General features: G+C 63.1%; 110 protein-coding genes, 1 tRNA gene and 1 pseudogene (2 of these 112 cut by a window edge). 41 read left to right on the top strand and 71 right to left on the bottom strand.

Annotated features, from left to right (window positions below):
- The 6 genes from ABH939_RS05870 to dapE all read right to left on the bottom strand — a co-directional run.
- On the bottom strand, positions 1-543 hold the 5' portion of the coding sequence (locus tag ABH939_RS05870; protein ID WP_003945188.1) for a glucosyl-3-phosphoglycerate synthase. The gene continues 399 nt to the left of window position 1, outside the view; the window shows 543 of its 942 coding nt (coding positions 1-543); its start codon is at positions 541-543; its stop codon lies beyond the left edge, outside the window.
- The gene (gene folP, locus ABH939_RS05865; protein ID WP_099697854.1) at positions 540-1,439 is read right to left on the bottom strand and encodes a dihydropteroate synthase; all 900 of its coding nucleotides are present in this window, start codon (positions 1,437-1,439) and stop codon (positions 540-542) included. Before folP ends, ABH939_RS05870 begins: the two co-directional genes overlap by 4 nt.
- Before the next feature lie 30 nt (positions 1,440-1,469).
- Positions 1,470-3,242, bottom strand: coding sequence for a long-chain-acyl-CoA synthetase (locus ABH939_RS05860; protein WP_099697853.1), 1,773 nt, complete (start codon positions 3,240-3,242; stop codon positions 1,470-1,472).
- 112 nt (positions 3,243-3,354) lie between these two features.
- On the bottom strand, positions 3,355-3,912 hold the full coding sequence (locus ABH939_RS05855; protein WP_003945191.1) for a TIGR00730 family Rossman fold protein: 558 nt from the start codon (positions 3,910-3,912) through the stop codon (positions 3,355-3,357).
- Positions 3,906-4,709: a TIGR00730 family Rossman fold protein gene (locus tag ABH939_RS05850; RefSeq protein ID WP_003945176.1), complete on the bottom strand. Its 804-nt coding sequence runs from the start codon at positions 4,707-4,709 to the stop codon at positions 3,906-3,908. Before ABH939_RS05850 ends, ABH939_RS05855 begins: the two co-directional genes overlap by 7 nt.
- Before the next feature lie 16 nt (positions 4,710-4,725).
- Complete coding sequence (gene dapE, locus ABH939_RS05845; RefSeq protein ID WP_174519520.1) at positions 4,726-5,796, bottom strand: succinyl-diaminopimelate desuccinylase; 1,071 nt, start codon at positions 5,794-5,796, stop codon at positions 4,726-4,728.
- A 49-nt stretch (positions 5,797-5,845) separates the two neighbouring features.
- Here dapE and dapD point away from each other — a divergent pair, with 49 nt between their 5' ends.
- Positions 5,846-6,799, top strand: a complete 954-nt coding sequence (gene dapD, locus ABH939_RS05840; protein WP_019749368.1) for a 2,3,4,5-tetrahydropyridine-2,6-dicarboxylate N-succinyltransferase — start codon at positions 5,846-5,848, stop codon at positions 6,797-6,799.
- Entirely contained in the window at positions 6,799-8,181 is a 1,383-nt protein-coding gene (locus ABH939_RS05835; protein ID WP_063316838.1) for an amino acid permease, read from the top strand. The genes dapD and ABH939_RS05835 overlap by 1 nt, the downstream gene beginning before the upstream one ends.
- A gap of 9 nt (positions 8,182-8,190) precedes the next feature.
- Here ABH939_RS05835 and ABH939_RS05830 read toward each other — a convergent pair whose 3' ends face one another.
- Both ABH939_RS05830 and ABH939_RS05825 read right to left on the bottom strand, forming a co-directional pair.
- Positions 8,191-8,949 (bottom strand): ABC transporter permease, encoded by a 759-nt coding sequence (locus ABH939_RS05830; protein ID WP_404649446.1) that lies wholly within the window; start codon positions 8,947-8,949, stop codon positions 8,191-8,193.
- Positions 8,949-9,953 (bottom strand): ABC transporter ATP-binding protein, encoded by a 1,005-nt coding sequence (locus ABH939_RS05825; protein ID WP_204855545.1) that lies wholly within the window; start codon positions 9,951-9,953, stop codon positions 8,949-8,951. The genes ABH939_RS05830 and ABH939_RS05825 overlap by 1 nt, the downstream gene beginning before the upstream one ends.
- A gap of 211 nt (positions 9,954-10,164) precedes the next feature.
- Here ABH939_RS05825 and ABH939_RS05820 point away from each other — a divergent pair, with 211 nt between their 5' ends.
- Positions 10,165-11,385: a DUF222 domain-containing protein gene (locus tag ABH939_RS05820; RefSeq protein ID WP_404649445.1), complete on the top strand. Its 1,221-nt coding sequence runs from the start codon at positions 10,165-10,167 to the stop codon at positions 11,383-11,385.
- Here ABH939_RS05820 and ABH939_RS05815 read toward each other — a convergent pair.
- The 8 genes from ABH939_RS05815 to ABH939_RS05780 all read right to left on the bottom strand — a co-directional run bounded on the left by ABH939_RS05815 (position 11,382) and on the right by ABH939_RS05780 (position 20,569).
- A complete protein-coding gene (locus tag ABH939_RS05815; protein WP_204855544.1) occupies positions 11,382-12,983 on the bottom strand; it encodes a substrate-binding and VWA domain-containing protein in 1,602 nt (533 codons plus the stop codon). The two genes, ABH939_RS05820 and ABH939_RS05815, sit on opposite strands and share 4 nt — an antisense overlap.
- A 213-nt stretch (positions 12,984-13,196) precedes the next feature.
- Positions 13,197-14,609 carry an acyl-CoA synthetase gene (locus tag ABH939_RS05810; protein WP_007726254.1) on the bottom strand — a complete coding sequence of 471 codons (1,413 nt, stop codon included), beginning with the start codon at positions 14,607-14,609 and terminating at the stop codon, positions 13,197-13,199.
- Positions 14,610-14,621: 12 nt separating this feature from the next.
- Positions 14,622-15,302: a hypothetical protein gene (locus ABH939_RS05805; protein WP_007726255.1), complete on the bottom strand. Its 681-nt coding sequence runs from the start codon at positions 15,300-15,302 to the stop codon at positions 14,622-14,624.
- A 64-nt stretch (positions 15,303-15,366) separates the two neighbouring features.
- On the bottom strand, positions 15,367-16,470 hold the full coding sequence (gene dapC / locus ABH939_RS05800; RefSeq protein ID WP_064689315.1) for a succinyldiaminopimelate transaminase: 1,104 nt from the start codon (positions 16,468-16,470) through the stop codon (positions 15,367-15,369).
- A gap of 5 nt (positions 16,471-16,475) precedes the next feature.
- Positions 16,476-16,799: a ferredoxin gene (gene fdxA, locus ABH939_RS05795; RefSeq protein WP_003945248.1), complete on the bottom strand. Its 324-nt coding sequence runs from the start codon at positions 16,797-16,799 to the stop codon at positions 16,476-16,478.
- Positions 16,800-16,945: 146 nt separating this feature from the next.
- Positions 16,946-17,704: a hypothetical protein gene (locus ABH939_RS05790; RefSeq protein ID WP_007726264.1), complete on the bottom strand. Its 759-nt coding sequence runs from the start codon at positions 17,702-17,704 to the stop codon at positions 16,946-16,948.
- Complete coding sequence (locus ABH939_RS05785; RefSeq protein ID WP_003945208.1) at positions 17,704-20,262, bottom strand: bifunctional FO biosynthesis protein CofGH; 2,559 nt, start codon at positions 20,260-20,262, stop codon at positions 17,704-17,706. Before ABH939_RS05785 ends, ABH939_RS05790 begins: the two co-directional genes overlap by 1 nt.
- A gap of 118 nt (positions 20,263-20,380) precedes the next feature.
- Positions 20,381-20,569, bottom strand: coding sequence for a hypothetical protein (locus ABH939_RS05780; protein WP_003945217.1), 189 nt, complete (start codon positions 20,567-20,569; stop codon positions 20,381-20,383).
- An 82-nt stretch (positions 20,570-20,651) separates the two neighbouring features.
- On the opposite strand from ABH939_RS05780, the gene ABH939_RS05775 reads away from it, so the two are divergent.
- Both ABH939_RS05775 and ABH939_RS05770 read left to right on the top strand, forming a co-directional pair.
- Positions 20,652-21,155, top strand: coding sequence for a PH domain-containing protein (locus ABH939_RS05775; protein ID WP_042926352.1), 504 nt, complete (start codon positions 20,652-20,654; stop codon positions 21,153-21,155).
- Entirely contained in the window at positions 21,152-22,723 is a 1,572-nt protein-coding gene (locus tag ABH939_RS05770; RefSeq protein WP_225320100.1) for a PH domain-containing protein, read from the top strand. The genes ABH939_RS05775 and ABH939_RS05770 overlap by 4 nt, the downstream gene beginning before the upstream one ends.
- Here ABH939_RS05770 and ABH939_RS05765 read toward each other — a convergent pair.
- The 6 genes from ABH939_RS05765 to typA form a co-directional block, all read right to left on the bottom strand.
- On the bottom strand, positions 22,683-23,528 hold the full coding sequence (locus ABH939_RS05765; protein ID WP_030536223.1) for a uroporphyrinogen-III synthase: 846 nt from the start codon (positions 23,526-23,528) through the stop codon (positions 22,683-22,685). The two genes, ABH939_RS05770 and ABH939_RS05765, sit on opposite strands and share 41 nt — an antisense overlap.
- Positions 23,529-23,579: 51 nt before the next feature.
- Complete coding sequence (locus ABH939_RS05760; protein WP_030536224.1) at positions 23,580-23,996, bottom strand: hypothetical protein; 417 nt, start codon at positions 23,994-23,996, stop codon at positions 23,580-23,582.
- Positions 23,997-24,088: 92 nt separating this feature from the next.
- Positions 24,089-24,247 (bottom strand): hypothetical protein, encoded by a 159-nt coding sequence (locus ABH939_RS05755; RefSeq protein ID WP_003945210.1) that lies wholly within the window; start codon positions 24,245-24,247, stop codon positions 24,089-24,091.
- Between the two features lie 107 nt (positions 24,248-24,354).
- Positions 24,355-25,239, bottom strand: a complete 885-nt coding sequence (gene mshB, locus ABH939_RS05750) for an N-acetyl-1-D-myo-inositol-2-amino-2-deoxy-alpha-D-glucopyranoside deacetylase (RefSeq protein WP_234551720.1) — start codon at positions 25,237-25,239, stop codon at positions 24,355-24,357.
- Positions 25,236-27,020 (bottom strand): ABC transporter family substrate-binding protein, encoded by a 1,785-nt coding sequence (locus tag ABH939_RS05745; RefSeq protein WP_404649444.1) that lies wholly within the window; start codon positions 27,018-27,020, stop codon positions 25,236-25,238. Before ABH939_RS05745 ends, mshB begins: the two co-directional genes overlap by 4 nt.
- A gap of 152 nt (positions 27,021-27,172) precedes the next feature.
- Positions 27,173-29,080, bottom strand: coding sequence for a translational GTPase TypA (gene typA, locus ABH939_RS05740; protein WP_007726276.1), 1,908 nt, complete (start codon positions 29,078-29,080; stop codon positions 27,173-27,175).
- A 324-nt stretch (positions 29,081-29,404) separates the two neighbouring features.
- Here typA and ABH939_RS05735 point away from each other — a divergent pair, with 324 nt between their 5' ends.
- Entirely contained in the window at positions 29,405-29,581 is a 177-nt protein-coding gene (locus ABH939_RS05735) for a hypothetical protein (protein WP_003945207.1), read from the top strand.
- On the opposite strand, the gene ABH939_RS05730 is transcribed toward ABH939_RS05735, so the two are convergent.
- Positions 29,559-29,984 (bottom strand): (deoxy)nucleoside triphosphate pyrophosphohydrolase, encoded by a 426-nt coding sequence (locus tag ABH939_RS05730; RefSeq protein ID WP_007726279.1) that lies wholly within the window; start codon positions 29,982-29,984, stop codon positions 29,559-29,561. The genes ABH939_RS05735 and ABH939_RS05730 overlap by 23 nt on opposite strands.
- A gap of 16 nt (positions 29,985-30,000) precedes the next feature.
- Between ABH939_RS05730 and ABH939_RS05725 the strand changes: the two genes are divergently transcribed.
- The 3 genes from ABH939_RS05725 (at position 30,001) to ABH939_RS05715 (ending at position 31,795) form a co-directional block, all read left to right on the top strand.
- A complete protein-coding gene (locus ABH939_RS05725; protein WP_003945236.1) occupies positions 30,001-30,303 on the top strand; it encodes a 4a-hydroxytetrahydrobiopterin dehydratase in 303 nt (100 codons plus the stop codon).
- Between the two features lie 271 nt (positions 30,304-30,574).
- Positions 30,575-31,318 carry a hypothetical protein gene (locus ABH939_RS05720; RefSeq protein WP_003945233.1) on the top strand — a complete coding sequence of 248 codons (744 nt, stop codon included), beginning with the start codon at positions 30,575-30,577 and terminating at the stop codon, positions 31,316-31,318.
- A gap of 78 nt (positions 31,319-31,396) precedes the next feature.
- Positions 31,397-31,795 carry a hypothetical protein gene (locus tag ABH939_RS05715; protein WP_042448789.1) on the top strand — a complete coding sequence of 133 codons (399 nt, stop codon included), beginning with the start codon at positions 31,397-31,399 and terminating at the stop codon, positions 31,793-31,795.
- Here the strand turns inward: ABH939_RS05715 and ABH939_RS05710 are convergent.
- Complete coding sequence (locus ABH939_RS05710; protein ID WP_003945257.1) at positions 31,786-32,244, bottom strand: MarR family winged helix-turn-helix transcriptional regulator; 459 nt, start codon at positions 32,242-32,244, stop codon at positions 31,786-31,788. The genes ABH939_RS05715 and ABH939_RS05710 overlap by 10 nt on opposite strands.
- Before the next feature lie 85 nt (positions 32,245-32,329).
- Here ABH939_RS05710 and ABH939_RS05705 point away from each other — a divergent pair, with 85 nt between their 5' ends.
- Positions 32,330-33,760 (top strand): MFS transporter, encoded by a 1,431-nt coding sequence (locus tag ABH939_RS05705; RefSeq protein WP_404649443.1) that lies wholly within the window; start codon positions 32,330-32,332, stop codon positions 33,758-33,760.
- A gap of 235 nt (positions 33,761-33,995) precedes the next feature.
- Positions 33,996-34,496, top strand: coding sequence for a nuclear transport factor 2 family protein (locus ABH939_RS05700; protein WP_404649441.1), 501 nt, complete (start codon positions 33,996-33,998; stop codon positions 34,494-34,496).
- Here ABH939_RS05700 and ABH939_RS05695 read toward each other — a convergent pair.
- On the bottom strand, positions 34,483-35,265 hold the full coding sequence (locus ABH939_RS05695; protein ID WP_404649440.1) for a DUF1906 domain-containing protein: 783 nt from the start codon (positions 35,263-35,265) through the stop codon (positions 34,483-34,485). The genes ABH939_RS05700 and ABH939_RS05695 overlap by 14 nt on opposite strands.
- An 888-nt stretch (positions 35,266-36,153) precedes the next feature.
- Between ABH939_RS05695 and ABH939_RS05690 the strand changes: the two genes are divergently transcribed.
- Complete coding sequence (locus ABH939_RS05690; RefSeq protein WP_030536232.1) at positions 36,154-36,384, top strand: PLDc N-terminal domain-containing protein; 231 nt, start codon at positions 36,154-36,156, stop codon at positions 36,382-36,384.
- Here ABH939_RS05690 and ABH939_RS05685 read toward each other — a convergent pair.
- The 8 genes from ABH939_RS05685 to ABH939_RS05650 all read right to left on the bottom strand — a co-directional run bounded on the left by ABH939_RS05685 (position 36,372) and on the right by ABH939_RS05650 (position 43,702).
- Entirely contained in the window at positions 36,372-37,313 is a 942-nt protein-coding gene (locus tag ABH939_RS05685) for an antibiotic biosynthesis monooxygenase (RefSeq protein WP_404649439.1), read from the bottom strand. The genes ABH939_RS05690 and ABH939_RS05685 overlap by 13 nt on opposite strands.
- A gap of 1 nt (position 37,314) precedes the next feature.
- Positions 37,315-38,715, bottom strand: coding sequence for an amidohydrolase family protein (locus ABH939_RS05680; RefSeq protein ID WP_003945240.1), 1,401 nt, complete (start codon positions 38,713-38,715; stop codon positions 37,315-37,317).
- Between the two features lie 69 nt (positions 38,716-38,784).
- Positions 38,785-39,483 carry a CPBP family intramembrane glutamic endopeptidase gene (locus ABH939_RS05675; protein WP_020908494.1) on the bottom strand — a complete coding sequence of 233 codons (699 nt, stop codon included), beginning with the start codon at positions 39,481-39,483 and terminating at the stop codon, positions 38,785-38,787.
- A 153-nt stretch (positions 39,484-39,636) separates the two neighbouring features.
- Entirely contained in the window at positions 39,637-40,599 is a 963-nt protein-coding gene (locus tag ABH939_RS05670) for an iron-siderophore ABC transporter substrate-binding protein (RefSeq protein WP_232329890.1), read from the bottom strand.
- A gap of 109 nt (positions 40,600-40,708) precedes the next feature.
- Positions 40,709-41,188, bottom strand: coding sequence for a VOC family protein (locus tag ABH939_RS05665; protein WP_007726307.1), 480 nt, complete (start codon positions 41,186-41,188; stop codon positions 40,709-40,711).
- An 85-nt stretch (positions 41,189-41,273) separates the two neighbouring features.
- Complete coding sequence (locus ABH939_RS05660) at positions 41,274-42,260, bottom strand: alpha/beta hydrolase family protein (RefSeq protein ID WP_333823904.1); 987 nt, start codon at positions 42,258-42,260, stop codon at positions 41,274-41,276.
- Positions 42,257-43,261 carry an alpha/beta hydrolase gene (locus tag ABH939_RS05655; protein WP_404649437.1) on the bottom strand — a complete coding sequence of 335 codons (1,005 nt, stop codon included), beginning with the start codon at positions 43,259-43,261 and terminating at the stop codon, positions 42,257-42,259. Before ABH939_RS05655 ends, ABH939_RS05660 begins: the two co-directional genes overlap by 4 nt.
- A gap of 315 nt (positions 43,262-43,576) precedes the next feature.
- Entirely contained in the window at positions 43,577-43,702 is a 126-nt protein-coding gene (locus ABH939_RS05650; RefSeq protein ID WP_019744544.1) for a hypothetical protein, read from the bottom strand.
- 271 nt (positions 43,703-43,973) lie between these two features.
- Here ABH939_RS05650 and ABH939_RS05645 point away from each other — a divergent pair, with 271 nt between their 5' ends.
- Positions 43,974-45,095 (top strand): winged helix DNA-binding domain-containing protein, encoded by a 1,122-nt coding sequence (locus ABH939_RS05645; RefSeq protein ID WP_404649436.1) that lies wholly within the window; start codon positions 43,974-43,976, stop codon positions 45,093-45,095.
- Positions 45,096-45,209: 114 nt separating this feature from the next.
- The gene (locus tag ABH939_RS05640) at positions 45,210-46,907 is read left to right on the top strand and encodes a fumarate hydratase (RefSeq protein WP_007726313.1); all 1,698 of its coding nucleotides are present in this window, start codon (positions 45,210-45,212) and stop codon (positions 46,905-46,907) included.
- A gap of 60 nt (positions 46,908-46,967) precedes the next feature.
- Here the strand turns inward: ABH939_RS05640 and ABH939_RS05635 are convergent, their stop codons facing one another.
- The 7 genes and pseudogenes from ABH939_RS05635 to ABH939_RS05605 all read right to left on the bottom strand — a co-directional run bounded on the left by ABH939_RS05635 (position 46,968) and on the right by ABH939_RS05605 (position 51,623).
- Positions 46,968-47,318 (bottom strand): hypothetical protein, encoded by a 351-nt coding sequence (locus ABH939_RS05635; protein ID WP_058226011.1) that lies wholly within the window; start codon positions 47,316-47,318, stop codon positions 46,968-46,970.
- A gap of 52 nt (positions 47,319-47,370) precedes the next feature.
- Positions 47,371-47,934, bottom strand: coding sequence for a mismatch-specific DNA-glycosylase (locus ABH939_RS05630; RefSeq protein ID WP_003945221.1), 564 nt, complete (start codon positions 47,932-47,934; stop codon positions 47,371-47,373).
- Positions 47,935-47,954: 20 nt separating this feature from the next.
- A complete protein-coding gene (locus tag ABH939_RS05625; RefSeq protein WP_030536239.1) occupies positions 47,955-49,283 on the bottom strand; it encodes a WS/DGAT domain-containing protein in 1,329 nt (442 codons plus the stop codon).
- A 32-nt stretch (positions 49,284-49,315) separates the two neighbouring features.
- On the bottom strand, positions 49,316-49,792 hold the full coding sequence (locus ABH939_RS05620; protein WP_007726321.1) for an SRPBCC family protein: 477 nt from the start codon (positions 49,790-49,792) through the stop codon (positions 49,316-49,318).
- Positions 49,793-49,867: 75 nt separating this feature from the next.
- On the bottom strand, positions 49,868-50,233 hold the full coding sequence (locus tag ABH939_RS05615; RefSeq protein WP_269612920.1) for a VOC family protein: 366 nt from the start codon (positions 50,231-50,233) through the stop codon (positions 49,868-49,870).
- Positions 50,230-50,616 carry a phage holin family protein gene (locus tag ABH939_RS05610; protein WP_003945275.1) on the bottom strand — a complete coding sequence of 129 codons (387 nt, stop codon included), beginning with the start codon at positions 50,614-50,616 and terminating at the stop codon, positions 50,230-50,232. Before ABH939_RS05610 ends, ABH939_RS05615 begins: the two co-directional genes overlap by 4 nt.
- A gap of 40 nt (positions 50,617-50,656) precedes the next feature.
- Positions 50,657-51,623, bottom strand: a pseudogene (locus ABH939_RS05605) (L-lactate dehydrogenase).
- A gap of 107 nt (positions 51,624-51,730) precedes the next feature.
- On the opposite strand from ABH939_RS05605, the gene ABH939_RS05600 reads away from it, so the two are divergent.
- Both ABH939_RS05600 and ABH939_RS05595 read left to right on the top strand, forming a co-directional pair.
- The gene (locus tag ABH939_RS05600; RefSeq protein ID WP_404649435.1) at positions 51,731-52,573 is read left to right on the top strand and encodes a PE-PPE domain-containing protein; all 843 of its coding nucleotides are present in this window, start codon (positions 51,731-51,733) and stop codon (positions 52,571-52,573) included.
- Positions 52,574-52,635: 62 nt separating this feature from the next.
- Complete coding sequence (locus ABH939_RS05595; protein WP_404649434.1) at positions 52,636-53,733, top strand: glycerophosphodiester phosphodiesterase family protein; 1,098 nt, start codon at positions 52,636-52,638, stop codon at positions 53,731-53,733.
- A gap of 296 nt (positions 53,734-54,029) precedes the next feature.
- Here ABH939_RS05595 and ABH939_RS05590 read toward each other — a convergent pair.
- Positions 54,030-54,105: transfer RNA gene (locus tag ABH939_RS05590), tRNA-His, on the bottom strand.
- A 188-nt stretch (positions 54,106-54,293) separates the two neighbouring features.
- On the opposite strand from ABH939_RS05590, the gene ABH939_RS05585 reads away from it, so the two are divergent.
- Positions 54,294-55,256, top strand: coding sequence for a pseudouridine synthase (locus tag ABH939_RS05585; protein WP_404649433.1), 963 nt, complete (start codon positions 54,294-54,296; stop codon positions 55,254-55,256).
- Between the two features lie 18 nt (positions 55,257-55,274).
- Here the strand turns inward: ABH939_RS05585 and ychF are convergent, their stop codons facing one another.
- Positions 55,275-56,354: a redox-regulated ATPase YchF gene (gene ychF / locus ABH939_RS05580; protein WP_404649432.1), complete on the bottom strand. Its 1,080-nt coding sequence runs from the start codon at positions 56,352-56,354 to the stop codon at positions 55,275-55,277.
- A 70-nt stretch (positions 56,355-56,424) separates the two neighbouring features.
- Positions 56,425-56,943, bottom strand: coding sequence for a CD225/dispanin family protein (locus tag ABH939_RS05575; RefSeq protein ID WP_371683539.1), 519 nt, complete (start codon positions 56,941-56,943; stop codon positions 56,425-56,427).
- A 92-nt stretch (positions 56,944-57,035) separates the two neighbouring features.
- Here ABH939_RS05575 and ABH939_RS05570 point away from each other — a divergent pair, with 92 nt between their 5' ends.
- The 3 genes from ABH939_RS05570 to ABH939_RS05560 all read left to right on the top strand — a co-directional run bounded on the left by ABH939_RS05570 (position 57,036) and on the right by ABH939_RS05560 (position 61,220).
- Positions 57,036-58,613, top strand: coding sequence for an FMN-binding glutamate synthase family protein (locus tag ABH939_RS05570; protein ID WP_037132028.1), 1,578 nt, complete (start codon positions 57,036-57,038; stop codon positions 58,611-58,613).
- 112 nt (positions 58,614-58,725) lie between these two features.
- Entirely contained in the window at positions 58,726-61,008 is a 2,283-nt protein-coding gene (locus tag ABH939_RS05565) for a carbon starvation CstA family protein (protein ID WP_007726338.1), read from the top strand.
- A gap of 2 nt (positions 61,009-61,010) precedes the next feature.
- Complete coding sequence (locus tag ABH939_RS05560) at positions 61,011-61,220, top strand: YbdD/YjiX family protein (RefSeq protein WP_003945213.1); 210 nt, start codon at positions 61,011-61,013, stop codon at positions 61,218-61,220.
- A gap of 6 nt (positions 61,221-61,226) precedes the next feature.
- On the opposite strand, the gene ABH939_RS05555 is transcribed toward ABH939_RS05560, so the two are convergent.
- On the bottom strand, positions 61,227-61,631 hold the full coding sequence (locus ABH939_RS05555) for a hypothetical protein (RefSeq protein ID WP_003945253.1): 405 nt from the start codon (positions 61,629-61,631) through the stop codon (positions 61,227-61,229).
- Between the two features lie 152 nt (positions 61,632-61,783).
- On the opposite strand from ABH939_RS05555, the gene ABH939_RS05550 reads away from it, so the two are divergent.
- Complete coding sequence (locus ABH939_RS05550) at positions 61,784-62,977, top strand: AI-2E family transporter (protein ID WP_003945249.1); 1,194 nt, start codon at positions 61,784-61,786, stop codon at positions 62,975-62,977.
- Here the strand turns inward: ABH939_RS05550 and ABH939_RS05545 are convergent, their stop codons facing one another.
- Both ABH939_RS05545 and ABH939_RS05540 read right to left on the bottom strand, forming a co-directional pair.
- A complete protein-coding gene (locus tag ABH939_RS05545; RefSeq protein WP_042920852.1) occupies positions 62,978-65,956 on the bottom strand; it encodes an AAA family ATPase in 2,979 nt (992 codons plus the stop codon).
- Positions 65,953-67,128, bottom strand: a complete 1,176-nt coding sequence (locus tag ABH939_RS05540) for an exonuclease SbcCD subunit D (RefSeq protein ID WP_404649431.1) — start codon at positions 67,126-67,128, stop codon at positions 65,953-65,955. Before ABH939_RS05540 ends, ABH939_RS05545 begins: the two co-directional genes overlap by 4 nt.
- A gap of 217 nt (positions 67,129-67,345) precedes the next feature.
- Between ABH939_RS05540 and ABH939_RS05535 the strand changes: the two genes are divergently transcribed.
- A complete protein-coding gene (locus ABH939_RS05535) occupies positions 67,346-68,302 on the top strand; it encodes a DUF6542 domain-containing protein (RefSeq protein WP_404649430.1) in 957 nt (318 codons plus the stop codon).
- 69 nt (positions 68,303-68,371) lie between these two features.
- Here ABH939_RS05535 and ABH939_RS05530 read toward each other — a convergent pair whose 3' ends face one another.
- Positions 68,372-69,385 (bottom strand): 4-hydroxy-3-methylbut-2-enyl diphosphate reductase, encoded by a 1,014-nt coding sequence (locus tag ABH939_RS05530; protein WP_404649429.1) that lies wholly within the window; start codon positions 69,383-69,385, stop codon positions 68,372-68,374.
- 153 nt (positions 69,386-69,538) lie between these two features.
- Here ABH939_RS05530 and ABH939_RS05525 point away from each other — a divergent pair, with 153 nt between their 5' ends.
- The 3 genes from ABH939_RS05525 to ABH939_RS05515 are packed head-to-tail and all read left to right on the top strand — an operon-like array spanning position 69,539 to position 71,615.
- A complete protein-coding gene (locus tag ABH939_RS05525) occupies positions 69,539-70,138 on the top strand; it encodes a lipid droplet-associated protein (RefSeq protein WP_134932325.1) in 600 nt (199 codons plus the stop codon).
- On the top strand, positions 70,135-71,400 hold the full coding sequence (gene xseA, locus ABH939_RS05520; RefSeq protein WP_042920858.1) for an exodeoxyribonuclease VII large subunit: 1,266 nt from the start codon (positions 70,135-70,137) through the stop codon (positions 71,398-71,400). The genes ABH939_RS05525 and xseA overlap by 4 nt, the downstream gene beginning before the upstream one ends.
- On the top strand, positions 71,397-71,615 hold the full coding sequence (locus tag ABH939_RS05515; protein ID WP_003945276.1) for an exodeoxyribonuclease VII small subunit: 219 nt from the start codon (positions 71,397-71,399) through the stop codon (positions 71,613-71,615). Before xseA ends, ABH939_RS05515 begins: the two co-directional genes overlap by 4 nt.
- A 21-nt stretch (positions 71,616-71,636) precedes the next feature.
- On the opposite strand, the gene ABH939_RS05510 is transcribed toward ABH939_RS05515, so the two are convergent.
- On the bottom strand, positions 71,637-72,206 hold the full coding sequence (locus tag ABH939_RS05510; protein ID WP_003945206.1) for a DUF4245 domain-containing protein: 570 nt from the start codon (positions 72,204-72,206) through the stop codon (positions 71,637-71,639).
- A gap of 180 nt (positions 72,207-72,386) precedes the next feature.
- Between ABH939_RS05510 and glpX the strand changes: the two genes are divergently transcribed.
- Together glpX and ABH939_RS05500 are read left to right on the top strand one after the other, a co-directional pair.
- Positions 72,387-73,421 (top strand): class II fructose-bisphosphatase, encoded by a 1,035-nt coding sequence (glpX, locus tag ABH939_RS05505; RefSeq protein WP_003945202.1) that lies wholly within the window; start codon positions 72,387-72,389, stop codon positions 73,419-73,421.
- 101 nt (positions 73,422-73,522) lie between these two features.
- Positions 73,523-74,926: a class II fumarate hydratase gene (locus ABH939_RS05500; RefSeq protein WP_003945220.1), complete on the top strand. Its 1,404-nt coding sequence runs from the start codon at positions 73,523-73,525 to the stop codon at positions 74,924-74,926.
- Positions 74,927-74,975: 49 nt separating this feature from the next.
- Here ABH939_RS05500 and ABH939_RS05495 read toward each other — a convergent pair whose 3' ends face one another.
- Positions 74,976-75,695, bottom strand: coding sequence for an NADPH-dependent F420 reductase (locus tag ABH939_RS05495; protein WP_075833944.1), 720 nt, complete (start codon positions 75,693-75,695; stop codon positions 74,976-74,978).
- Positions 75,696-75,754: 59 nt separating this feature from the next.
- Positions 75,755-76,210 (bottom strand): nitroreductase family deazaflavin-dependent oxidoreductase, encoded by a 456-nt coding sequence (locus ABH939_RS05490; RefSeq protein ID WP_064112899.1) that lies wholly within the window; start codon positions 76,208-76,210, stop codon positions 75,755-75,757.
- A gap of 340 nt (positions 76,211-76,550) precedes the next feature.
- Between ABH939_RS05490 and ABH939_RS05485 the strand changes: the two genes are divergently transcribed.
- From ABH939_RS05485 to ABH939_RS05465, 5 genes are all read left to right on the top strand, one after another.
- The gene (locus tag ABH939_RS05485; RefSeq protein ID WP_075833946.1) at positions 76,551-77,117 is read left to right on the top strand and encodes a TetR/AcrR family transcriptional regulator; all 567 of its coding nucleotides are present in this window, start codon (positions 76,551-76,553) and stop codon (positions 77,115-77,117) included.
- A gap of 97 nt (positions 77,118-77,214) precedes the next feature.
- Positions 77,215-78,786 carry an MFS transporter gene (locus ABH939_RS05480; protein WP_070162415.1) on the top strand — a complete coding sequence of 524 codons (1,572 nt, stop codon included), beginning with the start codon at positions 77,215-77,217 and terminating at the stop codon, positions 78,784-78,786.
- Positions 78,787-78,883: 97 nt separating this feature from the next.
- Positions 78,884-80,497 (top strand): serine hydrolase, encoded by a 1,614-nt coding sequence (locus ABH939_RS05475; RefSeq protein WP_165639616.1) that lies wholly within the window; start codon positions 78,884-78,886, stop codon positions 80,495-80,497.
- A 17-nt stretch (positions 80,498-80,514) separates the two neighbouring features.
- Positions 80,515-80,940 carry a limonene-1,2-epoxide hydrolase family protein gene (locus ABH939_RS05470; RefSeq protein ID WP_007726363.1) on the top strand — a complete coding sequence of 142 codons (426 nt, stop codon included), beginning with the start codon at positions 80,515-80,517 and terminating at the stop codon, positions 80,938-80,940.
- Between the two features lie 30 nt (positions 80,941-80,970).
- Positions 80,971-81,375 (top strand): carboxymuconolactone decarboxylase family protein, encoded by a 405-nt coding sequence (locus ABH939_RS05465; RefSeq protein WP_003945227.1) that lies wholly within the window; start codon positions 80,971-80,973, stop codon positions 81,373-81,375.
- Positions 81,376-81,435: 60 nt separating this feature from the next.
- Here the strand turns inward: ABH939_RS05465 and ABH939_RS05460 are convergent, their stop codons facing one another.
- The 5 genes from ABH939_RS05460 to ABH939_RS05440 form a co-directional block, all read right to left on the bottom strand.
- A complete protein-coding gene (locus ABH939_RS05460) occupies positions 81,436-82,803 on the bottom strand; it encodes a PhoH family protein (protein WP_003945274.1) in 1,368 nt (455 codons plus the stop codon).
- 275 nt (positions 82,804-83,078) lie between these two features.
- Positions 83,079-83,795 (bottom strand): LuxR family transcriptional regulator, encoded by a 717-nt coding sequence (locus ABH939_RS05455; RefSeq protein WP_063316812.1) that lies wholly within the window; start codon positions 83,793-83,795, stop codon positions 83,079-83,081.
- Positions 83,796-83,821: 26 nt separating this feature from the next.
- Complete coding sequence (locus ABH939_RS05450) at positions 83,822-85,255, bottom strand: amidase (RefSeq protein ID WP_064075744.1); 1,434 nt, start codon at positions 85,253-85,255, stop codon at positions 83,822-83,824.
- Positions 85,256-85,407: 152 nt separating this feature from the next.
- On the bottom strand, positions 85,408-86,715 hold the full coding sequence (glyA, locus tag ABH939_RS05445; RefSeq protein WP_404649428.1) for a serine hydroxymethyltransferase: 1,308 nt from the start codon (positions 86,713-86,715) through the stop codon (positions 85,408-85,410).
- Between the two features lie 76 nt (positions 86,716-86,791).
- The gene (locus ABH939_RS05440; protein WP_054832058.1) at positions 86,792-87,988 is read right to left on the bottom strand and encodes a hypothetical protein; all 1,197 of its coding nucleotides are present in this window, start codon (positions 87,986-87,988) and stop codon (positions 86,792-86,794) included.
- Between the two features lie 172 nt (positions 87,989-88,160).
- Between ABH939_RS05440 and coaA the strand changes: the two genes are divergently transcribed.
- A complete protein-coding gene (gene coaA / locus ABH939_RS05435; RefSeq protein ID WP_003945270.1) occupies positions 88,161-89,093 on the top strand; it encodes a type I pantothenate kinase in 933 nt (310 codons plus the stop codon).
- Positions 89,094-89,099: 6 nt separating this feature from the next.
- Here the strand turns inward: coaA and ABH939_RS05430 are convergent, their stop codons facing one another.
- Entirely contained in the window at positions 89,100-89,867 is a 768-nt protein-coding gene (locus tag ABH939_RS05430; RefSeq protein ID WP_003945211.1) for an isoprenyl transferase, read from the bottom strand.
- Positions 89,868-90,039: 172 nt separating this feature from the next.
- Between ABH939_RS05430 and ABH939_RS05425 the strand changes: the two genes are divergently transcribed.
- Positions 90,040-90,708 (top strand): hemolysin III family protein, encoded by a 669-nt coding sequence (locus tag ABH939_RS05425; protein ID WP_003945269.1) that lies wholly within the window; start codon positions 90,040-90,042, stop codon positions 90,706-90,708.
- Here ABH939_RS05425 and ABH939_RS05420 read toward each other — a convergent pair.
- Genes ABH939_RS05420 through mca form a run of 3 tightly spaced genes read right to left on the bottom strand, consistent with a single transcriptional unit; the run spans position 90,675 to position 93,911 of the window.
- Complete coding sequence (locus ABH939_RS05420; protein WP_039972674.1) at positions 90,675-92,702, bottom strand: thioredoxin domain-containing protein; 2,028 nt, start codon at positions 92,700-92,702, stop codon at positions 90,675-90,677. The genes ABH939_RS05425 and ABH939_RS05420 overlap by 34 nt on opposite strands.
- A 19-nt stretch (positions 92,703-92,721) precedes the next feature.
- Positions 92,722-93,036 (bottom strand): hypothetical protein, encoded by a 315-nt coding sequence (locus ABH939_RS05415; RefSeq protein WP_007726381.1) that lies wholly within the window; start codon positions 93,034-93,036, stop codon positions 92,722-92,724.
- A complete protein-coding gene (mca, locus tag ABH939_RS05410; protein ID WP_007726383.1) occupies positions 93,033-93,911 on the bottom strand; it encodes a mycothiol conjugate amidase Mca in 879 nt (292 codons plus the stop codon). Before mca ends, ABH939_RS05415 begins: the two co-directional genes overlap by 4 nt.
- Positions 93,912-94,190: 279 nt before the next feature.
- Here mca and ABH939_RS05405 point away from each other — a divergent pair, with 279 nt between their 5' ends.
- Both ABH939_RS05405 and greA read left to right on the top strand, forming a co-directional pair.
- Complete coding sequence (locus tag ABH939_RS05405; protein ID WP_007726384.1) at positions 94,191-94,616, top strand: DUF4307 domain-containing protein; 426 nt, start codon at positions 94,191-94,193, stop codon at positions 94,614-94,616.
- A 227-nt stretch (positions 94,617-94,843) separates the two neighbouring features.
- Positions 94,844-95,338, top strand: coding sequence for a transcription elongation factor GreA (gene greA, locus ABH939_RS05400; RefSeq protein ID WP_007726385.1), 495 nt, complete (start codon positions 94,844-94,846; stop codon positions 95,336-95,338).
- Between the two features lie 88 nt (positions 95,339-95,426).
- On the opposite strand, the gene ABH939_RS05395 is transcribed toward greA, so the two are convergent.
- Positions 95,427-96,527 carry a bifunctional lysozyme/C40 family peptidase gene (locus ABH939_RS05395; RefSeq protein WP_003943296.1) on the bottom strand — a complete coding sequence of 367 codons (1,101 nt, stop codon included), beginning with the start codon at positions 96,525-96,527 and terminating at the stop codon, positions 95,427-95,429.
- Between the two features lie 205 nt (positions 96,528-96,732).
- Between ABH939_RS05395 and ABH939_RS05390 the strand changes: the two genes are divergently transcribed.
- Together ABH939_RS05390 and ABH939_RS05385 are read left to right on the top strand one after the other, a co-directional pair.
- Complete coding sequence (locus ABH939_RS05390; RefSeq protein WP_153211881.1) at positions 96,733-96,978, top strand: hypothetical protein; 246 nt, start codon at positions 96,733-96,735, stop codon at positions 96,976-96,978.
- On the top strand, positions 96,975-97,769 hold the full coding sequence (locus tag ABH939_RS05385; protein ID WP_208690402.1) for an FAD:protein FMN transferase: 795 nt from the start codon (positions 96,975-96,977) through the stop codon (positions 97,767-97,769). The genes ABH939_RS05390 and ABH939_RS05385 overlap by 4 nt, the downstream gene beginning before the upstream one ends.
- 6 nt (positions 97,770-97,775) lie before the next feature.
- Here ABH939_RS05385 and ilvA read toward each other — a convergent pair whose 3' ends face one another.
- The 3 genes from ilvA to ABH939_RS05370 all read right to left on the bottom strand — a co-directional run bounded on the left by ilvA (position 97,776) and on the right by ABH939_RS05370 (position 101,677).
- Positions 97,776-98,939 carry a threonine ammonia-lyase gene (ilvA, locus tag ABH939_RS05380; protein ID WP_223304414.1) on the bottom strand — a complete coding sequence of 388 codons (1,164 nt, stop codon included), beginning with the start codon at positions 98,937-98,939 and terminating at the stop codon, positions 97,776-97,778.
- 135 nt (positions 98,940-99,074) lie between these two features.
- Positions 99,075-100,247: a cystathionine gamma-synthase gene (locus ABH939_RS05375; protein ID WP_404649426.1), complete on the bottom strand. Its 1,173-nt coding sequence runs from the start codon at positions 100,245-100,247 to the stop codon at positions 99,075-99,077.
- 44 nt (positions 100,248-100,291) lie between these two features.
- Positions 100,292-101,677, bottom strand: coding sequence for a cystathionine beta-synthase (locus ABH939_RS05370; protein WP_003943292.1), 1,386 nt, complete (start codon positions 101,675-101,677; stop codon positions 100,292-100,294).
- Between the two features lie 71 nt (positions 101,678-101,748).
- On the opposite strand from ABH939_RS05370, the gene ABH939_RS05365 reads away from it, so the two are divergent.
- Together ABH939_RS05365 and ABH939_RS05360 are read left to right on the top strand one after the other, a co-directional pair.
- Positions 101,749-102,720: an SGNH/GDSL hydrolase family protein gene (locus tag ABH939_RS05365; protein ID WP_042448870.1), complete on the top strand. Its 972-nt coding sequence runs from the start codon at positions 101,749-101,751 to the stop codon at positions 102,718-102,720.
- A gap of 121 nt (positions 102,721-102,841) precedes the next feature.
- A complete protein-coding gene (locus ABH939_RS05360; RefSeq protein WP_404649425.1) occupies positions 102,842-104,059 on the top strand; it encodes an acetyl-CoA C-acetyltransferase in 1,218 nt (405 codons plus the stop codon).
- A 66-nt stretch (positions 104,060-104,125) separates the two neighbouring features.
- Here the strand turns inward: ABH939_RS05360 and ABH939_RS05355 are convergent, their stop codons facing one another.
- From ABH939_RS05355 to ABH939_RS05320, 8 genes are all read right to left on the bottom strand, one after another.
- On the bottom strand, positions 104,126-104,881 hold the full coding sequence (locus ABH939_RS05355) for an enoyl-CoA hydratase/isomerase family protein (protein WP_070162425.1): 756 nt from the start codon (positions 104,879-104,881) through the stop codon (positions 104,126-104,128).
- 120 nt (positions 104,882-105,001) lie between these two features.
- Entirely contained in the window at positions 105,002-105,853 is an 852-nt protein-coding gene (locus ABH939_RS05350) for a Bax inhibitor-1/YccA family protein (protein ID WP_283376197.1), read from the bottom strand.
- Between the two features lie 194 nt (positions 105,854-106,047).
- Positions 106,048-107,184 (bottom strand): class I SAM-dependent methyltransferase, encoded by a 1,137-nt coding sequence (locus tag ABH939_RS05345; protein ID WP_007728811.1) that lies wholly within the window; start codon positions 107,182-107,184, stop codon positions 106,048-106,050.
- Positions 107,185-107,257: 73 nt separating this feature from the next.
- Positions 107,258-107,944, bottom strand: a complete 687-nt coding sequence (locus ABH939_RS05340; RefSeq protein ID WP_003943290.1) for a nitroreductase — start codon at positions 107,942-107,944, stop codon at positions 107,258-107,260.
- Positions 107,945-108,012: 68 nt separating this feature from the next.
- Entirely contained in the window at positions 108,013-108,918 is a 906-nt protein-coding gene (locus ABH939_RS05335) for a TIGR03619 family F420-dependent LLM class oxidoreductase (protein WP_311093760.1), read from the bottom strand.
- Between the two features lie 3 nt (positions 108,919-108,921).
- On the bottom strand, positions 108,922-109,773 hold the full coding sequence (locus tag ABH939_RS05330) for an SDR family NAD(P)-dependent oxidoreductase (protein WP_030536264.1): 852 nt from the start codon (positions 109,771-109,773) through the stop codon (positions 108,922-108,924).
- Positions 109,774-109,819: 46 nt separating this feature from the next.
- Complete coding sequence (locus tag ABH939_RS05325) at positions 109,820-112,225, bottom strand: putative bifunctional diguanylate cyclase/phosphodiesterase (RefSeq protein ID WP_404649423.1); 2,406 nt, start codon at positions 112,223-112,225, stop codon at positions 109,820-109,822.
- On the bottom strand, positions 112,218-114,521 hold the full coding sequence (locus ABH939_RS05320; RefSeq protein ID WP_333823815.1) for an EAL domain-containing protein: 2,304 nt from the start codon (positions 114,519-114,521) through the stop codon (positions 112,218-112,220). The genes ABH939_RS05325 and ABH939_RS05320 overlap by 8 nt, the downstream gene beginning before the upstream one ends.
- A 296-nt stretch (positions 114,522-114,817) precedes the next feature.
- Here ABH939_RS05320 and ABH939_RS05315 point away from each other — a divergent pair, with 296 nt between their 5' ends.
- Positions 114,818-115,343, top strand: the 5' portion of a protein-coding gene (locus ABH939_RS05315; RefSeq protein ID WP_404649422.1) for a tellurium resistance protein. It continues 152 nt past the right edge of the window; only the first 526 of its 678 coding nucleotides appear in the window; the start codon lies at positions 114,818-114,820; its stop codon lies off the right edge, out of view.

Below are 115,343 nucleotides of genomic sequence, written 5' to 3'. Positions count from 1 at the left end.
CCGCGCAACCAATTCCGTGACTCGCCCGCCGCCGTTGGCATCCTCCGTGCCGCTCACGCGCAGCGGACGGCGGTAGTAGCCCTTCACCAGATGGATGCCGTCAACCGTGAGCAGCGGCCCCAGCAGTTTGGGCACGAACGCCGGATCGGGATTGATGAGATCGGAGTCGACGAATGCGATCAGATCGCCGGTCGTTGCGGCGACCGAACGCCACAGCACCTCACCCTTGCCCGCGGTCGGCGGGATGGACGGGACTGCGCTCTCACGACTGATCACCGTCGCCCCCGCCGCGCGAGCACGCTCGGCGGTACGGTCGGTCGAACCGGAATCGAGAACGATCAACTCGTCGACCAAACCACCGAGCAACGGATGAATGGTGTCGACCACCGCAGCAACGGTGTCCTCTTCGTTGAGCGCGGGCAACACCACCGAGACGGTTCGGCCACCCTTCGCCCGTTCGAGCTCGGCGACCGTCCAACTCGGATGGTCCCAACTGTTGGCGTCTGCCCATACGCGGGTCGGGCCCGCACCGGTGATGCTCATGCCAGACCTCGAACCGTACGTACCGGGGCACGGCGTCCCTGGATCGCGGCCACCATGTCGACGACTCGACGGGTGGACGCCACCTCGTGAACACGGAACACCCGGGCGCCGCCCGCCGCGGCCATTGCTGTCGCTGCCAATGTTCCCTCCAACCTCTCGGAAAGCTCCACACCAAGAGTCTCCCCGATGAAGTCCTTATTACTCAGCGCCATCAGCACTGGCCACCCGGTGTTTACAAGAACGTCCACTTTCCGCAACAACTCGAGCCCGTGGAAGGTGTTCTTACCGAAATCGTGGGTGGGATCGATCAGGATCGCGTCACGCGGAACCCCGAGTGCCAGGGCGCGCTCTGCCGCCGACACGACCTCGGTGACCACATCTGCGACGACGTCGTCGTAGCGGACACGATGCGGGCGGGTGCGCGGAACCGCGCCACCCGTGTGCGAGCAGACGATCCCGGCACCAGTCTCGGCAGCAACCAGGACGAGGTCGGGATCCGCACCCGCCCACGTGTCGTTGATCAGGTCGGCGCCTTCGCCGCGTGCCAACCGCGCGACGCCGCTCCGCCAGGTGTCGACGCTGATGATCAGCTCGGGGTACTTGGCTCTGATCGCCGCGACGAACGGAACGACTCGCCTGACCTCTTCGTCGGCGTCGACGAGGTCACCGGGCCCAGCTTTCACTCCCCCGATGTCCACCAGATCGGCGCCCTCGTCGACGGCCCTGTCGACGGCAGCCATCGCTGCCGAATCCGAGAACGTCGCGCCTTGGTCGTAGAAGGAATCGGGAGTGCGGTTGACGATGGCCATCACCAGTGCACGGTCGACCGCGACCGGACGCCCACACAGGGTGGGCGCCGGACCTGGCTGCGCGGTAGAACCGGGGAGTGAAGACATGCCACTCATACTGGCATGACGGAACTCGGTCTAGCCCTTGGGTACCGAGCCCGCCGCGACCTTTCCGACGTATTCGTCGTACGAGTCCACGTAACCACCCTCGCGGCCTTCGAGAACGTGCAGAGTGTCGGCGCCGACGTCGTAACCCTCGTTGCGCAATTCCACCTTGCGCGACTTGAAAGTGCTGGTGTGTTCGAGTGAGTCGACGATGCGGATGAACAGCGGGACCGCGTAGTTGGGGAGCTTGCCGTAGAGGTGTGCCGCGACTTCACTTCCCTCCAAGCTTTGACCGTCCCGCAGCTTGACCGCCGCCATGCCCGCGCGACCGTCGGTGCCCGGAATCTCGACGCCGTAGACAACTGCTTCCTCGACGGCCGGGTGCGAACTCAGCGCGCCCTCGACCTCCGTGGTGGCGACGTTCTCTCCCTTCCAACGGAAGGTGTCGCCGAGACGGTCGACGAAGGCGACGTGGCCCCATCCCTGCTTGCGCACCAGGTCTCCGGTGTCGAACCAGGTGTCGTCGTCCTTGAATCCGCCGCGTACCAGTTTGCTGTTGCTCGCCGCTTCGTCGGTGTAACCGTCGAAAGGCGCCCGGTCGGTGACCTTCGACAGCAGGAGTCCGACCTGACCCGTGGAAACCTTGCGGAGTCGACCGTCGGCTCCACGCAACGCTTTTCCGGTGTCCTCGTCGAACTCCACGACGGCGTGCGGCAACGGGCAGATGCCTGCTGTCTTGTCGACGTTGAGTGCGTTGACGAACGCGATGTTGCATTCGCTCGCACCGTAGAACTCGGCGACGCGGGGTATGCCGAACCGCTGGGTGAATTCGGCCCAGATCTCAGGGCGCAGACCGTTACCCACCATCAGCCGAACAACATTGTCGCTGTCGGTCGGCTTGACCGGCTGGTTGAGCAGATAGCGGCACAGTTCGCCGATGTAGGTGAACGCGGTCGCCTTGTTCAGTGCGATGTCGTCCCAGAACCGCGAGGCCGAGAACTGACGTCCGATCGCGATTGTCGCACCGGACGCGAGCACCGAGGACAGCGAGACCGTCAACGCGTTGTTGTGGTAGAGCGGCAGGCAGCAGTACAGGGTGTCCGAGCCGCGCAAGCGCACGCCCATCAACCCGAGGCCCGACATCGACTTCAGCCAACGGAAGTGAGTCATCAAGCTGGCCTTGGGCATTCCGGTGGTGCCCGAGGTGAAGATGTAGAACGCCTTCTCCTTTGCCAGCACCTCGGCGGTGACCGCGGGGTTGGACGGATCAGCCGTCTTCGCCAGATCCGCGAGTTCGCTGACGAGAAGTTGGTTCGGTCCGCTAAATCCGGCGGGCAACGATTCGAGGGCTTCTTCGCACTCGTCGGCGACCACCAGGACCCGCGCGTCGAGGAGCGTAAGGCTGTGTGCCAGAACGTCGTCGCGCTGGTTGTAGTTCAGCATGCCCGCTGCCGCGCCGAGTTTTACCGCGGCCAAGGCGATCAGCAGCGCTTCGGGAGTGTTCTTTGCCAGCACTCCGACGACGTCTCCGCGGTCGACTCCTCGACCACGGAGAACGTCCGCGTAGCGGTTCACCAGTTCGTTGGCTTCCGCGTAACTGGTCGCGTGGCCCTCGAACCGGATGAACGGGCGCGACGGGTGCGCGTGCGCGGCCTTCTGGAAGATCAACCCGATCGATTCCTTGGCCGAAGGCTTACGGGTGAGCCCGGCGGCCCCCCGCGCCAGGATCGGCACCTCGGTGATCATCGACGGCAGTTTTGCCGCCAGATCGAGCAGGCCGACGGTCGAACGGGCTTCCGAACTCATGGCTCCCCTAACACGTATCCGGCGCCCATTCGGCCGCCCAGTCTGCGGCCACCTTACTGCACGGTAATAAAGCCCGCCATGCCCCAGGTCAGGGTTTCACGCACGCGTCTGATCAGGATTTGACGCACGCGTCGAGCGCGGCCTCGACGTCCGTCCTCACCAGCAGAGTGTCCAGCGCCTGACGCCCGACGAAGCCGGTCCCGTCGAGCTTGTTCAACCACTCGAGCAGGCCGGTGAAGTGGCCGACGGGATCGAGCATCACGACAGGTTTCTCGTGCATTCCCAGGTAGCCGGCCGTCCACGTCTCGAACAACTCTTCCAGCGTCCCGATTCCGCCGGGCAGCGTGATGAACGCGTCGGCGTGGTCTTCCATCAGCTTCTTGCGTTCGCGCATGGTGTCCGTGACGATCAGCTCGTCGGCATCGACGTCGGCAACTTCCTTGTGCACCAAGGCCTTCGGGATGACGCCGACGGTCCAGGCACCCGCCGCGCGAGCGGACTCGGCGACAGCGCCCATCATCGACACGTTGCCGCCACCCGAGACCAACTGCCATCCGCGTCGACCGATCGCGGTTCCCACCTCGGCAGCCAACGCCAGGAACGATTCGTCCACCGGACCCGACGCGCAGTAGACGCAGATCGAGTACTTCTTGTCGGAATCGGTCACCATTCTTCTTCTTTCCCCAGATCTGCGGCCTCGTCGACGCCCTTGTCGGCGTTGAGGACGATTCGTACTGCTTCTTCCACGCTGTCGGTGACGTGCAGCAAGTTCACGTCACCTTCGGAAATCTTGCCGTCCCGCTCGAGGGTGCCGCGAATCCAGTCGACGAGTCCGGACCAGTACTCGGTACCGAACAGGACGATCGGGAAGCGCGTGACCTTGTGGGTCTGCACCAGGGTGAGTGCCTCGAACAGCTCGTCGAGTGTTCCGAAGCCGCCGGGCAGGCAGATGAATGCCTGGGAGTACTTCACGAACATCGTCTTGCGTGCGAAGAAGTACCGGAAGTTGATTCCGAGATCCACCCACTCGTTGAGTCCCTGCTCGAACGGCAACTCGATGCCGAGGCCGATCGAGTACCCGCCGGCCTCACTGCAACCGCGGTTGGCAGCTTCCATCACTCCTGGCCCACCACCGGTGATGACGGCGTACCCGGCCTCGGCCAACGCCGTTCCCAGCTCGCGCCCGGATTGGTACTCGGGATGATCGACCGTGGTGCGGGCCGAACCGAACACCGTCACCGCACGCGGGACCTCGGCGAGTGCGCCGAAACCTTCGATGAATTCGCTCTGGATACGCAGCACACGCCACGGATCGGTGTGTACCCAATCCGTGGGTCCGCGCTTGTCGAGCAAGCGCTGATCCGTCGTGGTCTTCTCGTCCTTGCGCTTGCGTCGAAGCTGAACCGGCCCGCGGTGCTTGATCGACGAGCTCTGCTTCTTCGAAGCCGAATTCTTCTCTGGTGCCATGCGGCAAGGCTAACGGTCAGGCCGACAGATACTTCCTCAGCACGGCCGCGACGTCGGTGATCTGCTGCACCGGAACGTGCTCGTCGCGCTTGTGCGCGAGGTTCGGATCACCCGGTCCGTAGTTCACGGCAGGAATGCCGAGCGCCGAGAACCTGGACACGTCGGTCCACCCGTACTTCGCACGGAACTGACCACCGGCCGCCTCGATCAGGGCGGCAGCGGACGGGTTCGCCAAGCCAGGCAGCGCGCCGGGCGAGGAGTCGGTGACCTCGAATCCGAGGCCCAGACCGTCGAACACTTCGCGCACGTGCGCCTCGGCTTGTACCTCGCTGCGATCGGGTGCGAATCGGAAGTTGACGTCCATCTCGGCTTCGTCCGGGACGACGTTTCCGGCGACACCGCCGGAGATCCGCACCGCCGACAAGCCCTCGCGGTAGCCGCAACCGTCGATGTCGACCGAGCGCGGCTGGTACGCCGACAACCGCTCCAACGCTCCGCCGAACTTGTGAATGGCATTGTCCCCCAGCCAGGACCTGGCCGAATGGGCGCGAGTTCCCGAAGCCGTCAACCGCACCCGCATCGTGCCCTGACACCCGGCCTCGATGAAACCGGCCGTCGGCTCACCGAGAATTGCGACGTCCGCCGCGAGCCATTGCGGGATCTCGCGTTCGATCCGTCCCAGGCCGTTGTACGTTGCGGCGATCTCTTCGCAGTCGTAGAAGACGAGGGTCAGATCGTGGGCCAGGTTCTCGATGGTGGCCGCAAGGTGCAGGAAGACCGCGTCGCCCGACTTCATGTCCACGGTCCCGCAGCCGTGCAGGATGTCGCCGTCACGCCGCGAAGGAACGTTGTCCGCGATCGGCACCGTATCCAGATGTCCGGCGAGCATGACCCGACTGGGCAAACCACGCGACGTACGCGCCAACACGGCATTGCCGTTGCGGATGATCTCGAAGCCCGAAGTCTGCTCACGCAGCGCATCCTCGACAGCCTGCGCAATGACGGATTCGTCGTGCGAGACGCTGGGGATGTCGACCAGGGCGGCCGTCAAGTCGATGGGGTCCGAAGCAAGATCGAGGATGCTCACACGCACCAGCCTAGGCCGGTGCACCCACCACCCAGTAATCTCTAGTCCCGTGAGCGCACAGGGAGCAACAGCAGTAGGTATCGCCAACGTGACCGCGGACGGAACCGTCCTCGACACCTGGTTCCCGGCACCGGAGCTGGGAACATTCGACAAGACCGGTACCGAGAACGTCGAGGGAACAGATATTCCTTCCGATCTTGCACTGCTGGCAGGCACTGATGACGCTCGCGAGGTATCGCAGGTCGTCGTGCGCACCACCATCGCCGATCTCTCCAAGGCGCCGGTCGACGCACATGACGTCTACCTGCGCCTCCATCTCCTCTCGCACCGTCTCGTCGCACCCCACGGTGTCAACCTCGACGGCCAGTTCGGCCTGCTCAGCAACGTCGTGTGGACCAACTTCGGCCCGTGCGCCGTCGAAGGTTTCGAGCAGGTTCGCTCGCGTCTGCGCATCCGCGGCGTCGTGACCGTGTTCAGCGTCGACAAGTTCCCCCGCATGGTCGACTACGTCGTGCCGTCCGGAGTTCGCATCGGTGACGCGGACCGTGTCCGACTTGGTGCACACCTCGCCAGCGGAACGACCGTCATGCACGAGGGCTTCGTCAACTTCAACGCCGGCACCCTCGGCAACTCGATGGTCGAAGGTCGCATCTCGGCGGGCGTCGTCGTCGACGACGGATCCGATGTGGGCGGCGGCGCCTCGATCATGGGCACCCTCTCCGGTGGAGGCAAGGAAACGATCTCCCTCGGCAAGCGCTGCCTCCTCGGTGCAAACGCCGGCCTCGGCATTTCGCTCGGCGACGACTGCGTCCTCGAAGCGGGCCTCTACGTCACCGCCGGCACCAAGGTCACCGGCCCGGACGGAACCGTCGTCAAGGCCAAGGAACTGAGCGGCAAGTCGAACCTTCTCTTCCGTCGTAACTCGGTCTCGGGTGCCGTCGAGGTCGTGCCGTGGAAGGGCACCGGCGTCGAACTGAACGCTGCTTTGCACGCCAACGACTGATGAGTAGCACCGACGTCTCCGACGGAACAACCACTGCTCTCGGCCACGGTCTCAAGGTCCGCCATCTAACGATGATGGGCCTGGGCTCGGCCATCGGCGCCGGCCTGTTCCTCGGAACCGGCGTCGGTATCGCCAAGGCCGGGCCGGCCGTCCTGATCTCCTACATCCTTGCGGGCGCCGTCGTGGTGTTCGTGATGCGCATGCTCGGCGAGATGGGCGCCGCGATCCCGGCCAGCGGTTCCTTCTCTCACTACGCGCGCCTGGGGATCGGCGAGTGGGCCGGCTTCGTGATGGGCTGGCTCTACTGGTTCATGCTGATCATGGTGCTGGGCGCCGAGATCACCGGGGCTTCGGCGATCGTGAACGACTGGGTGCCGTCGATCCCGCAATGGGTTGTCGCCCTGGTTTTCGTGGTGTTCTTCGCCGTGGTGAACCTGGCGAAAGTCAGCAACTTCGGTGAGTTCGAGTTCTGGTTCGCCGCAATCAAAGTCACCGTCATCATCGGCTTCCTGATCATCGGTGTCCTGCTGGTGTTCGGCCTCCTGCCCGATACCGACCCGGTCGGTACGAGCAATCTGTTCGGCCAGGGCGGCTTCATGCCCAACGGGCTGTCCGGCATTGCCGCAGGACTTCTCGTCGTGGCATTCGCCTTCGGTGGGATCGAGATCGTCACCATCGCCGCAGCCGAATCCGAGAATCCGGAACGCTCCATCGCCGTCGCTGTCCGGAGCGTCGTGTGGCGCATCAGCGTCTTCTACATCGGCGCCATCTCGATCATGGTTCTGGTGCTGCCCTGGAACGACCCCGAACTCGAGAGCGGCCCGTTTGTGGCCGTCCTGAACAAGGCGAACATTCCAGGCGTTGCCGGGTTCATGGAACTCGTCGTAGTGGTGGCGTTGCTTTCCGCCTTCAACGCCAACATCTACGGCACCTCTCGCATGGCGTTCTCACTTTCGCGCCGCGGCGACGGACCCGCCTTCATGGCGAAACTGTCGAGCACCGGAGTTCCGACCAATGCCGTTCTGCTGTCGGTGTTCTTCGGCTTCGTCAGCGTCCTGCTCAACTGGCTGCTCCCCGACGACCTGCTCGGCATCCTGCTCAACGCAGTCGGCGCTGCGCTGCTGGTCATCTGGATCTTCATCGTCGTCTCGCATCTGCGACTGCGAAAACAACTCGAAGCGTCGGGCAAGCTGACGGTTCGGATGTGGCTGTTCCCGTATCTGAGCTACGCGACACTCGCGATGCTTGGCGTCTTCGTCGTCCTCATGCTCTTCGACGCCGATGCCCGTGCACAGTTGATCTCGACCACCGTGTTGTTCCTCGTGATCGCGGCATTGGGTTTCCTGAACGCCCGTTGGCGTAAGCAGAATCAGCCCGTCTGATCCGTGTGCCTATGCATCCCGCCTGTTCACGACGACGATGCTGAGACCGAATACGACGAGCACGAAGAGGGCGAAGTAGATCAGGCTGCCCCATGGTCCCCAGTGGAAATCGACGCCACCGCTGGAACCGAGAAAATTGTTGGCGTTCATGAACGGCAGGAACGGCATGATCTTCTCGCCGATACTTCCGAACAGGTTGAAAAGATTCTCGATCAGCAAGGGCCACAACAGCAGAAGCGCGATCGCACCTGCAGACTGCCGGAGCAACGCGCCCACTCCTACGGCTAGAACTACGCAGAAGAACGCGTAGATCGGTGTTCCGTAGACGACCCGCCAGTTCTCGTCGCCGGACAGAGTCAGGAATCTTCCGGCGTCACCTGATGTGGCCTTCGTGAGGCCGAAGGCGCCGAACGACAACACGAGAGTCAGCACCGCTCCGAACCCACCGATGAGGCCCGCTTTGGCGATGAGCACCGAGGCGCGGTTCGGAACCGCCTGGAAGGTGGTGCGGATTGTCCCGAAACGATATTCGCTGGTGATCGCGAGAGCCGCCATGATCATCAGAACCAACACACCGAAGCCGGTCACTCCACTGAGTGCCCCCGAAACTGTCGGCATCATTGCACCGTTGGGGCTGCTGAGCGACGACTTGGCGCTCAGTCCGAAAACGGTAGCGAGTCCCAACCCGAGCACGATGATGATGACCGAGCACCACAGCGGCGACTTGGTCGTGGTGATCTTGATACGTTCAGCACTGAGAACAGCCATTACAGTGCACCTCCCATAGCCTGCTGCGTGTTTGCCTGCTGCGTGTTTGCCTGCTGTGTATTTGCGTGGTGTGCACCGACACCCGGATCGATACCGGATGCGTGGTACTGGACATCGTCCCCGGTCAACTTCATGAACGCATCCTCGAGCGACCCCTGCTGAGAAGCCAACTCGTACAACACGATCCCCTGCGAACCAGCCAACCCACCGATCACATCGGTGGTCGAATCCACCACCACCAATGCCGGGGCAACACCGGAACCGTCCTCACGCACCGTCAACCCCTGCGAGAGCAACACACTGCGCAACGCATCGAGCTGAGGACTACGCACCCGCACCGTCGACTCCGACGAACGATCCACGAACTCCGCCACCGTCGAATCCGAAATCAACCGACCCCGACCGATCACCACCAACTGCTCCGCCGTGAGCGCCATCTCCGACAGAAGGTGACTCGACACCAACACCGTGCGGCCCTCGGCCGCCAACCGCTGCATGAACTTACGAATCCAGACGATGCCCTCCGGATCGAGACCGTTGACCGGCTCGTCGAACAACAACACCTTCGGATCCCCCAACAACGCACCCGCCAACCCCAGACGCTGCGACATACCCAACGAGAACCCGCCGGCCTTCTTGCCCGCCACCTCGGACAATCCGACCAACCCGAGCACCTCGTCGACGCGGGACTTCGGGATCCCGTTCGAAGCAGCCATCCACTGCAGATGCGCACGCGCACTGCGATTGGGGTGCACCCACTTCGCATCCAGCAACGCACCCACCGTCCGCAACGGCGTCTTGAGCTCCCGGTACGGCTTGCCCTCGATCAACGCCGCACCCGACGTCGGCTGATCCAAACCCAGGATCATCCGCATCGTCGTCGACTTACCGGCACCGTTCGGGCCCAGGAAGCCCGTCACGATGCCCGGCTTGACCGTGAACGACAAATCGTCCACCGCTTTCGTCGGTCCGTAAACCTTGGTCAATCCCCTCAGCTCGATCATGAGGACCAGTCAACCACGAAAACCGAACTGTCGGAACTTTCAGACGCCAACGGAGAAAGGCGTTGCGTCCGTTCGCTGTCGAGGCTAGTATCGAATGTATGTTCGACACTACCGGGGGGTAAAAGTGACGACGCAAGTATCTGGACAGGCGATATCCAAACAGGCGATATCCGAAGAGACCATCGGACAATTCCGGGCATCACTCGCCAGCATGGATCGATCCATCGACAACGCAGCACGCGTGGATCTTCTGCGCGCATTGGAAGAGTTGAAGGCCAGTTGCGCTGGTGCCCAGGCATTGCTGGCTGCCGATCTCGACGCGTTCACCCGCAACGACCGCGGCGAACGGGGAGTGCCGCGCGCATACCAAGGCCGTGGAATCAACGCGCAGATTGCCCTCGCACGGCGAGAGTCGGCTTGGTTCGGAACTCAGCATCTGAACCTGGCCCGCGCACTGAACGACGAGATGCCTCACACACTTCGACTACTCGTCGACGGCTCCATCAGTGAGCATCAAGCGACGATCCTCATGCGCGAGACTTCATGTCTCACCGCCCAGGATCGCGCTACATTGGATCGCGAGTTCTGCTGCGACGCTGCAATCTTGGACGGATGCGGCAACCATCAACTGACACAAAGAATCCGCGCACGCACTGCCGAAATAGACTCCGATAGTATTGCCAGACGAGCACGCAAAGCCGTGGGAGACAGACGAGTGACGTCACGGCCTGCGCCCGACACGATGTGCTGGCTCAATGTGTTCCTTCCCGTGGCCGAAGGTATCGCCGTGCACGCCACGCTCAGGCGCGACGCAGATTCCGTACTTGCCGGCGGGGACAAGCGCACCCGAGCGCAAATCATGGCTGATCTCCTGGTCGAGCGAGTTACCGGAATCGGCCGCGCCACACCGACACCCGTCACCGTGAATCTGGTTGTCTCCGACCAGTCATTGTTGGGCGACAATTCCGCCCCGGCGTACGTCCACGGGTACGGACCTGTACCAGCCGCTATTGCACGCGAATGGATCACCAAGGCCAGCGAAGACTCCGAAACGGTGGCAACGCTCCGAAAGCTCTACGCACGCCCCGATACGGGCGCGCTGACCGCAATGGAATCCACGGCGAGAACCTTCCCGAAGGGGTTGGCGCGATTGATCGAACTCCGTGATCGAAGCTGCCGTACTCCGTGGTGCGACGCGCCGGTTCGCCACCGCGACCACATTCGCGATCACTCGAGGGGTGGCCTCACCAGCGCAGCCAACGGTGCCGGGTTGTGTGCGGCATGCAATTACGCGAAACAGGGCTCGGACTGGACTGCCGAACCTGTACCAGGTAACCGGCACACCTTCACCACAACGACACCTACCGGGCACCGGTATTCGTCTGAGGCTCCGCCACTTCCGGCACCCTGGACCAGTCCGGATGCGGCCTAAGTTCCTCGGTGAGCCAATGCGTTCACGAACACCTCGGAAATCTCCGAGGGGTCACGAGCGATGTACGTCGAACCGCCCGTCACGCGGGAGATATCGGCGAGCGCCGCCGCATCTGCGTCATCGGTGATGCCGATGGTGACGATGATGACCGGACGCGCCGGATCCTGCTCGCGTGCAAGAACATCGAGCAACTGTTCACGGCTGATGCTGTCAGGATCTTCGTTTGCGCCGTCGGTCAAGATGATGACACTGTTGACTGCTCGCGGATCGTACGATTCCTGAACCTTACGGAATGCGGCCAGCGTCGTGTCGTACAAACCTGTGGCGCCACGTTTGAGTTCGGTGAGCCGGTTCGCCTGATCTGCCATCAACTTTCGTTGAGTCACACCGTCGACGATCGTGTCGTAGCGCCTGATCGGCACCAATTCCTGGAAGTCCTGGGTTCCGTTCATACCTTGGGAAAACGCCCAGAGACCGGCAGCGACGCTGTCTGGGAAGACCTGATTGCCGGCCAGAGCAGCAGCAGTGGTCAACTGCATGCGCGTCTTGCCGCCTGCCGCCGGGTAGTCCATCGACGCAGACACGTCGATCGCAACGAGTGTCCGGATCGGCTTGGCCATCAGAGCCCAAGCGCCCAGCGTTTGATCGGCCACCGACTGTTCGGACACGGTCAGTGCCGTGACGTCACCGACCCCACCTTCGACGGCTCCACCGCCGGAAGTACGGAACCCGCTGCGCGTCAGCACTTCCTGAGCAGATTCACTGTGCAACAGCTCGGCGATGGCGTCACTCTTCTTGGCTGCGGCGTAGTGCCGGTCCGGTGCCGAAGCACTGACCACCAGGGGGTAATCCATGATCATGGTTCCCGTCGCCGGTACTGTCGCGGAAATCTTCGACTCGGCCTTCGTGAACTCGACGACCTGTTGCTCGGTCGAAACACCGACCTTTCCGGAGCTGACCAATTCGGTGAGCATCTTCTGTCCCACCGGCTGCTCTTCGGTACGAACACTCTCCGCTTGCGCATGGGGTACGAGTGCCGCTCGAACGGATTCGGAGGTGGCCCCGGTCTCCGCGAGAGCTCCGAGAATGGGCGCCGACGCAACCCCTGTGAACAACGGATTGCCCAACGCCAGATCGGGAACCTGTAGCGCCGTGAGCCAACTGGCAAACTGTTCGCCACCGCCGGAGGCAAGTACGACAGGCGAGGTGGCGATCGAACCGCCGGCGGCAGCGACCGGCCCTTTGGCCGTCAATGCAGCTTTGCCCACCCACGCTGTCGAATCCGGTATCCACATGTCCGGCGCGTCCACGCCCTTACCCAGGGTTCCCGCAACGTCCCCGGGCAGCGCAGAAGTGACCGTGATCCGTGAACAGCCTGTCTGCTCCGGCGACGATTCTGCGAGGATCTCCGTGACTGCCGGCGCGATCGCAGGATCCGCTGCCAGCGAGTACTCGTCGACGCTCTCGCAGGAATCGGACTGTGTTGCCTTGAAGACCACCACCCCGGTGGCGACTACCGCGACGGCAACCAACCCACCCACTGCGTAGAACCCGATCGACCGCCCGCTGTCAGGACTCGAATGCCGTCCGCCCGCCATGAAATCTGCCCTTCCGAGGCCACTCGCACTCAGGCATACCGACGGTATGCGCGCGACTGGAACTGTCCCTACCGGGCGGTAGTGTAGCCAAGAACACAGAAATTCCAACTAGCGCTGAATCGTCGGAGAACCGGCGAGCCCACATTTCGGGACAGGCCGGCCGAATTCACGAACCTTCAAGCGTCGCAGCGACTTTTCAGCAAACCGACCTGCCTAGAGCAGCTCACGCTTCTGAACCTTGCCCATCGCGTTACGTGGCAGAGTCTCGGCAAATCGAACCTCACGGGGACGCTTGTGCGCCGACAACTCCGCCCCGACCAACTCGACCAATTCGGCTTCGGTGACCTCGGGAGTCCCGGGCTTACGGACTACGACGGCGATGATCCGTTGCCCCAGATCGGCGTCGGGGACACCGATCACCGCAACTTCGGACACCGAAGGGTGCCCGAGGATGGCGGTCTCGATCTCGCCGGCGCCGACTCTGAATCCACCGGATTTGATCAAGTCGATGGATTCGCGGCCGACGATTCGGTGGAACCCACCCTCGTCGATGACGGCGACGTCACCGGTCTTGAAGTAGCCGTCCTCCGTCCAGGACTCGGCGGTTGCGTCCGGACGGTTCAAGTAGCCGTCGAAAAGCATCGGCCCACGTACCTGTAGGCCGCCGATACTCTCGCCGTCGTGCGGCACGTCGTTGCCCTTCTCGTCACGAAGACGAGTCTCGACTCCGCGCAGCGGCACGCCGACCCACCCCGGGCGTCGCTCGCCGTCGAAACGCGTGCTCAGGGTCAGCATCGTCTCACTCATGCCGTAACGCTCGATGGGCGTCAATCCTGTTCGCTCCCGCAGCTTTTCGAAGACAGGCACGGGAAGCGGCGCACTACCGGAGACCAGAAGTCGGGCACCGGACAACGCGCGGGCAGCTTCTTCGTCTTCGGCGATACGCGACCAGACGGTGGGGACACCGAAGTAGAGGGAGCCTTTGGCCCTTGCGTAGTTTTCCGGCGTCGGCTTGACGGTGTGGATCACCCGGCTGCCGATCCGGAGGGGGCCGAGGATTCCGAGAATCAGTCCGTGCACGTGGAAGAGCGGAAGCCCGTGTACGAGGGTGTCTCGCCACGTCCAGTCCCAGGCCTCGGCGAGCGCGTCGAGCCCGGCTGCGATAGCCGAGCGACTGAGCAGAACGCCCTTCGGTGGGCCGGTAGTTCCGGACGTGTACAGGACGAATGCTGTGGACTGCGGTGCCGGTTCGGGATAGCTGTGCCACGAGCGAGCGTGCAATCGGACGGGAACCACGGGCAGGCCTTCGCAGTGGTCGTCCGTTTCGCCGAGCCACGCCTGGGCACCGGAGTCACGCAGAATGTGCTCTCGCTCAGCCTTCCCCGAGTCCGGCGGGACCGGCACAACGGTGACGCCGGCAATCAACGCCCCGACGACGGCGAGAATCGTTTTTGCTGTGGGAGTTGCCAATACGGCAACCCGATCGGCCTGCGCCACTCGCTCCGCGACCGAGGTCGCGGCACCGAGAATGGCACTCCGCGAGAGAACCGTGTCACCGATCGTCACGGCGTCATCGAGGTCGTCACCGCGGGCAACAGCAAGGGGGTTCAAGGATCTCAGCAGCACCACGACAGCATCTCACAGCGCGGATGGTCGCAAACTTTCTCCTGCCCGACGCGCGTCCATCGAGTGCGGAGGGAACAGCGTCACCAGCGCAGCCCCCAAGAGCGCCCCGGAAAGCACCGCGAATCCGTGTGCGTCGTCGACCGTCACCAATGTTGCGCCGCCGACGACAATCACGACCGTCAGAACAATCTCAGGCATTCGCGGGCGCACCAGAACGCCGATCCCCGCGGCCGCCGCTGCCAGAGCAAGCGTGGCACCGGAGTTGCCTGCGCCGGTCGACGGGAAGACTGCGGTGGTGAGCAAACCGAACAACAGTTGACCGAGCAGGAAGAGAGCCCAGCCACGTGCGGCGCCCCAGAGCCGAAACGCAAGCGGTGCAACCACGGCCAGCGTCGCGAGATTGGTGACAGTTCCTGCGGCCCCTCCGTCCTGAACGAGCACGGAGGTCAGAATGCGCCACCATTGCCCGTCACGAATCAACGCGGGATCACGACGAAACATCTCGAGCAGTCCCGGCATCGCCGCCTGCAAGATGGAAGGCACTGCAACCATCAGCCAGAGGAGAGCTGCCGAGAGTGGGAATTCTCCGAAAACTCGACGACTTTTCAACCACACGAGCATCAGTGCAACCGAGGCAGCAACGACAGCAAAAATCAGTACCGCGTCCAAGCCGCCGGTCCCTGAGGTGGTCACAGCGCGACCTTACATCGGACCGATACCGACATCAGGGAACCTGACACCTGGGAAAGCACACGATTCAGGCGGAGAGGCGCTTTGCTGCCGCGGCGATTCGTTCGTCTGTTGCAGTGAGCGCGATCCGCACGTGCTTGCTCCCGCTCGGTCCGTAGAACTCACCGGGGGCAACGAGGATCCCACGATCGGCGAACCAACTGACCGTCGCTCGACATTCCTCGCCGCGCGTCGCCCAGAGGTACAGACCTGCCTCGGAATTGTCGACGGTGAATCCGGCGCCTCGAACAGCTTCGATCAACACACTACGACGCTCGCGGTACCGCTCGCGCTGGATGTTCTCGTGTTGGTCGTCGCCCAAGGCTGCGGTCATCGCCGCCTGGATCGGTAGCGGCAGAATCATGCCCGCATGCTTGCGCACCTCGAGCAGTTCCGACACCAGAGCCGGATCACCGGTGACGAACCCGGCGCGATAGCTCGCGAGATTGGACGTCTTCGAAAGTGAGTGGACCGCAAGGAAACCGGTCAGATCACCGTCGTTGACACGAGGATCGAGAATGGAGAGCGCATCGGCTTCCCACGTCAATCCGAGGTAGCACTCGTCGGAGACGACGATGGCGCCGCGCTCGCGCGCCCAGGCCACGACCTTCTGCAAGTGCTCGAGGCCGAGCACCTTGCCGGTGGGATTCGAGGGCGAGTTCACGAAGATCATCGCCGCCGACTCGGGACCGAGCTTGTTCAAGCCGTCGGCGCGCAGGACACGAGCACCTGCCAGTTTCGCTGCGACCTCGTACGTCGGGTACGCCAACTCCGGAATGACCACCAGATCGCCGGCTCCGAGACCGAGCAATTTCGGCAGCCACGCGATCATTTCCTTGGTACCGATGGCCGGCAGCACCGCTGCCGGATCGACGTCGGGAATGTTGTAGCGGCGATCCAGTGACTCCGCCACGGCCTCGCGAAGCGCGAGCGTGCCATGAGTCGTCGGGTATCCGGGCACCTCGGCAACAGAGGCCAGAGCCTCCTGAATCACCGGGTCCACCGGATCCACCGGCGTCCCCACGGACAGGTTCACGATGCCGTCGGGATGAGAGTGCGCCTTCGCCGTGACATCGGCGAGCGAATCCCACGGAAAATCAGGAAGCCCAGCGGCCACCGGAGTACGAGACAAGATCTCTATTCCTCACCCATGGGAGGCAGCGCCTTGATGAACGGCGTGTCGTAGTCGACCTTGCCGAGCTTGGCCGCTCCACCCGGCGAGCCGAGATCGTCGAAGAAATCGACGTTGGTGCTGATGTACGCGTTCCACTGGTCCGGGACGTCGTCTTCGTAGAAGATGGCTTCGACGGGACAGACAGGCTCACACGCGCCGCAGTCGACACACTCGTCGGGGTGGATGTAAAGCATGCGTCCACCCTCGTAGATGCAGTCGACAGGGCATTCTTCGATGCACGCCTTGTCCATCACATCTACACACGGTTCAGCAATCGTGTAGGTCACTGCCGATCTCCCTGCCTTCCTGTCGTGCATCGCCGCCGCAACACGCAGTTGCAAGGGGCCGAAAATCCGATACGACTCTCACGTACCGCGGGAACAGCCTATTATCCCCCTGCCGACCGACTCTGAGCAGGCGGGGGTAACACATTTCAGCCTACTGCGGTGATGTTCCTCGACCGAATCGCGATCCACTTCTCCCCCAGAGCGGCCGCGCGTACCAGTGCGCCCCGCTCACCGAGGTAATCCGCCACGACGCCGACCACCGGAATCTTGCCGATGATCTCGTACGGTTTTGTCCGAGACGGCCGCTTGTGCAACTCGTCCGTGATGGCACGAAAAGTCTTGGACGTGCGCCACAACATTCCGATGAGCGCGAACGGGCGCCAGGTCTCGTCGGCGCCGCCGGCTGATTTCTCGGCGAAGTCCTCTCCGGTGAGAAGCTCTCGAGACTTCGTCTCACGCCGGCACAGCACCGACGCCAGGAGGTCCACCTGCTGATCCCGTTCGGTCACTCCGTGTTCACGGGCAACCGCAACGAGCACAACGGCCTGATTCGCGAAGGCCAGCAGGTCCTGGATCGGCAACCGATTGAGGAGGACACCGAAGATGCCGGGAAACGCGACGGCAACGGTGTTGAGTGCACCCAACCGGGTCGTCCACCACTTCGAGCGCTGCTCGTCGGTCATCACCGACCACGCCGCCGTCCCGGGGAACTTGACGACGTCGAGGACCCAAGCGGCCGCGTCCAACACCATCGCAGCAGCGTTTCGCTCGGGATCGGTCGGCTCGAACGTCCGACGCTTGATACCGAGCGGATCGCTGTAGGCGAGGTCGAGAACCGGGTTGATCCCCCACACCGCTCGATCGAGAACCTCGACGACCTTGCGGTCCCCCAGTACGTCAGCCATCAGGCAATCGCTCCTTCGCGTCGTGCATGTGTGGTGGTTCGTTCGCGTGCCGGACGTCCGATTCCCTCGGCGATGGCGCGCAGTTCTGCGACGGTCTTCTCGGAACCGTGTTCGGAGCCGGCCATCCGCGAGATCGTCTCTTCCATCAGCGTTCCGCCGAGGTCGTTGGCGCCGCCGTTGAGCATCATCTGCGTTCCGGTGATGCCAAGTTTGACCCAGCTGGTCTGGATATTGGGTATGCGGCCGTGCAGCATGATGCGTGCCAACGCGTGCGCAGCGCGGTTGTCCCGATTGGTCGGCCCTGGCCGGGAAGCGCCCGCCAGGTACAGGGGCGCGCTCTGGTGAACGAACGGCAGCAGCACGAACTCCGTGAATCCGCCTGTACGGTCCTGGATTCCGCGAAGAACGTTCAGGTGCCCGACCCAATGGTGCGGCTGATCGACATGCCCGTACATCATCGTCGAACTCGACCGCAGCCCCACCTCGTGCGCCGTGGTGACCACTTCGATCCATTCCGCCGTCGGCAATTTGCCCTTGGTGAGGATCCAGCGCACCTCGTCGTCGAGGATCTCCGCTGCCGTACCGGGAATGGTGTCCAGGCCCGCCTCACGAAGGGCCGTCAGCCAATCCCTGATGCTCTCACCACTGCGCGATGCACCGTTCACGATCTCCATCGGAGAGAACGCGTGGACGTGCATCGACGGCACGCGCTTCTTGACGGCCCGGACCAGGTCGGCGTAACCGGTGACGGGAAGTTCCGGATCGATACCGCCCTGCATGCACACCTCGGTTGCGCCGGCGACGTGCGCTTCCCACGCACGGTCGGCGACCTGCTCTGCCGACAGCGTGAACGCGTCGGCGTCACCCTTGCGCTGCGCGAACGCACAGAATCGGCAGCCCGTGTAGCAGATGTTGGTGAAGTTGATGTTCCGGTTCACCACGTAGGTGACGTCCTCGCCGACGGCATCCTTGCGCAGCGCATCCGCCAGTGCCACAACGGCTTCCAGGCCCGGGCCCTCCGCCGTGGCGAGGGCCAGGTACTCGTCGTCGGAACATCCGGCCGGGTCGCGTTCGGCACTGCGGAGCGCAGCCAGCAGATCGGTGTCGACGCGAATCGGAGCACTGAGCTCGAGAACCTGTTCGCGCACGGTCTCCCAGTCGCCGAACGCACTGCCCAGGTCACTGCGGGTCTCGGTGTTGCGCCCGTCCGTGTCGATCTCGGTATTGAGATCGACGCGTCCGCTCGATTCCCACGACTCGTCCGGTTCCTGCCACGGCCGACCCACCGGCTTGGTGTCGGGCAAGGCGAGACCGGTCTTGGGATCCGCCAGCGCCTGCACGTGACCCGCAATACGCGGATCGATCCACGGAGCCCCGGCCAGGACATATGCCGGCTGAGCCGCAGTGCGTTCGGTCAGCGTGAAGCCGCCCTCGGCGCTGATCTCGGCCAAGGTCTCGAGATTCGGCCAGGGACGCTCGGGGTTGACGTGATCGGGGGTCAACGGTGATACCCCGCCCCAGTCGTCCACGCCTGCGCCGAGCAGCGCGAGGCACTCGCTGTTCGAGACGAGATTCGGCGGACTCTGGATCCGCATCGTCGGCCCGAGCAGCAGGCGTGCGACGGCGATGGCCGCGAGAAACTCGTCGAGTCCAGCATCAGGCGTATTGCGCATCGCGGTATCGGGCTTGGCCAGGAAGTTCTGAATGATCACTTCCTGGATGTGGCCGAACGCCTTCTGCGACTTGCGTATCGCCATGATCGACTCGGCACGTTCGAGGAAGTTCTCCCCGATGCCCACAAGAATTCCCGTGGTGAAGGGGATGTTCAGTCGGCCTGCGTCGGTCAGGGTGCGTAGCCGAACCGCCGGGTCCTTGTCCGGGCTGCCGTAGTGGCACTCACCCTTGTCGGTGAACAGCCGGGTAGCGGTCGTCTCGAGCATCATGCCCATCGACGGCGCAACGGGCTTGAGCCGCGAGAGTTCCTGCCAGCTCATCACACCGGGATTGAGGTGTGGGAGCAGGCCTGTCTCCTCGAGTACCCGGATCGACATCGCTCGCACGTAGTCGAGGGTGGAGTCGTAGCCGCGTTCGTCCAGCCATTGCTTGGCTTCCGGCCAGCGAGCCTCGGGGCGATCCCCCAGCGTGAACAACGCTTCCTTGCAGCCCAATTCGGCGCCTGCCCGGGCAATGTCCAAAACCTCGTCCGGTTCCAGGAACATGCCGTGCCCAGCGGCACGCAGCTTCCCCGGCACCGTGACGAATGTGCAGTAGTGGCACTTGTCCTGGCACAGACGGGTCAGCGGAATGAAAACTTTTCGCGAATACGTCACGGTGTTCGGCCGACCCGCTGCCAGCAGACCGGCATCGCGAACCTTGGCCGCCGAAGAACACAGATCGGTCAGATCGGTTCCCCGTGCCTGCAGCAGCGTTGCCGCCTCGTCGACGTTCAGGGTCGCTCCGTCGCGTGCACGACGGAGAACTCGCCGCATCGCCGACGCTGACGGGCCGGGCGACGGACTGGACGAGGCGGACGCGGAAATACCTGGCATCGGAAGCATGGTGGGTTTGCCGGAGTCATCACCAGTTCGGTTCACCTAGCGATCATGCGCCATGTGGGACGACTAGTGCCACCCGGTGCCAGAAGTAGGAGGCCTCACCGCCCCGACACCGCCTCGATCACGACGGCCGGTAGTCGTCGTCGACCGCAACCTCGACTCGTTGATCCACCACGTCAGCCACTGGCGCGTCGAGCGGAATGTCGGTCAGATCGGGTTCTTCAGGGGCGTTCGGATCTACGGGTGTCGATTGTTCGAGCGCATCTGATTCCGGAGCCTCCGGGTCGAATGTCGCATCTTGTTCGGTCATCACGTGCTCCCTTCGCGGTCGCCACACTCCACGATAGGGCCGATGTCGACAGATCGCCCCTCACTCGACCAAAGTAGTGCCCATGACTGCGCCGCAACCGCTGACCATGGCCGACCCCTTATGGCGACCCAGCACCAAAGCCCCGAGGCTGTGGGCAATCACTGCCTCACTGTTCTGGGTACCCGTCATCGTCGCCGAAATCGTCTGTGCCGTCTTGGTACCCGGAATCCCGTCCTGGGTGGTCGGCACCGTATTCGCAGTCACCGTACTCTTCGCTGCCACCTACATTCTGATGGTCCCGGCGTGGCGGTATCGGGTCCACCGATGGGAGATCAGTGACACCGCGGTATACACCCGCACCGGCTGGTTCACCCAGGAGCGACGCATCGCACCGATCTCGCGCGTGCAGACCGTGGACACCGAGCGCGGACCGATCGACCGCATGTTGGGTCTGGCAACCGTCACGGTCACGACAGCGTCGTCGGCCGGGGCCGTGAAGATCTCCGCACTCGACCAGGAAGTCGCCGACCGCACGGTGGCTCAACTGACGGAGATCGCGGGTACCAACGTGGGAGACGCGACGTGAACGAGAAACAGTTGGGCGACCCGACCGCGATCGAGATCCCGGTAGAGGCGGAAACGGCAGCTGCCGAGGCCGCGGAAGAGGAACAGCCCTGGCTCCGCCTCGACCGACGCATGCTTCTGGTCCACCCCGTCAACGAAGTCGTCAAACTGCTCCCGGTCCTACTCGTCTCCGTAGTTCTCGGCAGCCAATCCGGAAACCACTGGTGGGGACTCGGCGTCGTCACTCTGCTCGTCATCTTCGGTTTGTTGCGGTATTTCACCACCACGTACCGAATCGGACCCGTCCACGTTCAACTGCGCACCGGGGTCTTCCAGAAAAAGCTGCTCTCCGTCCCGCGTAGCCGCATCCGATCCGTCGACGTCGAGGCCGGGGTCATGCACCGGTTGCTCGGACTGTCGATCGTGCGCATCGGTACCGGCCAGCGCGCCGGGAGCGGCCACGATTCGAACAAGTTCGAGCTCAACGCCCTGTCGACCGCCCTGGTTCCGGACCTACGCGCCGCACTGTTGGCCGGCGCCCAGCAAGCACGGCGACTGGAAACCCCGGGCACGCCGGTCGAAAGCATCACCGAACCGGTCGACACCGAAATCGGTCACTGGGAACCGAGTTGGGTTCGCTACGCCCCCTTTTCGTTCACCGGAATCGCCATCATCGCAGCCATCATCGGCATCTCGTTCCAATACGGCATCGGCGCTGCCGTCGCGAAATCCTCGGCAGTGAGCGACAGCTTCGACTCACTCGAGAGCCTCGGCATCGCACTGATGGTCGTCATCGCACTCGTCGTGCTGCTGGTGCTGTCGAGTGCACTCGCCTGCGTCCAGTACCTGATCGCGTTCGGCAACATGAAACTCACCGACAACGGCCGCATCCTGCATGTCAGTCACGGCCTGTTGAAGACTCGGCAAACCACACTCGACCGCGCCCGCCTCCGCGGCACGACGCTCAAGGAACCGCTCCTGCTGCGATTGGCCCGCGGCGCGCGGCTCGACGCCATCATGACCGGGGTCAGCGCCGAGAAGAAGGAATCTTCGCTACTGCTCCCGCAGGGACCGCGCAGGGAAGCCGAGCGAGTGATGGCCACCGTGATCGGTGACTCACGCCAGGCGTCCGCCCCGCTGATCCCGCACGGCCCGGCCGCGCGGCGTCGCCGGTACACCCGAGCACTGTTCCTCGCCGCGGTGGCGTTCCTGGTCTGTGTGGCGTGCGCGGCTTCTGGACTCGATGTACCGATCTACGCGTGGTTCGGGGTCGCCGTACTCGCCATCGGTGGCACCGCCCTCGCCTACGACCGATACAACGGCCTCGGCCACGCAGTACTACCCGGATGGTTGATCACCCGAAACGGCTCGCTCGATCGCCAGCGTCACAGTCTCGAATCCGAAGGTGTCATCGGATGGACGGTGCGCGAGACGTTCTTCCAACGACGCGCGGGAGTGGCAACCGTCGTCGCCGCGACGCCCGCCGGCACCGGAAGCTACGAGGTGATCGATCTCCCCGCCGAGAACGCGTGGGCATTGATCGAAGCCGTCACTCCGGGCGGTGGCGACGTGTGGGCAGGTCGTCGATGATGAGCCGCGCCAGCGAACCGAGACGCGATCGCTCCGGCTGGATGGTCGGAACACCGAGGAGTTCCAGCGGGGCGGCCGTCACCGGTCCGACGCAGTAGGTCGGTACCGGTCCGCGCATCGCTGCGACGAACCGCTCCAGCTCGCCCATTTCTTTTGCCGTGCTGAGCATCGAGGAGACCGCGGGGGCACTGGTGAAGGTCAGCGCGTCGATCGCACCGGAACGAACTGCAGCGACCAACGCGCGGACCGGCGACTGATCCGGCGGCCGGATCCACCGATAGACCGATACCGGAGTGACAACCGCGCCGATGTCGGCGAGGGAGGCGCTCAGGTCCGTCAACGGCTCCCATTCGGTGATGGTGCCGTGCAACTGGACTGCGATGCGCAAGCCTGCCACTCCCTCGCTTCCGAGATGTGCCAGAACTTCCTCGGACGACTCACCCGAAGGCGACCATTCCTCGCGCAGTCCGGCGCCTCGGATGGCGCCCGTCGCCTTCGGGCCGCGGGCGATGATGCGCGTGTGGGCGAGAGCCCCGAGGAACTCGTCGGTCAAACCCCACGAGGCGACGGCGTCGAGCCAACCCCTGAAGCCGATCCCGGTACTGATCACGACCAATTCCGGAGGATCGGCAATCAAAGCGGACGTCTGAGTCCTCAGGTCTCGATCGTCCACCAACGGCAGCACATGGATCACCGGTGTCCGCACGATCTCCGCGCCTCGACGTTCGAGGAGCGTCGCAAATTCTTCGACACGCCGTTCTGCGGTCAAGGCGATAGTCGCACCCGCCAAATCATGTTCAGCCACAGGCTGAGTGTCCCTTATGCACGGGTCAGTTTCCTACGCGCGCGCCGAGAACTATTGCGAGCTGAGGGTGGCAAGTCTGTTGATCGCCACTTTGAAGAGGAAAACGGCGGCCGGAGCGATCGCACCGACCAGCAGCAGGAAGGTCAGAGGGGACGAAAGCACGAGTACGTCGCCGCCGGGGCCGCCCACCATGCACACCAAGAACCCGACGATCCAACCGGCGAGCGGCAATGCGGCCCTACCCGGCGTCGTAACCGTGCGGGCGGCGATCACCAATACGAGGTTCGCGGTCGCGGCTACGAGAATGCTGATGGGAAATGCCGTCGTACCGAGATGAGTCGGCAAGAACAGGACGGACAACACCGCGCACAGAAATCCGTCGAAAATCAGGACGCCGAGGATGACAGGGTCGAGCCACGACAGCGACGTTCCTGTCGAGGCGTCCGTGTTGTTCTCGACGGTCGTCATGGTTTTGATAGTGGTCTATCGGTCGTCATCGCGCGAGCGCGGGGTCCCTCCCGACAAGCACCCCGGCTCGCGCCCGAAAAGCACGAAGCTGATCAGGGAACCGGCGGGAACCCGAGCAGAGTCAGCAAATGACTCTGCTGATCTGCGAATGCGTAGAGCGACCCGTAATACAAGTCGTGGTAATAACCAGCCATCGGACGCAACGAATCGACGAAGGCGACGATCTGGTTCTGCAGGTCCCAGTTGTACATTTCTTCAGCCCCCAGGCTTTGCTGTTACCGAAAGGACCACCCATCCGGTGACACGCATCACACACCACTACGGCGTCGATCGCAATGCCTGTGAGCCGACGCCCAGGTCAGCTGTGCAGCCCGCCGAACAGATCGCGCTCGCGGCCGTCCTCACCCACCGGACCGAGCGCGCCGGCGGCCAATACGAAATGCTCGACCGTCAGGATCGGTTGGACCACGTTGTTCGACAATGCGAACTCGGCTCGGCTCGGGGCTACCGTCACCTGAGTGGCGTGGGCGCTCAATGCCCTCGCCTTCGCATCGATGACGCCTCGAACGTCGATTGCCGTCGTCACGTCTGTGTCCTCGACGCTCGGCAATTCCCCGGGCTCGGGCAGACGCCAGTTCTCCGGGAACTCGGAAATCGCCGCGATGCCGCGTTCGAGTCCGCTGCGCCCGGTCACGGTCCAGTAGAACTTCGGAGTCGACCACGGCTCGCCGGTCTCGGGATACGCGGTCGTTCCTGCAGCTTCGACGGCCGCTGTCGTGATCGCGTGCGCCTGGATGTGATCCGGGTGCCCGTAGCCGCCGTTGGGGTCGTACGTGATCACGACGTGCGGCCGAATCTCACGAATGACGGCGACCACCGCGCCGACTGCTTCGTCGAGTCGAGCATTGACAAAAGCACGGGGATTGGCGGCCGAAGGTGTGCCGATCATTCCGGAGTCGCGATACCGACCGGCACCGGCGAGGAAGCGAGGAGCGGCACTGCCCAAAGCCGACAAAGCAGCGCTCAGTTCCGCGATCCGGTAGCCACCGAGTTGATCGGCCTCGGAAGCCACGAGCCCGGCCCACGCATCACCGATCACTTCGCCTTCCTCCCCCAACGTGCAGGTGAGGACTGTGACCTCGACGCCTTCGGACGCGTATCGCGCGATGGTGCCACCGGTGGTGATCGTTTCGTCGTCCGGATGTGCGTGTACCAACAAAAGCCGCTTCGCCGACGCGGTCACTTTTCCACCCTCACCCAGTCCGTAGCGTTTCCGAATATCCCCACCTGCACCGGCCCGTCGAGGACCACGCCCTCGACTCCGGTCCCGACCGCGACCAGCGCTCGGCTCTGCACGATCGGCAAAACCGCCGCAAGATCCCACAGCTTGGGTTCCGCATCGGCGATCAACGACCCGAGATCCCCGATGCCACTGAGCGCTTCGTCGATCCGACCTTGCAACGCCGGATCACACAGCCCGGACAGGTTGCTCGGAGCCTCGACGCTTGTCGTTCGGATGGGCTCCGGTGTCTGCGACGGCGTCGGTGCGGGCACTGCCGAACTTGTTGCCGGAGTGGAAGGTGCGCTCGGGCAACTGAACCGCGAGGCCAGCGAAGTGGCCGTGTCGGCGCCTGCCCGGCTCCAACCGACGATCATGTCGACGCGTCCTGTCGTCAGGTCCTCGCCGTAGAGTTCCTCCGGCGCCACCGATTCGACGGTCGCCAGGATTCCCACGTCACGCAATTCGTCGGCAGCGGTGTTTGCCACGGCGATCGCGATGTCGTCGTTTTCGGGAGCGCCGATCAGCAGTGTCAACTGGGCGCCGTCACGGACGATCGATCCGACCGTTCCAGTGCCCGTGACGATTCCGGTGGGCGGTGCCGTCAGGTAGCCGGCTGCGGTCAGCTCGCCCAGTGCTTGCTCCCTGGTCGGTTTCGGCGGCGCGGTGGGCGCATATCCCGGATCCGACGGAGCGAGAATCTGAGCTTTCACCGGGGCGGACGCCGATTCACTCCCTGCCGCCACCACGGCGAGCAGGTCCGGATCGAGCAGTCCCAGAACACCTTTACGCACCCGAACATCCGCGAAGTTCTTGCTTCGCCCGTTCACGTTGATGTCGAGAGTGCGCGGAACGTAGGAGAACGCCGTCCTGACACCCGGGATTGCAGACAGCTGAATATCCGTGGCACTACCCGAATGAACCTGCGCCACTTGGGCATCGTCGGTACGCAGCGCATCCGCCAACTGCGCAGCCGTTCCTCCGCGTCGCAGAACTATCTGATCCGGGTCTGAAGGCTTGCCCCAGAATCGGTCGTTGCGTTCGAGCACGATTTCGTCCCGGCCGCGGTCGACCGAGCGCACGTGAAAGTGGGCTCCCGACACCGGAATCCCCTCACTCAGGCCGGTGCTGAAACCGCCGGGAGTGTCCTTGATCAGGTGGGACGGAAGAATATCGGTGAACAACTCTCGCCATGCCGGATACGGCGCACGCATCACGACGTTGACCGTTTTGCCGCCGCCGGACGAGTTCACGTCGTCGATCATCTGATAGCCCGCGGGATTGACCACACCGGGAACCGAGATCATCTGCTGCCACAGGTAGCGAAAGTCTTCTGCCGCAATGGGAGCGCCGTCCGACCATTGGGCTTCGTTGCGCAGTTGGTAGCGAATCGTGAACGGGGCCTCCGACGTCACTTCAGCGGAAACGAGGAAAGAATCGTCGATCGCCCACTCCGTCGCGCCAGGTTGTGTGGGCGAATTGATCGGGCGAAACGCACTGGGCAGTACGAGGTTGCCGACTGCGGAGTTGACCGGCGACTGATCCGCGAGCAGGTGCGGGTTGAATCCGCCTCCCACCTCGTCGATTGCCACAGTGACCTGCTTCATCGTCGGAACGACCGGAGTCGGTGTGGGCTTGACGGTTTCGGTGCTCTCGACCGGAGGCGGCGGATCGGCTGTACATGCAGTCAGTGACAACGCCGTCACTGCCACTGCCAACGCCAGGTAGCGACGTCCTGAGGCCACAGACAATTCCTTCCGTACGGGGCCGCGTCGCCCCTTTGCAACTCGATTCCCTGGCAGATCTTTCGCCTGGAAACCATGAAGGCGAATGTACCTTTCCGCCGAAAACTCGGCTGAAAGGCACATCCGCCTGTCAGGTTGTAACCGACGAAAGACTACAGAGCAGCCTTGTCGCGTGCCTTGCTACGTGAACGCTCGCGAGCGCGCTCGGTTGCGTTGAGGTGCACCTTGCGGACGCGAACGTCCTCCGGGGTGACCTCGACGCACTCGTCGCTGGAGCAGAACTCCATCGCTGCTTCGAGTTCGAGCTTGATCGGCTTTGCGAGAGTCTCCATCACGTCTGCGGACGACTGACGCATGTTGGTCAGCTTCTTCTCGCGGGTGACGTTGATGTCGAGGTCTTCCTGACGCGGGTTGATACCGACGACGTGTCCCTCGTAGGTGTCTGCGCCGGGCTCGACGAAGAAGGTTCCGCGGTCGGCCAACTGGATCATGGCGAACGGCGTCACCGTGCCGGAGCGGTCCGAGACGAGCGAGCCGGTGTGGCGCGCACGGATCTCGCCGGCCCACGGGCCGTATCCGTCGAACACGGCGTTGGCGATACCGGTTCCGCGGGTTTCCGTGAGGAAGTCCGTGCGGAAGCCGATGAGGCCACGCGAAGGAACGATGAACTCCATGCGAACCCAGCCTGCGCCGTGGTTCGACATCTGGACCATCTTGCCCTTGCGGTTGGCCAGGAGCTGCGTGATGGCGCCGAGGTACTCCTCGGGGCTGTCGATGGTCAGCTCTTCGAAAGGCTCGTGAACCTTGCCGTCGACGAGCTGCGTGACAACCTGCGGCTTACCGACGGTGAGTTCGAAGCCCTCACGACGCATCTGCTCGACGAGGATGGCGAGCGCGAGCTCTCCACGACCCTGGACCTCCCACGCATCGGGGCGACCGATGTCGAGGACCTTGAGCGAGACGTTACCGACGAGCTCCTGGTCCAGGCGGGACTTGACCATGCGTGCAGTCAGCTTGTGACCCTTGACGCGACCGACGAGCGGTGACGTGTTGGTGCCGATCGTGACCGAGATTGCCGGCTGGTCGACGGTGATGCGGGGCAGTGCGACCGGGTTCTCCAGATCAGCGAGGGTGTCGCCGATCATGATGTCCGGGAATCCTGCGACGGCGCAGATGTCACCGGCGACGGCGACCTCACCGGGAACGCGCTCGACACCGATGGTCGTGAGGAGTTCGGTGATCTTGGTCTTCGTGACGACGGGCTCGCCGTCGACCTCGCGGCACCAGGAAACGGTCTGGCCCTTGCGCAGCTCGCCGTTGTGGATGCGAACGAGTGCGAGGCGACCGAGGAATGCGGATGCGTCGAGGTTGGTAACGTGAGCCTGCAGCGGTGCGTCGACCGAGCCCTTCGGCGCGGGGACGTACTCCATCAGCACCTGGAAGAGTGCGGTGAGGTCCTCGGCGTCGGGAGCCTTGCCGTTCTCGGGCTGCACGGTCGATGCCTTGCCTTCGCGACCGGACGCGTAGAGGACGGGAAGTTCGAGTGCGAGCTCAGCGGCTTCGGCGGCCTCGTCGGACAGGTCCGATGCGAGGTCGAGGAGCAGGTCCTGAGCCTCGGTGACAACCTCTTCGATACGGGCGTCGGGGCGGTCCGTCTTGTTGACGACCAGGATGACGGGCAGCGAAGCGGCGAGTGCCTTGCGCAGCACGAAACGCGTCTGCGGCAGGGGTCCCTCGGAAGCATCGACGAGCAGGACGACGCCGTCGACCATGGACAGGCCGCGCTCGACCTCGCCACCGAAGTCGGCGTGGCCGGGGGTGTCGATGACGTTGATGACGGTGATGGAACCGTCTTCGTTGACCTTATGTACTGCGGTGTTCTTCGCGAGAATGGTGATGCCCTTCTCGCGTTCGAGGTCGCCGGAGTCCATAACGCGATCGACCAGCTCGGCGCGCTCCTCGAACGCGCCGGACTGACGAAGCATGGCGTCGACGAGGGTGGTCTTGCCGTGGTCGACGTGTGCGACGATGGCAACGTTACGGAAGCTGGTGATGGTCACGCGATGGCTCTCCTGGCTGAGTTGATTCGGCCACGCGAAAGTCAAGTCGCACGGCTCTTCTGGTGGCCGCTGCACGAGTGTGTGATCCGAATCAGGGCACGAATCGCCTGAGAAGGCACCGCGGCCTAGTAAATACTACTCGCTCCGGGCTGATACTCCTGCATTGTGCGGCCTCTATCACCGCCCCCACCAGCGAATAGTGATCTGCACCACGCCGATGCGCGTAGGATTACGACCTGGAGAAACAGGTCATTTAAGGGTACGCTAACCTCGTTCCAAGAGCGGGCTCTCCGCCGTAGTGAAACAGGAAAGCCGCAGCGTCACATGGGAAAAGTCAAGGCAAGCAAGGTCTCGCAGCTCAAGCCGAAGAAGAAGTGCTGCCGCAAGAAGACGCGGTGCATCAAGTGTCCCGTCGTCATCATGCGGATGAAGAAGCTCGAGAACGAGGGCGCATCCAAGAAGGAACTGAAAGCGGGTCTCAAGAAGGCTCGTGCGGCGTAAGCGCGCTCAATTCCGCGAGTAACTCGGGGATCCAGGCTCGATCGTTGTCCACCAGATCCATCGACAACAGTTCTTCGGCGTCGACCCATGTCAATTGAGCATGGTCGAGCGCGACCGGTTCTCCCGACACCAACTCCGCCCGGTAGGCCCGCAGGACCAACCCCGGCGACAGTGGCACGTCGACACCGATTCTGGCGCCGCATCTCACCTCGACCGCCAGTTCCTCGAGCAGCTCCCGCGCCAACGCGTTCTGTGGCGATTCGAATTCTTCGACCTTCCCGCCCGGCAGCTCCCAACGACCGGCCAAAGCCGGCGGACTCGTCCGCTGCGCGAGGAGCAGCCTTCCCTCGCGGAAGATCGCACCGGCGACAACTTCCCGATCCCTTGCAGGTGCATCACTCATCGCACCATGATGGAGTATGGCCACTTTGTTGTCCGACTCCGCGATCCAAAACGCTCTCGACGAACTGCCCGCCTGGCAACTGTCGCCAGGGTCGATCACTCGCACGGTCGACTCCGCGACATTCCCGGACGCCATCGCGCTTCTTCAACGCATCGCGGCAGTCGCCGAGGCCGCGGATCATCATCCCGACATCGACGTTCGCTGGCGAAAGGTCACGTACACGCTTTCGACACACTCGGCGGGCGGTCTCACGGAACTGGACTTCGACCTTGCCCGTCGAATTGACGTACTCGTCGACGATTCGGTCCGTTTCGACTGATCTTCGAGTGAACAAACCTCGCAATCTGACGTAACAGTTGCATCAACTTTCACATAGATCACTTCAGTCACAGGTATGGTCGCCGTAAATCACGATCGAGGCCGGTCATGCCATAGACTCCCCCCGGTGCGTAGCTGCTCAGCAACTGAACAGCTGTACAACCCGGGGGCTCTGTACATAGAGTGACCCCTCGAGCCGTCAAACGCGGAGCTCGCCTAGGCGCCCGCGCGGTATGACTAAGGATGGGGAAACAGTGCTTCGAACCCGAGGTATGCGAAAGGCGTTCACCGCCGTCGCTATTGCCGCAGTAGCAGGACTGGCATTGCCGGCACAGGCAATGGCCGATCCGGCAGCACCGCCCGCACCCGAAAGTGTGCCGATCGAGTTCCTCGCATCGTTTGCGCCCGCCATCATCGGCGCCGCCGCAGGTCCGGCCGATGTTGCAGGCGGACCGCAGCAAGCGTTGCTCGACCAGGCTCGCGCGATCCTGAACTCCCCCGGCATTCCGCCCGAGATCAAGGCCACCCTCGAGAAGGTCATCACCTTCCTCGACGGCAGCGGCGGCGGCGGACCGGCGATCCCGGACGAGAACGCCCCCGTCATCGCGCAGTTCCTCTACCCGACGCTTGGCAAGGGCTGCATCTCGGCCACCGCCGATTCGGTCGGAACTGCACTTGCCGTTCCCGGCCCGGCTCACCTGCCTCCTCCCGGTCCCGCTGCCGGTCAGGCCGGATTCGTCTTCACCGCTCTCGGTACGGCTCCCGCCGTCGACGACCAGCCGGTGCCGATGACCGTCACCTGGGTCAACATCGACAACCAGCGCAGCGCCACCCAGAACTTGACCAACGCCGCACGCATCAACCCGGACGGCCCAGCCACTCTGTCGGCTATCGCCGATACCGGCCCCGGACGCGTTCTCTCGGTAATCAGCGGTTCGCTGACCACCCAGCCGGAAGGCGCAGATCGCATCACCTGCAGCTTCCTTCCGACTGTGGGCATGTTCGCGGTAGCTTGATCGAAGTCTTGTGAAAGGGACCCACCGAATTTCGGTGGGTCCCTTTTGCATCTCCGATCACCGTGATAGACCCGATAGATGGGACATCTACGAGTGGACATCACGCACGGTCGTCCAGAGAAGAAATCCGGCCCAGACCAGTCGATACGGTCACACAAGTCGACGCGATCGATACTGTCCATCCGATCCGAGGGGTCCATTCTCTCGATCGGATCGGCGTACTCGATCCTGTCGATCGGTAGCGTCGGCTCTTTTCTTTCGATCGGAAGCATCGGGTCTACGGCGTCGGTCCTGAGTTCGGGCTCGTTCGCCAGTCTCGGGTCCGCGCTGTCCGGTCTCTCACGTTGGTCACTGCTCTCCTGGCGTGGAAATCATGCAGCCCCCGAAGAACACCCGAAACTTGTTGTCATTGCGCCGGAATCGGATTCGAGCGATCCGGACCGCTCACTACGATCCGTCTCGCACTCTCAGACCTGATTCGGTCGCGGCCATTCGCGGCCTTCCAGCGCTTCGACCGAGGTATTGAATTGCCGCAGTAGGTCACCGAGCGCGAGACGCTGCTCCGGCGTCCACTCGCGGAGGACCTTTTCGACACCGGCTGTCGAATGTTCGCGATCAGCACGAAGTTTCGACAGCCCCTGCGCCGTCGGCCGGACCTTTCGCGCGAGCCCTCCGTCCGGATCCTCCACTCGCTCCACCAAGCCCTGACGCCTCAGCGCGCCGATCTGCCGGTTGATGGTGGAGATGTCGAGCGAGAAAGCGCAGGAGAGTTCCTTGAGGCTCATGGGATGTTGCAATTCCAGTCGACCGAGCAGTAGATACGCCGACCGGTCCAGATGAAGTTCGGCCCGTTGTGCGAGCGCGTGGTAACGCGAGAGCAGAGTCAACTCGTACTCGATATTCACCAGATCAGGGTCCCGGTCCATCCTCATATTGTGCAGACTACACACGATGTGTAGCGTGCACACTGGGGCGAACGCACCAATCAGAACACGCCATGGCGGGAGCCGCATGTCCGTTCACGCAGGGTCGTCCAATGTCGACGAGAAAATCCCCGACACGAACTACGCATCCTCGGGTCCAGTGCTCACCGTTCTAGGACTGTGCGGAATCGTCGTCGCCTTGATGCAGACGCTGGTAGTCCCCATCATTCCGCAATTGCCGCACCTGCTGAACTCCACTCCCGCCGACACCTCGTGGGCGGTCACCGCAACACTCCTCGCCGCCGCGGTGATCACGCCGATCAGCGGGCGCCTCGGCGACATGTTCGGCAAGAAACGAATGCTGCTGGTCAGTCTCGGGATGGTCGTTCTGGGCTCGGCCATCTGCGCGATCGCACCTTCACTGATCGTGCTCGTTGTCGGCCGAGCACTTCAAGGAGCATCGGTCGGGGCAATTCCATTGGGCATAGCCATCATTCGTGACGTTCTTCCACCGAAGAAAGTGGCCGGCGCGATGGCGGTCATGAGCGCCACCCTCGGCGTCGGCGGTGCGATCGGACTGCCGATCGCCGCGGTGATCGCCCAGAATGCCAACTGGCACTTCCTCTTCGTCACATCGGCAGTGTTCGGGCTGATCTGCATCGCACTGGTTGCGTTCGTCATTCCCGAATCGACCGTACGACGCCCGGGACGTTTCGACTTCGTCGGTGCGCTCGGCCTCACCGTTGGTCTGATCACCCTGTTACTCCCCATCACCAAGGGCGGAACCTGGGGATGGGGCGACGCGAAAACCCTGGGGCTCCTTTCGGTTTCCGCGCTCAGCTTCCTGGTGTGGGGATGGTGGGAACTTCGACGCAACGCACCGCTGGTGGACCTCCGCGTATCGGCCCGGCCGCAAGTTCTCTTCACCAACTTCGCGTCGATCGCCGTCGGTTTTGCCATGTACGGCAATTCTCTGACGCTCCCCCAACTGCTCATGGCACCGACGTCCACCGGTTACGGACTCGGACTGTCCATGGTTGCAGCGGGACTCGCACTGGCCCCCGGCGGACTCGTCATGATGGCGCTCTCGCCCGTCTCCGCTCGAATTTCGGCTTGGCGTGGCCCACGAATCACGCTGATGCTCGGCGCCCTCGTCATCGGATTGGGTTACGCCTTCGCATATTTCACGGTGTCGAGCGTCTGGCAGGTCGCCGTGGCCGGAATGTTCATCGGAGCGGGCGTCGGGCTCTCGTACTCGGCCATGCCGGCCTTGATCATGGGCGCAGTCCCCATCACGGAATCTGCAGCCGCGAACGGACTGAACTCACTGATGCGATCGATCGGCACGTCGACGTCTGCCGCGATCGTGAGCGTCGTTCTGGCCGGAATGACCATCACCGTCGGCACCGCAGTGATCCCCTCGTTCGAGGCGTTTCGTGCCACGTTCCTGATCTCCATCGCCGCCGCCGTCGTGACGATGGTGTTCGCCGGGTTGATTCCCAAACAGAAAGTCTCGTAGGGGAATCAACCCGGCGGAGGACTCACTTCTCCGAAGAGCCTTCGATGCTGCCCGTCTGCAACTTCGACAGAAGTGTGTAGATGAAATTGATGATGATATCCACGTGGTGCCCTCTCACATAACGGGTCCCCGACCCGCCAACGACGGTACCGCAGAACCCTCCTGCATCGAATCGCCGACAATCAATTCTGCAACGTGTTCTAATTTGAGGCGACGACTACCCGAGGAGCCTTTCATGACCTGGACACGCACCGAACTCGAAGATGCCTTCGCGGGTTACCAGAACACCGTTGTCGAGTGCACTCGTTCCGGCGATTGGGACGCCTTCGCGGACATGTTCACCGAGGACGTCGTCTACGTGGAACACGCTTTCGGCACCCTCAATGGCCGAGAGGCCGTACGCAAGTGGGTCACTCGCACGATGACGGAGTTCCCGGGGCACCGCATGACCGAATTCCCGGCCAACTGGTTCGTGATCGACGAGCAGCGCGGATGGATCGTGTGCGAGATCGACAACCCGATGGAGGATCCGGGTGACGGATCCAAGCACGGAGCCGCCAACATCACGATCCTGCACTACGCCGGCAACGGACTGTGGTCTCGCGAAGAAGACGCCTACAACCCGATGAACTTCCTGTCGATGGCAAAAGCATGGTGCCTCGCCGCGGATGCGGCGGGCACCCTCCCCGATGACGCCAAGGCCTGGCTCGCCAAATTCGGCGCTATGGTGCGATAGATCCTGTCGGCAACGAGGATCCGACCGGCTGGGCCGGACCGACCGCACCGGCCAACGACCACTGCCCGTAGTCCCGAGTGAGGATCGAGTTCAGATCCACGCCGACGCCGTCGACCTTGCGCTTGTCGATCTCGAACTGATGCAGGTTTGCCCGCGGGTGCAAATACCCTGCGGGCGAGCCCCAGTTGTGCTGCCAGAACCAGGTTCCGACGCCGGCACTGATCATTGCGTCGATCACGCGAGTGTTTCCGTAGACGCCGAGCGCTCCGTTGCCGACAACCGAGGCCCACCCCTCGAGGTACGGCGCGATCAGCGTAGTGATTTCAGTACTGGTCGGGTTGTCGTCGATCGACGCGTAGATCGGGCGACCGGACGGCCCACCAGCCGCCGCATGTAGTTCGAGGCCACGGGCAGCATGACGCTTGCCCGCTTCGCGGGCCCCGCGCCAGTCCGCCGTTCCGCCCTTGCCGAATTGATAGCAAGAAACGACTTGAAGTCCGGCCGCGGTCAACGCGTCGGTTTCCCGCGCCAGTACGGGCTTGCCGACCATCCAATCGGCGCCCGGGCGCCTGTCCGAGACGTATCGAATGGCGCCCGCATACCCGGCGGCCTTGATTGCCTGAGCGGACGGCACACCGGCGGCGTAATCGAGCAGGGTCCCGAGCGAACCGGCATTGGCCACCGACGTCGTACCGCTCAATGCAGCGAGTCCGGCAGCCGCCGATCCAGCCGCTGCGTACTTGAAGAGGTTTCTTCGCGAGACGTGCACAAAGCTCCGATCATCGGCGTGTCCCGCTCGAAGTGGCGGGCAGGCAAGCTATCTTCTTTCGCTCGCATTCCACCACAGTCACATCAACCCCGCCATGCACTTGGCCAACAATGCTCACATTGTCACCAAATTGGACGCTAGACAGATAGTCAGACAGACAACAGTGGCCCTCGAAGACATCGTCTTCGGGGGCCACTGAGTCGGCCTAGCGGCCGGAAGCTATCAGCTGAGCGAGGTGAAGAAGCTCAGAGCGCTGAAGAGATCAGACGCGTTGCTGAAGAAGTCGTTGAGGAAGGTGAAGGCATCCGAGAATTCTGCGCTGCTCATGCGATGTGCTCCTGTCGAAGATACGGTCCAGAGGATTGCCGCCACGTGAGTGGCTGCTGGCGATAAGAGTAGAGGTCTTCCGTTACTTCCGCGACACCAAATGTGTCCGGGACGTTACATTTCGACCCCTTCGGGGCGCGGACATACACACAGGTAACACCCACCGGCAGTGATCAAACTGTCACCTAAGGACGATTTGTTGACGTATTCCGAACATCATTCCCGATAGCAGCTACCGAGCAGCATCAAACCTGTAGGCCGACCACAAGATTGGCAAGCCTTACTTAACAGGATGGGTGTTGCTCCCGATAGAGGGCGTACCAGCAGATTGGCCAAATCCCCCGCGGCAATGTAGCCACGCGAGCTTAGTGCGGGCGCAAACATTCAGCCACAGTTCGAGTTAGCGAGATCTTTACGCCGAAAACGACCGGCCCGACGGCCGGCGGGACCGTCCCTATCGGTCATCATGGTGACGCTATTCACACTGATTTGAGGAACTCCCGGCACCGATAACAACCGGATCTCGACACCGATTGGACGTTCGAGGGCACAGTGAAGTTCATGAACCTCATAAAGAAGAAGTCCTGGAGTGAGCTGTCACCCGCGCAACGCCGCGTCGTCGCCGTGCTCGCAACGATTCAGTCCCTGTTGGCGATCGCCGCGTGGACAGACCTGGCGCGACGCCCTGCCAATACGGTCAACGGCAGCAAGAAGAAGTGGGCGGCGATCATCTTCGTCAACTTCTTCGGGCCACTCACCTACTTCCGCCGAGGCCGGATTCAGTCGAAGTAGTCCCAGAACTGCAGCCACTTCACCGACGCAAAGAGCGTCAGAGTCACTGCGTACACCGCAATTACCGCTGCGCCACCGCGCCAGTTGGTGCGGGGAACGGCGCCGTCGACCGGGTCGAGCCAGTGGCGGAACCACCTGGTGACCGTCGGCATCAGGAACCACGTCATGGCGCCGACGCTGACTATCTGGCTCAACCACATCGACAGCCACGGCGGCGCTCCGATCCCGTCGAGCAGCGGCCCGAGAAACCTCGACAGCGTCATCACCGTCGGATAGAGGACGAGCAGGATGATCATCGCCGTCTTCCAATTCGGCGTCGCGCGAGTCTGCCCGTTCTCCGTGCGCAGAATGGTGCCGAACGGTGTCGACCGCGTGGTCTCGGTGAAGTCCTCGGCCAACTCGGCCCGCAGTTTCGGTAGTGCTGCGGCCCTCTCGGGCGACGCCATCCACACCGCCAACTGCTGCTCTGTCCGAAACCGAAGGACGGACTTCCACTGGGTGGAGTCGGTGACCGACCGCAACAACATCACCGACTCGTAGCCGGAGAATCGCGAACTGAGATCGATGAGGTGTCGTTGCGTTCGCAGAAACTCGTTCTCCTTACCCACGACGACGGCGTGGTCGTACACACCGATACCGGGCGGCGGCAGCACGCCGTCGATCAGAACGAGATCACTCGTCTGCGCCAGAATTCCCGTTGCAGCAGCTGATCTTTCGAGATCGCGGCGATCAGTCGACTCCAGCCAACGATGAAGATCGTCGGCACTGTCGAAAGTGACGGACACGCCGTGCGACACCGGTTCCGGTTGATCACTGATGCCACAGCACAGGTAGCCGTCGAATCGACCGGCGGTCTCGGCCGCACGCTCGACCCACGCCCGGAATCCCGAACTCGTTCGGTGGTACCCGGTGATGGCAGTTGCGGACACGTCAGCCCGATATCCGGCGCCCTTGCACGTACACGTGCGCAATCGCGGGCTCGCGCATCGCCATCAGGAGCCCGAAGAGCGTCTGGTCGCGGGCGAGTATCGGATCATCCGAACGCGTTCCGTAGTTGACGAGCCCGGCGAGCGGCGGCCACCCGGACGGATCGATCACCAGGAAGTCGGCCTCTTTGCCCTCGTCGAAGTTGCCGATCCGGTTCTCCATGTCCAGCGCGCGAGCACCGGCGAGTGTTCCGGTGAACAGCAGTTCGGCAGGGTGCATCGACACTCCGTCGTCGCCGGCTTCGGAGATGTGAACCTTGAAGGCGTCGCCGAGGACTCGGGTGAGCAGGCACTCGTCGCCGCCACCGAAGTCCGATCCGATCGCGATGTTGACCCCTGACGCAACGGTTCGTTTCCACGGCATGGTGCCGGAGCCGAGAAACTGCTGGGAAGTAGGGCAATGTGCGATCGAGGTTCCGGTCTCGGCCATTCGTGCGAGTTCGGAGTCCTGGCAGTGCACCGAGTGCGCGAGTATCGCGCGTGGACCCAGGAAGCTCTTTCCGCCGACCTGTGAGCCGGGGAGGAACTTGCCGTCGTACGTGTCGAGATAGGTCTCGACCTCGTACTCGGCGAGTGTGGTCGCCACCTCGCCGGTTCCGGGCCGATTGTTCTCGTTGAGATGACTGTGGAAGTAGACGCCCCGGTCACGGACGGAGTCGTACAACTCCCCCAAGTCCTTCAGCGTCCGTGTTGTCACCGCGAGAGAGAAGCGGGGAACCACTGCGACGTGAATGAGCGCAGTGTTCACGTCGCCGGTGTCGGCCGCGTGCCACTTGTCGATCTCCTCGCGGGTGAGTCTGATCGCGTCCTCTTCCGAGGTGATCAGTGCAGCGGCGGAGGCCGGGCCGGTGGTCTGAATCCCGCGTCCGCTGACCACTCGAAGGCCGCGTTCCAGAGTTTCCGAGAACAGGGCGTCCTGCGCGTGCGGGAAGGCCGATCCGAACACCATCGCGGCCGTGGTTCCCGTGGCGATTCGGCGAGCGCAGAAGGCCTCGGCAGCGTGCTGGGCGAATTCCGGATCAGCGAATCTCGATTCGGAGGGAAAGACGCACAGGTCGAGCCACTCGAGGAGTTGGCCGCCGCCGTAGGCGTCGCCGGCGTAGGTCTGCGGGAAATGAATGTGTGCATCGACGAATCCGGGCAGCAGGAAACCCGGTCGGTGGTCGTGAATTTCGCCGCCCGCGAGGTCTCCGGGGAGCGATTCGAATTCTCCGCAGTAGACGATCGTTCCGGCATCGTCGATCGCCAAGACGCCGTCGGGGATCGAGACGAGCGACTGCGCCGCATCCTCTACCGTCGGACGACCGGAGATGTGGAAGACATGGCCTCGATGAAGGTGCGTCACTTACTGAGCAAAGCACAAAACTACCCGGCGCCGCGCGGCGAATGCTGTCCTTTTTGTCAGATATTGGGATCAAGCAAGAGTTGCATGCCAAACAAGAGCCGCAGCCAGCGCACCTGCACCGTTCAACGACCAATGCAGAGCAATCGGCGCAATGAGGCTGCCGCTGCGATGACGAAGCCAGGTGAATACGAGACCGGCCGCAGCGGTGGCGAGAACAGCTCCGAGGATGCCGGCGACCTGGCCGACGACTCCGGTACCGAGAAAGCCGGACAGCCCTTCGTTACCACTGGTCAAACCCATCGACGACGCGATGTGCCACAGTCCGAACATCAGAGAACCGGCAGCGGCGACGCCGCGGAATCCACTGACCCGGTTCAACGTGCCGTGCAGGACGCCACGGAAAGCCAACTCTTCGGGAATGACGGTCTGCAGCGGGATCACGATCATCGACGCGATGATCGCGCCGGAAATTGTGGCGTAGCGATCCGCCATGAAGAAGGGGCGTGTGAGCGGAAGCAACGCGCCGACGGCGACAACGGTCAGGACCAGGCCGACGGCGGCAAGGGCGTACTTCGAACCCCGTCGGAGATCGCGAGGGGACAGCCCCAATTCCGCCCAACCCATTCCCCGGCGCTTGGTGAGCGCCAACAGGACGAGAGCAGAGATGGGTACCGTCGCGATGCTTGCCCAGGCGGTGGTGAAATGCGCGATCAGATTGGTTCCCACCAGCACCACGATCACAACAGCGATATCCACGTATGCATGCATCCGCGGAAAACGAGGAGCGGTCGCTTCGATCTCCACTGGGCCGCCGCTCGTTAGCTGAAAGTTCACTTTGTCCAGTGTACCGGCGCACGAGAACTGCCCGCCACTGTTTGCGAACACGCTCACAGTGACGGGCAGGTCCCGAAACAGCTCTGATCAGGCGCCGAGCGTGCTCGCAAACTTCGGAACGGCGTTGTCGATCGCGTAGGTCAACCCCGGTACCGAGCCACTCGAGAACGCATTGACGAGTGCCGGGTCATCGAGGATCAACAGATGTCCCTCCTGGGCCGACGGGATTGCGCGCAGCAGCGGATCGTTCGCAAACGCACTGCTGTCGAGGAAGATCGGAAACAGAACCGTGAGATCCGCGTCGAACAGGTTCAGGTTCTCGTTGGCGACCGGGATGTAGAAGTTTCCGGTGGCTTTTTCGGTGATCGCCGTCGGGATCGTGAAGCCGAGGCGGGTCATGAAGTCTGCGCGTGCGTCGCCGGGTACGTACGCGCCGTAACCGTCGGTACTGTAGGCGCCGACGGCCGCTGTCTTACCCGCAAAACTCGGATTGGCGGCAATTGCAGCGTCGAACTTGGCGTCGAGGCCGGACAGTAGCGCCTTTCCTTCTGCTTCCTTGCCGAGAGCCTTCGCGACGAGTTCGGTCTGCTGCTCGACCGTCGTCCCGTACGCAGTGGACAGACCCGGCGGCGGCCCGACCGTCGGCGCGATGGCGCTGAGCTTGTCGTAGGTGGCCTGCGTGTTGTCGCTTCTCGTCCACAGAATCAGGTCCGGGTCGAGAGCAATGACGTCCTCGATGCTCAGGTCCATGGTTCCGAGGATCTTCGGGTCCGTGGTGAACTCGTCCGCAATCCAGGGTCCGACGCCCTTGCCACCGAACGCCATCCAGTCCGCGACGCCCACTGGTTGAGTGCCCAGAGCGAGTGCCGTCTCGGCGTCCGACCAACCAAGCGCGACGACGCGCTCCGGGTTGGCCGGGACCTCGACGTCACCGAACATGGTCGAGACGGTTGCTCCCGCCTCCGCGGGTGCGTCAGCGCTGTCGCTGCTGCAGCCGGCAAGTCCGGCGACGGCGAGCGAGGCTGCCAAGGCGGTGACTGCAATCTTCATTCGAGAGACTTTGATTCGCATGGTTACCAGCACTCCTCCAACGCTCAGCGAGAATTAGGGAAGGCTAGCATCAGCTAACGAAGGCTGTCGCCCATCGGCCAGATCGTGTTCAGGACGCGTCTGCGGCCCGTTCGAGCTCCGCGATGTCGATCTTCTTCATCTTCATCATCGCGTCCGTGGCGCGTTGCGCCTTGGCCCGATCCGGATCCTTCATCAGTTCGAGAAGACGATTCGGGACTACCTGCCAGGACAATCCGAACTTGTCCTTGGCCCATCCGCACGGGCCCTCTTCCCCACCCTCGGTCAGCCTGGACCAGTAGTGATCGACCTCAGCCTGATCGACGCACGGAATCTCGAAAGACACTGCTTCCGAGAACGTGAACATCGGCCCGCCGTTCAATCCGGTGAATCGCTGACCGCCGAGCTCGAAGCTGACGGTCATCACCGATCCCGCAGGCATTCCGGAAGGCGATCCCTCGACGTACCGTTCGATTCCCAGGATCTGCCCGGAACCGAACACCGAGATGTAGAAGTTCGCTGCTTCTTCTGCTTGGTTGTCGAACCACAAACAGGGAGTGATGGAAGGCATGTTCTGTCCTTGTCGACGAGGTTACGAATCAGGTGTACAGGGTTATAGACCCGGCCCGAAGCGGAAACTCATCGCAAGGAATTACTCAAGCGGACAACGCAGAGTCGAGCATCGGCCAGGAGCGAACGAGTTCGTCGCGCCAGTACGGCCAACCGTGCGTCCCCACCGGTTGAGCGCTGCGGGTGACATCAACTCCGCGATCGCGCAACACCTGCGTGATCTGGTCGGTGCACAGGTTCGATCCCAGTTCCATGACCCCGCCAACGACCAATACCCGGCCCAGGGCAGGAGTATCGAGAGTTTCGTGCGGACCTGGTAGTCCCGATCCCGAGGCGAGATACACCTTGGTGCCGCGCAGCTTGTCGGCATTGGCGAAGATGTCGTGCTCTTGCCAAGCCTCACTGCCGGCCGGACCCCACATCTGCTCCGAACGGGCATTTCCGTTGATCACCACAAGATCGGTCAACGCCTTGCCGAATCCCCCGACAGTTGTGTAGCAGCCGCTGTAGCCGGCGACCGCGTCGTACAACCCGGCTGAGCGCTGGGCCAGGATCAGCGCGGCTTCTGCGCCCATCGAAATCCCGCCGATTGCGTTGTGCCCGTTGGTGGCGAACCTCGTGTCGATCAGTGGGGGAAGCTCTTTCGTCAGGAACGTCTCCCACTTCAGACGACCGAATTTCGGGTGGTCTTCCTGCCAATCGGTGTACATGGTGCCGGTTCCACCGATGGGGAGTACGACGTTCACGTTTCTGTCGGCAAAGAACGGGACGATATCGCCGTTAGCCGGAGCCAGCCAGTTGTTCTCTTCGATCTGCCCGGAATTGCCGTCCAGGAGATACAGCGTCCCGCGCGGTTCCGAGCGGTCGGCAGGAAGCAGCACTTTCACCTGCATGGTGCGCCCCATGGCGGGACTCGCGACGTCGAGAAGAACCAAGCGCGAAGACAGTTCGGTGACACTCGTTATCTTCGGGGTCTCGTCGGCGAGCACGGTCGAGGGCAACGCAAGTAGTGAAATCAAGGCGAGCGCGCCGACGAGAACGACGCTTCGAAGGCTTGCTCGATGGGGCCTCACACGCCGAGCGACGCGGCGATCATCGGCCACGAGTCGTGTAAGTCGTCTTCCCAGTATCCCCATGAATGCGTTCCTGCCGGCTTGAAGTTGTAGCGAATGTTGTTCATACCCAATGCGTTCGTCCTGTCCGCAAGCTGGGTGGTGCAGTAGTGAGTTGCCGCCTCGATTCCGCCACCGAGAACAAGCTGCAACGCCAAATCTGTGACGTCGTTGTCGATCCGCGGATCGGCAAGTGTGTCGTACGGACCCGGAATTCCGGTTGCGGTTGTGATGTACATCGGGATCCGAGGTAGCTTGTCCGCGTTGACAACCGGATCGTGAGCCGGCCAACCCGGACCATCGTACGGACCCCACATGTTTTCCGCGTCACCCCCACCGACGGCGACCACGAGTTTCACGAAGTCCTGCCCGATGCCCGGACTCGTCATCGCGCACCCGCTGAAGGACCCGACACTGTTGTACAGCGCGGGCGCCGCCATAGCCAGATCCAGTACCGACGTGCCTGCCATCGACAGGCCTGCCAGTGCGTTCTCGCCGGTCGTCCCGAACGTCGAATCAATGACTGGCGGTAGTTCTTCCGTCAGGAACGTGGTCCACATGTTGACCCCGTTGTTGTTGCCGGATTTCGCGAGGCCGGGGTCCGGCCGCTCCCAATCGGTGTAATAGCTGAATGCCCCACTGAGAGGGGTGACCACGTTGACATGCTTGTCCGCGAAGAACTTCGGTGCGTCGGTCCGCACCGACCACGTCGCGTCGTCTTTTCCTCCGTCTACTCCGTTGAGTAGGTAGAGCGTCGGAGCAGGCGTCGAAGTATCAGCCGGCCGCAAGACCTGCAACGGAATGTCGCGCCCCATCGACTGTGAGTACACCGAGATGTCGACCAGCCTGCTGTCCGCCGACTGAGCGTGACCCGGTGCGGTGAGGAGCTGGAGCCCACACACTGCCGTGGCCAACGCCACGAAGACACGGAAAACCGTTCGTAACGCACGAGTCTCGATCATCCGGGTCACTCTCTTCCGCAGCGGAACCTTTCGAACGGTACCGCCTGAAACAGGCAAACCCGACGTGATCGGAAATACTCGATCCGGTCGACACGGAAAGGCTCACGCACCGAGTGCGTGAGCCTTTCTCGTCAGACGACGCTTACTTGGGCGTAACCGTGCCGCCGCTGAGCGTGGTCAGTGCGTCGACGAGACGCTGACCGAGGTTGTTGACGCTTCCGATGGCTTCACCGAGAGATCCCATGAGTTTCCTCCTGCAGTTTGTCGAAATTGAAGTAACTACACCCGGAGCGGGCGTGGCAATGTCGCGCTGAATTAGGGGGTGGGGTCCTTGGAGATGGTCTCTACCGATCCCATGAAGGTCTTGAGCAGACCGTCAGCGCTGAACAGTGATCCCAGGCCCTGAACAACAGCGCCGAGAATTCCTTCCATTGAACCCATGTGAATCTCCTTGAGAGGTCAGAGGTCAGCTGCCAAAAGCACCCGACAGTGCTGTGACAGCTGCGTCACATCTGTAATGTATCCGTGACGTGGGTAACAGTAATCATACGAACGACCAGTTGGCAAAGGATTCCGACAATGGGGTCATTATTTCGACTAATAAGGTCTGCTACTGAAAAAATTCCGGCCAATCGGTCGAATTTGACCAATTCTGTCGCCGCATTGATCAACCGCCCCAAATCCTGCGGTTACCCACCAGTAAACTGAAATCATGTCTAGCGCAACCTCACTCACGCAGGTAGCTAATTTCCGGTGGCACCGCCATCAACTCGACCGCGCGGTTGTCGGTGACGCCGATCACAGCGATTGCAGCATTCTCGATCTCGGGATTCAGAACACCGGACCTGACGGAGCCGCCTGGGCCCTGCGGATCCGCGGCGTCCGCGTCGACGCCACTGAGCTCGCTCTTGCCTGGACGTTGCGCGGAGCCCCCCACTATTACCGTCGGGGCGACCTGCCTGCCGTCGCCGCCGCCACGTCGCCGTTCAGCGAAGCCGATGCAGCCAAGCGCATTTACGACGCGAATCGGCCCCTGAAGGCCGCCGGCATCCCGACGCTGACTGCCCTGCAAACAGTTGCTGCTGCGATGCGGGACATCGTCTCGAAACCAACCGTCAAGGGCGAGATGTCCGCGCAATTGACCACGCGGGTCACCGAGCCCTATCTGAGATTCTGCCGCCCGTGCAATGCCACTCATCTGTACGAGATGCCGTTCCGGCTCGCGGCACTCCAGGCAGGCCTCGAGCTACAGCCGGACACATCTCCCCCAGTGCTCGAACGCATTCCGGGTTGGCGCCGACGCCCATTCAGCGCCACGGGCGCAGACGCAGATTCCCGCTTCGACGTGATCCGGGGTTATCTGCGGTTCTACGGCCCCGCGACTCCTGCTCACGTCGCGTCGTTTCTCGATGCTCCGGTCAGGGACGTCAAAGCCCACTGGCCAGTCGATGCCGAGGAGATCGAGGTGAACGGCGAGAAGCGGTGGATTCTCGAACAGGACCGCGAAGACTTGTTCGGCTCCCCCAGCGATTCGAGTACGCGCTTGCTCGGGCCTTTCGATCCGTATGTACAGCTCAAGGATCGGGAGACCCTGGTTCCCGATCCGACCGCCCAGAAGACGGTGTGGCCGACCCTCGGGCGACCGGGCACGGTGGTGGTCGGTGGCACGATCACCGGATTGTGGCGACCACGAGCATCCGGAAAGAAGCTGAAGGTCGCGATCACCCCGTGGGGAACGTGGTCACGATCGGCCCGCGCAGCAGTGGCCGAGCAGGCCGAAATACTTGCCGAATTTCGCGGCGTCGAGCTCTCCGAACTGGTCGAAGTATCTTGATCGAGCCAGTGGCATCCGGATAATTCCAGCTCACACCCGCCCCGATTCGGAGAAGGAAACCCCCAACGATAACCTGAATGCGACCTTCGCACGCACCCTTGTTCAGGAGAGATGATGGCCGACTTCCTCTATGAGGACCTGTTGCCGATCGGTGATGACACCACCGAGTACCGATTGCTCACCACCGAAGGGGTGTCGACAGTCGAGGGACCGGACGGCCGCACCTTCCTGCAGGTCGAGCCGGAAGCGATGCGCTTGCTGACTGAAACGGCGCTGCACGACATCTCTCATTACCTGCGCACGGATCACCTGACGCAACTCGCGAGCATCCTCGACGATCCCGAAGCGTCGAACAACGACAAGTTCGTCGCGCTCGATCTGCTCAAGAACGCCAATATCGCCGCTGCCGGCGTTCTGCCGATGTGCCAGGACACCGGAACCGCCATCGTCATGGGCAAGCGTGGACAGCATGTGCTCACCCCCGGCGACGACGAGAAGTCCATTGCCCGCGGTGTCTACGACGCCTACACGCGTCTGAACCTGCGCTACTCGCAGAACGCCCCCATCACGATGTGGGACGAGAAGAACACTGGCAACAACTTGCCCGCGCAGATCGAGCTGTACGCCGATACTGCTGCCGGACATGAGAACTCGTACAAGTTCCTCTTCATGGCCAAGGGCGGCGGAAGCGCCAACAAGTCCTACCTGTACCAGGAAACCAAAGCGATCCTGAACCCCGACTCGATGATGCAGTTCCTCGAGGCGAAGATCCGCTCACTCGGCACCGCGGCCTGCCCGCCGTACCACCTCGCGATCGTCGTCGGCGGTACCTCGGCCGAGTTCGCGATGAAGACGGCCAAGTACGCGTCCGCGCACTACCTCGACGAATTGCCCACCGAAGGCGCCATCACGGGCCGCGGCTTCCGCGATCACGAACTCGAGAAGAAGGTCTTCGAGCTCACGCAGAAGATCGGCATCGGCGCACAGTTCGGCGGTAAGTACTTCTGCCACGACGTCCGCGTCGTCCGACTCCCCCGCCACGGCGCTTCGTTGCCCGTCGCCATTGCGGTGTCCTGCTCGGCAGATCGACAGGCGAAGGCCAAGATCACCCCGGAGGGCGTGTTCCTGGAACAGCTCGAATTCAACCCGGGCCGTTTCCTGCCCGAGGTCACGGACGCTCAGCTCGACGAAGAGACGGATGGCATTTCGGGTACCGGCAAGGGCGCTGCGGTCAAGATCGATCTGACCAAGCCGATGTCGGAGATCCTGGCCGAGCTCTCCAAGCACCCGGTGAAGACTCGTCTCTCCTTGACCGGTCCGCTCGTCGTGGCACGCGACATCGCGCACGCCAAGATCAAGGAACGCCTCGACGCAGGCGAAGAGATGCCGCAGTATCTCAAGGATCACCCGGTGTACTACGCCGGCCCCGCCAAGACGCCCGACGGCATGGCGTCCGGCTCGTTCGGCCCGACCACGGCCGGCCGTATGGACTCGTACGTCGAGCAGTTCCAGGCCGCCGGTGGCTCGATGATCATGCTGGCCAAGGGAAACCGCTCCAAGCAGGTCACCGACGCCTGCAACTCGCACGGCGGTTTCTACCTCGGGTCGATCGGTGGACCGGCCGCTCGCCTGGCGCTCGACTGCATCAAGAAGGTCGACATCCTCGAGTACGCCGAACTGGGAATGGAAGCCGTCTGGAAGATCGACGTCGAGGACTTCCCCGCCTTCATCGTCGTCGACGACAAGGGCAACGACTTCTTTGCGCACACCGGTGAAGTGACCCTGACGATCGGCAAGCGTCCGGGTCTGTAGACACGTCAACAGCAAAGAGCCCCGGCGAGTTTCGATCGCCGGGGCTCTTTTGTGTCTTTGTCAGGTCCAGAGCGCGGCCACGAATACGGTCACGATCGACAACCCGCCGACGACGTGCACCAGATTCGGATTGGGCTGGTCCTTCTTCTGCTTCGCCCGGGTGATCTCGGCAAGCGCCACGATGACCAGCGAAAGCACCAACTTCACAGCGATTTTCGCGTGAATGTAGTTCTTGTCCAGGGCGCCTTCGCCCAACCCGACGATGATCAGGCCGGACACGAACTGCATCCTGGCACCCCACACCATGACCTCGGTGATCGAAGGAGCCTTGAGGACGGTGAAGTAGCTACCGACCAGGGCAGCCATGCCGAGTAGGTGAATCACTACAAAGACGTTGTATAGAACAGACATACAAGCACTTTAACTTGTACCTTGTTCTGGCCGAACGGAACTGCGACTTCTCTCAGAGAATTCCGGCTTCGGATGCGGCGGAACGATATTTCGCTGCCAAGGTGTCCACCGTCTCGTGTGCGTTGAGACCACTGGGATTGGGCACGATCCACAGTTTTGCCCCCTCGAAATCACGGTCCTGACGCCCGGCCTTCGCCTTCTTGTCACCGAAAGCTGTTCGATAGGCGGTGATCCCGGCGAAGGCAACGACTACTGGATTGGTTGCGCGCACGATGTTTCGGACCCGAACTCCGCCAGTTGCGAGTTCCTCCGACGTCAATTCATCGGCGCGCGCAGTTGCCCGCACCGCCAAATTGGTGATGCCCACTCCCCGATCGATCAGATGCTGTGTGTCAGCGTCCGACATACCCGCGGAAGGATCGATCGCATGCTCGATGATGCCTGCCCGCAGCAGTGCCGGATAGAACCGATTACCCGGTCTGGCGAAATGCGCGCCGGTCGCCGCCGTCCACAGTCCCGGATTGATACCGACGAACAACAGCCGGCAATCCGGCCCGATCAGATCCTCGATCTCGGCGTCTCTGAACGATTCCAGTTCGGCGCGCGTGAATCCCATGCAGCCAGTACATCAGGCCGTCACGACAGCGCTTCGCGCACCTCGTCGATCGCGTCGTGCATCATCTGCTCGTACACATCGATGTCCGGAATCGAGGCCGGACTGCTGGTGATGCTGATAGTCACAGTGTCCCCGATCCCGTGTACGCCGTGGGTCAACGACATGACCGGCGACAAACTCGGGAAGCCCGCTGTGAACCGAACGACGCCGCCTCCGAGCACCAGATCCGCGTCACCGCGCGCGACACTCGACACCACGGTGTTTCCAGTGACCTCGTCGGGTACTGCCGTGAAATCGTATTGCTGCACGCCCCAACGGACCAGCGGGCCGGGAACCGCGTTCAGCGCGAGATCCGACGCTGCGCTGGATGGATGGGACGCACGTGCGCGACGCTCGTCCATCGACTCCCTGATCAATTGGGCTCGCTCACGAAGATCATCGACTTCCGGGAACAGCCCGACACCTGCATTGCGGAAGTGATTGCGCGCCGTGGGTGTACCTGCCTTGGCGATGGTCACCTCAGCTCCCAATTCGGGCGGTACCGAGCCGTCTCGCTCGGTGAGGTAGTTCGCCATCGCTACCGAGATGGCTGTCATCGCTCCGACTGTGACGGATACGCCGTCGCCACGGAAATCGGCGCTGTCCCGCACGACCATGCGCACCAGTCGGTGCGGTCCGGGAGGGATGTTCGAGCGCACCTTCGGACGGCTCGCCGCCTGCGGCGCAACAACTCCCGATTCGGTGTCCGCCTGCAGCTGTAACTGCGCGCGGTGCCCCGCCCGGCCGTCGCGGAACAGCGAAACAAGTTGGCCCGGAAGGCGCAGGGCGGCGCGGCCCAGAATCTCGGCTGATCCGCTACGCCGCACGTCCGTCTTCTGCTTCGCGGGCGGTTGCGGCGAGAACAGCTGGCGAGCAATCGCTGACGCGCGTTTGCCGTCCGCCAGAGAATGAGCGACCTGCAGAACTGCGATCAGCGCCGGGCCACTGCAGCGCGGCACGCCGGTGACGCCGTGAAACAGGTGCAGCGTCCACGGGGACTCGCGCGGGTCGACGTGGTTCTCGAGTAGTTTCTCGATTCCGTGAATGCACGAGAGCCACGAGTTTTCGGGCAGCTCATGCACTCTCACCAAGGAGGCGTCGACCGGCATGGGCTCCCACACCGGATAGTCGAGGTGCCACGGCGATTCACGAATCCGAACATTGAGATCCGGAATGAGCGACGCTCTTTCCACCACCGAGCGTCGTAGCTCGTCCATGTGCTGGCTCTGCCCGTCGAAACAGTAGAGCAGCAGCTGATCGTTCGGGATCTTCTCCGAAATCCAGAAGGTTTGGGCATCGGTGGGCGTCATCCGTAACACCGGGAGACGGTACCACCGGCTTGTCAGCTCTTTTCTGCAGCAGCTTTCAGCTGGGACAGGCCCTTCTCGAAATCCTTTCCGACAAGCTTGTCCATGCTGAAGATGAAACCGAAAATCTTGAAGAACAGATTCTTCTTTCCGGTCATCTTCCACGTCACCTGAACTTCACCGGAATTCGGCGAGATGAGAAACGTGGTGACGTTCTGCGCCTTGAACGGCTTGAGGAAGGCCAGGTCCAAAACTACTCGTTCATTCGGGACGGATTCGGTGATCACCATCGAACCGGAGCCCGCCTTCTTGTTTCCCGCCCAGGCGTACGAAGCCCCGACGCCCGCGTCAGGCCCCGCGTACGTACGCTGCATCGCCGGGTCGAGACCTTCCCACGGCGACCACTGAGTCCACTGATGGAAATCGTTGATCAACGCGAAGACGACCGGTGCTTCTGCCTTGACGATCGTCGTACGTTCTACCAGGAATTCGTTGGAATTCTGCGAAGCCATCGTCGATCTCCAATTCTCGGGCGTGACAAGTGTTCGGAATTATCCACGGTCGACGAGATCGGAGCGAGTCGACACTCAGTCCCGCAGGCACAGGCAGAAATAGTGACCGACCGGGTCGCGGTACACGCGGAAAGTCTGATGCTCCGGAATGTCGGTCACCCGCTGCGCTCCAAGGTTCGTCACCCAAGCCTCGGCGGGGTCGAGAGAATCCACGAACAGATCCAGATGGATCCCGACACCGGAGGTCGGCCAGTCCACCGGAACAAAATCCGGAGCGAGCTGAAATGCGAGCCGCCCCCCGCCGGGCCCTTCGATCACGTGCCAATCATCCTCGTCGCGAACACTTTTCCACTCGAGGACCTGGACGTAGAAGTTGGCCAATGCAGCCGGATCCGGGCAGTCCAGGACTGTGTAGTCCATGCCGATGTTCGGGCGCGTCACTGTGCCTTCTTCTCCTGAACTTTCTTACGCACGAACAACAACGGAAGAACCAACGTCGCAACGGCGGTTACAAGCCACACGACGACGGTTCCCAGAATCCACGTCGAGACACCGGAGATCGACAGATTGGAGAAGAGCGACGCCACCAACAGCGCGACAAATGTCGACACCAATCCGATTCCGCCGAGAAATGCCGGTGCATGGCGCTTTGCCACCGTGGCGATGAACGGCGCCAGGACCGACTGCGCAATCGCAAAGATCACGACCGCAACGATGAATCCGGATGTGGGCGCCGAGAAGCCCGAAAGAATCAACGACGCAACTAGAAGCCCGACAGCGGCAGAACCCAGGAAGATCGCGGCGCGAATCAGGAAGCTGATCATTTGTTGATCCTATATGTCGGATATCAAGGAGAACAGATATTCACAATCCCAGAGATTCCTGCACCTCTCGCAATGTCCGGGCAGAAGATCGGAGCCCCGAAGCCTCCTTTTCCGATAGCGGCACTTCGAGGACTCGGCCGGCACCAGCACGACCAACCATCGTGGGAAGGGACAGGCAAACGTGCTCGAGTCCGTGGACGCCGCTCTGCAAAGTCGACACCGGCAGAACCCGTTGTTCGTCCCGCAACACGACTTCCGCGATGAATGCGCTCGACAATCCGATGGCGAGGTTGGTCGCACCCTTACCCTCGATGATCTCGTAAGCACTCTCGACTACAGACTTCGCTACTTTCGCGCGTAGGTCGGGGCCGAGGACGCCACCCGACGGTCCCACGAACGAGGTTGCCGGCACTCCGCCGATGGTTGCGCTCGACCAGAGCGGAATCTCGGAATCCCCGTGCTCGCCCACGATGAAGGCATGAACGTTCTCCACCGCGACTCCGAGTTCGGTAGCCAGCAGGAATCGCAATCGGGCCGTGTCCAGCACGGTCCCAGATCCGAAAATTCGGCCGCGGTACGACGGTCCCGCGGCCTGGATCGCTGCGTAGGTCGCCACGTCGACCGGGTTGGTGACGAAGAGTAAGGACCGCGTCCGGTGACACCGCCAACAGTTGTTCGGTCAGTGTCTGCGCGATCTTGACGTTCACCGCGGCAAGTTCGAGCCGCGACTGACCGGGATGCTGTTTGGCGCCCGCGGTGACGACGACCAAGTCGGATCCCGCGGTGACCGAGATGTCATCGCCTCCGTCGACAGTGCACGGCGGTGTGAACTGAGTGCCGTGGTTGAGATCGAGAACTTCGGCCCGGACCTTTGCGCTGTTGGTGTCGTAGAGGGCGAGCGCGTCGGCCGATCCGCGTATCAGGCACGCATACGCAATTGCGGTGCCGACGCTTCCCGCACCGACAACGGACACTTTTCGTCTGGATGAACGATTCGGCGTCGTCATGGGTAAATGGTGCTCGCTCGATAACGATTTCGCAGTACAACGGATTGCCAGTCTCTTCTCAGGGTTTGGATGCAGACCTCTCAGAATCGACGTGGATGATCGCTGACATGGCTGAGGTAACCGTTCTTGCAGTTGGCGGCACCGGCGAATCCCACGTCGGCGACCACGGCGCCCGTGTGCGCGGACTCCTCAGTGCCGTCACAGACGAACTCGACAGTCGATTCGATTCTCGCTGGGTCGCTTATCCCGCATCGTACGGTCCGGTCGCCGACGGTGGCCTGAGCTTTCGGCACAGCACCGCGATGGGTGTGAAGGCCCTCACCGCCGAAATCGCACAGACAGACGGCCCGGTCATGCTGATCGGATACTCACAGGGATGCACCGTGATCCGCTCGGCTCTTCCGACGCTGAACCGCGCCAACATCATCGGAGTCGGACTGATCTCCGATCCTCAACAACCGGCAGGCGTGATCGAAGGTTGTGAGGGACACGGAGTTGCCGGCGACGGACCCGAGATCCAGCCGTGGATTCCGGTCAAGTGGATCGGGCACCCGCAGGACATGATCTGTAATGCCAGCGACGACAGCTACATTCGCGACATCGCAGACTTGACGCGCTGGATGTCCTTCTCGCAGGCACGCGTGTGGGCAGGAAAGGTCTGGGAACTACTTCGTAGCAATGCTTTCCAGAATGCGCAGAAGACTCGTTTCAGTCCGAAACAGTGGCGTACCGATCTACGACGTATTCGCACCGCGTTCCTCGAAGTACTTGGTTATCTGCCGACGAAGTTGAACCTGAACCGCTTTCAGCTGAAGAACCCTCGCGGCGGTAGACACATCAGCTACGCGATCGAACCTCTCGACGCCAGTGGACTGACCGGGTGTGAGCTTCTGGCGTCGTGGATGAAGGTCCAAGCGAGCGGCGTCGAGCAGCGCATTCACGCGGCCTGACCTTTACCGTTAGTTTACCTAACGAACCCCGGTGAGCCATTCGACACCTCTACGTTCCTTTCATGCAACTGAGCAGAATATTGTCGTGCGCCGCCGTGACCGTCGCACTCCCCCTCGCCGCGCTGGCGACCCCGGCCTCGGCATCGCCAACCGGCAGTCTCGACTGGCCCGGTTCGTTCGGTAGTTCAGCACCCCAGCCGGTTTCGACGTTCGACGTCCAAGCCCACCGCGGCGGGCTCGGCCTGTACACGGAGAGCAGCCTGGCCGCGTTCTCCAATGCTCTCGAAATGGGCGTCAGCACACTGGAACTCGATACCCAGATCACCGAGGACGGGATCGCTGTCGTCACGCACGATCGTAAGATCTCGAACAAGAAATGCCTCGACACCGAGCCCGCAACTGCGGGTGACCCGGAGTTCCCGTACGTCGGCAAATTCGTCAACACGCTGAGCCTGCAGCAGATCAAGACCATGGACTGCGGCACTCTCCCCCTTGCCGGATACCCTGAACAGCAGAATGTTCCGGGAGCGAAAATGCAGACGCTCGAAGAAGTGCTTGCCCTGGTGAAGTCGTACAACGCACCCGGAATCAAGCTCAACATCGAGACCAAGGTGGAAGCGGGAGCGCCTCACGAGACCGCCCCGCGTGAGCAGTTCGTCTCTGTAGTCCTCGATACGATCCGGGCAGCCGGATTGTTGGACAGCGTCACCATTCAGAGCTTCGACTGGGGCTCGCTCATGCTCACCCGTCAACTCGCGCCGAGTGTCCCCGTCGTTGCGCTCACAAACGGCGACTTTCTCCAGGTAGGCAAGGACGGAGCGTCACCGTGGCTCGGCGGTCTGGACATCGATGATTTCGGTGGCGACGGCATCGCGGCGGTAGCAACCTTTGGTGCCTCCGCCTACTCCCCCGTCCAAGGAACTCCGCAGGGCGGAAAGGTCGGGGATCCCGGTTTCACCCTCTATCCGACAGCCGACATGATCGCGAGCGCACATGCGCGTGGCATGAAGGTCATCCCGTGGACCGTCGATGATCCCGCCACCATGCACGCCCTGATCGACCTCGGTGTCGACGGGATCATCACCGACTACCCCGATCGTCTCCGAGCCGTTCTGGCCGAGCGAGGCATGCCACTACCTGCACCTGCGGTCAAGAAGTAGCCTCCACCGCGCACCGAAGCAGGTACCTGAACAGGTACTACGGCCGATGTCCCCGGGGTCCCGTCGGCCGCATCCTGGACAGGTACTTGCTCGGGTGATCGGAGGTGAATTCTGATGATGTCTTTGAAGGATCAACTGGACAACTGCGAATACCTACTTGCCGACGCGGAAATGGCCGGCGACTGGAATGCTGTCCGGCGATTCAGGGAATACCGGCTCAGGCTCGTTCGACAACTGTGCAGGCAAAGGGCCGCCGGCCTCTGCGCCTAGAGGCCCGACCTCAACCGTATCTGAGCTGGTCCCTCTGGGCGGTTACGATCCGCCGTCGCCCGAGTCACAGTCGGGTGCTCTCACCAATTGAGCTACAGAAGGTATGGCCCGCAGTGCTTTTCGACTGCGATCTTTCTCTGCCGAACCATACGGGCCCGCATCTCTTCCGCGCTACTGATTTTCGAGTAGACGATCTACACCGACCACCGCTGTGAGTTCGGTTTCCGCGTCCCCGCGGGGACGTCCCCGTCGAGGCCACACCGAATCACCGCTGACCAGTAGTCGATGGGATGATGACCTGCGTGTCCATGTCCCCACCGCTGCCCGTCAAGAACGGGGTTGGCCCGACGCGCCTACGCATCCCGCTCTCGGGGCCGTGGGCGACGATCGCCGAGTACGTCGTAGCCAAGTTCGACCATCTGGACGCCGAGAACCTGTATCGGCGGTTCGACGACGGCGAGTTCGTAGATACCGACGGCCACTCGATCTGCCTGAACACAGAACTCATCGCGCACCGATTCGTCTGGTACTACCGTGAGTTGCCGGCGGAGGACCCGGTGCCGTTCCACGAGGAGATCCTGCACACCGACGACGATCTCGTCGTCATCGACAAGCCACATTTTCTCCCGACCACCCCCAGCGGGCGATACCTGCGCGAGTCGGCACTAGTCCGACTGCGCGTCCGCCTCGACAACCCAGATCTGACTCCGATCCATAGACTCGACCGCGGCACCGCAGGCGTGGTGATGTTCTCGGCCCGCCCCGCGACGCGCGGCGCGTATCAGTCACTGTTCGAGAAGCGTCAGGTCACGAAGGTCTACGAGGCGGTGTCGGCGCGACCCACCCGGCGGGGCCAGGATTCACCAGCGCTCGACGTCCCTCTCGTTTACCGCAACCACATCGAAGCTCGACGCGGCGAGTTGCGAGTCGTCGTCGACGACAGCCGTGAACCCAACTCCGAGACCATGATCGAGGCACGAGGGACGGGCGTGAGCGCCTCCGGACGTGCTGTGCTGCACACGGTTCTACGTCCGCGCTCCGGACGGATGCACCAGTTGCGGGTGCATCTGGCGGCTCTCGGCGCCGGGATCCTGGGCGACCGGCGATACCCCGACCTGCTTCCCGACGCCCCGGACGATCATTCTCTCCCACTCCAATTGCTCGCGAGGGAACTCGAATTCACCGACCCGCTGTCGGGGAAAGCGCGGCGGTTCGTCACCCGTCGGACGCTCAGCGAGATGCCCGTGGGGTGACGACCAGAAGCCGCGGATTTAGACGTTGAAGCGGAACTCCACCACATCGCCGTCGGCCATGACGTATTCCTTGCCCTCCATGCGGACCTTGCCGGCAGCCTTGGCTGCGGCCATGGAACCCGCCTCGACGAGATCGTCGAAGGACACGATTTCAGCCTTGATGAAGCCACGCTCGAAGTCGGTGTGAATGACGCCGGCAGCCTGGGGAGCGGTGTCACCCTTGTGGATCGTCCAGGCGCGAGCTTCCTTCGGACCAGCCGTCAGGTAGGTCTGCAGCCCGAGAGTGTGGAAGCCGGTGCGAGCGAGAGCGTGCAGGCCCGGCTCGGTCTGACCGATCGAGTCGAGCATTTCCTGGCGATCTTCCTCGTCCAGCTCGAGCAGTTCCTGCTCGACCTTCGCATCGAGGAACACGGCATCGGCCGGAGCGACGGAAGCGCGCAGTTCCGCGACCTTCGCCTCGTCGGTGAGCACCGACTCGTCAGCGTTGAAGACGTAGAGGAAAGGCTTGGTGGTGAGCAGGCTCAGCTCACGCAGCAACGAGAAGTCGAGCTTGTCCTTGACGCTGAAAAGCGTCGTGCCCTCGTTGAGGAATGCCTGAGCCTTGAGTGCCTCGTCGTGGGCCGGCTTGAACTCCTTGTTCTTGCGAGCTTCCTTGTCCAGACGCGGGAGAGCCTTCTCGAGAGTCTGCATGTCGGCGATCACGAGTTCGGTCTCGATGACCTCGATGTCCGAGGCCGGGTCGACCTTGCCGTCGACGTGGATGACGTCGTCGTCGGCGAAGACGCGAACTACCTGGCAGATGGCGTCCGCTTCACGGATGTTGGCCAGGAACTTGTTACCCAGGCCTGCGCCCTCGGACGCTCCCTTGACGATGCCGGCAATGTCGACGAACGACACGGTCGCGGGGAGGATGCGCTCGGAGCCGAAGATCTCGGCGAGCTTCTGCAGCCGCGGATCGGGCAGCTCGACCAGACCGACGTTGGGTTCGATGGTCGCGAACGGGTAGTTCGCTGCCAACACGTCGTTGTTGGTCAGTGCATTGAAAAGGGTGGACTTGCCGACGTTGGGCAGTCCGACGATTCCGAGGGTAAGGCTCACGGTCTGTGGATTCTACGGCCTCGCGGCGACGTGACGGGTACTCGCCCCACCGTCACGTCGCGGCAGGTGATCAGTTGTAGGTATACGAATCGACGGACGACACGATCGCAACCAGGAAGATCACGTAGAACGCGATGAACAGCACCCAGCAGATGACGGCTATCAGGAGCGAAATCTGCCCGAGCTTCTTCACCCGCTCGGACGCGTACTGCGCGCCCTGGTGATCGCCCATCGCCCACTTCGGGTAGATGTCGTGGAGATGGTTGAACGCGGCGAACGCGATAGGCCAGAAGAAGATGATCGACGCGACGGCCCATCCCGCGTTGGACTTCGGCGGACCGTACTGAGGCGCCGCGTACGTGGGAGCAGCGCTGTACTGCTGGGCTGCGCTGTACTGCTGACCGGTCGGATACTGCTGTCCGGCTGAGTACTGCGGGTCGGTTGGGTACTGCTGACCCGTCGGATATTCCTGGCCTGCTGAATATTGCTGACCGGCTGAATACTGCTGGCCTGCCGGATACTGCTGCTCCTTCGGATACTGTTGCTCCTTCGGGTCCTGCGGGTCGGTCGGATATTGCGGTTCGGTCATCATTCCCCCAAAGAGTCGGATTCGGTTCTCTATCGCAGAACCTAGTGGAGACTTACCGCTGCCGTGTCACAGTGAGCGCCTACGCTCTCGAGGTGACTCGGATGCTGATCGTGCTCTTGATATGGATAGTGGGTCTCGGCACCGCCGCGCTCGCAATTGTCGCCTCGCCCGGATGGTGGGTGATCGCTGTCGTCACACTCGCGCTGGCGGCCATGGGCACCTACGACCTCACTCAGAAGTCCCACAGCATCCTCCGTAACTATCCGGTCCTGGGGCACGCGCGATTCCTCCTCGAGAAGATTCGACCGGAGATCCAGCAGTACTTCGTCGAATCATCCACCGATGGAATGCCATTCGATCGCGAAACGCGAGATCTGGTTTACGAGCGGGCAAAGGGAACACTGGCGGAAGAGCCCTTCGGGACCGAGCGCGACGTCAATGCGATCGGCTACGAGTTCATGACGCATTCGATTCGCGCACGGACCGCCCCCGACACCGTTCCGCGAGTTCGCCTCGGCGGACGCGATTGCACGAAGCCGTACGACATCGCTCTCCTGAACGTCTCCGCGATGAGCTTCGGGTCGTTGTCCGCCAACGCAATCGAGGCCCTCAACGCCGGCGCCGCCAAAGGCGGTTTCGCTCACGACACCGGTGAAGGCGCGATCAGTCCGTATCACCGCAAACACGGCGGCGATCTGATCTGGGAAATCGCTTCGGGATACTTCGGATGCCGGACCGAGGACGGCCGATTCGATCCTGACCGTTTTGCCGAGCGCGCAGGCTCCGACCAGGTGAAGGCCATTTCGATCAAGCTCTCGCAAGGTGCGAAACCCGGGTTGGGTGGCGTGCTTCCCGGAGTCAAGGTCTCCCCCGAAATCGCCGAAACCCGCGGGGTACCCGTCGGCCAGACTGTGATTTCGCCACCCGCGCACACCGCGTTCAGCACCCCGGTCGAACTGGTCGATTTCATCGCGACCCTGCGAAAACTGTCGGGAGGCAAGCCGGTCGGGATGAAACTGTGTGTCGGCTCGCGTCGTGAATTCCTCGGAATCTGCAAGGCGATGATCGAACGCGGCATCACGCCCGACTTCATCATCGTGGACGGTTCCGAAGGCGGCACCGGCGCAGGTCCGGTGGAGTTCGAGGACCACATGGGCATGCCGTTGACCGAGGGCCTGATGCTGGTGCACAACGCTCTGGTGGGAACTGGTTTGCGCCCTCTCGTGAAAGTCGGCGCTTCCGGAAAGGTGGCGAGCGGTTCCGACATCGTCAAACGCATCATCCAGGGCGCAGACTTCACGATGGCGGCCCGCGCAATGATGTTCGCAGTGGGCTGTATTCAGGCCCAGATGTGCCACACCAACCGCTGCCCGGTCGGCGTTGCCACTCAGGATCCGGCACGCACCCGCGCACTCGACATCCCCGACAAGAGCGAGCGCGTCTACCGATTCCAGAAGGCAACCGTCGCCAGCGCGCAACAGATGATCGCGTCGATGGGCATCGATTCCTTCGACCAACTGCAACCGGGAATGCTCAACCGCCGCGTCGACGGTCTCACCACTCGCACCTATGCCGACCTGTTCGACTGGCTGATGCCGGGCGAACTGCTCGACTCCCCGCCGCAGAGCTGGCTCACCGATTGGATCGACGCCGACGCTCACCGATTCTGACGTCGGTCGACTCCCGCGTTTCAGATCGCGCGGATTCACCCTTCTGGTCCTACAGTGACAGATGGCCCGCTGTGACGGCGGCCACACGTGCACTAGTGGACGGAGTTCGACGATGAGCTTGACGACTGCGCCGGAACCAAATGTCGAGTACCTGAAAACCGATCCTGACCTGCCACCTGTCGGCGTCATCGACAAAACACCCATCTCCACGACTGCGCGCGTCGTCTTCCTTGTTCTCGGACTGGTCGGCGCGGGCGCCTGGTACATGATTGCGATCGTCCGCGGTGAACACATCAGCGCTGTGTGGTTCGTGTTGGCCGCAATCTGTACCTATCTGATCGCCTACCGCTTCTATGCGCGGTTGATCGAACGCAAGATCGTCAAGCCTCGCGACGACGTCGCCACTCCCGCCGAGATCATGGAGAACGGCGCCGACTACATGCCGACCGACCGTCGGGTGCTGTTCGGTCACCACTTCGCGGCAATTGCCGGTGCCGGCCCCCTGGTCGGACCCGTGTTGGCCGCGCAGATGGGATATCTTCCGGGAACGATCTGGATCATCGTCGGCGTCGTGTTCGCCGGGGCGGTGCAGGACTTCATGGTCCTGTGGATCTCGTCGAAGCGCCGCGGGCGCAGCCTCGGTCAGATGGCCCGCGAAGAACTCGGCCTTGTCGGCGGCGTCGCCGCACTGATCGGCGTGTTCGTCATCATGATCATCCTCATCGCGGTGCTCGGACTTGTGGTCGTCAATGCGCTCGCCGAGTCCCCGTGGGGAGTGTTCTCGATCGCGATGACCATCCCCATCGCGCTGTTCATGGGCGTGTACCTGCGGTATCTGCGGCCGGGCAAGGTTTCCGAGGTCTCCTTGATCGGCGTCGTCCTGCTTCTCCTGGCCATCGTCTCCGGCGGATGGGTTGCCGATACCGGTTGGGGCGCAGACTGGTTCACACTCTCGAAGGTCACCATCGCGTGGCTGATGATCGCGTACGGATTCGCCGCATCGGTGCTGCCGGTCTGGCTGCTCCTGGCACCGCGCGACTACTTGTCGACGTTCATGAAGGTCGGCACCATCGCGCTGCTGGCCATCGGAATTCTGGTCGCACGACCCGCGCTGAACATGCCGGCAGTGACGCCGTTCGCCTCCAACGGCGAAGGCCCGGCCTTTGCCGGTTCACTGTTCCCGTTCCTGTTCATCACCATTGCCTGTGGCGCGCTCTCGGGCTTCCACGCACTGATCGCGTCCGGTACGACGCCGAAGCTGCTCGAGAAGGAAAGCCAGACCAAGATGATCGGGTACGGCGGCATGCTGACCGAATCGTTTGTCGCGATCATGGCTCTGGTCACCGCCTGCATCCTCGATCAGCACCTGTACTTCGCACTCAACGCTCCCGCGGCACTGACCGGTGGAACACCGGAAACCGCAGCCGAATACGTCAACAATCTGCCCCTCGGCACTGCCCCCATCACACCGGACGTGCTGACTCAGGCAGCCGAGGCCGTCGGCGAAGAATCGATCATCTCGCGAACCGGCGGCGCCCCGACGCTCGCGTTCGGAATGTCCGAAGTGCTCAGCGACGTCTTCGGCGGCGACTCGCTGAAATCGTTCTGGTACCACTTCGCGATCATGTTCGAGGCGCTCTTCATCCTCACCACGATCGATGCCGGCACCCGCGTCGCTCGATTCATGCTCTCCGACTCGCTCGGCAACTTCGGCGGTCCGGCGAAGAAGTTCAAGGACCCGTCGTGGCGCATCGGCGCGTGGCTGTGCTCGCTGATCGTCGTCGCTGCCTGGGGCGCGATTCTGCTCATGGGTGTCACCGATCCGCTGGGCGGAATCAACACACTCTTCCCGCTCTTCGGCATCGCCAACCAGCTACTCGCCGCGATCGCACTGACGGTGGTCATGACGATCGTCATGAAGAAGGGTCTGTTCAAATGGGCCTGGATTCCCGGCGTGCCGCTGGTGTGGGACCTGGTCGTAACCATGACCGCGTCGTACCAGAAGATCTTCTCCGACAACCCCGCGATCGGGTACTGGGCTCAGCACAACGTGTTCAAGGACGCGAAGGCTGCCGGCGAGACGGCGCACGGTTCCGCGAAGACTCCGGAGGCCATCGATGCCGTCATTCGCAACACCTTCATCCAGGGCACGTTGTCGATCATCTTCGCGTCACTGGTGATCGTCGTGGTCATCGCCGGGATCATCGTATGTGCCAAGGCAATCCGAGCGGGCGGGCTGCCGACCACCGAGTCCCCTGAAGAACCGTCGAAAATCTTCGGACCCGCCAGCTTCATTCCGACGCCCGCGGAGAAGGAAATCCAGAAAGAATGGGACGAGCTGATCAAAGCCGGGAAAGTCCGGGCGCCCGGCGCCGCACACGGAGGTGGGCACTGACCATGACGACGGCGACCATGACGGCAAAACTCACCACAGCGTTCCGCGGAACGCTGTGGTGGGTTCGCTCGGTGATGGGTGATCTCGACTATCAGCGCTACGTCGAGCACACCCGACGCCACCACGCCGACTCACCGGTGATCAGCGAACGAGAGTTCTGGCGCCGCCGACACGCAGCAGCCGACGCCAACCCAGGCGCCCGCTGCTGCTGAATCCGGTCAGGGGCAGGTGGCCTTCGCGAGTTCGTAAATGTGGCCGGCCTGCTCGTCGGTGGGCTTGTTGCCGTTGTTCTCGGCCAGGTCGGTGATCTTGGTCTTGACCTCCGCCTCGTCCGTGCCGTTGGCGACCTCGGTACACGTGGTCGTCAAGATCTCCTCGATGTCTGCGTCGTCGCGGTTCTCCGCCAACGGTGCGTAAGCCCCACGGAACGTGGCGACGAACAGCGCCGTCTTGCCCTGATCGATGGCGTTGCCCGCTGACTGTTTCGCCGTCTCGAGCGCCTGTTGCCCGCTCGTGACTGCCTCGCTGATCTTGTTCTGCGCGTTGTCCTGATCCTCGGTGCTACACGCGGTGAGCCCGAGAACGACGATTGCTGCTGCCCCGACTGCTGCTGCGATTCTCATGACGGAAATGTTAGTCCGATCAGCATGCTTCAAAACACAGTATTGCAGCGCAACACACGAGTTATCGCATGCAGTCGTTACGATCAGCTCAGCTAGATCACCGGATTCGCACATCGGCGAGGAGATCCCTGCGCCGACGGAAAGGACGATCAGTGAGCGAGCAAGACAAGGGGACGTCCGCAGGGGTGCGCAAGCGCGACCGCGGCGAGATCATCGGGCAAGGGGGTATGTGGCTCGCAAAATGGTCGTTGGTGTTGGCGTCGATTTCGCTGGGCGCCTGGATTTTCGGCTGGCTGATCGAAAAGCTCTGGGTCATCATCCTGCCGGTGGCTCTGGCTATCGTTGTTGCGACAGTCATGTGGCCGCCGACCCGCGGCATGATCAAGCGCGGGATGCCACCGGCCGCGGCAGCCGGCATCACCCTGGTGCTCTCGATCGGAATCCTGGCCGGTGTGATCGCCGGCATCGTTCCGTCAGTGGTCAGCCAGGCCCCCGAGCTCGCGAACAAGACCACCGAGGGCATCAACCAGGTTCAGGACTGGCTCCAGGGTCCGCCGCTGAACCTGAAGGACGACCAGATCGACAACGCCGTCCATGCCGTCATCACCAAGGTGCAGGAAAGTGGAACCGCCATCGCTTCAGGCGTTTTCAGCGGCGTGAGCACAGCGAGCTCGTTGTTGGTCACGCTCGGTTTGGTTCTGATTCTCGCTTTCTTCTTCATCAAGGACGGACCGAGGTTCATCCCCTGGCTCCACGCTGTCGGCGGCGGCCGTGCCGGTCGGCATCTCGAAGAGGTCCTCACCCGCATGTGGGACACGCTCGGCGGATTCATCAGGACACAAGCACTGGTGAGTCTGATCGACGCGGTCTTCATCGGCGCCGGATTGCTGATACTCGGGGTCCCGCTGGCACCGGTGCTGGCAATTCTCACGTTCATCGGTGGCTTCATCCCGATCGTCGGTGCCTTTGTCGCCGGCGCCCTGGCCGTGTTGGTTGCGCTGGTGGCCAACGGTCTCACCACCGCCATCATCGTGTTGATCATCATCCTGGCCGTTCAGCAGATCGAAGGAAACGTCCTTCAGCCTGTGCTGCAGAGCAAGTCGATGAAACTCCACGCCGTCATCGTGCTGCTTGCCGTGGCCGCCGGTAGCTCGCTGTACGGCATCGTCGGCGCCTTCCTCGCAGTGCCCGTCGCCGCTGTGGCAGCAGTTGTCATCCGGTACATCGGCGAGCAGATCGACGAACGCGCAAGCGACAACGAGCCGATGCCCGCCGGCGATGCGTCGGACATCCTCGAGGATCAAGACGACGACGCCGAGTCAGAGGTAGAGAACAAAAAGGCCTGATCAGCCCGCGATCACCTTCACCGAGGAGCCTGCACGTCCGCGAATGACGTGCAGGCGACTCGGGATTCGCTGCCTCATCTCGTCCACGTGACTGACGATGCCCACCACTCGTCCACCGTCGCGAAGCTCGTCCAACACAGCCATCACCGAGTCGAGGGTGTCGGCGTCGAGAGTGCCGAATCCTTCGTCGATGAACATCGTGTCGAGAACGATTCCGCCGGACTCCGCCGCAACCACATCGGCAAGTCCGAGGGCCAAAGACAATGACGCCAAGAATGATTCACCGCCCGAGAGCGTCTTCGCCGAGCGAACGACACCCGTGAAGTCGTCCCGGATGTCGAGTCCCAGACCGCCGCGGCGACCCCGAGAACCTGCCTCGTCACTGTGCACGAACTCGTATCTGCCCCCGGACATCCGCTGCAGCCGAACCGATGCCGACACGGCGATCTCTTCCAACCGCGACGCGAGCACATACGCTCGCAGCGACATCTTGCGACTGTTCTGACCTTTGCCGGCGATCACGTCGGCAAGCGCCGCGAGTTCGTCGTGCAGTTCCCGCTCAGGTGCAACCGCTTCGTATGCCTTCTCGAGTTGTCCGCTGAACCGTTCGAGATCCGACACACGGTTCTCGGCCAGGGAAGCAGCTGCAACAGCCGAGTTCACCACCTCGGCGCACTGAAGAGCACGCTCGCGAGGACCGTCGACGTCGACTGTCTCGACTTCGCTCACCGCAACAACCTCGGGGTCGTCGAGGACCGTCCGAGCGGCCACCTCGAGGTCGCGTGCTTTGGCGAGTTCCGTTTCGATCGCTGCGATTCGGGCCGGCGATCTCACCCCTTCGATCGCAGCCTCGACCGAATCGAATCCAGCAGCGGCCGCCGCAGCGGCCAGTTTGGTCGACAGTTCCGCCGATCGCGCCTGCGCACGAACGGCGTCGTCACGCATCTCAGACGCCGCCGAGGCAGCGGAGGCAAGCCTTTCGAACCGCGAGCGCTGAGCAGCGATGGTCGAATCTTCTCCCACCGCAGCGACGATCGCCGCTCGAATCTGCTCGACCGTGGCCGACAGAGTCGTCGTACGCTCGGTCAGTGCCGCCAATTCGGCCGTCAGAGAAGCGGATTCCTGTTGCAGCTCGCCGTCACGCTCGTTGAGATGCCCGAGCTTGTCGGCCAACCCTCCAACCTGACCGGCAGAGTGGGCCGCCTCGTCAACGGCGTTCCGAGCCGCGGCGCGGAGCCTGTCGAGTTCTGCGACGTCGCCGTCCCCGCCGCGGGCGATCACCCGGTCGATGTCACGGTCGACGGTTACCTGGTGGTCGACTACCTTGCTCAGGGCTTTCTCGGCCGCACGCTCGGCTGCGGACGCGGCTTCCAGATCGGGCTCGGTGACCGTGACGACATCAGACTGCGCCGGCGCAGGGTGTTCACGCGAACCACACACCTGGCATGGGTCACCGGGCGCGAGTGAACTCGCCAACTCCGCCGCCATGCCCTCGATACGCTTCTGCACGAGGTCGAGCCAGCGCCCGCGAGCACTCTGATGGGCGTCGCGCGCATCCAACACCTGCACACGAATCTTCTCGGCTTGCGCACGCAGAGAGACGAATTCATGAGCCGCTGCCGCAGCATCCGATGCTTTGGCCAGTGCAGCTTCGAGGCCGGGCAGAGCCGCGTGCGCGCGTTGCGCATCCTCCAGTCGTTGGCCGGCCGAGCGCACCATTTCTGGCAGTTGAGTGCGTTCAACCGCGATGGCATCGATGCGCTCGGACAGAGCGTCTCGCCGAACTCCGAGTTTCTCGATCTCGGCTTCTGCCGCATCGGCTCTGCGAGCATCCTCCGCCATTGCGTCCAGGCGAACGATCTCGTCACGCCAGGTCCGGATCCGAGCTACGACGCGTTGACGCTCGTCGTCGGTGGGTGGCCACACCTCCGGCACGAAAATCTCCGGACCGCCCGTTGCGGAGTAGGTCGACATCGCTGCGGTCATCGATTCGAGTGCGGCAGCGAGGTGCAAGCCGGCAGCGTCCACATCGCCGGCGACAGCGGCCACCGGCAGTGCGCGCTTGGCGGTCTCGAGTTCAGCGCCGATCACAGCTCTTTGGGCGGCGCCCGTATTGAATGCTGCGAGTTCAGCGGTCGCACGATTACGGCGAGCGACCAGATCTGCGGTTCGCTGCGCCGCCGACAGAACCCGATTAGCCTCGGCTGCTGCATCTTTCGCGGTCACCAGCTCCGCAAGACTTGTATCGCGGGTGTCCTGAGCCTCGGCGAGGAGTTTGCGCGACCATTCCAGTGGGTGTGCCTCGGCGCCTACCTCGAGTCCCGCAGCTGTCTCGACCTTCGCGAGCAGCAGCCGCACGGATTGCTCCCTGGCCGCGAGCGCGGTCGCACTTGCCTTTCGCTTGGCGTCGAACCATGCCTCGACGGAGACAAAACGCTTGGTGTCGAACAGACGCTCGAGCAGTTTGCCTCGCTCGTCACTCTCGGCACGCAGGAATTTGGCGAACTCACCCTGCGGCAAGAGCACCACCTGGAAGAACTGATCAGCGCTCATGCCCATGAGGCGGTTGATCTCGTCACCGATGTCAGGGATGCGCGAAAGATTCTCGCCGCGGCCGTCCAACCACGTCAGTGTGGCCTTTGCATTCTCTGTGATCGAACCGGTGCCACGCTTCTTCGGGCGCGAATACTCTGGACTACGAACAAGTTTGATTCTGCGACCACTGATGGTCGCTTCGAGTTCCACGCGCGGCACCGAACCGGCGGGCGCGTGATCGGACAGTAGCCGTTTGCCCTCGTTGCGCGCACCCGGAACCCGCCCGTACAGGGCAAAGGAAACCGCGTCGAGGATCGTGGTCTTGCCTGCACCGGTGTCGCCGTGCAGAAGGAACAGCCCGTCTGCACCCAATCGGTCGAAGTCGACCTCGACAGTGTCGGCAAAGGGCCCGAAAGAGCTGACTTCGAGTTTGTGCAGCCTCACGCGGTTTCACTCAGTTCTACCGTGGACTCCTCGGCGCGCGCGGCAGCGCTGAGCGCTTCGGCCATCAACGTGACCTCCCGCTCGGACGGGTCACTACGCACGGCCGAGACAAAGCCGCGGGCGATCTCCATGTCGGTTCGACCCCGTACCGCGTCGCGATACTTGAGATCCGATTGTCCTTCCGGCCTTTGCCATTCGAGGTGAACGGCAAAGGGGAAACGTGCCTGGAGCTGCCTCATGGCATCGACGGGACGAACCGGGTCGGTGAGCAAAGCGGAGACGTAGCACTGCTCGGAATCGGCGTACTTCGACTCGGTGAGAAGTTCCTCGAGAGTTCCCGTCACCTGGCTCAGCCCCCGAATCACCGGAAGATCGAGGCGCTGCACCGACGACAGACCGGCTGCGTCGAGTTCGATCAAAAGCGCAGCCTTGCGGTGGCTGCGCTCACCGAACGAATACGGCAACGGTGAACCTGAGTACCGCACACTCTCCGAGAGCATCTGCGGAGAATGCAGGTGTCCGAGGGCGACATAGTCGACGCCGTCGAATTCGCCCACTGCGACGGTCTCCACTCCGCCGACCGAAATGGAGCGTTCCGATTCAGACGCCTCACCACCCACGACGAAGGCATGCGCGAGCAGTACCGACCGAGTCAACGGATCGGTAGCTGTTCGTTCGGCGAGGTCTCGCCGAACACGCGACATGGCCGCTCCGAGGATGTCGGAATGAGTACGAGCCCGGGGCACGTCCAACTCGACGCGCGTGATCTCCGGCTCGAGATACGGAATCCCGTAAAAGGCGACGGGCCCGAACTGATCGCTCAGCATCACCGGAGTACCGATCTGGCCGACTCGGGTGATCAAGTGCAAGCCGCCGGCAGCGGCAAAGGATGCCCCGGCTCCGAGCCGCACCGCGGAATCGTGATTGCCGGACGTCGCGACGATGACCGCCCCCGCCGCCCGGATTGCCTCGAAGCCTCGATTGCACACGGTGACCGCGTCGGAACTGGGAATCGAGCGGTCGTAGATGTCCCCCGGCACGACCACGACGTCGACGCCGTGTTCACGGACGGAATCTGCGATGGAACTGAGCACACTCGCCTGATCGGCCAGCAGATCGACGCCGTGAAAGGTGCGACCTATATGCCAATCGGAGGTGTGCAGAATCTTCATGAATCCGACGGTAGAGCAGCCCACCGACACCGCCGATCTCCCACGCTGACGGCTTCGGCGGTGTGCCCCAACCCACGAGCGTCCGGTGACCCTGCACACAATCCGTCCGGTTCGTTTGGCGAAGAACCCGAAACCATCGCGCCATCGCGTCGATAAATGCGCCAGCCACGACCCGCACAAACACGGCCGACAACGCAAGAACCGCTAATGTCGTTATGTGTCTGCAACCCAACGTGCTCGCTCCGGGGTACCGCTGGACAAGCGATCGCTCATCGTGACCGTCCCCGGCCTGCCCTGGTGGGGAGTGATCCTGCTTGCTGCCGGTGTGACCGCCGTCGGCGTACTGATCGATGCCACCGGAGGCGGCGGAGAGCTCACCGCGGTGTTCTCGACGTTCTACTTCCTGGGCTGTCTCTTTGCTGTGGTTGCCGCTTCGAACAAAGCACTCTTCACCGCTATGGCCCAGCCGCCGTTGCTGCTCTTCGCTGCGGTGCCGATCGGGCACACGCTCATCGGCAAGGACAACAGCACCGCGCTGCGCGATATCGCGATCAACATCGCGTACCCGTTGGTCAACCGCTTTCCGATCATGTTGGCCGCAACCGTCGTCGTGCTGATCATCGGCGGTTTCCGGTACTTCCTGCTCAATCAGCGTCCCACCGGGCCTGCCCGCTCGACCCGCTCCCGCCGCTCGGCGGCCACCACTCGTGACTCCTCTGCGGCTACCACGCGAGAACAACCCGCACCCGAGACCGGGCGTCGACGCAGAGTCTCGGACGCGCCCGTCCCCGGGCCGCCGCGTCGCCGCGCCCCCGAGGTGGACGAGCAGCCCGCCTACCGAAGCACCCCCAGGCGCGAGCCGATCCAGGACGAGCGTCCGCTGCCGCCTCGGAGAAGCCCTCAGCCACCCAGGGTCGATCGCACGCACCAACCGCCTACGCGTCGCCCCCAGCCCGACAGTCGGCCCGTGGCAGACGACGACTACCCGTCGTACGGTCGCCGCCGGGCGCCCGAGCCCACTCCGTCGCCCAGACGTGAGGAGCGGATGGAGCCCTTCTTCGCTTCGGGTGACGACGTATCGCCGCCGCTGCCCCCTCGCCGCCGCCCACCCGGAGTCGATCTTCCGGCGTATCCGCCGCCGCGAGTTCGGTACCGCGATCGCGAAGAGCCCTGAACAGACGCGCCCGGTAGCACAAAAATGCGGGGCACCTTCCAGATGGAAGGTGCCCCGCATTTTCTTGTTTCAGGACGTGCGCGCTGCTCGCAATTCACGGGGAAGGGCGAACACCAGAGTCTCGTTGGCAGTGGTGACGGGTTGAACGTCGTTGTATCCGTGCTCGGAAAGAAGTTCGATCACGCCGCGCACGAGCACCTCGGGTACCGATGCGCCCGACGTGATGCCGACGGTCTGGACACCCTCGAGCCACGCGAGATCGACCTCACGGGCGTAGTCGACCAGGTACGACGCGGCAGCGCCCGCCCCGAGCGCGACCTCGACCAGGCGAACCGAGTTGGACGAGTTCCGCGAACCCACCACGATCACGAGATCGCACTCGGGAGCCATCGCCTTGACCGCGACCTGACGGTTCTGCGTGGCGTAGCAGATGTCGTCGGACGGCGGGTCCTGCAGATTGGGGAAGCGCTCACGCAGGCGCGCGACGGTCTGCATCGTCTCGTCGACGCTCAGTGTGGTCTGGGAAAGCCAGATGACCTTCGACTCGTCACGAACCGTGACCGCGTCGACCGAATCCGGGCCGTCGACGATGGTGACGTGATCGGGAGCCTCACCTGCGGTGCCCTCGACCTCCTCGTGGCCTTCGTGGCCGATGAGCAGAATGTCGTAATCGTCGCGGGCGAATCGCTTTGCTTCCTGGTGCACCTTCGTGACCAGGGGGCACGTTGCGTCGATCGTGCGCAGGTTCCGCTCGGCAGCCGAGTCGTGGACGGCCGGCGACACACCGTGCGCCGAGAACACGAGCAACGATCCCTCGGGAACCTCGTCGGTTTCGTCGACGAAGATCACGCCTTGATCTTCGAGCGTCTCGACGACGTGGCGATTGTGGACGATCTCCTTACGCACGTAGATGGGTGCGCCGTGCTTCTCGAGGGCCTTCTCGACGGTCTCGACCGCGCGGTCGACGCCGGCGCAGTAGCCGCGAGGCTCGGCGAGGAGCACGCGCTTGGCGCTGCCCTTGCGGGTGGACGGCGAATCAGCCGAGTGCGCGATACCGAGATTGAGAGGAACAGCCGAAGACATGTGACCAGCCTACTGGCACCTCGAACGTGAGACACTCCGGCAAACGTGAACACCTCGGTTTCGGGCTCCGATCGAAGGTTCCGAAGTAAACGAGTACGGCCGTCACAGGCAAGTCGGCTACCGATTGTCGGAGCTTTGCGGCAAGCTGTGGGAATGATCCGACCACCGTTCGTGGCGCGCGTTGCCGCGGGACTCGCCGTCACCGCGATGGAAGAGGCAAAGAAGTTGCCCACCACCGCCGTCGCCCTGCCGATGACCGCCGTGAGCCAGATGCTGCAGACAAGCATGCGCGTGCAGCAGTCGATCACCTCGTTGGCCATCAAGGGCGATCAGGCATTTGCACTGATCAACTGGTCTTCCGAGGACGAACAGCCCGAGTGGGCGGTCTTCGACGAAGACGTCGACGCGCCTGCTGACCCGACGTCTTCCACCGGATCGACCACCGCTGACACCCCGACCAACGCCGGTCGCTTCGCGCTCTACTCGCTCGAGCCGACTGCCCCCATCGAGGAACCCGCACCCGTCGCCGAGTCCGAATCCACGGCAGCTACGACGGACGGACCTGCCGAAGAGCCCGAGATCGTCACCGAACTCGACTACCCCAACCTCACACTCGCACAGCTCCGTGCGCGCATCCGGACGCTCAGCATCGACGAGCTGACCGCAGTCCTGGACTACGAGAATGCGACGCTCGCCCGGGCACCGTTCCAGACCATGCTCACCAACCGCATCACCACAGCCAAGGCAAAGTGACTTCCGCAACGCCCCCCGCTTCATCGCAGCGATCGTCCGGCGCCAGCAGCGCTGAGCAGCCGTGGCCGGTCCGCACGGTTTCCGCCAAGGTCGCCGGCTGGATCGATCGGCTCGGCAGCATCTGGGTCGAAGGCCAGATCACCCAGATCAATGCACGCCCCGGCACCCGAACGGCCTTTCTCGTCCTGCGTGATCCGTCGGCAGACATGTCGCTGTCGATCACGTGCTCACCGCAGTTGTTGCACAACTCCCCGGTGCCGTTGACCGAGGGCTCGCGTGTCGTGATGTTCGGCAAGCTCTCGTTCTACACCGGACGCGGAACGGTGTCGTTGCGTGTCACCGAGATTCGCGCCGTGGGTATCGGTGAGCTGCTTGCCCGCATCGAGAGACTGCGCGCCTTGCTCGCCGCCGAGGGCTTGTTCGATCCGCGGCTCAAACGGCCGCTTCCGTTTCTGCCCGGCACGATCGGCCTGATCACGGGCCGAGCCAGTGCGGCCGAGAAGGATGTCGTCTCAGTCGCCCATCGTCGTTGGCCAGCAGTTGCCATCGCAGTGCGTAACACCGCGGTTCAGGGCCCGACTGCTGTTCCCCAGATCATCGAAGCGCTGAAGGAACTCGACGCCAACCCGGTAGTCGACGTCATCATCCTCGCTCGCGGCGGCGGTAGCGTCGAGGATCTCCTGCCGTTCTCCGACGAAGCGCTGTGCCGCGCCATCGTGGCCTGCACGACGCCGATCGTCAGTGCCATCGGACACGAGCCGGACAGCCCGCTCAGTGACCACGTCGCCGACCTGCGCGCAGCCACACCCACGGACGCGGCCAAGCGCGTCGTACCCGACGCGGTTGCGGAAGCTGCCCTGGTTGCGGATCTGCGTGACCGCAGCGCTGCGGCACTGCGCAGCTGGGTCAAGCGTGAGTCTCATCTGATCGAACAGTTGCGCACTCGACCGGTCATGGCATCGCCGCTGCTCGCGGTGGACCGTCGCGCCGAGGAGGTCGAAAGGCTCCAAGCCGCCGGACGACGCGATGTGACTCGGTTGATCGACTCCGAGTCCCGAACGATCGAGCATCTGCGCGCCCGGCTCACCACGCTGGGCCCCGCCGCGACCCTGGCCCGCGGATACGCAGTCGTGCAACGTGTTGTCGCCGAAGGCGATCCGGAGGTTCTGCGCTCGGTCGAGGACGCGCCACCCGGTACCCAGATTCGAGTTCGACTTGCAGACGGCGCCGTTCGCGCCGCAGTGATGGGAAGAGAAAAATGAGCAACGCCACCGACACCGACATCAACGAACTCGGCTACGAAGCAGCCCGGGACGAACTGGTGAGCGTCGTGAAGATTCTCGAACAGGGCGGTCTGGACCTCGACGCGTCACTCTCACTGTGGGAGCGAGGCGAAGCGTTGGCCAAGCGCTGTGAAGAGCACTTGGCCGGCGCGAGGGCCCGCGTCGAAAAGGCTCTGGCCGAAGCGGACGAGTAGCGTCCGCTCCGACCGCAAATCCTATGGCGTGATCGGCTGCGCTGCGCCGACCTTCTCGGCAAGAATCCGGAACTCTTCCGGCGTCGCCGCGCCCGTGAGCAACAGGCGAACATCCCCGACGTCCGTGACCCAGATCGACTCGACACCTTCGCCGCCGAAGACGTTCCACGTATCGGCACCGACGGTCTCGACTCCGGTCGCGAATCGCTGTCCACCGGCAACATGTGACACCAACGGGAATTCCTCGGCGTTGCTCTGTGTCAGCTGGATGTAGCGACCACTGGTCGTGATGAATCCCACAGTGCTCGAATCTCCGCCGCCGTCGCCGGAGATGATCTTGCGACTGCCGGAGTTCGGAGTCCACCCGTCCGGAACACCGGGATTACGGATGGGAAATCCGAGTTCCTTCGCGTCGTAGTTCAGAGCTGCGTCCACGTCGACGCTCGGGATAGGCCCCTGTGTCGGGCCGCCAGGACTGAACGTGCACTGGCTGGCGATGCCCGCAATGATGATGCAGAACAGCACCAACGGTACGAGAGACCAGACCATGTCTTTGTTGTCTTCGAGAATGCGGGGTTTCTTCGATGCCACACCCCCAGTATCCAGGTACTGCGCAGTAGATACGATTCCCGGTCCCCCTCGAGCGAGACAAAACGTCTCTGCGGCGACCCGACAGCGCACGTAGCCGCTCCCATCTGGGACAATGACGCCTGAAGAAACCACTGCGTCGACACACCCCGTCGACCGCGACCGCGCCAGGAGGCACCGCACATGACGGCCAGCAGCACTCATCGTGAGACCCCGGACCGTAACCTCGCACTCGAATTGGTCCGAGTCACCGAAGCCGGTGCTATGGCTGCCGGCCGCTGGGTAGGCCGCGGCGACAAGGAAGGCGGCGACGGAGCAGCCGTCGACGCCATGCGTCAGCTCGTCTCCTCAGTCTCGATGCGCGGCATCGTCGTCATCGGTGAAGGCGAGAAGGACGAAGCGCCGATGCTGTTCAACGGCGAAGAGGTCGGAAACGGCGACGGCCCCGACTGTGACTTCGCCGTCGACCCGGTCGACGGCACCACCTTGATGTCCAAGGGCATGCCCAACGCGATCTCTGTTCTGGCTGTTGCCGAGCGCGGCGCGATGTTCGATCCGTCGGCCGTGTTCTACATGGAGAAGATCGCTGTCGGGCCGGATGCCGCAGATGTCATCGACATCAGCGCACCGATCGCCGAGAACATCAAGCGCGTGGCCAAGGTCAAGAAGGCGTCGGTCTCCGACATCACGATCTGCATCCTGGACCGCCCGCGTCACAACCAGCTGATCCAGGACGTTCGCGACACCGGCGCTCGTATCCGTCTGATCTCCGACGGTGACGTTGCCGGCGCGATCGCCGCAGCGCGTCCGGAGTCCGGCACCGACATGCTCGTGGGCATCGGCGGAACGCCAGAGGGCATCATCGCCGCAGCAGCCATGCGCTGCATGGGTGGATCGTTGCAGGGCAAGCTGGCCCCCACCGACGACGAAGAGCGTCAGAAGGCCATCGACGCCGGTCACGATCTCGATCGGATCCTGTCCACCGAAGATCTCGTCTCGGGCGAGAACGTCTTCTTCTGCGCCACCGGCGTCACCGACGGTGACCTCCTGCGCGGCGTCCGCTACTACGGCGGCGGCGCCAGCACGCAGTCCATCGTGATGCGTAGCAAGTCCGGCACCGTTCGCATGATCGACGCGTACCACCGTCTCGAGAAGCTGCGCGAGTACAGCTCCGTCGACTTCGACGGCGAAGAGGGCGCGGTTCCCCCGACGTTCTGATGGGCTCCGCCCCGTGAGTGGTTAGGGAGTCCCTGCATTCCTCAACCGCTCACGGCGGACGTAGTCCCCTACCCGCTCTCGAAAAGTGGCAATGTGGAGCCATGACGGAGAGCAACGATCAACAGTTCCGAATCGAACACGACACCATGGGCGAAGTTCGGGTGCCCATCGACGCACTGTGGCGAGCACAGACCCAGCGTGCAGTCGAGAACTTCCCGATCAGCGGGCGCCCGCTCGAGCGCACCCAGATCCGCGCAATGGGCTTGCTGAAAGCAGCGTGTGCGCAGGTCAACAAGGACCTCGGACTCCTCGACGCGGACAAGGCCGACGCAATCATCGCCGCCGCGAACGAGATCGCCGAAGGCAAGCACGACGATCAGTTCCCCATCGACGTCTTCCAGACCGGCTCGGGAACCAGTTCGAACATGAACGCCAACGAGGTCATCGCATCCATCGCGAAGGCCGCCGGTGTGGACGTACATCCCAATGATCACGTCAACATGTCGCAGTCCTCCAACGACACCTTCCCCACCGCCACGCATGTCGCAGCTACCGAAGCAGCGGTCACCGATCTTGTTCCGGCACTGGAACATCTGCATGCTGCGCTTGCCACGAAGGCGACCGAGTGGAAGACCGTCGTCAAATCCGGGCGCACCCATCTGATGGACGCTGTGCCGGTCACGCTCGGTCAGGAGTTCGGCGGCTACGCACGTCAGATCGAGGCCGGCATCGAGCGCGTCAACGCAACACTCCCCCGCCTCGGCGAGCTGCCGATCGGCGGAACAGCAGTCGGCACCGGTCTCAATGCTCCGGATGGATTCGGCCCCAAAGTTGTTGCCGAACTGGTCAAGTCGACCGGTGTCGACGCGCTGACTCCGGCGAAGAACAGCTTCGAAGCGCAGGCCGCGCGTGACGGACTGGTCGAGGCATCGGGCGCGCTGCGGACCATCGCCGTCTCACTGACGAAGATTGCCAACGACATTCGGTGGATGGGATCGGGTCCGCTGACCGGACTCGGCGAGATCGCACTCCCCGATCTGCAGCCGGGAAGCTCCATCATGCCCGGAAAGGTGAACCCGGTCCTGCCCGAGGCAACCACTCAGGTTGCGGCTCAGGTGATCGGAAACGACGCCGCCATCGCGTGGGGTGGCGCCGCCGGAGCTTTCGAACTCAACGTCTACATCCCGGTCATGGCCCGCAACCTGCTGGAGTCGTTCACCTTGCTGGCCAACGTCTCTCGACTGTTCGCCGACAAGTGCGTCAGCGGACTGGTCGCGCACGAGGAGCACCTCAAGACACTCGCCGAATCTTCGCCGTCGATCGTGACGCCCCTCAACTCGGCAATCGGTTACGAGGAAGCCGCAGCCGTCGCGAAGCAGGCACTCAAAGAGAAGAAGACGATCCGTCAGGTCGTCATCGAACGCGGACTCGTCCCGGACAAGCTGAGCGAGGAAGAACTCGACAAGCGTCTCGACGTTCTGGCGATGGCGAAGGTCAAGGACTGAACAAACAAAAGAGTGGCGGTTTCCACTTCGGAAACCGCCACACTTTTCCCTACACAGTAGTGGTTGCCCGCCACTCGTCGGTGCGATCGGGGCTCGCCTCGGCCAATGCTTTCAGCGTCGCTTCGCGATCGAAATCCTTGCCGTACACGGGAGTTCCCGGCTGCTGACGCCAGGAATCGTCGATCGTTCCCGCATCGACGGGATCGAAGCCCAACTGATTGATCAGATCGAAGACGACCTGCTTGTTCGCGTCGTCGTCGCCGGCGACGGGTAGCGCAATGCGCCCCTCTGCACCTTCGGGAAGCCCCTTCTCGAGGAGATGCTTCCACCAGATTCCGTTGAACGCCTTGAACACCGGTACACCCAGGTGTTCCTGCACCCATCCGCTTTCGGTCTGTCCGCCCTCGATGGCGGCGATCAGACCGTCACGCTGTTGCGGGTAGTAGTTGTTGGTCTCGATGACCGGGGCACCGGCGACCGCACCGCTGAGAATCCCCGCCGGTAGATCAACCACGTTCTTCTGCGGAATGCTCACGATGACCAGCTCGGCACCCTCGGCGGCCTCGGTGCTGCGGACTGCCTTCGCGCCCGTCTCCGCTTCCAGTTCTGCAAGCGTGTCCGGTGTACGCGAGTTCGAGACGCGCACGTCGTGACCGAGCGCAGCGAGCCTACGTGTGAGCGTGCCACCGATCTGACCGGCTCCGATGATTCCGATGCGCATGACCCTGCTCCTTCGTCGTGTGCAGTGGCGATCGCGCCACCGCTGCATTCGTCAACGACGAGAACGCACCGGGTCATTCCGCACCGACCATTTCAACTCCCGTTGATTCAATCGGTTGACGGATCGAGCGCGAGCCTGATGCGGACACTGACCGGGTCGGTCTGCAATCCGCGAAAGGCAGAGGCCGTCAGCGCCGATCTGATCTTCCCCGACGCAAATGTCTTCACCCGCGCCGGCACGTCGTCGTCCGGCATGATCTGGGCCTGTCCGTCCACCCACTCGCCGCGGCGACGGATCCGAACCTTCGGCGTCGCAGAGATATTGGCACCCCACCCCGTGCCGGTGCCATGCTGCGCAATGACCCACGCCTCGTCACCGTCGTAGGTGATCGCAACGGGCACTCGGCGGGTCAGACCGGTTCGGCGTCCAACCGTCTCGATCTCGGTCATCAACGACGGCATCAAACCGATCCGATTCAATCCGGTGACCAGCGGATTGGCGAAATACTTCCCGACTGCGACTTCGATTCTTCGTTTTCGTGCAACTGACGTCGGTACCGGCATGTCGTTTCCTCTCCTCCGAAGCTGGTGCTCGAAGCAACGGCTCTATACCGCACGATATAACCACTGTTCGGGGAGTTTTGCCAACAAGAATCTCCGTCGATACCCACCACCTGCACACAACACTTGACTGTGTCTGCCGGTTACATCTAGTCTCAGATTCGTTCCTATACCGATCGACATACTGGGAGGCAGTGATGAACACACCTCGAGACGCCTCGTTGCCATGACCGGCCCGCAGACGCGTTGTCCGATCGCCGCAGCGCGTCGCAAGTGGGGAGTACCAAGAGAATCAGCGGCACCAGATGATTCGAACAGCACTGCGATTGCATACGATGGCGGGATGGCCGACTCCGATTCCCGCACTCTGATGCTGGTCGGCGCCATCAATGCCTTCCGTGAACACGGGATCGCGACGACCTCGCTCACCGAGATCGTCGAACGCTCGGGAACTCCCCGCGGGTCGGTGTACCACTACTTTCCCGAGGGCAAAGGACAGCTGGCCGGCGAAGCAGTTGCCTACTTCGGCCGGGGCGTCAGTGCCGCCATCAGTTCGATGATCGCTCAGTCTTCCCCACCGGAGATCATCGACGCGGTTGTCACGATATTTCGAAACAGCTTGGTAGAGAGCGATTTCTCCTCCTCCTGTCCGGTCGCAGCCGCGGCAGTGGAGGGCGCGTCGACGCCGGCGGCATTAACTGCTGCGGGCGAATCCTTCACCTCGTGGGAATCGCTTCTCACATCGTTCTTCTGGCAGCAGGGACAGCCGTCCGAGACTGCAGCACAATGGGCAACCGTCGTGATCGCGTCAATCGAAGGCGCGACGCTGATGGCAAAAGCTCAGCACACCACGGCGCCTCTCGATCGCATCGGCGCTCACCTCAAGGCTCTGGTCTCGGCCCCGAGCTGACCAACCCTCTTTCTTCCAACCGCTGCTGCCGTCCGCGCAGGAGCAGAGATGGCGTACAAACATGTCTCACACACTTGCACCGGCGCCCTCGGCGCCCATGATGACCAAGTCACGTCGATTCACTGCGCTGATCTTCATCTGCCTCGCCGAACTCCTTGTCGTGCTGGACAACACAGTGGTCAACGTCGCACTGCCGACGATGAGCGTCGACTTGTTCGCCAGCGTCAGCGACCTGCAATGGATCGTCGACGCGTACACGTTGACCTTCGCCGGGTTCCTACTCACTTTCGGCCACCTGGGTGACCGCTTCGGACGCCGCCGAGTGATGATCATCGGCTTGATCGGCGTCGGTGCGATGTCGCTCGTCGGCGCCTTGGCTTCCAACCTCGAACAGGTGATCATGGCGCGAGCCGCCATGGGTGTCTTTGCCGCAGCTGTCTTTCCGGCTACGTTGGCCATGATCACCAACATCTTCACCGACGCCAGAGAACGAGCCATCGCCATCGCGGCCTGGACCGCAATGGCCGGCTTCGCGATTGCCATCGGCCCGACTGCGGGCGGCTGGCTTCTCGAGCACTTCTCCTGGCACTCGGTGTTCTGGATGAACGTCCCGGCAGCATTGTTGGTCATCGTGGGTGTGCTGCTGGTTGTTCCGGAATCGAAGGCGCTCCACGTCGGCCGATTCGATTTCGTCGGAACAATCTTGTCGCTACTGGGCATCGTCATTCTGGTGTGGACCATCATCGACGCACCACATCGCGGATGGGTGTCGACATTCAGCATCACGGGATACCTCTCTGCGACAGTGTTTTTGGCCGCATTCGTCGCATGGGAACTGCGCACCGACGCGCCGATCCTGAACATGAATCTCTTCCGAATCCGGCGGTTTTCTTTCCCCGCCTTGGCTATTGCTGTCAGCTACTTCAGCATGTTCGGATTCTTGTTCCTGATCACGCAGTACTTCCAGGGCGTTCGGGAGTACTCGCCGCTCGAATTCGGCATCCACTCTTTGCCTTTCGCTGCAGCTGTCGCCGTGGGCGCCCCAGTCGCCACCTTGGCGGCACAGAAACTCGGCACGACTGCAGTGATGGTGTTCGGCCTCCTGGTACTCAGCGGCGGGATGTTCCTGGCGGGTCGGACGACCGTCGAGACGCCCTACCTCGGACCCGTCGTGATCTCGATGGTCCTCATGGGTCTGGGCCTCGCAATTGTCCAGGGACCGGCGACCGACTCCATCATGTCCTCGGTGCCCCTCGACGAAGCGGGCGCAGGTTCGGCAGTCAACGACACGACGCGTGAGCTCGGCGGGACCCTGGGTGTCGCCGTCATCGGTTCGATCGTCGCCTCGTACTACACGTCCAAGGTGGCTCCGATCGTCGACGCCATTCCCGACGCCGTGATGTCGGCGCAGGAGAAAGGCTTCGCTCGTGAGTCCGTGCTCAGCGTCATCGAGATCCGCTCCCGCGACATCAGTCCGCTCTTCGAGCAGCAGAAGGACAGTCTGATCTACACGATGAAGACCGCATGCCTGGAAGGTTTCGCCATCGCGTCGTACTTCACGGTCGGAGCAGCATTGATCACCGCTCTGCTGGTCGCGTTGTTGCTCCCTTGGAAGCCGGTCACGGAAGGCTCCATTCTCGGCAGTCTGACAACCAAGACCCCGAAGTAGCTACAAGGTTTCCCGATTTGTCCCAATATCAGCCCGCCGTTCCCCGATACTGGGTTGACCGAGTGGTACCGACGACAACCCTGCTAGGGAGAATCTCGTGTCCATCACCAGTAGAAACAGCTCGCGACTGTCGGCAGCGGCGGTTCCGGTAGTACTGACGGTCGCCCTGCTCGCCGGATGCTCGTCCGATTCAGACACCACCTCGGCGCCCGGGCCGGTCGTCAGCGACGCCAGCCCGGGTCTCGACGCCGGGGTGCCGATCCCGGACGGGCAAATCGACGACGCGGTCGGGAAGCTCGACGGCCTCGCGAACGACCTCATGGCAAGTTCCGGTGTTCCCGGCATGGCGGTGGCCGTGGTGCACGGAGGTAAGACTGTGTACGCGAAGGGATTCGGGGTTCGCGAGTTGGGTAAGAGCGCCACCGTCGATGCCGACACCGTGTTCCAACTGGCATCGGTGTCGAAATCGGTCGGGGCCACGGTGGTCGCCCACGAAGTCGGAATCGGGACCGTCGACTGGGACACTCCGGTGATCTCGAAACTGCCGGAGTTTGCGCTTGCCGATCCGTGGGTGACCGACCACCTCACGATCTCCGATCTCTACACGCATCGGTCGGGGTTACCGGACCACGCCGGCGACGGGCTGGAGGACCTGGGCTACAACCGGGCACAGGTGCTCGAAAAACTTCGCCAACTACCGCTCAATCCCTTCCGAATCACATACGAGTACACGAACTTCGGCGTCACTGCCGGTGCGGAGGCCGTTGCAGCCGCGGCGGGCACCGATTGGGAAACGCTGTCGCAGAACACGATCTACGGTCCGCTCGGTATGACGTCGACGTCTTCGCGGTTCGCCGATTACCAAGCCCGAGAAAATCGAACAGTGGGCCACATCCTCGAGGACGGAAAGTACAAGGTAGGGCCGGTTCGGGACGCCGACGCCCAATCCCCCGCCGGTGGAGTCAGCTCCTCGGTGAACGACATGGCCAAGTGGTTGGACATGGTGCTGTCGGGCGGTCGGTATCAGGGGCAGCAGGTCGTTCAGACGGAGGCGCTCGTGCCCGCAGTCAACCCGGAAATCGTCTCGCGCCATGCGCAGGAAATCGGGGAACGCTCCGGCTTCTACGGCTACGGGTTCAACGTTTCCGACAGCGCGGCAGGCCGTGTGACCGCCAGCCACTCCGGCGCCTTCCTGCTCGGTGCCGGGACCAATTTCGTGACGATTCCCTCCGCTGACGTCGGCATAGTCGTTCTGACCAACGGCACGCCTACCGGCGTCGCAGAGACCTTGACCGCCGAATTCGCCGATCTGGTGCAGTTCGGGAAGATCACCCGCGAGTGGCGCCCGCTGTACGAAGCGTCCTTTGCCTCACAAGCCGACCCTGAGGGCGAACTTGCCGGGAAGACGCCGCCGGCCTCCCCCGCTCCCGCGCCACCGACAGACCAATTGACCGGCGACTACGGCAATCCGTACTGGGGTCCCGCGCTCGTGACGCAGCAGAACGGTGCGCTGACCTTGACCATGGGTCCCGCGGCCGCGACGTACCCTCTGACCCACTGGGACGGAAACACCTTCACGTTCCCGCTCAGCGGCGAGAACGCACCGGCCGGGACGGTCTCGAAGGCCACCTTCGACGGAAACTCGCTAACCTTGGAGTACTTCGATCACGATCATCTCGGTACCTTCATCCGGGCAACACCGGCCGAATAATCAGCCAAGGACACCCCATGAGTAGTTCGACAGCCACGGTGAACGCAATGTTCGCGGCCCTCACCGATTTCGACGTGGACGCCGCAGCCGAATTGATGACAGACGACATCGTCTGGCAGAACGTCTCGCTCCCCACCCTGCGAGGCAAGAAGACCGTCGTGCGAGCGCTTCGTCTGGTCACCAAGCCTTCACTGAAATTCGAGGCGGAGATGCACCACATCGTCGGCGACGAGTCCACGGTGCTCACCGAACGCACCGACATCCTCACTGTCGGACCGTTGCGCATCGAGTTCTGGGTATGCGGAACTTTCGAACTGCGCGACGGCAAGGTCTGCGTCTGGCGGGACTACTTCAGTCTGCGAGACGTCGCGTGGGGCGTGGTAACCGCGGTCGGCCGCGCAGTCGTCGGGACCGGGACACGAAGTAGGCTTGCTCCGGCCTGAAATCACCTGCCGAAAGCGAGCGAACCTGCCATGTCCGAAAACACCACGCCTGACTCCTTCGACGCCGGATTGGCTGTGCGCACCGAAGTCATGGGGGCCGATTTCGTCGACGCCGCCTTCGAGCGCACCCGGGGAACGGACAGCGAAGAACTGCAGAACTTCGTGACGGCCAACGTCTGGGGTTCTGTATGGACGCGTCCCGGACTCGATCGCCGCAGTCGCAGTCTGATCAATCTGGGGATGCTGATCGCGCTGCGCGCCGAGAACGAACTCAAAGGCCACGTACGTGGGGCATTGCGAAACGGATTGACGCGCACCGAGATCGTCGAAACCGTGATCCACGCGAGCGCGTATTGCGGCGCGCCGGCGGGGCTGGCGGCGATGCGTGTCGTGCAGGAAGTTCTCGACAACGAACTGGGACCGCTGCAAAACTGAACAACTTCAAACCCAGGCATCTCCCCGTGCAGACCGAAGTCCGCACGGGGAGATCACTTCTCAGGAAGTGGGGCCGAACTCCTCGAGCATGTCGGTCACCAACTCGGCGATCGGCGAACGCTCACTGCGCGTGAGTGTGATGTGCGCAAAAAGCGGGTGCCCCTTGAGCTTTTCGATGACGGCCGCAACTCCGTCGTGCCTGCCCACTCGCAGGTTGTCACGCTGCGCGACGTCGTGCGTGAGGACCACTCGCGAGCCGGTTCCCAGACGAGAAAGCACTGTCAGCAGAACATTTCGTTCGAGCGACTGCGCTTCGTCGACGATCACGAACGAATCGTGCAGCGACCGACCGCGAATGTGCGTCAGCGGCAACACTTCCAGCATTCCGCGGGCGAGAACCTCTTCGAGAACCTCTGGCGAGGCCAACCCGTCGAGAGTGTCGAAAACGGCCTGAGCCCACGGGCCCATCTTCTCGCTCTCACTACCGGGAAGGTAGCCGAGTTCTTGTCCGCCAACGGCATACAACGGACGGAAGACGACAACCTTGCGCTGAGTGCGGCGCTCGAGAACGGCTTCCAAACCTGCTGTCAGAGCCAAGGCCGACTTACCGGTGCCCGCCTTACCACCGAGAGAGATGATGCCGATGCTCTCGTCCATGAGGAGATCGAGCGCAATGCGCTGCTCGGCGGAGCGGCCGTGCAACCCGAACGCCTCGCGCTCACCGCGCACCAACTGGATGCGCTTGTCGGGAGTCACCCGACCGAGGGCGCTCGACGAACCACCGAGCAGGCGAAGACCCGTGTGACACGGCAGATCTCGCGCTTCGTCGAGGTCCAGGAAACCCTCGTTGAACAGCTCGTCGATGTCCGTTGAGGCGACGTCCAGCTCAGTCATGCCCGTCCATCCGGATGGCACGACGTCGTGAGCGTGGTACTCGTCGGCAGGTAGTCCCACCGCGCCTGCCTTCACACGAAGCGGAATGTCCTTGCTGACGAGGACTACATCCTTGCCCTCCGCAGCAAGATTCAGCGCACACGCCAGAATCCTCGAATCGTTACTGTCCGTGCGGAATCCGACGGGCAGGACCGCAGGGTCGGTGTGATTGAGTTCGACCTGCAGTGTCCCGTTCTCGGTGCCGATCGGCACCGGACGGTCGAGGCGGCTGTATTCGATCCGTAGATCGTCGAGCATGCGGAGCGATTCTCGGGCGAACCATCCCAGTTCGTGGTGGTGCCGTTTGCCTTCGAGTTCACTGATCACGACCAGTGGGAGTACCACGTGGTGTTCGGCGAATCGAGTGACAGCCCATGGATCGGACAGTAGTACCGAGGTATCCAAGACGTACGTGCGAAGTGCATCTCCCGAATGATTCCCGGCTGATAGATCAGCCCGGGCCGAGTGGGCAGAGACGGAGCGTGATGCAGTCACGTTGGGCTCCTAGGTCTGCGCGGCACCCGCGCAAACTCAGCTCGCTGGGCCGGACGGCTCTGGTGTCAGGTGACGCTGTGTCAGCTGAAACAAGGGCCGGGCGCCGGCCCTCTCGTACTGAGTGTTTCAGTCACGATCAGAACCTCCCGCACAAGTAACTTCTGGTTACTCGTTACTGCCGACGGTACTGCGGATCGGACACTCGCGCCACGGAACGAGCCGCACATCTGGTGAACGCCAGGTAACAAAATGCCACTCGTGTGATTCAGCGTCACTCAGGACTCGATCAGACCCCACTTGGCGGCGCGCACCGCTGCCTGAACCCGCGAATTGGTTCCGGTCTTGACGAAGATGTTCTCGAGATGGGTGGCGACGGTGCGACGGCTGACGAACAACTCCTCGGCGATCTCGACATTGCCCGCGCCCCTGGCCACCAATTGCAGTACTTGAATCTCCCGTGGGCTCAGATGGACACGATCGAGCGCCACCTGGTCCCCCACGACGCGCGAGCAGGCTGCGCTGGACGCCGCCACCACCTCCCGTACGCGATCGACGACGCCGGAATCCGCGAAGCTCATGTGCAGCAATCCGGTCACCTCACGGCCGGAGAACCCCAATGCGACCGAGGCACCCTCGGCGTACCCGGACGGCCGCAGAACATCGGTGACCATCTCGACCTGCTCGAATCGTGGCACGTCCTGCCAGAACACGGGCACGCCCGAAGCCTCGCGAATGATGCCGAAGAGATTGCGATCGGCGACGAAGTCCTCGAGCAGGAACTCGAGCACCCTGGCGTCGTATCCGGAACACGCCAGAGCCCGATGTCTTCCGCTCGACGGGTCTCGGTACGTGACCGCCGCAGCCGAGTACGCGAGTCCACGTGCGCGGAGTTCTTCGGCGCACAGGCCGAGAATTCCGTACGCCCCGGCCGCCGGCGATCGCGGCGCGAACATGTCAGGTCCAGCGCCGCGATCAGGCAGTACAGACGTCATCACACCAATCTAGCCAATCGTGTGAGCTAGGCCACGACCAGTGAATCGGCCGGCTTCTTGTCCGCCCACGGACGTGCCGCTTCGAAGTTCGCGGCAGCCCGCAGGACCACTGCGTCCTGGCGGTGACGTGCGGCGATCTGCAGCCCCACCGGTCGACCGTCGGCGGTGAATCCAGCGGGCACGGTGATCGCCGGATTGTTGAGCATGTTGTACGGGTAGGTGAAGAGCCAATCGAGCAACTGCTCACGCAGCGACGCACCCTCGAGCCACGACGGCGCGAACTGACTGAGCGGGAACGTGGCCGAAGCCAAGGTCGGCGAGACCAACACGTCGTAGTCGTTCATGAACGCGGTCCACGTGTCCCACATGACGCCGCGGAATGCGTCGGCCCGCCCGACGTCGACACCGGTGAGCCGCTCGGCCTCGTGCATGATCTCGATCAGGTTGTCGTCGACCTCGCCGCGCTGGTTCTCCCAGTCGAGCAAGTCGTATTCGGAAGCGAAACCGGGAACCCAGATGCCGTTCCACATCGACTCCGACGGATTTCCCCACTGCGGGGTCGCCTCGGTGATCCGGGCACCCAATTCCTCGAATGCCGACAACGCGTCGAGACACACCGCCAGCACCTCCGGATCAACATGGCCGAGACCGAGATTCGTCGACCACGCCACGCGAAGGCCCTTCACGTCGCCCTTCGAGGCTTCGACGTACGAGGTCTCGGCACGCTCGATCGAGAGCGGGTCCGCATTGTCCGGCCCGGCCATGATGTCGAGCATCAGCGCGTTGTCGGCGACAGTCCGGGTGATCGGACCGTGATACGCCCAGTTGTAGAAGCGCCCGGCCAGGATGGTCTGCGGGATGACGCCGGTGGTCGGCTTCAACCCGACGACCCCGCAGAGCGCCGACGGGATACGCACCGATCCCGCGCCGTCACTGCCCTCGGCGAGTGGCCCGAGGCCTGCAGCCACGGCAGCCGACGCACCGCCACTGGACCCGCCCGCGCTGTTGCCGAGCTTCCACGGGTTGTGCGTCGGCCCGTACAGGTGGTTGTCCGTGCCTCCGTAGTAACCACTTTCGGGAGTATTCGTCTTTCCCAGGAACAGTCCGCCGGCGCCTCGCAGCCTGTCCACGACGACGGCATTTCCCGTCGCGATGTTGTCGGCCATCGGCTTCATCCCGAACGTGGTCGGCAGCCCGTCGACTGCCGTCAGATCTTTGATCGTGAACGGAACGCCGTGCAGCGGGCCGAGCTTCTCGCCCGCTTCCTGTTGCCGTGAGAGTTCGGCCGCATCGCGCGTCACCTGCTCGCGATCGAACTGCACTATCGCGTTGATCGACGGATTGACGGCGTCGACGCGCTGGATCATCGCTTCGGCAATCTCGTTGGGCGAGAGACTGTTCGACGCGACCGACGCCGCCATCTCGGTAGCGGAGAGCCAATGCAGATTCTGTTCGGTCATGGGGTTTCCTTCGCCGGAGGGGTGATGCTCTCAGGCTAGGAAGCACCGAACTCGGCCACCATCGGTCATGTGACCGATGCCACAATCCGCGACTGGCAAAAAACCAGCGGCCCGGCCCCTCGAAAGGGACCGGGCCGTCGGTGAAGGAATACCTAGACGTTCTTGCTGAGCAGGCCCCAGTTCTCGAGACCGTCGTACAGCGGAAGGTCGAGGGCGAGCTTGGCGACGCGCGCACGCAGCGCCGGCAGATCCGCGTTGCCGGCCAGAGCGGTACCGATGATGTCGGCGACCTCGGTGAACTCGGCATCGCCGAATCCGCGAGTGGCCAACGCTGCGGTACCGATACGCAGACCGGAGGTGGTCATCGGCGGGCGGGGATCGAACGGAACAGCGTTGCGGTTGACCGTGATGCCGATTTCGTGCAGAAGGTCCTCACCCTGCTGGCCGTCGAGCTGCGAGTTACGCAGGTCCACGAGCACGAGGTGGACGTCAGTGCCGCCGGTCAGGACGCTGATGCCCTGGTCTGCGACGTCCTTGTTGCCCAGACGCTCGGCAAGGATGCGCGCACCGGAAAGGGTGCGTGCCTGACGATCCTTGAACTCTTCACCGGCAGCGATCTTGAAGGTGACTGCCTTGGCCGCGATGGCGTGCATGAGCGGTCCACCCTGCTGACCGGGGAAGACAGCGGAGTTGAGCTTCTTGGCCCACTCTTTCTTCGCCAGGATCAGGCCCGAACGCGGACCACCGAGGGTCTTGTGGACGGTCGAGGAGACGACGTCTGCGTACGGGACGGGCGACGGGTGCAGTCCTGCCGCAACCAGTCCGGCGAAGTGAGCCATGTCCACCCACAGGTACGCCCCGACCTCGTCGGCGATCTCGCGGAACGCCGCGAAGTCCTGCTGACGCGGGTACGCGGACCAGCCGGCAACGATGACCTTCGGCTTCTCGGCGAGGGCGATCGAGCGCACCTCGTCCATGTCGATGCGGTGATCTTCCTTGCTGACGCCGTAGGACGCGACGTCGTACAACTTGCCGGAGAAGTTGAGCTTCATGCCGTGCGTGAGGTGACCGCCGTGTGCAAGGTCGAGGCCGAGCAGCTTCTCACCCGGGTTCATCAGTGCCATCAGAACAGCAGCGTTGGCCTGTGCGCCCGAGTGCGGCTGAACGTTCGCGAACTCTGCACCGAAGAGTTCCTTCGCACGGTTGCGCGCCAGATCCTCGATGACGTCGACGTGCTCGCAACCGCCGTAGTAACGACGTCCCGGGTAGCCCTCGGCGTACTTGTTGGTCAGGACGCTGCCCTGAGCCTGCAGAACCGAGCGGGGAACGAAGTTCTCCGACGCGATCATCTCGAGCGTGTCGCGCTGACGAGCCAATTCACCAGCCATCGCCTCGGCGACTTCGGGGTCGAGTTCGGCGAGTGATGCAGAGTTGACGTCGGAGCCGGGCACAGCGGTCATCGAGGAATCTCCAAGCTGGATGCGGAAACGAATGCGTCCAGTCTACGAAGTTCGCTCCCGCCGTCTCCACCCGGCACTAGGCAGCACGCAGAGAGCTGGGGACCAGCGGCTCGTCGAGCAGCCTGCGGAAGCGTTCGGTGCGCTCCGCGCCCACCGGCACCTCGTCCAGCCATCCCCCGAGCAGCCGGTATCCCTCGACATACGTGCTGGTGTATGCCCGCCACAGCGGCGAAGACAGGAACTTGAGCGATTGGCGAGCGCGTTCCGGCGTCGACAGCGACCACCGTTCGAGGAACAGCGCCACGTCGTCGAGGCTGCGCCCCTCGTCGTGCAACATCAGCGCCGCATCCTGCCGGACACTCAGCAGTTGCCCCGACGCGGCGGAGAGCCGTTGCGCCTTTTCCCCGTCGAAAGACAAGCCGAGGTCGGCGTAGATGTCCTGCGCCCACACACCCCAGTCCGGGCCGACAATCGCTTCCAGCGCCAAATCCGCGAGGCCTTCGGCCATGATGCACTGCGGCGTGTTGACCAGGAACAGTGTCTGCTCGAGCTGGCCCGAACCGACCAGACCGGCTTCCTTACGGCAATGCTCGGTGTGATGGCCGGGGTAGGACTCGTGCGCGATCAGCCGCGGCAGGTTGGCCATGAACTGCGGCAGATCCGAATTGATCGCAACCTTGGAGCGGTAGTCACCGAGGTAGTAGTTGAAGCCGGACCACGGCTTGTCCCCCACCACTTCGTATTCGACGGTTTCCGACGCGGGAAGCCCGAAGGTGCCGCGGACCAGATCGCGCAGCGCACTCGACATTGCCTCGACGCATTCGTTCAGTTTCGCCGCGGGGATCTCGTCGGCCTTGCGATGCGCCTGCACCCGCTGCGCCAGCGGTCCCGGACCGGGCAGAACTTCACCCATCAACCGGTGAGCGTCGCTGTAGGCGTCCTCGTTTCCCTTTTCGATTCGTACGTCGAAGTACGCCTCGACCTCGTCCACGAAGCCGATGTCCTCACCCGCGAACTTGCGCCCGGAGCATTCCAGGGCGCGAAGGTGTACGTCGACGAAGTGGGAGCGTTCGGCATTCAGACCACTTCCGGCCAACTCGCCCCGCAATTCACGTGCCGTGCGGGCAAGTTCACGCGGATCGGGCTTCGGGGCGCTCTCGATCTGCTTACGCAGCGCCGGGTCACCGGTGAACGCGTCGACGAACCCGTCTTCGAGACGGTCGAAACCCAGTCCGAGCAGCAGGTATTGGCGAACAAGTGTGTCTGGATCCATAACCACCGAGCCTAGTCGCTCGCTCCGGAATGCCACCCGGCGAAAGTCCCGGACGTGGCACCGAGCACAATCCGACTATGCACTCGGATCGTGCGCACACGCGCCTGGCTTGCTCGCATAGCTGTTTCGTCCGCCGGGCCCCGGGTTCACTACGTGCCGGTGAGCTGGGCTGATGGCGCGCACCAACGAATCGAGTCCCTACGTCGAGTTCGACCGCAAGCAGTGGCGGACACTGCGTAAGTCGACGCCACTGGTGTTGACCGAGGACGAGTTGTACGGCTTGCGTGGTCTCGGCGAGCAGATCGATCTCGAAGAAGTTGCCGAGGTTTATCTCCCCCTCGCACGTCTGATCCACCTACAGGTAGCGGCGCGCCAACGACTGTTCGCGGCCACCGCGACCTTCCTCGGCGAGAAGCATCCCGACCGTCAGGTGCCCTTCGTCATCGGCGTCGCCGGTTCGGTCGCGGTCGGAAAATCCACGACTGCTCGTGTGCTGCAAGCTCTCCTGGCCCGCTGGGATCACCATCCGCGCGTCGACCTCGTCACCACGGACGGATTCCTCTATCCGACCAGGGAACTCCAGCGTCGGGGCATCATGCACCGCAAGGGTTTTCCCGAAAGCTACGATCGCCGCAAGCTGTTGCGCTTCGTCACCGAAGTCAAGTCCGGGGCGGAAGAGGTAGCGGCGCCGGTCTATTCGCATACGTCGTACGACATCATCCCGGGCCAGTACCACCTGATCCGCCAGCCCGACATCCTCATCATCGAGGGCCTCAACGTCCTGCAGACCGGCCCGCGTCTGATGGTCTCCGATCTGTTCGACTTCTCGATCTACGTCGACGCCCGCATCGAGGACATCGAAGCCTGGTACATCCAGCGGTTCCTCGCGCTACGCAACACGTCGTTCGCCGATCCGAACGCCCACTTTCACCACTACTCCGGCCTCTCCGACCGTGACGCGACCATCGCGGCGAAGGAGATCTGGAACTCGATCAACCACCCGAACCTGGTGGAGAACATTCTCCCCACCCGCCCCCGCGCAACCCTGGTGCTGCGCAAGGACGCCGATCACACGATCAACCGGCTGCGACTGCGCAAGCTCTGAGACGGCTCAGGCGCCGAACCGGCGGTGGCGCGCCGCGTAATCGCGCAAGGCTCGAAGAAAGTCGACTCGACGGAATTCGGGCCAGTACGCCTCGGTGAACCAGATCTCCGAATAGGCGCTCTGCCACAACAGGAATCCGGAGAGCCGCTGCTCGCCGGAGGTGCGGATCACCAGATCCGGATCGGGCTGTCCCGACGTGTACAGATGCCCGTCGATGCCGTCGACCGTGACGGCCTGGATCAGTTCGTCGCCGCTCAGACCCGCACCGATCTTGTCGCGCAGGAGCGATTGGACGGCGTCGGCGATCTCCTGACGCCCGCCGTATCCGATCGCGACGTTGACATGTGTCCCGGTTCGGCCGCTCGTCCCCGCCGCCGCTTCCCGCAAGCGCCTGGACTGCTCGGGAGGCAGAAGATCGAGAGCACCGACGATCTGCACACTCCAGTTCTTGCCGGGCCCGGAGATCTCTTCGACGACGTCGGTGATGATTTCGAGGAGGGTGTCGAGCTCTTCCGGCTCGCGGCGCAGGTTCTCGGTCGAGAGCAGGTAGATGGTTGCCATCTCGATTCCGGCGGCGTCGCACCACTCGAGCAATTCGGCAATTTTGAGCGCGCCCATGCGGTGCCCGTGACTGACATCGGTGAAGCCGTTCTCGCGAGCCCATCGCCGATTTCCGTCACACATCACGGCTACGTGCCGTGGGTGCGCGAGACCGTCGAGATGACTGAGGAGTCGTCGCTCGTAGATGCTGTACAGCAGTCCGCGCAGATTCACCGTGACATCACCATGGTGTCAAAGACTACGCCCGGCAGTGACAGCCACATGCGAGCGCCGTCACGCTTTTTGTACGCGTCGAAAACCCGCAGGTAGGTTATGCTACTGATGCGTAACCTACGGTACCGTAGGTTACGCGGTTCGCAACAGTACGGAGCGAGAGGGGTTGCACATGACGGCATTCGGGCTCGACGAGCTTCCGGTCAAACCACGCATGCGCGGTTGGATCCATCTGTGGGCGCTCGGTGTCTCCGTCGTCGCGGGCATCGTTCTCGTCTCCGTAGCCGGCGCTCAGGTCGGCGCCAAAGCGGCTTGGGCGACCGCGATCTACAGCGTCACGATCTGCGGCCTCTTCGGCATCAGCGCGACGTATCACCGCATCCAGTGGCAGACGGTCAAGGGCCGTACGTGGATGAAGCGTGCGGACCATTCGATGATCTTTCTCTTCATCGCCGGCAGCTACACACCGTTCGCCATGCTCGGCCTCCCGACTCACACCGGCAAGATCATCCTCGCGATCGTGTGGGCAGGCGCGCTCGCCGGCGTCGCACTCAAGATGCTCTGGCCCACCGCCCCGAAATGGGTGGGCGTCCCGCTCTACCTGCTCCTCGGTTGGGCGATCGTTCCCGTGGTCGGTGAACTGACGCACCAGGTCGGTGTGGCGCCGATGGTGCTGCTGCTCGTCGGCGGAATCTTCTACAGCGTCGGCGCAATTCTGTACGCGACGAAATGGCCAAACCCGTGGCCCACGACGTTCGGGCATCACGAGTTCTTCCACGCCGCGACGGTCGTCGCAGCGATCTGCCACTACATCGCGGTATGGCTCGTCGTGTTCAACTGACTCGCCAGTTCCACCACCGTCGTCACCGGCCGATCACACACGAATCCCCGACAGATGTACGCGGCTTCACCACCGTCGACGAGGGGTCGATCTGCAAGCAGCGGTGAAGAATCCGGGGCACCCCCGACAACCACTGCACCACCCGGGGCAAGCCGTCGGGCATAGGCCAACAGCGAACCTTCCCCGACGACGGCCACCTGTATCGGACCACGCAACGACGCTTCCGCCACCGCGAGCCAGTGCCCCGCCGACCGAGGCGCACGCTCGAGCGGCAGCGTGGCCCTCGCCAACGCGTCCGCCGCGGCCTGGGCGTAACGAGACGATCGATCGGCATCGGTCAACGCCGCCGCGGTCAACAGCGCCTCCGCGACGCTCGACGCACCGGACGGCGTCGCGCCGTCCAACGGGTCTCGGGGCCGAGTCACGAGCGACTCCGCGAAATCGGCCGTGTCGAACCAGCTTCCCGGCTCGGCCGGATCAGCGAAGTGGTCGACAGTGACGTCGAGCAACTGCTGCGCCGCATCGAGCCACCGCGCCAATCCCGTTGCCTGGTATAGAGCCAGGAGGCCGGTGGCCAACATTGCGTAATCCTCGAGCACGCCCGTCGGGGCGCCGACAGCCCCGCCGAGGGAAGCGCGACGCAAGTGACCGTCCACCAGGTGAAGGTCGAGAAGAGCGCCTGCGCACTCGGCCGCCGCGGTGATCCAGTCGGGTCGGTCCAGGGCAAGTCCGGCTTCCGTCAAGGCCGTGACGGTCAACCCGTTCCAGGCCGTCACCACCTTGTCGTCGCGGCCGGGCTGTGGACGCTGAGCCCGGGCGGCACGGAGAGCGTCGGAGACCGTCTGCCAGCGCGACCAGTCGTCGGGGTCACGGAGCAACTGCAGTACCGACGCACCCTCTTCGAAGGTTCCGGTATCGGTGACCCGGAACAACTCCGACGCCCACTGCCCGTCCTCCGCGCCGAGAATCTCGACCAGCTGCGTCGGCGTCCATACGTACGTGAGGCCTTCGACGCCGTCGGTGTCGGCATCGAGAGCCGAAGCGAAGCAACCGTTCTCGGTCAGCAGATCGGAGAGCAGGAACCTTGCGGTCTCCTCGGTGACGCGAGTGGCGAGGTCCGATCCGGTGCGCCGCGCCCAGTGCGCGTAGAACCGCAGGAGCAGCGCATTGTCGTAGAGCATCTTCTCGAAGTGCGGAACCACCCACTCGGCATCGACCGAGTACCGCGAGAAACCGCCACCCAACTGGTCGTAGATCCCGCCACGTGCCATTGCTTCGGCGGTGCGCTCGATGCCGCCGAGGATCTCGCCCGAACCCGTTCGCTCGTACTGTCGGAGCAGCCCCTCCAGTAGTGCCGACGGTGGAAACTTCGGTGCCCCACCGAATCCCCCGCGCGGGACGTCCTCGTCGCCGAGGATCGACCGGCCCGCCGCGTTCAGCAGCTCGGCGTCGATGGGTGCTCCGCCGTACGGAATCCCGCCCGACGCGCGCTGAAGTTCCGTGACGATCGACTGCGCCGCGTTGTCGACCTCGTCGCGCCGATTCGTGAAGGTGTCGACTATCGCTTCGAGAAGCTGTGTGAACGAAGGCATTCCGCCGCGAGGCGTCGGCGGGTAGTACGTGCCGCAGTAGAACGGTGAACCGTCGGGAGTCAGGAAACAGGTCATGGGCCAGCCGCCCTGGCCGGTCATCGCAACTGTCGCATTCATGTAGACGGCGTCGATGTCGGGACGTTCTTCTCGGTCCACCTTCACACAGACGAAGTTCGCGTTCATGACGGCCGCGATCTCGTCGTTCTCGAACGACTCGTGCGCCATGACGTGGCACCAGTGGCACGCCGAGTATCCGATCGAGAGGAGAATCGGCACGTTGCGCTCGCGCGCCCACTCCATCGCTTCTTCGCCCCACTGTTGCCAGTGGACCGGATTGTCGGCGTGCTGACGCAGGTAAGGGCTCGAGGACCCACCCAGGTTGTTCCGCATCCGTGGGTCCATCGCCGCTACCTCGTTCGTCTCAGGATTCTTGCTTGGGCTTCTTCTCGGTAGAGACGTTGGGTTCCGCCGGGCTCGGAGCAGTGATAGCTCCCCGGTCGGTGCCTTCGTCTGCCTGCTGATCGAGTTCGGGATGATCCGGTTCGAACGTCTCCGGCAGCTTCTTGAGCTGGCGGTTCATCGACCGAACCAGGAGGATCACACCGATGAGCAGCGCAAGAATCACCAGCAGGCCGACCGGAGACGACTTTCCGAACTCCGGGCCGGATGGGTTACTGGGCGTCTGAGCAAGAAATTGTGTGGTGCCGAGAACTACCTCGGCGGACAGAGCATTCACTTCTGAGCGTCCTCTTCGAGACCTGCGAACAGGTCGGTTTCCGGAATGGACGTGGTGACCCGCGTCTTGGCGAGCTCGAATTCCTCGGTGGGCCAGATCTTCTGCTGAATGTCGAGCGGCACAGCGAAGAACGAACCGTTGGGATCGATCTGCGTCGCGTGTGCGCGCAGAGCATCGTCACGCTGGGGAAAGTAGTCGCCGCACGTGACCTGAGTGGTCACCCGGACCATCATGTCGCCGCGTTCGGTCTTCCACTTCTTGAGCCAGTCCGCCATCGGGAACGGCTCTCCGCGACGCTCGTACTCCTCCTGGAAGAGTTCGAGGCGCTTACGGATGAATCCGTGCGAGTAGTAGACCTTCTTGATTTCCCACGGCTGACCGTCCTCGGGGAAGTACTCGGGATCGGCGGCGGCTTCGTAGGCTGCCATCGTCACCTCGTGGCACCGGATGTGATCCGGGTGCGGGTATCCGCCGTTCTCGTCGTACGTCGTGACGACGTGGGGACGGAACTCGCGAATCACCTTGACCAGAGCGCGCGTCGACTCTTCGAGCGGAACGAGGGCGAAGCACCCTTCGGGCAGCGGCGGAAGAGGGTCGCCCTCGGGAAGCCCGGAATCGACGAAACCGAGCCAGCGCTGCTTCACGCCCAGGATGCGAGCGGCCTCGGCCATCTCCTCCTGGCGAACTTCGCTGATTCGATCGCGGACACCGGGAACGTCCATGGCCGGGTTGAGAATGTCGCCACGCTCACCCCCGGTGAGCGTCAGGACCATCACTTCGTGGCCTTCGGCTGCATAACGGGCGGTGGTGGCCGCACCCTTGCTCGACTCGTCGTCGGGATGGGCATGGACGGCCATGAGCCGGAATCCGCTCACGTGTTCGTTCACCTCAACTTCACCTGTAGCCGTTGCCGGCAGTTCACCTGTAGCCGTCACCGGCAGTCTTCGAATCACACGCTGTGCACCGCTCGGATTACTCCGGGCCGTTGCCGTCAAACGTACCGACTGCCGACAAACCTACCGACGGCGCGACGGGATACGTCCTCTATAGTTCCACCCGAGAGTTCCTGGCGCAGCCGTGACCCCTTCGGTAATCCGGCGGGACACAGTCAGTTGCTGCACGACACGCGAACTCGAGTCTTCGAGAGCAGAGTGATGAGCAAACCGCTTCCCCAAGATCGGTACCCGAGCACAACTCGCACGGGCAGTCCCCGCAAGTGGATGGTGTGGGCTCTGACCGCTCTCGTCATCGTCGTAGGCGGCGGAATCGCGTACTACGCGTACGGAAAATTTGCGGTCAAGGAAATCGAGACCGAGACCATCTCGTTCGACATCGCCAACGACTCCACGGTGAAGATCCGTTTCACCGTCACACGCGACGACTCGTCGCGTGAAGCGATGTGCATCGTGCGCGCACGCTCGAAGGACGGCTCCGAAACCGGTCGACGTGAGGTCTACGTCCCGTCGTCGGAACATCAGACCCTCGAGTTCAACACCGAGGTCAAGACGTCCCAGCCGCCAGGCATGGCCGACGTCTACGGCTGCAGCTTCGACGTTCCGGAGTACCTGACCAAGAGCTGACCTCGGAACGCACCCACCCTGCCGGACGTTTGACGCCGGACAGGGCGGGTAGTCATGCGTGATAGAATTGCCCGATACACGGTTCCGGGTGGAACCGTGTATTGCTGCATTGACGCAAGGTTTGACGGCAAGGTTGCATCCCTGGTGGTGCTTCTGTGTCGTTGTTCGCTGCTGTTGCAGCGATCGTCGAGGGAGCCCCCGGCTCCGACTACTAGGGAGTGATCGAGATGACCGAGACCCAGGTGACCTGGCTTACCCAGGAATCACATGACAGGCTCAAGAACGAACTCGACCAGCTCATCGCCAATCGCCCGGTCATCGCCGCCGAGATCAACGAGCGTCGCGAAGAGGGCGACCTGAAGGAGAACGGCGGCTACCACGCTGCCCGCGAAGAGCAGGGTCAGCAGGAAGCCCGCATTCGCCAGCTCCAGGAGCTGCTGAACAGCGCAAAGGTCGGCGAGGCCCCCACTCAGTCCGGTGTCGCACTGCCCGGATCCGTAGTCAAGGTCTACTACGACGGCGACGAGAGTGACACCGAGACGTTCCTGATCGCTACCCGCGAAGAAGGCGCACGTGACGCCAAGCTCGAGGTCTACTCGCCGAACTCACCGCTGGGCGGCGCGCTGCTCGAAGCCAAGGTCGGCGACACGCGTGAGTACAACCTGCCCAACGGCAGCACCATGAAGGTCACGCTGCTGAGCGCGGAGCCTTACCACAGCTGATCGGCTGTACCAGCTCTGAAAAGAAGCGCCACCCGACTCGGTCGGGTGGCGCTTCTTGCTCTGTCGACGCTCGCCGTTTCCTGCCCACTCACACCACGCGGCGAGCCTTCATGCCGGCGAAGATCGGGCCGACCTTCACCACGTCGCCGAACGTGGGTGCGTGAAGCATCTGACCGTTGCCGACGTAGATCGCCACGTGGCCGGGGCCGCCTGCCTGCCAGTTGCCGAACAACAGGTCACCGGGCTGCGCCTGATCCAGCGGGATCTCGACGCCGACACCCCACTGCGTCTCCGAGGTCCGGGGCAGAGTCACCCCGGTGGCCGCGTGAATCGCGTACGACGTCAGCCCCGAGCAGTCGAACCCGCCCATCGACGGCCCGTTGATGTTTCCGCCACCCCACACGTACGGCAATCCGAGAAACTTCAGACCGGCCTCTACGACGCCGCCCACCGCTGCGGCGAGGTTGTTGTAGTCGAAGGGCGCAAGCATCAGGGCGAACGAGTCCTGCAACGATTTGATCTGGGCGACAAACGGAGCGGCGACCGCCTGCTCCGCAGGAACCTCGCCCGACTTGTCTGCCGGAACGCCGCCCGCTTCGCGAACTGCGTCCGGCCCGACGTCGTAGGCAGCGAGCGCGAGGTCGACGGTATCGCCCTCGACCTCACCGGACTTCTGCCAGGACTGCGCTTGCTTCACGAGATCGCACAACCGGTATCCGGTTGTCATCACCGGATCGGCAACGCCCAGGATGTCCATCTTTCCGTCGCCGTCACCGTCCTTGCCGTATGCCGTCCACGCTGCGGTGGTGAAGCGGCCAGGCCCGCGCCCACCTTCCGGTGAGATGTCGGTATCGGGTCCGTACTTGAATCCGTTCTCGACCGAGTACAGCGAGGCGATCACCGCGGGCGTGATCTCCGAGCACAGAGCACCGGCCTTTTTGATCCACGGCGCGAACACTGCCACCGCTCCCACGGGCGCCAATGTCGCTCCCGGAAAGTTGGAGGGTACGGAAGGCACGATTCCCTCAGGTGTGTCCTGAGTTCGTGCCGGTCCGTTCCAGGCTGCAAGTGAGACTGCAGCATTCGAAGACTCGTTCTTCTCGACTTGTGCGGGCGCTCCGAGAGTTCCACTCATCACGCCCAGTGCGGTGCCGATCGACACAGCGATCGCCAGGACACCGACTGCCATCCGAACCTCCGATAAACCTCTGAAAATCCATGTACGTGGTCGTACCCGAAACTTGTCGGTGCGAACATCTACTCTTTCGAACATGCATTCGACACGGCTCAGTCTCGCGACTCCTGTAACCAATGTCTCATCTATCTCGGCGGGCGTTACGCAAATGACTACAGACGCCAAGGCTTTTCTCAGGTTCGGCGTGCAAGCTGAGTCCATGAGCGACGATCGGCCACGACCCGCCCGGGGACGCACTACGGTGTATCGACCCGTTCGCCTCGCCCTCGCAGCCACGGCTGTGGCGGGAGCACTCGCAAGCGGCGGACTTTCACTCGTTTCTTCTCCCACTGCCACGGCACTCGCACCGGACACGTCGGCTTCTCACACCAAGAATCCCGTAGCGAAGCGGCCCGTCGTGGTCGCCGGATTCGGAACCCCGGACGCCGTGTCCAACGGTTCGTGAGTACTCCGCGCTCGGCCTCCGAGTGGCTCACGTGGGGGGTTCAGGCCCGGGTCGTCGTCACCGACCCTGAAGTCCTTCCCTCCGCGGCCAGCCTGGTTCGCGGGTACCTCACCGCTGCCGACGCCGCCACCAATCGAGATCGTGCCGACTCCGAGATTCGTACCTATGTCAGCGCCGCGAGCAACGTCGACGGCGTCGCCGTGACCCCGATGTTCGCGCACTTCCTCGAAGACGCGTTGGCTGTCGCACGACTGACCGACGGCAAACTCACGCCGACGGCCGGGTCGGCAGACCCTCACTCCTGGTGGAAGATTCGCGTCGAGCACAACCGCGTGTACAGCCCGGACGACGTCGTTCTCGATCTGTCCGCGACGGCCCGCGCCAGTTCAGCGGACCACTGTGCCGCGTCCACTGCGACTCTTCTCGGGTGTGGCGTGCTGGTCGGCCTCGGCGGGGACATCGCGGTTGCCGGCCCGGCGCCGGAAGACGGCTGGCAGATTCAGGTGCAAGACCTGCCCGGCGACCCGACCTGCCAGGTAGCACTTCCGTCCGACTGCGGGATCGCCACGGCCAGCACCGTCAAGCCACTGCACCGCGAATCGACGGCGACGCCGATGTGGCGCACGGTGTCGGTGATTGCATCTTCCTGCGCCCAGGCCGCCGCATTCAGTCGGGTTGCGGTCGGCATGGGCGGTTCGGCCATCGACTGGCTACATCAACTCGACGTACCCGCCAGGCTGGTCGACCAGGAGTACCGCGTGACGGTTCTGGGCGGCTGGCCTGACGAGTAACTCGCCTCAGTTCTGCAGTCGTACTGCGTAACCGGCGCGGTCGAAGGCCGTCAGAAGTTCCGCCTTGTTGTCCGGACCACGCGTCTCGACGGTGAGGAAGACTTCCACTTCGTCGAGCGCGAGTTCGCCACCTGTACGGGAATGGATGACATCGACCACGCTGGCGCCGTTCGCTCGAACCACTTCCAGCAACGAGACCAGTGCGCCCGGCCGATCGTCGATGGTGATGTGAACGCCGAGGAACCGTCCGGCCGCTCGCAGACCGTGCGAGATGACGTGCGTGAGAAGTAGCGGATCGATGTTGCCGCCGGAAAGCACGGCGCACACCGGCCCTGTCAGTCCCAGCTCCTCCGGAGTGCAGGTCATCAAGGCCGCAACGGCCGCGACGCCGGCCGGTTCGACGATGAGCTTGGCGCGTTCGAGGCAAAGCAGGAGCGCTTTGGACAGCGCTTCCTCGCTGACCGTCACCACGGCGTCGACATGGGCGGCAACTTCGGCGAACGGAACCTCGCCCGGGCAGCCAACGGCGATACCGTCTGCCATCGTGGACATCGACGCCAAGGCGGTCGGCTTCCCGGCTGCCAACGACGCCGGCCAGGCAGCCGCGGTCTCGGCCTGCACTCCGACGATGCGGACCTGCGGGCGTACAGCTTTGACTGCTGCGGCCACTCCGGCGATCAACCCGCCGCCGCCGGTGGGGACGAGGATCGTGCCGACCTCAGGCAGTTGCTCGAGGATTTCGAGCCCCACAGTCCCCTGCCCCGCCACGACGTCCTCGTGGTCGAACGGGTGGACCAGAACTGCTCCGGTTCGGTCCGCGAATTCGCGAGCGGCCACGAGCGCTTCGTCGACAGTCGAACCGTGCAGGTGGACCTGAGCTCCATATGCCTTGGTGGCCACCAACTTCGGCAGCGGCGCACCCGTCGGCATGAAGACCGTCGACTTGATTCCCAATTCTGTTGCAGACCAGGCAACTCCCTGCGCATGGTTACCGGCACTGGCCGCCACCACGCCCGCTGCCCGTTCCTCTGCGGAAAGATTGGCAATGCGGTTGTACGCACCGCGCGGTTTGAAAGAGCCGGTGCGCTGCAGATTTTCACATTTCAAACTCACGGCGAAGCCGGTGGTTTCGGACAACACTCGCGAGGCTACGACCGGGGTGCGTCGCATGACCGGGGCGAGCAGTTGCTGTGCAGCCTTTATCTGTTCGAGATTCACGCATGCCTCCAGAAAGTGCGCCTCCACACCCTCGTGAGGTGTGAAGGCGCACTGCAGATTCGAAGTCGAATTACTGTAGAGCGAAGATCAGGACAGCGCTTGCTCGATGTCGCCGACCAGATCGGAGGCGTCTTCGATGCCGACCGACAGGCGAACCAGATCGTCGGGAACCTCGAGAGCGGAACCGGCCGTCGAGGCGTGGGTCATCGCACCGGGGAATTCGATGAGGGATTCGACTCCGCCGAGAGATTCTGCCAGCGTGAAGATCTCGGTGCGCGAGCACAGGTCGAGAGCTGTCGCCTTGCCGCCCTTGAGACGGACGGAGATCATGCCGCCGAAGCGTCGCATCTGCTTGGCCGCGACCTTGTGCGACGGATGCGAAGCCAGTCCGGGGTAGATGACGCTGGCAACCGCGGGGTGGCCGTCGAGCAATTCGACGACCTTCTCCGCGTTGTCACTGTGACGCTCCATGCGCAGCGCCAGTGTCTTGATTCCGCGCAACGTCAGGAACGCGTCGAAGGGGCCGGGAACGCCGCCGGATCCGTTCTGCAGGAAGGCAAACGCGGTGTCCAGTTCTTCGTCGTTGCAGACGAGAGCGCCACCGACCACGTCGGAGTGTCCGCCGATGTACTTGGTCGTGGAGTGCAGCGCGATGTCGGCACCGAGCTGCAGCGGCTGCTGCAGGTACGGCGAGGCGAAGGTGTTGTCCACCACGATCTTTGCGTTGCCCTCGTGGGCGACCTCGGCAAGGAGCTCGATGTCACCGATATTGAGCAGCGGGTTCGTGGGCGTCTCGACCCAGACCAGCTTGGTGTTGGACTTCATCGCCGCGCGCACCGCATCGACGTCGGACACCGGAGCCGGGGTGTACTCGACCCCCCACTGCGTGAACACCTTGTCGATGAGACGGAAGGTTCCGCCGTACGCGTCGTCGGGGATGACCAGGTGATCGCCCGGTCGAAGTACCGAACGGAGCAGGCAGTCGGTGGCCGCCATTCCCGAACTGAACGCTCGGCCGTAGGTTCCGGATTCGAGCGCTGCGAGGTTCGCCTCGAGTGGGCGACGGGTGGGGTTACCCGTTCGCGCGTACTCGAAGCCACTGCGCATTCCACCGACGCCGTCCTGGGCGAAGGTGGAACTCGCGTAGATCGGCACGTTGACCGCACCGGTCAGCGGATCGGGTTCGTAACCCGCATGCACCGCTTTCGTGGAGAAACCCTGCCAGCTGATGTTGTCGGCCTTGCTGCGTTGCTCACTCATGGTCCCCAGCCTAATGGCGCCGGTGCCGGCGCAGGAATCCGAACTCAGGAATCCGAACTCAGGAAACCCAGGAGATCGTGGCGCGTGATGACACCGACCGGCTTGCCGTCGTCGACGACCATGAGTGCGTCGGTGTCCCCGAGCGCCTTCGTGGCAGCCGAGACCGGCTCGCCGGAACCGATGAGCGGGAACGGCTTGCTCATGTGCTTCTCGACGGAATCCGCAAGGTGCGCACGGCCTTCGAAGACCGCGCTCAGCAGATCTCGCTCGGACACACTTCCGGCGACCTCGCCCGCCATGACCGGCGGTTCCGCACCCACGACGGGCATCTGGGACACGCCGTACTCGCGCAGGATCTCGATCGCATCGCGCAGGGTCTCCGACGGGTGGGTGTGAACGAGGTCCGGCAGCTCGCCCGACTTGCCACGCAGAACGTCGCCGACGGTGGGGACGTTGGTCTTGCCGTCGAGTGGGGTGCGCAGGAATCCGTACGACGCCATCCACTGATCGTTGAAGATCTTGGACAGGTAGCCGCGGCCACCGTCCGGGAGGAGGACGACGATCAGGGCGTCGGGGCCCTCACGCTTGGCTACTTCGAGGGCAGCGACGACGGCCATACCGCAGGAACCGCCGACCAGCAGTCCCTCCTCGCGGGCGAGGCGACGCGTCATCTCGAAGGAATCGGCATCCGAGACGGCGATGATCTCGTCCGGGATGGACGGGTCGTATGCCGACGGCCAGAAGTCTTCGCCGACGCCTTCGACCAGATACGGACGACCGGTGCCGCCGGAGTAGACGGAGCCCTCGGGGTCTGCGCCGATGACCTTGACCTTGCCGCCCGAAACTTCCTTGAGGTAGCGGCCGGTGCCGGTGATGGTGCCGCCGGTGCCGACGCCCGCGACGAAGTGCGTGATCTTGCCGTCGGTGTCGGCCCAGATCTCGGGGCCGGTGGTCTCGTAGTGGCTCTCCGGTCCGCCCGGGTTGGAGTACTGGTTGGGCTTCCAGGCGCCGGGGATCTCACGGGTGAGACGGTCGGAGACGCTGTAGTAGCTGTTCGGGTTGTCCGGCGCGACGGCCGTGGGGCACACGACCACCTCGGCGCCGTAGGCGCGCAGGACGTTGCGCTTGTCTTCGCTGACCTTGTCTGGGCAGACGAAAACGCACTTGTATCCACGCTTTTGCGCCACGAGCGCCAAGCCGATTCCGGTGTTGCCCGAAGTCGGCTCGACGATGGTGCCGCCCGGCTTCAGTTCACCCGAAGCCTCGGCTGCGTCGATCATCTTGACGGCGATGCGGTCCTTGGAGCTACCGCCAGGGTTGAGGTATTCGACCTTGGCTGCCACCGTGCCGAAGTTTTCGCCCGTGACGGACGTGAGCTTGACGAGTGGGGTGTTGCCGATGAGGTCGACGACGTGTTCCGCGATGCGCATTCGTCCATGTTCCCAGATGAAAGAAAACGGTGCGCGCGGACGTCGGGCGAAGGTGGTGCAATCCGGCTAGATTGGCAAGTGTGAGTCGAACCGGACTGAAAGCGTCGGTGGCCACGGTGGTGGCCGGATCGAGTGCAGGCACGCTCTCCTGGTTGGGCTACAACTATCTGATGTCGCAGGCGGGGGCGGCCCGCGGGGTGATCGGTCGCAATATCGCCAAGCCACCCGAGGCGGACGGGGTGTACGCGCCCGGCGCCGACAACCCGGAACTCTGGTGGCGGGCCGTGCCCTTCGATCTCCACTTGATGATCTTCGGCGATTCGTCTGCGGCCGGCGTGGGCGCGCTGACGGCCTCGGAAGTTCCGGGTGTTCAGGTCGCGAAGCTGCTTGCGAGTGAAACCGGGAAGCGAATCCGTTTGAGCACCAAGGCCATCGGGGGCGCCACCTCCCGCGGGTTGAGTGGGCAGGTCGACGCCATGTTCGTCGCCGGTCCTCCCCCGGACGCTGCGGTGATCCTGATCGGCGCCAACGACGTCACCGCCAAGAACGCGATTCACGCGTCGGCTAAACGCCTCGGCGACGCGGTTCGACGCTTACGCGAGAGCGGCGCCGTCGTTGTTGTCGGCACCTGCCCGGATCTGGGGGTGGTCACGGCGATCCCGCAACCTCTGCGCTCCGTGGTGCGCGAATGGGGCCATCGCCTCGCACTCGCCCAGGCGGCCGCGACCAGAAACGCCGGGGGTCATCCCGTTCCACTGGCCGACCTGCTGGCCAAGGAATTCCTGGCCTCGCCCGACACGATGTTCTCGGCCGACCGTTTCCATCCGTCCGCGGCCGGATACGAACTCGCGGCGAAGCAGATCGTCCCGGTTCTCGCGTCGGCTCTGGGTGAATGGCAGGGTGGCCCGCTACCCGAACTCCCCCACGTCTCGGAGGCGGCGCAAGCCCGCACCGTCGCGGCCCGACTGACGGCGGCGGCAACCCAGTGGAAAGCCTTCGCGAGACGCACCAAACCTGCAGGTCAGCGCCCCGATGTCAACTGAGTGAGACTGCGTGACCACCATCTGGGAGCGGCAACGTAAATTGTAAGTCGAAGCTGCATTCAACTTGCCCTGCTCGACGGCGTTTCAAGCCGCCCTCGAGCAGTACACAAAAGGAGTTTTCATGCCCGAGGCAGTAATCGTCTCAGCAGTACGGTCGCCCATCGGCCGCGCAATGAAGGGTTCGCTCAAGGACATCCGCCCGGATGACCTCGCAACTCAGATGGTTGCCGCCGCGTTGGCAAAGATCCCCGAGCTCGACCCCACCGAGATCGACGACATCATGCTCGGTTGCGGCCAGCCCGCCGGTCAGTCGGGCTTCAACATCGCCCGCGTCGTCGCCGTCCAGCTCGGCTACGACTTCCTCCCCGGTGTCACGGTCAACCGTTACTGTTCCTCCTCGCTGCAGACCACCCGCATGGCGCTGCACGCCATCCGCGCAGGCGAGGGCGACGTCTTCATCTCCGCCGGCGTCGAGTCCGTCTCCAGCTTCATCACCGGCAACGCCGACGGCCTCCCCAACACCAAGAATCCGCTCTTCGACGCAGCGCAGGCCCGTAGCGCCAAGCTCGCCGAAGGTGGAGTCGCCTGGACCGATCCTCGCGAAGAGGGCCTGATCCCCGACGTGTACCTGGGCATGGGCCAGACCGCGGAGAACGTCGCTTCCGCCACCGGAATCACCCGCGAAGACCAGGACCGCTGGGCAGTTCGCAGTCAGAACCGCGCCGAGGAAGCCATCGCTCGCGGCTTCTTCGAGCGTGAGATCACGCCCGTCACGCTCGCCGACGGCACCGTCGTCTCCAAGGACGACGGCCCCCGCGCCGGCACCACCTACGAGGGCATCAGCGGCCTCAAGCCCGTCTTCCGCCCCGATGGCACCGTCACCGCCGGCAATGCCTGCCCGCTCAACGACGGCGCAGCCGCACTGGTGATCATGTCCGACACCAAGGCAAAGGCACTCGGCCTGACCCCGCTCGCTCGCATCGTCTCCACCGGCGTCTCGGGCCTGTCCCCCGAGATCATGGGCCTCGGCCCGATCCAGGCCGTCAAGAACGCCCTGAAGATCGCCGGCAAGTCGATCTCCGACATCGACCTGTTCGAGATCAACGAGGCATTCGCAGTGCAGGTCCTCGGATCCGCTCGCGAACTGGGCATCGAAGAGGACAAGCTCAACATCTCCGGTGGCGCGATCGCGCTGGGTCACCCCTTCGGTATGACCGGTGCCCGTATCACCAACACCCTGATCAACAACCTGCAGGAGCAGGACAAGACCTTCGGCGTCGAGACCATGTGTGTCGGCGGCGGACAGGGCATGGCAATGGTGATCGAGCGCCTCAGCTGATCCCCTGAGCACGTCGAAAGCGGCCGCCCGGCTTCTGCCGGGCGGCCGCTTTCGTGTGGTCGTGTTTCAGGTAGTCGTGAACTTCCGAGCAAAACTCCCCAACTCGCGAATCAACTCTCGCGCAGCGTCGTCCTCACGCTGCACGGCAGCGCGAGCTTCGTCCGCCCATCCGTGACGGAGCAGTCGTTTGGCGGCAAGGACTGCCGGTCCGACGTTGGCGGCAATCTGCTCGGCACTCTCGCGGGCGCGTGCCTGTACCTGGTCGGCCGGCACGGCGGCTGTCGCCAGTCCGTAGGCGGCAGCTTCGACGCCGCTGAGCCACCGGGCGGACAGGATCAGCTCGGCGGCTCGCTGCGTTCCGATCACCTTGGGCAGCAACCAACTACTGGCAGCTTCGGGAGCTGTACCCAGCGAGGTGAACGGTGCCCGCAGACGTGCGTCCTCGGCAACGTAGACGACGTCGCAGTAAAGCAGCATGGTCAGGCCGATGCCGACGGCAGCGCCGTGTACCGCGGCGATCAATGGCTTCGGGAACTCCACCAGCGCGACGATCAGCGGCGCGAATGCGTGGCCGAAGTCGGCGTTGTCTGCGCCTGGTTCGGCGAGTGCGCGTAGGTCGACACCACTGGAAAATGCCTTGCCTGCGCCCTCGACGATCACCACGGCCACGGCTTCGTCCGACGCCGCGTCGTCGAGCGCTTTGGTGAACGCTCGAAAACCGGCTGCATCAAATGCGTTCAGGCGACTCGGATTATTGAAGGTCAGCGTTCGCACTGCTCCGGCATCCGCGACCAGGATGGGTTCAGAGGTGTTTGTCGACATTCGCTCCCCTTCGTTCCAAACCAAGCAGTTGCTAGGTATCCAAGCACCGTAACCGTCCACAGACGACAAAAGAAGGGCCCCTCGCGGGGCCCTTCTTCGTGTTACGGATCGACTCGAGAACTAGTCGTTGTTGAAGTAGCTCAGCAGACGCAGGATCTCGACGTACAGCCAGACCAAGGTGACGGTGAGGCCGAATGCGACGCCCCAGGCTGCCTTCTCGGGCGCCTGTGCGCGGATCAGCTGATCAGCGGCGTCGAAGTCGAGCAGGAAGCTGAAGGCTGCGATGCCGATGCAGACGAGGCTGAAGATGATGGCGAGCGTTCCGCCGTCACGCAGTCCCAGTCCGCCCTCGACGAAGAAGCTCGCGACGAGGTTACCGAGGGCCAGAACGACAACGCCGATCAATGCGCCGATGATCATTCGCGTCAGACGCGGTGTCACCCGGATCGCACCGGTCTTGTAGACGACCAGCATGCCGAAGAACACGCCGAACGTTCCGAGGACTGCTTGCGCGATCAGTGCGGATCCGCCGACGCCACCGAATTGAATATCAGTGAACATGAACGACAGCGCACCGAGGAACAGACCCTCGGCGACGGCGTACGCCAACACGATTGCCGGGTTGTCCATCTTGCGGCCGAACGTAGCGACCAGAACCAGAACGAGGCCGACGAGACCGCCGCCGATGACCAGCGGGGCTGCGAGGTCGGCGTTGTTGTTGACCAGGAAGTACGACACCAGTGCCGAGATCGTCAGCACACCGAGCGTGATGCCCGTCTTGGTGACGACGTCGTCGATCGTCATGGCCCGCGAGGTGGGACCGGTCTGGTACGGCTCGGCCGGAGCGTACTGCGGCTGACCGAACTGCTGGGTTGCCTGCGAGGCGCCCGCCGTCGCAGATCCGAACGAGGCGTATCCGTTGCCCTCTTGCTTGGGCAGATTGCGGAACACCGGGTTGCTGGTGGTGCGCACCGTGATCATCCCTTCATCGTGGTGGCCTACGACGGGTGCGTCGCGGGTTCGCCGGACGGATCCGAGTTTCCGACACGGTCCGTGTACCTGACTAAAAGTAAAGCACTCGTAATTTACAACGTCGAAGCTTCGGTTGTAGTTCCCGGCGCATTTCCGGAAGATCAACACTCGTCGACACTCGTCCCTTTTCGATACTAGGACGGTTTGACCGACTTCATCACGATGAACTTCGCGTTCTTCGCCATCGCCTCGCTCGGACCCACCGCGGCTTTCAACGGTTCGCGGTACCCCAGATGCGCGTTGTGAACAGTCCACAACTCGCCACCGGGACGCAGGACACGGCCGGCAGCTTCGAACATCTTGAGTGCTCCGCCGGTGTGGACCGCCGCGCCGACGTGGAACGGCGGGTTCAACAGAACCAGATCCGCGCTCGCACTGGGCAACGAACTCACGGCGTCGTCGCGCAGGCCGCTCACTCGATCGCCGACGCCATTTGCGGACGCAGTCGCCAGGGCCGAAGCGACGGCTGCCGAGGACTGATCCGTTGCGATCACGTGCACGTCCGGGAACTTCCGCGCAATCGCCGCCGCGAGAATGCCGCTGCCACAACCCAGATCGATCACGTCACTCAGCGGATCGACCGCAATCTTTCCGAGGTTCTCGAGGAGCAACCGGGTGCCGATGTCCAGGCTCGCACCGGCAAACACTGCGCCGTGAGCAACGACGTCGAGGTCGAATTCGTCGAGGCGTTCGGTCACCGGGAACGTGATAGCAACATCGGGCTTCGGTTCCGAAGCCTTGAGTACGCGGGACTTCTGACGCCCACGCGAGGCGCTGACGTCGGAAAACGATTCGCCGAGAACCTTGTTCATCGCCGGGGTGATGTGCTTGTCACGCCCACCGGCGAAGACACGAACCGCCGGGTCGGCGTGAAGCGCGATCAGCTGGGCGATCTCGGCAAGTTCGGCGAGGCTACGCGGCAATTGCATGAGCACGACGCGGGCGCCGCTGAGCAACTCCTCGTCCAGTCCGTGCGAGGTGAAGGCGTCACTGAATCCGAGTTCGCGCGCATTGTTCGCGAGGGCCAGCTCTCCGGTGAGCGGATCCTGGTGAACGCGCACGGCGGCGATTCCGTGCACGAGCGCAACACCGGCAGTCAGCGCACCGTAGTGATCGCCGATCACGACGACGGTGCCCGCCGGTGCCGCGGCAAGAGCGTCGGCGGCCTCGTCGAGGATCAGACGATCAGCCGCATCGACGGCAAAGAGATTGGGTGCCTCGACATCGGGGAATCGGCGCAGACGATCGAACAGTTCGGGTGTGTCGGACATGCCACCAGTCTTTCAGGTGGAACTACGCAACACTCAATCCCCCGACCAGCAGGTGATCAGTTCGACATCCCTGTCAGTTCGACATCCACTGCACGACGTTGTCGACGGTTTCGCGTTCGGTGCGGAATCCGTTCACCGGGTGGTCGGCGTCGGGGTATCCGAACGAGATCGCGCAGACAACCTTGCGAGTGTCGTCGATACCGAAATGCTCGTGAATGAACTTGGAGCTGCCCGCGAGCGCCGCCTGCGGAATGGTGGCGACCCCCAGACTCTGGGCCGCGAGCAGGAAGCTGTTCACGTACAACCCGCAGTCGACTGCGCCGTAGGTGCCCAATGCCTCGTCGGTGGTGATGATCGCGACGTGGGGAGCGCCGAAGAGCTCGAAATTCTTCATCGTCTGTGCCGCGGATCCGGCGCGGTCACCGTGCTCGATTCCGACGCTCGAATACAGCGCCATCGCGCAGTCGAACCGACGCGACTTGTAGATGCCCTGGTACGCGCGCGGGAACTCGAAGTCCGACTCCTGGGCGTTGGCCATCACGTACTCACCGAGGCCGGCGCGGAATCGCTCGGTGCCCTCCCCTTCGGTGATCGCGACCTGCCACGGTTGCGTGTTGCACCACGACGGCGTCTTCTGCGCCAGCCGAAGGATCTCCTCGATCACCTCACGTGGCACCTGACGGTCCTCGTAGGCGCGGCAGCTGATCCGGGCGTCGAGCAACGCTTCCAGGCTCGTATCCACGACGATGCTCTCGGTCATGTGTTCTCTCCTCGATCAGGCTGCACTACAACACTTCGCACGATAGAACTACCGCCTCGACGCAATCGTCAGCGGGTCACCTTTGCGAAGGCCGCCACCAGCTCGCCGAACTCTGCCATCGCCGCATCCGGATCCGGATCTACTGCCGCCAGCGCGACCAGCACATCGGTGGCACCGGATTCGAGCAGCTGCTCGGCGCCGATCATCGTCGCCGGGAGGTCGATCGAACCGTCGGACCCGCGTACGACGGTCAGTCGCCCACGGACCTGCAATTCCGCTGGATCGCGTCCGAGATCCGCCATCGCTTTGCCGATGACGTCGATCCCTTCACGTAGGTCCTCGTCCGCGGCACCCATGATCGGAATCCACCCGTCACCCCAGGTTGCGACGCGTCGTACAACGGCCTTGGAGAGCGAACCGGACACCCAGATCGGGATTCCAGCGGCCGGACGGGGCGCGCAGTACACGTCGTCGAACTTCAGACGAGGGGTGTCGATGCTCGCCGGCGCCGAACTCCACAGGGCCCGGCACACTGCGAGAGCGTCGTCGAGCAGTGGTCCCCTTTTACCGAAGTCCATACCTGCCGCCTCGTATTCACGTTCCTGCCAACCTGTTCCGACGCCAAGGTCGAGTCGGCCCCCGGAGAGCAGATCGAGTGTCGCGGCCGTCTTGGCCAGTACCGCTCCCCCGCGCAGCGCCGCGATGACGATTCCGGTCCCCAAGCGAATTGTCTTCGTCTGTCCGGCAACAAAAGCCAGGACGGTCAGCGGCTCGAGCCAGTTGGCGTCGGGCTCGGTGGGGAACGCCGACCACGTGTACGCCGAGTTGTCCGAGCCCATCACCACGTGATCGGTGACGAGGACCCGGTCGAAGCCGGCAGCTTCCGCGTTCTGACAGACCTGCACGAGTTTCGCGTAGGAGTCCTCCGCGAGAGTGGTGCCGAAGTTGGGAACGTTCAGACTGAAAGTTGTCATGTGTCAAGCCTTTCGGGGCCGGTTGGTCCAGCCACCCTCTTCTGTGGGGAACCAGCCTCCGGCAGCGTGCGAGCCGCCGTCGACGTGGATCACGGTTCCGGTGATGTATCTCGCCAGGTCGGAAGCCAGGAACAGTGCGGGGCCGGCAATGTCGACCGGCTGGCCCGGTCCGCCCAACGGTGCCCACCCCGGCCACTTGTCCCAGTCGTCGGCAGGAACGATCGTGCGATACGGCACCTGTACCGACTCGATCAGATCCGGGGCAATGGCGTTGACGCGCACTCCGGTTCGACCGATCTCCACGCCAAGGCTTCTGGTGAACTGTGTCAGCGCGGCCTTGTATGCCGAGTACATCGTGTGGCCCGGGATCGCTCGATGCGCCTCCACCGTCGTCAGGTTCACGATCGATCCACCCAAACCGCGGTCGATCATGCCGGGAAGCAGGGCATGGGTCAGACGCACGACGTGATCGAAATTGATGCTGCCGGCCTCGGACCAGAAACCTGGATCCGTACCGGTGAACTCTGTCGGCGGGTTCAGGAAATGACCCACGTTGTTCACCAGGACGTCCGGCGCGAACTCGGTCAACGCTACGGGGACTTCCCGCGTCCGCACGTCGTACTCGAGATAGTTGATCGAACCACCTGCAGCCGAGTCGAATTCGACGTCGCCAAGAGGAGCCACGTCGACAACCAGAACTGAGGCGCCATGCGATGCAAATGCTCGAACAATCGCTGCGCCGATTCCCTGGGAACCGCCTGTGACCACTGCCTTCTTACCCACCAACATCGGCCCTGGGGAGTACGCCGATCCGACCACCACGAAGACACCCTTCTGCAGTTCGATGTGAAGCACTTCGGCGTACCGTCACACATCGAACGGCAAAACGGGCGCAAAGTTCTCACTCAGTGGTAGCCGCGACACCCAACCTGCTCGCACCGCCGAGTCGCCCATTCAAATAGTGCGGAATCTCGGCTGCCCGTATCGGCATTCCCTCGAGGTACCCCTGGATCACGTCACATCCGCACTCGGTCACTATCGCGCGCTGCCTCTCCGTCTCCACGCCCTCGGCGACGGTGTCCAGCCCCAGAGACTTCGCAATCGCGATGACGGCTCGCAAGACAGCGAACCTCGAATTCGAGGGATCCGCGTCCAGCGGTGCGACGAACGCTCGATCGATCTTCAACCGATCGAGCGGCAGCCGGGCCAAGCTGGCAACCGAGGAGAACCCTGTGCCGAAGTCGTCCATCGCAATGGCGATTCCGAGCGCCGACAGCTGTACCAACACGTCTCGGTCGGCGTCGTCGATGACCAACGATTCGGTCACCTCGATCTCGAGTCGGCTGGGGTCGAGGTTCACCTCGATCAGTGTCCGGCGTACCGAGTCGACGTATCGACTCGAACGCAGTTGCACCTGAGAAACATTGACGGCAACCCGAATGTCCTCCGGCCACGTTGTCGCTGCCGTGCAAGCAGCCCTCAGAACACCTGCACCGATCGGCACGATCAAGCCGGTTTCCTCGGCCACCGAAATGAAGTCTCCCGGCGAGACGAGACCTGAAGTCGGATGATTCCACCGCAGCAGAGCCTCGAATCCGACAACAACTCCCGTCGCGGCCGAGACCTGTGGTTGATAAACCAACTCGAACTCTTCGTCGATCAACGCACGACGAAGATCCAACAGTGCCCTGGCCCTACCCGTCGCACGATCCCGCAAAGTCGCATCGAAGGCGCGAATCTGGTTCCGACCGCTCTCCTTTGCGTGGTAAAGCGCGAGGTCCGCGACAATCACCAGGTCTTCGAGGCTGTCTGCGTCGTCGGGCATCGAGCCGTAACCCAGACTGGCACGAATGCGAATCTGGTTGCCGACCAGTGAAAATGGTCGTTCGAATGAGTCGAGAATCGTTTGGAATCTCTTCTCCACCTCATCTGCACTCCCGATGTCGTCGAAGGCTTTGTCGTCGAAGGCTTTGTCGTCAAAGGCGATGGCAAACTCGTCACCCCCCAGTCGGCCACAGATCTCGTTCGATTGCAGAACGCTGTGCAGTCTGCTGGCAACATCGCGAAGCACGTCGTCTCCGATGTGGTGTCCCAACCGGTCGTTGATCGACTTGAAGTTGTCCAGATCCAGAATTGCCAGCCACACCCGGTGTCCGTCCCGAATCCGCGAAGACAGTTGAGCGTTGAAGCTGTACCGATTTCTGAGCCCGGTCAACGAATCGATTTCTGCCAATCGCAAGATGTTCTGGCGCTGGTGATACGAGTGCGTGATATCGGATCCGACACCGCGCCACCCGTAGGTCGCCCCATCGCCACTGCCCGGGTGACCTGACATCGACCACCAGCGAGTATCGCCCCGTACGACGACCTGCATGGTGAGGTCCCGAAACGCCGTCCCGGCTTGAAAATTCGCGGCGAGGAGATCAAGGGACTTCCTGCCCACATCTGTTCGGGACGCGCCGATCCCGGTCAGGATCTCGTGCATTGTGCGGCCCCGAATCTGCGCTGCCGGCAAACCGACCTGCTCGGCGAATCGATACGACACGGTACTGGCGATACCCCGCGAATCGGTCTCCCAGAGCCAATCCTGTGCTCCGTCTTCGAGATCGTTGAGCAACAATTCGGCGAGATCTCGTTCGTCCTCGGCCACGAGCTCGGCGTGTAATCGTTTGTCGAATAGTTTGGCCAACAGCAAAGTTCCGCTGTAGAGCGAACCTACAAAGACGACCAGCACCCCGATCAGCACGAAACGCGATGTGCCCGGTTCCGTCCAGAACGCCCCGGCCAACCCGACTCCCACCAGGCTGATCCAGACCACAGTGATTCCGCGAAACATCATGGTGGGAAACACGCCGACCGCGATCCCACCGATCAAGGTCGAGCTCAGTACCAACTCGTCACGAGGATCGAGCATCGGGAAGAGAACGAGAGCCAAGCACGCCAGGAGCACTCCCCAGACAATGATTTCGACTGTGAGTACCACCAGTTCGGTGGTCTGGGACTCGGAGACGCCGAGACGCGAGCGCCGGAGCCAATACACACTGAATCCAGCGCTCGACAACAGCATGACGCTCGACCAGGCGAAGGTGAACCATCCGGCATCCACCGGCAGAAGCACCACGATCGCTGACAAGGCAACCGCCGCGGTCAGAAACGACCACGGCAGTACGCGCGCGGTGAACCGCAGTCGTCGATCGAGTAGGCGACGGCGATCGTAATCCGAGAGGTGTTGTTCCGTGCCGCTGCGACCGAGTTTGCGCACCGACGTCCCGACGCGACGCCTACGGAGTACTGCCGGGTCATCCACGTCGGCCTGCTACCGCCGCTGCGACCGCGTCGACCGACATGGCTCCGCCGGCGATGTATCCCTGAACAGTCCTCACCCCCGCAGCGGCCACGGACTTCAAGTCTTCCTCACCGTCGACTCCCGAGACGACGACCTCCATTCCCAACGCGTCGACCAGATCCACGACAGCTTCGAGGATCGACCGTCCACCAGGCACTGCACCCGAAATGGAGCGTTCTATCCGGACTCGGGTGAACGGAAGGCCGGACAGTGATGCGAGCGAGGAGAATCCGGCGCCGAACTCGTCCACGGTCAGCGCGATTCCCATGTCCGCGATGGCGTGCAACGCAAACTTGGACTCGTCGGTGATCGCCGATGATTCGTTGAGTTGGAGCTCGAGCTGATGTGCACTGACACCTGATCGTCGAAGCGAGTCCCCTATCGCGACGACAAAGGAATCCGATTCGAGCTGACGCGTCGATACCGCGACGGCTACCCGCAGGTGATCAGGAAGGCGGGACGCCGCCTCGCAGGCCAACTCGAAGACGGTAGTCCCCAGTGAGTACGCCAAACCGGTGTCGTCTGCGACGCTCATGAATTCGGCGGACGTAACGGCACCGAGGCGGGCGTTGTGCCAGATCACGCGGACTTCCACGGCCACGATCTCGCGGGAAACCACGTCGATCCTGGGCAACAGCTCGAGTTCGAGGTCCTTCTCCGCGACAGTGTTTCCCAGATCTTCGAGCAGGCGGGCCCGCCGATCGGCCACGGACTTCATCGAGTCTCGATATTCACGTACGGCCCCGCGCCCGGATTCCTTTGCCGCGAACAAAGCCAGGTCCGCAGCGCCCATCATCTCGTCGGCGGAGGACGGCAGCTCGTCGGGGAGGTAGTACCCGATGCTGCATCCGATCTCCAACCGCGTACCGGCCACTGTGATCGGCTCGTGCAGAGTTTCGATGTAGCGGCCGAGCAGAGTACGAACTTGTGAGCTGTCACCCACATCGGTGAAAAGAACCGCGAACTCGTCTCCCCCCAGACGTGCGAACAACTGTGACACCCCGCCGGCTTCGGACAGGCGATCCGCGACCTCTCGCAGAACCGCGTCGCCAACGGTGTGTCCCAGTGTGTCGTTGACCGACTTGAAGTTGTCGAGGTCGAGCATGGCCAACGCGAGACCACTTTCGCTTGTGTACGGCTCGCGCAGCAGTCGCTCGAGCTCGGTCCAGAAGCTGTGCCGGTTCGGCATACCGGTGAGTGCGTCCACACGACCCATCCGCACGATCTCGTCACTCTGCAGTTTTACTTCCGTGACGTCGGAACCGACTCCTCGCCAGACGAACTCGTCGGGTGTACGGCCGGGGCGCGGGCGTCCGGAGATCTGCCACCACCGAATTTCACCGTGAACTCGGACCGGAACGAGCACGTCGACGAATGCGGTCTTCGTGTGGCGGGCCTGCTGCAACTCCATGAGCGCATCGATCCCGCCGGGGATCCGTAGGGTGCCCAACTCCATGAACAGGTCCTGCCACGCCGTTCCCTGCAACTCGGTGGAGTCCAGCCCCGCTTCGACCGCGAGCCGCGTCGGGATTCGGTTGAACTTGCCTTTCTGGTCCGTCTCCCACACGAAGTCCCCGGCGTTGCCTTCGAAGTCTTCGAGAAGCATCTGCACGACCGATCGTTCCGACGCGGCGCTCAATTCAGCTCGATAGCGAGATTCCAGGTTGCCCGAGACCACTATCGTGCCGCCGATCAGAGCCGCGCCATAGGCGATCATTCCAATGAGAATTCGTTCGAACTCGGGTCCCGGCTGAAGCCAGAATGCCACCCCGAGGATTATCAGATTGGACAGGACCCAGGTGACCCCCACCACTCGCAACATCGCGGTGGCCACGGCTCCGGCACCGGTGATCGATGTGGTGACCGCTATCAGGATCAGATCGCCGGAATCGTCCAGGATCGGGTACAGGACCAGGGCGAGCGAGGAATACAGGATCCCGACTACAGCAAATTCGACGATGAGAAACGCGTAGGACATCCGGTACGTGGGTGTGATCAGGTTGAAATGAATGGCGAGACCCACGCACATCCCCACCAACCCGATCACGCCGGACAGCAATGGCCACACACGCGGCAGCGGTCCGCCGTCCGGGGGAATCACATACAACGTCAGCCCGAGTGTGACGACGAGGTGGACGGCAGCGGCCCATGGCAGCACGCCGAAGGTAACGGCTATCTGCTCACGAGTTACGTCATCACGTTGGGCGGGCGTCAGTCTTTCTCTCTGGCGGGGTTGCAGAAGCGACAGGACTGGCATCACTTACCTCCCGCTCCCACGACGCAATTGAATCGGACGTCCGACTCAGCAATTCTTCCGTAATTGGACGTTGCCGTGTCAACCAGTGCGTCCACCCTATTTCGGAGTCGCGTCTGCCCACAGACACAGTAATCAGCAAACTGCTGGTCTGCCGCAAGTTGGCGCCGCAAGTTTGATGCCTATGGGTTGAAATCAGACATGAGGGACAATGGCCGGAGATCGCCGATCACGTCGGTGGAGATTCCTCGACGGGTAACACGATCGGACTCATTCGAGTTCAGACAAGGACTATCACGATGGCAATCGACTACACCCGACGTTCCGGCGAGTCCACTCCGTCGCAAGCACCGGTCAGCCTGAGCAAGATCACGCTCACAAAATCGGCGCCGACGGTCAACCTCGCGAAGGCGGGTGAACGACAAGGCAATATGCGCGTGAACCTCAACTGGTCACAGGTGGCACCACCGAAGAAGACCGGTTTTCTCGCCAAGCTCGCCGGCGCAGGCTCTGGTGCGGTCGACCTGGACCTCGGATGCCTCTACGAACTTGCCGACGGGTCCAAGGGAGTAGTTCAGGCCTTGGGTAACAGTTTCGGTTCACTGACTTCTCCGCCCTACATCTCCCTCGACGGCGACGACCGCAGTGGTGCGAACACCGGCGGCGAGAACATGCACGTCAATCTTGGTGACCCAAGCGCTTTCCGGCGAATCCTGATCTTCGCGATGATCTACGACGGCGCTCCCAACTGGGCGGCGGTGGACGGCGTCGTCACCTTGTATCCCACCAACGGGCCGGAGGTGGAAGTGCGACTCGACTCCGCCA

The organism is Rhodococcus sp. 27YEA6, assembly GCF_044908235.1.
GTDB lineage: Bacteria > Actinomycetota > Actinomycetes > Mycobacteriales > Mycobacteriaceae > Rhodococcus_F > Rhodococcus_F qingshengii.
This window is presented reverse-complemented; position numbering and strand designations above follow the sequence as displayed.

Excerpts from the sequence above, each read along its gene's own strand:
- ABH939_RS05375 (WP_404649426.1), bottom strand. The coding sequence starts at position 100,247 with ATGAGTGAGCAACGCAGCAAGGCCGACAACATCAGCTGGCAGGGTTTC.
- coaA (WP_003945270.1), top strand. The coding sequence starts at position 88,161 with ATGGCGCGCACCAACGAATCGAGTCCCTACGTCGAGTTCGACCGCAAG.
- ABH939_RS05600 (WP_404649435.1), top strand. The coding sequence starts at position 51,731 with ATGGCTGAGGTAACCGTTCTTGCAGTTGGCGGCACCGGCGAATCCCAC.
- ABH939_RS05465 (WP_003945227.1), top strand. The coding sequence starts at position 80,971 with ATGTCCGAAAACACCACGCCTGACTCCTTCGACGCCGGATTGGCTGTG.
- ABH939_RS05320 (WP_333823815.1), bottom strand. The coding sequence starts at position 114,521 with ATGCCAGTCCTGTCGCTTCTGCAACCCCGCCAGAGAGAAAGACTGACG.
- ABH939_RS05530 (WP_404649429.1), bottom strand. The coding sequence starts at position 69,385 with ATGTCTTCGGCTGTTCCTCTCAATCTCGGTATCGCGCACTCGGCTGAT.
- glpX (WP_003945202.1), top strand. The coding sequence starts at position 72,387 with ATGACGGCCAGCAGCACTCATCGTGAGACCCCGGACCGTAACCTCGCA.
- ABH939_RS05860 (WP_099697853.1), bottom strand. The coding sequence starts at position 3,242 with ATGAGTTCGGAAGCCCGTTCGACCGTCGGCCTGCTCGATCTGGCGGCA.
- ABH939_RS05730 (WP_007726279.1), bottom strand. The coding sequence starts at position 29,984 with ATGAGTGATGCACCTGCAAGGGATCGGGAAGTTGTCGCCGGTGCGATC.
- ABH939_RS05595 (WP_404649434.1), top strand. The coding sequence starts at position 52,636 with ATGCAACTGAGCAGAATATTGTCGTGCGCCGCCGTGACCGTCGCACTC.
- ilvA (WP_223304414.1), bottom strand. The coding sequence starts at position 98,939 with ATGCGACGCACCCCGGTCGTAGCCTCGCGAGTGTTGTCCGAAACCACC.
- ABH939_RS05690 (WP_030536232.1), top strand. The coding sequence starts at position 36,154 with ATGAACCTCATAAAGAAGAAGTCCTGGAGTGAGCTGTCACCCGCGCAA.
- ABH939_RS05340 (WP_003943290.1), bottom strand. The coding sequence starts at position 107,944 with ATGACCGAGAGCATCGTCGTGGATACGAGCCTGGAAGCGTTGCTCGAC.
- ABH939_RS05790 (WP_007726264.1), bottom strand. The coding sequence starts at position 17,704 with ATGGCTGACGTACTGGGGGACCGCAAGGTCGTCGAGGTTCTCGATCGA.
- ABH939_RS05665 (WP_007726307.1), bottom strand. The coding sequence starts at position 41,188 with ATGCCTTCCATCACTCCCTGTTTGTGGTTCGACAACCAAGCAGAAGAA.
- ABH939_RS05850 (WP_003945176.1), bottom strand. The coding sequence starts at position 4,709 with ATGGCACCAGAGAAGAATTCGGCTTCGAAGAAGCAGAGCTCGTCGATC.
- ABH939_RS05650 (WP_019744544.1), bottom strand. The coding sequence starts at position 43,702 with ATGGGTTCAATGGAAGGAATTCTCGGCGCTGTTGTTCAGGGCCTGGGA.
- ABH939_RS05355 (WP_070162425.1), bottom strand. The coding sequence starts at position 104,881 with ATGTCGACAAACACCTCTGAACCCATCCTGGTCGCGGATGCCGGAGCA.
- ABH939_RS05565 (WP_007726338.1), top strand. The coding sequence starts at position 58,726 with ATGAGCTTGACGACTGCGCCGGAACCAAATGTCGAGTACCTGAAAACC.
- ABH939_RS05525 (WP_134932325.1), top strand. The coding sequence starts at position 69,539 with ATGATCCGACCACCGTTCGTGGCGCGCGTTGCCGCGGGACTCGCCGTC.
- ABH939_RS05715 (WP_042448789.1), top strand. The coding sequence starts at position 31,397 with ATGGGACATCTACGAGTGGACATCACGCACGGTCGTCCAGAGAAGAAA.
- ABH939_RS05785 (WP_003945208.1), bottom strand. The coding sequence starts at position 20,262 with ATGCTTCCGATGCCAGGTATTTCCGCGTCCGCCTCGTCCAGTCCGTCG.
- ABH939_RS05485 (WP_075833946.1), top strand. The coding sequence starts at position 76,551 with ATGGCCGACTCCGATTCCCGCACTCTGATGCTGGTCGGCGCCATCAAT.
- ABH939_RS05370 (WP_003943292.1), bottom strand. The coding sequence starts at position 101,677 with ATGCGCATCGCGGAACACGTCGTCGACCTCATCGGCAACACCCCACTC.
- ABH939_RS05855 (WP_003945191.1), bottom strand. The coding sequence starts at position 3,912 with ATGGTGACCGATTCCGACAAGAAGTACTCGATCTGCGTCTACTGCGCG.
- ABH939_RS05480 (WP_070162415.1), top strand. The coding sequence starts at position 77,215 with ATGATGACCAAGTCACGTCGATTCACTGCGCTGATCTTCATCTGCCTC.
- ABH939_RS05585 (WP_404649433.1), top strand. The coding sequence starts at position 54,294 with ATGATGACCTGCGTGTCCATGTCCCCACCGCTGCCCGTCAAGAACGGG.
- ABH939_RS05515 (WP_003945276.1), top strand. The coding sequence starts at position 71,397 with ATGAGCAACGCCACCGACACCGACATCAACGAACTCGGCTACGAAGCA.
- ABH939_RS05390 (WP_153211881.1), top strand. The coding sequence starts at position 96,733 with ATGAGCGACGATCGGCCACGACCCGCCCGGGGACGCACTACGGTGTAT.
- ABH939_RS05625 (WP_030536239.1), bottom strand. The coding sequence starts at position 49,283 with ATGACGCCCACCGATGCCCAAACCTTCTGGATTTCGGAGAAGATCCCG.
- ABH939_RS05760 (WP_030536224.1), bottom strand. The coding sequence starts at position 23,996 with ATGACGACCGTCGAGAACAACACGGACGCCTCGACAGGAACGTCGCTG.
- ABH939_RS05345 (WP_007728811.1), bottom strand. The coding sequence starts at position 107,184 with ATGTCCGACACACCCGAACTGTTCGATCGTCTGCGCCGATTCCCCGAT.
- greA (WP_007726385.1), top strand. The coding sequence starts at position 94,844 with ATGACCGAGACCCAGGTGACCTGGCTTACCCAGGAATCACATGACAGG.
- ABH939_RS05495 (WP_075833944.1), bottom strand. The coding sequence starts at position 75,695 with ATGCAGCGGTGGCGCGATCGCCACTGCACACGACGAAGGAGCAGGGTC.
- ABH939_RS05610 (WP_003945275.1), bottom strand. The coding sequence starts at position 50,616 with ATGATCAGCTTCCTGATTCGCGCCGCGATCTTCCTGGGTTCTGCCGCT.
- ABH939_RS05635 (WP_058226011.1), bottom strand. The coding sequence starts at position 47,318 with ATGTCTGTTCTATACAACGTCTTTGTAGTGATTCACCTACTCGGCATG.
- ABH939_RS05540 (WP_404649431.1), bottom strand. The coding sequence starts at position 67,128 with ATGAAGATTCTGCACACCTCCGATTGGCATATAGGTCGCACCTTTCAC.
- ABH939_RS05835 (WP_063316838.1), top strand. The coding sequence starts at position 6,799 with ATGAGTAGCACCGACGTCTCCGACGGAACAACCACTGCTCTCGGCCAC.
- ABH939_RS05775 (WP_042926352.1), top strand. The coding sequence starts at position 20,652 with ATGACTGCGCCGCAACCGCTGACCATGGCCGACCCCTTATGGCGACCC.
- ABH939_RS05630 (WP_003945221.1), bottom strand. The coding sequence starts at position 47,934 with ATGGGATTCACGCGCGCCGAACTGGAATCGTTCAGAGACGCCGAGATC.
- ABH939_RS05360 (WP_404649425.1), top strand. The coding sequence starts at position 102,842 with ATGCCCGAGGCAGTAATCGTCTCAGCAGTACGGTCGCCCATCGGCCGC.
- ABH939_RS05620 (WP_007726321.1), bottom strand. The coding sequence starts at position 49,792 with ATGGCTTCGCAGAATTCCAACGAATTCCTGGTAGAACGTACGACGATC.
- ABH939_RS05450 (WP_064075744.1), bottom strand. The coding sequence starts at position 85,255 with ATGACCGAACAGAATCTGCATTGGCTCTCCGCTACCGAGATGGCGGCG.
- ABH939_RS05420 (WP_039972674.1), bottom strand. The coding sequence starts at position 92,702 with ATGGACCCACGGATGCGGAACAACCTGGGTGGGTCCTCGAGCCCTTAC.
- ABH939_RS05735 (WP_003945207.1), top strand. The coding sequence starts at position 29,405 with ATGGGAAAAGTCAAGGCAAGCAAGGTCTCGCAGCTCAAGCCGAAGAAG.
- ABH939_RS05725 (WP_003945236.1), top strand. The coding sequence starts at position 30,001 with ATGGCCACTTTGTTGTCCGACTCCGCGATCCAAAACGCTCTCGACGAA.
- ABH939_RS05825 (WP_204855545.1), bottom strand. The coding sequence starts at position 9,953 with ATGATCGAGCTGAGGGGATTGACCAAGGTTTACGGACCGACGAAAGCG.
- ABH939_RS05335 (WP_311093760.1), bottom strand. The coding sequence starts at position 108,918 with ATGACAACTTTCAGTCTGAACGTTCCCAACTTCGGCACCACTCTCGCG.
- ABH939_RS05455 (WP_063316812.1), bottom strand. The coding sequence starts at position 83,795 with ATGACGTCTGTACTGCCTGATCGCGGCGCTGGACCTGACATGTTCGCG.
- ABH939_RS05640 (WP_007726313.1), top strand. The coding sequence starts at position 45,210 with ATGGCCGACTTCCTCTATGAGGACCTGTTGCCGATCGGTGATGACACC.
- ABH939_RS05675 (WP_020908494.1), bottom strand. The coding sequence starts at position 39,483 with ATGCATGCATACGTGGATATCGCTGTTGTGATCGTGGTGCTGGTGGGA.
- ABH939_RS05425 (WP_003945269.1), top strand. The coding sequence starts at position 90,040 with ATGACGGCATTCGGGCTCGACGAGCTTCCGGTCAAACCACGCATGCGC.
- ABH939_RS05395 (WP_003943296.1), bottom strand. The coding sequence starts at position 96,527 with ATGGCAGTCGGTGTCCTGGCGATCGCTGTGTCGATCGGCACCGCACTG.
- folP (WP_099697854.1), bottom strand. The coding sequence starts at position 1,439 with ATGTCTTCACTCCCCGGTTCTACCGCGCAGCCAGGTCCGGCGCCCACC.
- ABH939_RS05720 (WP_003945233.1), top strand. The coding sequence starts at position 30,575 with ATGCGAAAGGCGTTCACCGCCGTCGCTATTGCCGCAGTAGCAGGACTG.
- ABH939_RS05830 (WP_404649446.1), bottom strand. The coding sequence starts at position 8,949 with ATGGCTGTTCTCAGTGCTGAACGTATCAAGATCACCACGACCAAGTCG.
- ABH939_RS05780 (WP_003945217.1), bottom strand. The coding sequence starts at position 20,569 with ATGACCGAACAAGATGCGACATTCGACCCGGAGGCTCCGGAATCAGAT.
- glyA (WP_404649428.1), bottom strand. The coding sequence starts at position 86,715 with ATGACCGCTGTGCCCGGCTCCGACGTCAACTCTGCATCACTCGCCGAA.
- ABH939_RS05645 (WP_404649436.1), top strand. The coding sequence starts at position 43,974 with ATGTCTAGCGCAACCTCACTCACGCAGGTAGCTAATTTCCGGTGGCAC.
- ABH939_RS05705 (WP_404649443.1), top strand. The coding sequence starts at position 32,330 with ATGTCCGTTCACGCAGGGTCGTCCAATGTCGACGAGAAAATCCCCGAC.
- ABH939_RS05820 (WP_404649445.1), top strand. The coding sequence starts at position 10,165 with ATGGATCGATCCATCGACAACGCAGCACGCGTGGATCTTCTGCGCGCA.
- ABH939_RS05555 (WP_003945253.1), bottom strand. The coding sequence starts at position 61,631 with ATGAGAATCGCAGCAGCAGTCGGGGCAGCAGCAATCGTCGTTCTCGGG.
- ABH939_RS05815 (WP_204855544.1), bottom strand. The coding sequence starts at position 12,983 with ATGGCGGGCGGACGGCATTCGAGTCCTGACAGCGGGCGGTCGATCGGG.
- ABH939_RS05755 (WP_003945210.1), bottom strand. The coding sequence starts at position 24,247 with ATGTACAACTGGGACCTGCAGAACCAGATCGTCGCCTTCGTCGATTCG.
- ABH939_RS05490 (WP_064112899.1), bottom strand. The coding sequence starts at position 76,210 with ATGCCGGTACCGACGTCAGTTGCACGAAAACGAAGAATCGAAGTCGCA.
- ABH939_RS05575 (WP_371683539.1), bottom strand. The coding sequence starts at position 56,943 with ATGACCGAACCGCAATATCCGACCGACCCGCAGGACCCGAAGGAGCAA.
- ABH939_RS05405 (WP_007726384.1), top strand. The coding sequence starts at position 94,191 with ATGAGCAAACCGCTTCCCCAAGATCGGTACCCGAGCACAACTCGCACG.
- ABH939_RS05655 (WP_404649437.1), bottom strand. The coding sequence starts at position 43,261 with ATGATCGAGACTCGTGCGTTACGAACGGTTTTCCGTGTCTTCGTGGCG.
- ABH939_RS05670 (WP_232329890.1), bottom strand. The coding sequence starts at position 40,599 with ATGAAGATTGCAGTCACCGCCTTGGCAGCCTCGCTCGCCGTCGCCGGA.
- ABH939_RS05470 (WP_007726363.1), top strand. The coding sequence starts at position 80,515 with ATGAGTAGTTCGACAGCCACGGTGAACGCAATGTTCGCGGCCCTCACC.
- ABH939_RS05710 (WP_003945257.1), bottom strand. The coding sequence starts at position 32,244 with ATGGACCGGGACCCTGATCTGGTGAATATCGAGTACGAGTTGACTCTG.
- ABH939_RS05700 (WP_404649441.1), top strand. The coding sequence starts at position 33,996 with ATGACCTGGACACGCACCGAACTCGAAGATGCCTTCGCGGGTTACCAG.
- ABH939_RS05560 (WP_003945213.1), top strand. The coding sequence starts at position 61,011 with ATGACGACGGCGACCATGACGGCAAAACTCACCACAGCGTTCCGCGGA.
- ABH939_RS05440 (WP_054832058.1), bottom strand. The coding sequence starts at position 87,988 with ATGGATCCAGACACACTTGTTCGCCAATACCTGCTGCTCGGACTGGGT.
- ABH939_RS05500 (WP_003945220.1), top strand. The coding sequence starts at position 73,523 with ATGACGGAGAGCAACGATCAACAGTTCCGAATCGAACACGACACCATG.